Genomic DNA, 111,794 nt, shown 5'->3' with positions numbered 1-111,794 from the left:
TCATCCGCGCACTGGGCAAATACCTGCGCCAGGCGGGCTTCACCTATTCCGACGCCTATGTCGGTGAGGTCTACAGCGACAACCCGCAGATCTCGAAGCTGCTCGTCGACTATTTCTCCGCCAAGTTCGACCCCGACGTCGATGACGCCGGACGCGAAGCGACGATGACCGAGATCGACGACGCGATCGAAGCCGCCCTCAGCGAAGTGGCCAGCCTCGACGCCGACCGTGTGCTGCGCTCCTCGCTGGAACTGCTGCGGGCGACCCTGCGCACGAACTACTACATCGACGAATCCGGTGCTCTGCCCACGGCACTGGTGCTCAAGATCCGACCCGACGAGCTCAGCTTCGTGCCGAAGCCGAAGCCGGCTCTGGAGATGTGGGTGTATTCCCCGCAGGTCGAGGGCGTGCACCTGCGTTTCGGCACCGTCGCTCGCGGAGGGCTGCGCTGGTCGGATCGTCGCGATGACTTCCGCACCGAGGTGCTCGGTCTCGTCAAGGCCCAGATGGTCAAGAACGCGCTCATCGTGCCAACCGGGGCGAAGGGCGGCTTCTTCCCCAAGCAGCTGCCGCCGATGAGCGATCGGGACGCGTGGATGGCCGCCGGTCAGGCCGCCTACGAGGTGTTCATCGAAAGCATGCTCGAGGTTGCGGACAACCTCACCTACGGCAGCGACGACTCCAGCGTCGTCGTCCACCCCGACCGTGTCGTCCGCCACGATGGAGACGACTACTATCTCGTCGTCGCCGCTGACAAGGGCACGGCACGGTTCTCCGATGTGGCCAACGCGATCGCCGAACGCCGCGGATTCTGGCTCGGCGACGCCTTCGCATCCGGCGGATCGGTCGGCTACGACCACAAGGCGATGGCCATCACCTCTCGGGGCGCGTGGAAATCCGTCGAACGACACTTCCGTGAACTCGGACTCAACACCGCCGCCGAGGACTTCACCGTCGTGGGCATCGGCGATATGAGCGGCGACGTCTTCGGCAACGGCATGCTGCGCAGCGAGCACATCCGCCTCGTCGCGGCATTCGACCACCGGGACATCTTCCTCGATCCGAACCCCGACGCCGCTCGCAGCTTCGTCGAACGCCAACGACTCTTCGACCTGCCGCGTTCGAGCTGGCAGGACTACGAACGGGACCTCATCTCCTCAGGAGGCGGAGTCTTCTCCCGGTCGGCGAAGTCGATCGACCTCAGCCCCGAAGCCGCCTCGGTGCTCGGAGTCGAACCCGGAAAGCGCAGCCCCGCCGACCTCATGTCGGAGATCCTCAAGGCACCGGTCGACCTCGTCTACAACGGCGGTATCGGCACCTATATCAAGGCATCGAGCGAGAGCCACGCCGATGTCGGCGATAAGTCCAACGATGCCATCCGCATCGACGGCGCCGATGTGCGGGCGCGGGTGATCGGCGAGGGCGGCAATCTCGGCGTGACACAGCTGGGACGTGTCGAGGCCGCCCTGGGCGGCGTCGAGATCAACACCGACGCCGTCGACAACTCGGCCGGCGTCGACAGCTCCGACCACGAGGTCAACATCAAGCTGCTCCTGCGTACGCTCTTGCACAAGGGTGCCTTCGCCGCGGAAGAACGGGAGGCGGTCCTGCACTCTTTCACCGACCAGGTCGCCGATCGGGTGCTGGCGAACAACTACTCGCAGAACGTCGTCCTCGGCGAGGCTCGGGCCCAGACCGAATCGATGTCGGGCACCTACGGCCGGCTGCTGGGCTATCTGGAGAAGAATGCCGATCTCGACCGGGCGGTCGAATTCCTGCCCAACGCCGACGAGCTGGCCAAACGCGAGTTCAGCTACTACGTGTCACCCGAACTCGCCGTGCTGCTGGCCTATGTGAAGATGCACGCCGCCGATGAGGTCCTCGCCAGCACCGTGCCGGACGAGACGTGGATGCGGCGCGAACTCGTGTCCTACTTCCCGGACGCTCTGCAGGAGAAGTACGGCGAGCTCATCCCCGAACACCCGCTGTACCGGGAGATCGCGACGGCGAAGCTCGTCAACCGGCTCGTCGACCGCGGCGGACTGACCTACATCTATCGGATGTTGGAAGAGACGCCGGCGTCGGTGCCGCAGATCGCACGCGTGTTCGTCGTGGTCTCGGAGATCTTCGGACTCGATGACTTCTTCGACGCCGTGTGCGCACTCGACAACCAGGTGCCGACCGAGGTGCAGGTGAAACTCCAGCACGACTATGTGCGTGTCCTCGATCGTTCCTCGCGCTGGCTCGTGCAGCAGGCGCCGGACAGCCTCGACGTCGATTCCGGCATCGAGATGTACGGAAAGGTCGTCGAAGCCCTGCGCTCCCGGGTCCCGGACCTCGTTGACGGCTATGACGCAGAAACCATGCAGGCGAAGGCGCAGAGCTACATCGACGAAGGCGTGCCGAGCGAACTCGCGTGGCGCTCCGCCGCTCTGCTCGACGAGTTCGTGCTGCTCGACATCACCCAGCTGGCAGCTCGGGCGAACGAATCCGCCGAGGACGTCGCTGAGGTCTACTACGCCGTGAACGAACGCTTCTCCGGTTCGCAGATCCTCACCCTCATCGGTGAGCTCGATCGCAGCGACCGGTGGTCTGCGCTGGCCCGCGGATCCATGCGTGATGACTACTACGCCGCGATCCTGTCGGTGACGGGAACGGTTCTGGCCGCCACGGATTCGCCGATCTCCGGAACCCCGGACGAACGGGCGAAGCAGCGCCTGGCCGAATGGCTCGAACGCAACGAGACTGTCGTGGGGCGGGTGCTGGAGACGACGGAGACGATTCTCGGTCTCGATTCCGTCACCCAGGCGCCGCTGTCTGTGCTGCTGCGCTCACTGCGGTCGATGGTCCGCTCCTCGGCCTGGGAGAGCGAGCACAACGGCTGAGGCCGATTGCGGTCGCGGTCGGCACCATGGTCGGCCGCGACCGGCCGGGCACTCCTGATCGGTTCGACAGCGTGACCGGAAGGGCGACCACGATCGGCCGGTCAGTTGGGATCGTGCGGACACAGCCGCCTGGGTGGGTCCGAACACCGACCGATTAAGTGGTAGCGTCTGAACATCGACATCTCAGCAGATCCGCGCAATGCGGGTCTGCTGATCTCACCTTGGAGGAACGTATGGTGCTCAACGAACTGCTGGCGGCCGAGGGCATCACGGATGAGTCAGACGTCGAACACATCCATCTGCTCGTCGGCGACTGGCAGCTGTTGGCCGACCTCTCCTTCGCCGATCTCGTGCTGTGGGTGCCGTCGCCCAACGGTGCCTACACGGTCCTGGCGCATGCCCGATCGACGACCGGGGCGACATTGTTCAACCGGGACCTGATCGGAGCGCGTGCGACCGGTCTGGAGAAGGAGCTGCTCGATCAGGCCAGCAGCACCCGGAGCTCTGTCTCCCACGTTGCCGCGGCCCGAGAGATGGGAATCAGCGCCGGATCCTCCGATGTCGACATCCTCGCCGAGGCGGTGCCGATCATCCGCAGCGGCGAGGCCATCGCGCTCGTCGTCCGGTATTCGGAGGAGGTCCGACGCAGAGGTTCGTCTCGCTTGGAGAAGTACTACCGGGAAACGGCGATGGCTCTGATGCGCATGATCGTGCAGGGAACGTTCCCCGATCGCGATGCCCCGTCCGGGGCCCGGCACGGCGAACCACGAGTCGGCGACGGCATCTTCATCCTCGACCGCGATTCGCATGTGCAGTATGCCTCCCCGAACGCCGTATCGCTCATGCACCGGCTCGGCTACGGAGGAGAGATCGAAGGCAGCTATCTCTCCGAGGTGGTCTCGAACCTCAGTGCAGAGCTGCGTCAGGTCGATGAGACCCTCCCGCTGGTGCTCACCGGGCGTGCCCCTTGGCGGACCGAACTCGAAGTCGGGCGCACGAGTGTGTCCCTGCGCGCGATTCCGCTCACGGACGAGGGCGAGCGGGTCGGTGCGATCGTCCTCGCCCGTGACGTCTCCGAGATCCGCCGCCGCAAACGTGAGCTGCTCTCTCGCGACGCGATGATCAAGGAGATGCACCACAGGGTGAAGAACAATCTGCAGACCGTGTCCGCTCTGCTGCGGCTGCAGACCCGCCGCATCGACAGCCCCGAGGCCAAGGGTGCGCTGACGGAGGCGATGCGCCGGGTCTCGATCATCGCAGTGGTTCACGATGTGCTCAGCCAAGGCGTCGAATCCGAGGTGGACTTCGACGAAGTCGTCGATAAGGGACTGCGTCTGACTCCCGAGCTGACCAGCCCTCTGGTGCATATCGAACTCAAACGGTGTGGAAGCTTCGGGACCATCTCCTCCGCCGATGCCACCTCTCTGGCCCTGGCCATCACGGAGCTGATCACGAACGCGATCGAACACGGATTCCCCACCGAGAACCTCGAGAGTCTGGAACCGGGCGAGACGCTCAACGGCCATGTGTGGGTGACCCCGGAGCGCAACGGCGATCACCTGAGCGTGACGATCGCCGATGACGGCATCGGGTTGGGGGAGACGCAGAATCCGGGCAATGGTCTGGGCACGCAGATCGTGCGCACCCTGGTCTCGGCCGACCTGGCCGGTTCGATCCAATGGCAGGCGCGCGAAGGCGGCGGAACAGTCGCCGTCCTCGACGTTCCACTGCGCCCGGACTCCTACGACTGAGCGGGGCTCGTCGGACCGAGCCGAAGCTGCCACGCTCCGGTGTCGGTCGACATTCGGCCGGGCGCTCGTGCACACACACGACTGAGTCCCTTGTTCCGACGACGATCATTCGCCGTCGGGACAAGGGACTCATTCTTAGGTGCAGGTGTGGTCGGTGGTTCAGTTATGGTTTCGGCAGTCCGGATGACTGCCTTCTTGACGGCCGGCGATTCAGCCTGCGCGGCGGGCGCGAGCGGCACGACGTTTGAGAGCGCGACGCTCGTCCTCGCTCAGACCGCCCCAGACTCCGGCATCCTGACCGGATTCGAGGGCCCACTGAAGGCAGGTCTCTGCAACTTCACAACGGCGACAGACAGTCTTTGCTTCCTCAATCTGGAGCAGCGCGGGTCCGGTGTTGCCGATCGGGAAGAAGAGCTCCGGATCCTCATTGAGGCATGCTGCACGGTGTCGCCAATCCATGGTGACCTTTCGACGAATTCAGTGAACGCGGTTGCCTACGCCCGAATTCCGGGCGTGCAACTCTCACAGTCAAGGTTCACATAACGCAATTGGGCGCACAAGGGTCCGGCAGTGTGAAATTTCTGACAAGAATTTTCCCCATTGTCCTGCTATGAGGGCGATCGCGCAAATCGGTCCGCGATTCGTCTTTTCGGGCCTGTCTGAGCGTCTCCGCCTAGACTGTCAGGCACATGCAGACAGCAGGTGAATGCACACAGGCATCACGTGAACCAATGGAGGACTCATGACCAACGATCTCGCCAACCCCCGCATCGTCTCCGTCGGCGGCCACACACCGCAGATCGATCCGGAGGCGTTCGTCGCAGCCGGTGCCACGCTCGTCGGCGATGTGCATGTGAAGAAGGGCGCCAGCGTCTTCTACGGCTGTGTTCTGCGTGCCGAAGCCGCCCCGATCACGATCGGTGAGGACTCGAACGTGCAGGACAACACCGTCATGCACACCGACGCCGGGAAACCCGTCGTCATCGGCGCCCGCGTCTCCATCGGCCACCAAGCGCTCGTCCACGGTGCCGTCGTCGATGACGATGTGCTCATCGGAATGCACTCCACAGTGCTCAACGACGCCCATATCGGCAGCGAATCTCTCGTCGCCGCGGGCGCCGTCGTCCTCGAAGGCACGCAGATCCCGGCACGGTCGCTCGTCGCCGGTGTGCCGGCGAAGGTGCGCCGGGAGATGACCGACGAAGGAGTGGAGAAGGTCCGGCAGAACGCCCAGTCCTATGTGCGTCTGTCGACCCTGCACAAGGACACCGCCGAGGTGGTCGACCCGAACTGATCGGACCGCAACCGGACCGATTTCGGACCGGCCCAGGACCGACCTCCCAACAGATCCCAAAGGAACCATTCGGTCGATCACCAGGGGGCCGTTCGCCAGCATCGTGGCGATTTGAGACAATCTGTATGTGAACACTGAATTTGATTCCACTGCAGATCGCGTCGTCATCATCGGCGGCGGCCCCGGCGGCTACGAAGCCGCGCTCGTCGCGGCTCAGCTCGGTGCCGATGTCATGCTCATCGAGCAGAATCGGTGCGGTGGTTCCGCCGTGCTCACCGACGTCGTGCCATCGAAGTCGCTCATCGCCACCGCGGAGATGATGGACGAGATCGAGCGCTCCGACGGGCTCGGAATCCGGATCGAGAACACCGAGGACACCGAGGCCGTTGCGCGCCGAGTCACCGCCGACCTCGAAGTTGTCAACAAGCGCATCCTCTCGCTCGCCGACGCTCAGGCCAACGACATCTACGAAGGCCTCATTCGGGCCGGTGTCAAAGCCATCCAGGGCAAGGCGACTCTGGCCGGTCGCGACCAGGTCCATGTCGTCGAATCCGGCGGCACCGAGTACACCCTCGAGGCCTCCACGATCCTGCTCTCGGTCGGCGCCCACCCGCGTGAGCTGCCCACTGCGCAGCCTGACGGTGAGCGCATCCTCACCTGGACTCAGCTCTACGACCTCGACGAACTGCCCGAGCACCTCATCGTCGTCGGCTCCGGTGTCACCGGCGCCGAGTTCGCTTCGGCCTACCGCGCATTGGGCACCGAGGTGACCCTCGTGTCCTCGCGTGAGAAGGTCCTGCCCGGCCAGGACGAAGATGCGGCCGATGTGCTCGAATTCGTCTTCCGCAATAAGGGCATGAATGTCCTCTCCCGCTCCCGCGCCGCCTCGGTGACCCGCACCGACGACGGAGTCGAAGTGGTGCTCGCCGATGGTCGCCGTGTCGAAGGATCCCACTGCCTCATGGCCGTCGGCTCGATTCCGAACACCGAAGGACTCGGCCTGGAGAAAGCCGGTGTGCGCGTCAGCGAATCCGGGCACATAGTCGTCGACGGCGTTTCGCGGACCTCGCGGGCCGGTATCTACGCGGCCGGTGACTGCACCGGAGTGCTGCCGTTGGCCTCGGTAGCAGGGATGCAGGGGCGGATCGCCATGAACCACGCGCTCGGCGACGCCGTGCAGCCGCTCAAGCTGCGCAATGTCGCATCGAACGTGTTCACCGCACCCGAGATCGCCACCGTCGGCTTCACTCAGCAGAACTACCGCGAGAAACCGACGGACATCGACACCGTGATGCTGCCGTTGGACACGAACCCACGCGCCAAGATGCTCGGCATCGAGGACGGCTTCGTCAAGATCTTCGCTCGGCGCGGATCCGGCTCCATCCTCGGCGGAGTCGTCGTCGGCCCCCGAGCCAGTGAGCTCATCCTGCCGATCACCATGGCGGTCGAGAACCGGCTGACCGTCGATCAGCTCTCCGCCTCCTTCGTCGTCTACCCCTCCGTGAGCGGTTCGCTGACCGAAGCGGCACGGAAGCTCCACCGTCACCTCTGAATCGTCGATTCGACGAGCGCAGGAAAGTTTTTCTCCGCAGCTGTCGATCCGGTCGCTCCTCGACCGTCATCATGGTGTCAGGCCGCCCGGCATGACATGAGGAACGACCAAGGAGAACGACATGAAGTACGCACTTCTGCTCATGGGACGCACACAGGATCCTGACTGCGGTGACGACGGCGGAGCGGATCCAGAAGAATTCCTGGCATTCGACAAGGAGATCAGCGAGGCGGGGATCGTCGTCGGCGGCTTCGCCCTCGAAGGGCCCGAACTCGGGGTCCGGGTGAGCGGATCCGGAGGCGAATCGCTTGTCACCTCGGGCCCGTTCGCCGAATCGAACGAGTTCGTCGGCGGCAGCTACGTCATCGACGTCGCCGATATCGACGAGGCGATCGCCTGGGCGAAGAAGAGCCCCGCAGCCAAGGCCGGACACATCGAGATCCGTCCGGTGGCCGACTACTGATGGATCCCGACCCCGATGCGGCCGCCCGCGTCCTCAGCGCCATCGGCGAGGAGGACTACGGGCGGCTGCTCGCGGCGCTGGTCACCCGGTTCCGTGACTTCGACCTCGCCGAGGAAGCCCTCCACGACGCCGTGCTGCGTGCGGTCGAGACATGGCCGGGCAGGGGAGTGCCCGAACGCCCTCAGGCGTGGCTGATGGTCGCGGCGAAGAACCGCGCCATCGATCTCATCCGCTCCGATGAGGTGCGCACCCGGAACCTCGCTCGCCTGCGCATCGAGGACGAGCTGCGATCAGGTGACCACGACGATCACGCGGAGCGCCTCGGCGAGGAGATGGACGCAGCGGATCTGCCCGACGAGCGCCTCGGACTGTTCTTCACCTGCTCCCACCCGACCCTGCGCGAGGACGAACGCATCGTGCTCATCCTGCGCTTCCACTCGGGGCTGACCACCGCCGAGGTGGCCGCCGGGTTCCTCATCGAGACCGCGACGATGCAGCAGCGGATCGTCCGTGCCAAGCAGCGGATCCTCAAGACCGGGATTCCTTTCGGCCGCCCCGCGCCCGCTGAGCTCGGCGACCGGTTGCCCGGAGTGCTGCGCGTCCTCTATCTCATCTTCACTCAGGGCATCAACGCCACGGCAGGGCCCGCACATACTCGAGTCGATCTGCAGCACGAAGCCATCCGGCTGACCCGACTGCTCGTCGGATACCTGCCCGAGCAGACCGAAGCCCGTGGCCTGCTGGCTCTGCTTCTGCTCACACGGGCACGTGAGACCGCCCGTGTGACGCCGGACGGCCAGCCGGTGCCGCTGGCCGAGCAGGACCGCAGCCTGTGGGACTCACGCCTCATCGCCGAAGGGACCGGACTCGTCGACGTGGCCGCCGGCGAACCGGGAGCCGGGGCATTCACCATCCAGGCGGCGATCGCGGCCCTTCACGCCGAAGCCGCGCGATTCGCCGACACGGACTGGAAGCAGATCCTCGTGCTCTATCGGATGCTGTCCGGCCTCGATCCGTCGCCGGTCGTCGCTCTCAACACCGCGATCGCCCTCGGTCGGGTCTCGGGCCCCGAAGCTGCCATGAGCGCCCTCGACGAACTGGCCGACGATACGAAGCTGCTGCGTTACAGGCCCTTCCACATCGCACGGGCGATCACCCTCGACGAACTCGGTCGCACGGCGGAGGCCGAGGGCGCCTATGCCGCGGGCCTGGAATGTCCCGGCAACGATGCCGAATCCGAATACATCACTGCCCGGATTACCGATCTCCGACGGTGACCCGGGCAGGGACTTCTGCGCTCGTGACTCCTGACCTCAGGTCGGAGCCAACGGAGGCAGGAACGGGAGCGGCTCAGGCGGCGAAGCGGATGATCGCCTCACCGGACTTCACCGAGGCGCCTGCGTCGACGAGCACCTCGGAGACGGTGCCGGAGTGACCGGCCTTGAGCGGCTGTTCCATCTTCATGGCCTCGATGACGGCGAGGGTGTCACCGGCTTCCACGGTGTCACCGGGGTTGACGGAGACGGAGACGATGGTGCCCTGCATGGGAGCGTTGAGCGCATTCGAATCGTCGGCGATCTTCGCGCCCTTGCGGCTGCTCAGCCCGCGCTTGCGCCGCGGCACGCTGGGGCTGGGAACATGACCGAGATCCGAGATGACGTCCTTGGGGACCGAAACGGTCATGCGGCGTCCATCGACCTCGACCACAACGCTGAAGCTGTCGGTTGCAGTACTCATCTGTTCTCCTAGCTGTGGATCGACAAGCGGATTGACGAAAGCGGTTTCGAGCCAGTTGGTCCAGACCTTGAAATCGGTGGCGAAGGCCTGTTCGTTCACGAGCACCCGATGCAGCGGCAGCAGCGTCGAGACGCCCTCGATGCGGTATTCGGACAGCGCCCGGCGTGCTCGGGCCAGGGCCTCGTCACGGGTGGCACCCGTGACGACGAGCTTGGCCAGCATCGGGTCGAAGTCCGTTCCGACGACGCTGCCTTCGCCGATGCCCGAATCCAGACGCACTCCGGGACCCGATGGCGCACGGTGGTTCTTCACCGCGCCGGTGGCAGGGAAGAACGTCGTGGGGTCTTCGGCGTTGATGCGGAACTGGAAGGAGTGACCGCGCACGGCGGGGAATTCGTCGGGCAGGGCCTCGCCCGAAGCGATGCGCACCTGCCAACCGATGAGGTCGACTCCGGTGACCTCCTCGGTGACGGTGTGTTCGACCTGGATGCGCGCATTGGCTTCCATGAAGATGATCGTGCCGTCCTCGCCGAGGAGGAATTCACACGTCGCTGCGCCGACGTAGCCGACGTGGGCGAGCAGGCGTGCCGAGGCTTCGGAGACGATGCGCTCCTGCTCGGCGGTGAGGAACGGAGCGGGCGCCTCCTCGATGATCTTCTGGTTGCGGCGCTGCAGAGTGCAGTCACGCGTGGACACGATCCGCACGTTGCCGTGGGCATCGGCCAGGCACTGGGTCTCGAGGTGACGGGGGCGCACGATCTGCTTCTCGATGAGGCACTCACCGCGCCCGAAGGCACTCTGTGCTTCGCGGGTCGCCGCAGTATAGGCGGCTTCGAGATCCTCGGCGGCGGCGCAGGCGCGGAAACCACGCCCGCCTCCGCCGTGGACGGCCTTGACGACGACGGGGAACCCGATCCGGTCGGTCACCTCGGCGGCTTCTGTCAGATCTGCCACGGCGCCGTCGGAACCGGGTGCGACCGGAGCGTCGACGGCTTCGGCGACGGCACGGGCTCCGGACTTGTCACCGAGGAGCTCGATCGCTGCCGGGGGAGGACCGACCCAGATCAGCCCGGCATCGATGACGGCCTGCGCGAACTGTGCGTTCTCGGCCATGTAGCCGTAACCGGGGTGGACAGCATCGGCGCCGGAGCGCTTGGCCAAGGCGAGGATCTTCTCGATGTCGAGATACGTCTCCCCGGCTCCGGAGCCGTCCAGCAGCCACGCGTCGTCGGCGAGTTCGACGAAGTCGGCATCGGAATCGGCGCGGGTGTACACGGCGACGGCCTTGATGCCGAGGTCGTGGGCGGCCCGGATGATGCGCAGAGCGATCTCACCGCGGTTGGCGATGAGGACTCGGCGGACGGCCCCGGTCGGAACAGTGGTGCTCAGTGCCGAGGTCGTGGAGTCGGAGAGGACTGTGGTCATGGTGCTCCTTTGTATGATCACAGAACAATTTAGAGAACAGCACTAAGGGTTTGTAGGTCAGCGATAAAAAACTGGGACGAGAACTTCAATGTCCTCGGGCGTGTCACCGGACCAGGGACGAGTCTACCGCTTGAGCGCCCACAGATCGGGCCAGAACAGGCCCATGTCGGTGACCAATTCGCGCACGACGGGCAGGCTGAGGCCGAGCACGGTGAGGTGGTCACCGTCGAGCCGGTCGACGAAGGCCCCACCGTAGCCGTCGATAGTCAGTGCCCCGGCCACGTGGAAGGGCTCTTCGGTGGCGATGTACGCTTCGAGCTCCTCCGTGCTGGGTGAGCCGATGAGCACCGAGGTGGCCGACCGCTGGGAGCGCAGAGCGCAGAGTTCGAAGGGCGCCGAGTCGTTTCGATCGGCATCGTCGCCGCGGTCGTCATCTGAAGCCTGGTCGACTGTGCCGTTCGCCTGCTGCGTCCGCGTGAGCACGGCGACCGTATGGCCCGAATGCAGCTGTGTCCATTGACCGGCGATCGCCGACCACACGGCGCGAGTGCGTTCGGCCGTTCCCGGTTTGCCGATGGCCTGTCCGTCGAATTCGAGCATGGAGTCCCCGGCGATGACGACCAGGGTGTCCGCGCCGTCAAGTGTCGGGGGAGCGGAAGCGATGATCCGGTCGATGACCGCACGAGCCTTCGCCTCCGACAACGCTGTGGTGAGTTCGCCGACGGAGCCGGTGAACTCGTCCTCGAGGGCACGTTCGTCGACCTCGGAGACGATGATGACCGGGTCGATCCCGCCGTCCCGGAGGATCTGGCGACGTGAAGGGGATTGGGAGGCGAGGACTACAGGGATCACGAGGCTGCTTCCGAACGATTCGGGACCGGTTCGGGGCTGGCGTCTTCTGTCACCGCTGCTTCTTCGGCATCTGGCTGCGCCTCGGCGCCGGTCCGCGCCTCGACATCCGAATCGTTCTGAGCAGCAGATTGCGCCTCGGCGCCGGGGACCAGTTCGTGACGGCGCGCGGTTTCGCCCTTCTCCGGGATGTCGAGGCTGCGGTCGACGACGACCGGTGCATCGATGCGTTCGGCGATCGCGGCCAGCAGCGTCGAGGACAGCTGCGCATAGCCGAGTTCGCTGGGGAATCGGCCCGAGTCGTTGAGCAGAGACCGGCGTGTCGTTCCGCTCAGCGATCCCGTCGACCGCAGCGGAACCGCACGCGCAGCCAGGGCGGCCAGCCATTGAGAGCCGGCGAGGACCCGAGAGGTTCGGCGCAGCGACGTCTTGAGCGGATCGCGCAGCCCCGGCAGACCACCGAGATTGGGGCAGACGAGAACGAACACGGTATAGCGGCCCTCACGTTGGAGCCGGTTGATGGCCTGGTTGAGTACGGGCACCCCGATGGTCGCCTGGATCGGGTGGATGATGTCGCCGGTGCCGATCGAGATGATCGCGAACCGGCGGTCGTCGCTCCAGCGGTCCGAAAGCTGACGGGAGAGCCACGGCGAACGCAGGACTTCGTCGACCTGTCGGTGCAGATCATCCGACAGCGCCGAGGGGCGAGCGGTCGTCTGGACCCGGACGGTGGTGCCGAGCATCCGCGCCAGGCCTCTCCCGATGAGAGTCGGGGGCGCCTGCTCCGGGTCGACGTCGACCCCGCACAGCCAGGAGTCGCCGATGATGGCCAGCGCCGCGGAGTCATCATCGTCGTTGTCACGTGGGGCGGCGATCGCCTCGGTGAAGGTGGAGAAGCGACGGTTCTTGTCGTCGTCGAAGGAACGGCGCAGCGATCCGGCCTGGTGGCGGAGCAGTCCCGCCGCCGAGGCACCCGCGCCGACGACCGTCGCACCCATTGTCGCCAGCGTATAGATCAAGCGTCTTCCCACTGATTTCCCTCCTCCGGCGTCATCATTGCACCTTTGTCGGTGCATCAACAACTATTGTTGAGTCATGAGCGAAAACGATCAGCAGCATCCTCCGAACCGATTCCGAGGGGCATGGGAGGCGTTCCGGCGCGGACGCGGATCCTCTCACTCCGAGTCCGAACCCGAAGCAACCCCATCGCAGGCGGTCAGTCCCGAGGAGATCGCACTCAGCCGAATCGAAGCCGAGGCCAAACCGTATGTGGCTCCCGGTCTCAAGCTCGCCGCTGCGTGGTCGTGGCGATCGATCGTCGTGCTCGTGGCGATCGGTGTGGCACTCTGGCTGCTGTCGAAGATCTCCAGCGTCGTGCTGCCCGTGCTCATCGCCCTGCTGCTGGCCGCTCTGCTCGCGCCCCTGACCGGATGGCTGAAGAAGAAGGGCGTGCCTCGAGGCGGGGCCGCCGCGATCTCGTTCATCGGGTTCATCGTCGTCGTGCTCGGACTCTTCGGCCTCGTCGGTCAGCAGATCTATTCCGGCATGCCCGACCTCGTCAAACAGGTCATCGCCGGTGTGTCCGGGATCAGCGGCTGGCTGGCCTCGAGCCCCTTCGGCATCGACGCAACGACGATCTCGAGCTATATCGACGACGCCATCGACACCGCGACGAACTTCTTCCAGAACAACAGCAGCCAGCTTCTCGGCGGCGCCCTGGAGGCCACCTCCTCGGTGGGCACCTTCCTCACCGGTATGGCCGTCTGTCTGTTCGCGACGTTCTTCTTCCTCTACGACGGGCAGAAAATCTTCAGGTGGGTGATGAACCTGCTGCCCGTCCCGGCCCGTCCCGTCGCCACGGGTGCCGCTCTGAAAGGGTGGACGACCCTGGTGCAGTACGTGAGGGTCCAGATCCTCGTCGCCGCCGTCGATGCGATCGGCATCGGCATCGGCGCTGCTTTCCTCGGGATCCCGTTGGTCATCCCCATGACCGTGCTCGTCTTCCTCACCTCGTTCGTCCCCGTCGTCGGCGCCATCGCCTCCGGCGCAGTGGCAGTGCTCGTAGCGTTGGTCTCGAACGGTCTGGTCAGCGCCGTCATCATGCTCGCGGTTGTCATTGCCGTCCAGCAGATCGAAAGCCAGGTCCTCCAGCCGTTCCTCATGGGCAAGGCCGTGTCCGTCCATCCGCTGGCTGTGATCCTCGCGGTCACCGGCGGCGGCTTCCTCTTCGGCATCGTCGGCGCTCTCTTCGCCGTTCCCCTGGTGGCCGTGCTCAACAGCGTCGTCAGCTATATCGTGCGCACGAACGCCGGTGATTCGGACGAAGACGAAGCGGAAGACGATGCCAAGCGTGACCCGGACGAACGCGAGGCCACAGCGGTCCTCGGGACGGCGAAGGAACGGCTCACCGATGCCGTCCACGAGTCCGCGGGAGTCGAACGTGCATCAGGTTCCGCACCGACCGATTCGACGGAAACCGGAACAACCGGTTCGACCGCCTCGGGTGAGACCGGTTCGGCAGAACCTGGACAGCCGAAGAAGGGCCCCGATGCCTGAGGCTCGGACCAGACGATCCGGGGCAACGCGTCCGAATCGGGATCCGGCGGGACGCATCTGAACCGGAATGAATAGAGAAGTGGGCGGGTGCGATCGCACCCGCCCACTTCTGTTCGGTCTCGATCAGCCGGTGAAGGCTTCGACGGAATCGACCTTGACCTCGATGGTCTTGCCGTTCGGAGCCTCGTATGAGGTCTTGTCTCCGGCCTTGACGCCGAGGACAGCCGCTCCGAGCGGCGACTTCTCCGAGAAGACGTCGATATCGGAGTCTCCGGCGATCTCGCGGTTGCCCAGCAGGAATCGCATGGAGTTGCCGGCAACGCTGGCGGTCACGACGGTTCCAGGTGCCACGGTCTTGCCGTCGCTGTCGCTGGAGCCGACCTTCGCGTTCCGCAGCAGCACCTCGAGCTGGCGGATGCGGGCTTCCTGTTTGCCCTGCTCATCACGCGCTGCGTGATAACCGCTGTTCTCCTTCAAGTCACCCTCGTCGCGGGCGGCTTCGATCTTCTCAGCAATCTCTGCACGACCCGGTCCGGAGAGATGCTCGAGTTCCTTCGACAGGCGGTCAAAGGCTTCCTGGGTCAACCATGTCTCTTCCTGGGTGACTTCCTCGGTCATGACTTCTCCTTCTTCGGTCGGTGCACTGACGGGCGTGTCAGGCAACGAAAAAACCGGGCGTATGGGCACGCCCGGAAGTTGAATGAAACTACAGTGTAACGCATCTGCGGAGAAAAACGATGAGTTCGATCACGTCCCCGGCCGTGAGGCGGAGGTTCGCGACCGCAAGATGCGTCCCCGTCCGAGAACTATTCGAAGGGACTAGAGCGACCCGGCTCCTGTGGTTTCACCAGGCGGCCGAAGCGGTCAAACGTTCGGCCTATTCGAACCAGCAGGAGTCCACGTGTCCGGAGGCGGCCAACTGAGTCGTGGCCAAGTCCACGTCGATGCGTTTCGGCGAGTTCGGATCAGCGTTCGGATCGGCGGGAACGGTCACCTCGGTGAAGCCGACGATCGCTTCCTGCTCATTCGTAGCCTGGACGATGCAGTGCACGTCGCGTTTCTGATCAGGAAATATTCCGACGCTGACGCGCGTTGAAGAATCATCGACAACCGAATAGTCAAGAGTGCGCGGTGTTGTGGGATTCGTCTGCGGGCGGAATGCCCAGACGGCGATGACGGCGACCACCAAGGCGAGGACGATGACGGCGATGATCTTCGCCCGACGTCTCAGCTCTCGCTTGGGTCTGCTGGTCCGGCCGTAGCGATCATCATGCAGTGGTGGTGCCACTGTTACCTCAGTCATTGAATTCCTCTTTAAGTACTTCGCGCACTAATCTAGAGTAGTCGATCCTCTGCCGGCGATCATGTCAGCCGCACCGCCGGCAGCAGGTGGCCACCAGGCTGAATCGAAAGGGACATTTAGGATATGACTTCGCTTCCGTACCATGGGCTGCGCCTGTTGGCCGTCCATGCCCACCCCGACGACGAATCCTCCAAGGGTGCGGCAACGAGCGCGAAGTACGCTTCACTGGGTGCCCGGGTGCTCATCGCCACCATGACCGGTGGCGAGGCCGGCGACATCCTCAATCCCGCTCTCCTGCAGAGCCCGAAGGCCAGCCGCGACATCGCGGGTCTCCGTCGTGAGGAGATGGCGACCGCTGCCGCAGCCCTCGGCGCCGAACATGTCTGGGTCGGTCACGTCGACTCGGGGCTGCCCGACGGTGATTTCGACAACCAGACTCCTCCCGGATGCTTCTATCGGGTTCCCGACGAGGTGGCGATGCTTCCCCTCGTGCACATCATCCGCACATTCCGTCCACAGGTGGTGACCACCTACGACGAGCTCGGCGGATATCCTCACCCCGACCACATCAAGAACCACGCTGTGACCATGGCCGCTGTCGAAGCCGCCGCAGATGCGACCTCGCATCCTGAGCTCGGCGAACCGTGGCAGGTGCAGAAGATCTACTTCAACCAGGACCTGTCGGCGAAGAAGTGGATCACAATCCACGAGAAGATGGTCGAAGCGGGACTCGAGTCGCCATTCGCCGACCACCTCGAGGATTTCAAGAAGCGTGACAACCAGCGCCACAACTGGCTGAGCACCCGCATCTCCTGCTCCGAGTTCTTCTCCGCCCGCGATCGTGCGCTGCTCTCCCACGCCACTCAGATCGACCCCGAAGGCGGTTTCTTCTCCGCGTCGCGCAAGGCCGCTCGCACGTACTGGCCGACCGAAGAGTTCGAGCTGGCTCTCGACCTCACCGGCCGTGAGCCGCTGAACCGGGAATCGGACTTCCAGGAGACCGACCTCTTCGCTGCCGTGACCTTCGATGACGGTCGTCGCGTTCCCACCGAGGGGATGCTCCCGGACTCGCCGGCTGCCGACGACCTCGACGCTGATTCCGCCGTCCCGACCGAAAGCGACACCCGCGCATGATCTTCGCGTCCTCTCCAGCCCCGACTCCGGACGGAGGCACACCGGACCCGGATCTGGTGACGCCCGGAACCGTCGGCTTCCTGGCCACCCTCGCCATTGTCGTCCTGACGATCTTCCTCATCAGGGATGCCCTCCGCCGCGTCCGTCGGGTGCGGGCGCACTCGGGCGCCAGCGATGCCTATCCGATCCCGCTGCGCAGGCATGTGGTGCCCAACCAGTCGAAGCTCTCAGGGCCGGAGGCACCCGAACCGGAGACCGCTGACAGCGACTCCGACCCGGCCGCCGATACCGGACCATCCGATGCAGATCGCCGAGGCGGCTCGGCGGAGGAGCCGATCGATTCCTCCGAATCCACCGACGAACGGAATGAACGAGCCCGAGACTCTGAATTTTGAGGCTTTGAGGTCCTGACCCCACAGACAACGGCGCGATCACCGATCGGTGATCGCTCCGTGCGCGTCCGTGCGGACTCAGCCGAATGGAGTTCAGTAGGCTGCGACGGCGGCGATGATGAGTGCGGCGAGGTGGCAGCCATAGCCGAGGATCGTGAATATGTGGAAGATCTCATGGAAGCCGAGCCACTTCGGTGAGGGGTTCGGGCGCTTGATCCCGTAGATCACCGCGCCGGCGATGTAGCACACGCCGCCGACGACTACGAGGAGTCCGACGGGGAAGTTCGTGGCCCAGATCTGGGGAATGTACCCGACTCCGGCGACGCCGAACCCAACGTAGATCGGGACGAAGAGCCACCTCGGCGCGGTTGTGAAGATCGTACGAAAGGCAGCGCCGAGTGCGGCGGCACCCCACAGCACGGACAGCAGGAGGACTGCCTGGTCGGTGCTGAGCATCAGCACTGCCAGCGGCGTGTACGTGCCTGCGGTGATGAGGAAGATATTCGCGTGGTCGAGCCGCCGCAGGATGAGGCGGACGCGGGTGCGCCAGCGGCCTCGGTGATAGACGGCGGAGGTGCCGAAGAGCAGCATGCCGGTGACGGCGAAGATAGCGGCGGCAATGCGCGACTCGATCGTCGGGGAGATGATCACCAGTGCCAGGCCGCCGATCATCGCCAGAGGGAACGCCCCGGCGTGGAACCAACCGCGCAGCTTCGGCTTGACCTGACCCGCCAGCTTCGTCAGTTCGGCGCGTAGTGCTGAGCGGCGACGGGCGATGCGGTGGTCATCGGCGGGCGGAACATCATCCGCACCCGCTGAACCGACCGGCCCGGAGCCGTCGGGAACAACTGGAGAGGAATCGGTGAGCGAAGCATCCATGACTCCATGGTAGCCAGCGGACCTGAGGCCTCATTCAGCATCGTCGGCTAGTAGTCTGTACAGTATTCGAACCGACCGACGACCCATGTGGAAGAGGACAGCTGTGGCGCGACCCGTGAACCTGCTCTATCGGCTGTACGAGCGACGGCTCAAACGTGAGCTCGACAAGTCGGTTCCGGTTCCACGTCACGTCGGAGTCATCACCGACGGCAACCGCAGGTGGGCCAAGGAATTCGGTGCGACGACCGCTGACGGTCACCGCGCCGGAGCGGCGAAGATCGTCGAGTTCCTCGGCTGGTGCCACGAGATCGATGTGGAGATCGTCACTCTCTACGTTCTGTCCAAAGAGAACCTCGCCCGCTCGGCAGAAGAGGTGTCGATCCTCATCGAGATCATCTCGGACCTGGTGGAGAAGATCGCCGCGCTCGACGGCGTCGGCGTCCAGCTCGTCGGTGATCTAGACATCGTTCCCCCGGATCTGCGTGCCCGCCTGGAAGCGGTGACGACGACCGAGGACTGTGGAATGCGCGTCAACGTCGCCGTCGGCTACGGCGGTCGGCAGGAAATCGTCAATGCTGTGAAGTCCCTGCTGCGCACACGGACCGACGACGGCACTGACCTGGAGTCGATCATCTCCGAACTGTCGCCGGAGCAGATCGGCGAACACCTCTACACCAAGGGCCAACCCGATCCCGACCTCATCATCCGCTCCTCGGGAGAGCAGCGACTCTCGGGCTTCCTCATGTGGCAGAGTGCCTATTCGGAGTTCTACTTCTGCGAAGCCTATTGGCCGGACTTCCGCCGTACGGACTTCCTCCGAGCCGTGCGCGACTACGGTCTGCGGCAGCGGCGCTTCGGCAAATAGGCCGTGCCCGCCGCCGGCGAGACTTACCGGCCGTCTGACGGCGGAATCCCGCATTCACTCGAAGTTCATGACCCCGACTTGCCCGAGCACGCGTGCCGCTACCGCCTGCGGGGGTGAACCGGGTTAGGTTGGCTGTAGTTGGTCGACACCAACCCGAGGTCGGGGGATGTCAGAACCGGATCTCGGCGGAACTCACGCCTCAGAGGTCCTCATGGCTGAAAAAGTCCACACCTACGTTCTCGACACCTCGGTGCTGCTGTCGGATCCCGGAGCGCTTCTGCGCTTCGCCGAACACCACGTCGTCATCCCGCTCATCGTCGTCTCCGAACTCGAGGGCAAACGCAATCATCCCGAACTCGGATTCACCGCACGCAAAGCCCTCCACATCCTCGACGACTTCCGTTCTGACTACGACCGATTGGATCAGCCCATTCCCGTCGGAGACGCGGGCGGAACGCTGCGGGTCGAGCTCAACCACATCGACGCCTCCACGATGCCGGTCGGCTTCGACCGGACGGAGAACGACACCCGCATCCTAGCCGTGGCCCGCAACCTCTCTGCCGAAGGCTGTGATGTGGTCGTCGTGACCAAGGACGTGCCGATGCGAGTCAAAGCTTCGGCCCTGGGTCTGCACGCGGAGGAGTATCTGGCGGAGCTGGCCGTCGACTCCGGGTTCACCGGGATGAGCGAGCTCGGCCTCGACGACGAGCAGATGAGCGAGTTCTACGATTCGGGGTCGGTCGTCACCGAGGATGTCTCCGACGAGGTGGTCAACACCGGGGTCGTCATCACCTCACCGCGCGGATCCGGACTGGGACGTGTGCGCAGCGGCAACCGAGTGTCGATGGTGCGCGGGGATCGTGACATCTTCGGCGTCCACGGACGGTCGGCGGAACAGCGGATCGCCATCGACATGCTGCTCGACGACGCTCTGGGGATCGTATCGATGGGAGGGCGAGCCGGAACGGGGAAGTCCGCGCTGGCTCTCATGGCGGGCCTGCAGAAGGTGCTCGAGGAGAACAAGCATTCGAAGATCATGGTCTTCCGTCCCCTCTACGCCGTGGGCGGGCAGAACCTCGGCTACCTGCCCGGCAGCGAAGGGGAGAAGATGAACCCCTGGGCGGAGGCCGTGTTCGACACCCTCAGTGCGCTGGTGAGCAAGAACGTCATCGACGAGGTGGTCAACAGGGAGATCCTCGAGGTGCTTCCGCTCACCCACATCCGCGGACGGTCCCTCCACGATGCCTTCGTCATCGTCGATGAAGCGCAGTCGTTGGAGCGCAATGTTCTGCTGACCGTGCTCTCACGCATCGGAATGAACTCGAAGGTGGTGCTCACCCACGATGTCGCCCAGCGTGACAACCTGCGAGTGGGCAGGCACGACGGAGTCGCCGCGGTGATCGAGAAGCTCAAGGGCCACGAACTGTTCGCGCATGTCACGCTGACGCGGTCGGAGCGGTCGGAGATCGCCGCCCTGGTCACCGATGTGCTCGAGGAATTCGACCCATTCCGGTCCTGAGCCTCTGCTCCGGTCGCCGACCGCTCACGTTACCGCCGATGTCTCGCGCTATTCGGCGAGCGGTCGACGCTGGGGTGGGCGGTCGACGGGACTCGAAATGGGCCGCCAACACGAAACGGCGCCCGGACAGTATCGTCCGGGCGCCGTTTCGTTCTGTCAGATCGGAGGCTTACTTGTAGCTGCCGATCATGGTGGTGACGTCGAGGGCCTTGTCGAGGTCAGCCTCGGTGATGGAGCCGTTCTCGACGAAGCCGAGCGCGATCGTCGCTTCCTTGACGGTCATCTTGTTGGCCACGGCGTGCTTGGCGATCTTCGCGGCCGCCTCGTAGCCGATGACCTTGTTCAGCGGGGTGACGATGGAGGGGCTCGCCTCGGCGAGGAAGCGGGCACGCTCCTCGTTGGCGGTGAGTCCGTCGATCATCTTCTCGGCCATGACGGTCGAAGCATTCGCGAGCAGGCGGATCGACTCGAGCAGGTTCGACGCCATGACGGGGATGCCGACGTTGAGCTCGAATGCGCCGTTGGTCGACGACAGCGACACGGACGTGTCATTGCCGATGACCTGTGCGGCGACCTGAATGGTGGCCTCGCAGATGACCGGGTTGACCTTGCCGGGCATGATCGACGAACCGGGCTGCAGGTCGGGGATGGCGATCTCGCCGAGGCCGGTGTTCGGTCCCGAACCCATCCAGCGCAGGTCGTTGCAGATCTTCATGTAGCCGTAGGCGATGGTCCGCAGCTGACCGGAGGCCTCGATGAGTCCGTCCCGATTGGCCTGGGCCTCGAAGTGGTTGCGAGCCTCGGTGATCGGCAGTCCGGTCTCCTCGGCGAGGATCTCGACCACTCGGGAGGAGAAGCCGTCGGGGGTGTTGATGCCGGTGCCCACGGCGGTTCCGCCCTGCGGGACCTCTGCCACGCGCGGCAGGGAAGCCTCGATGCGCTCGATTCCGTAACGGACCTGAGCTGCGTAGCCGCCGAACTCCTGACCGAGAGTCACAGGAGTGGCATCCATGAGGTGGGTGCGTCCGGACTTGACGATCGAGGAGAACTCCTTCGCCTTCTTCTCCAGCGAAGTAGCCAGGGTGTCCATGGCCGGGATGAGGGTGTTGACCAGGGCCTTGGTCACAGCCAGGTGCACTGAGGTGGGGAAGACGTCGTTCGACGACTGCGAGGCGTTGACGTGGTCGTTCGGGTGGACGTTGATTCCGTCGGCTTCGAGCGCCTTGGTCGCCAACGAGGCAAGGACCTCGTTGGTGTTCATGTTCGACGAGGTTCCCGAACCGGTCTGGAAAACGTCGATCGGGAAGTGGGCGTCGAATTCGCCTGCGATGACCCGGTCGGCGGCGTTCTGGATGGCTGTGGCGCGGGCTTCGTCAAGCACGCCGAGTTCGGCGTTGGCCTTCGCTGCGGCCTTCTTCACCTGTGCCAGTGCGGCGATGTGAGCGGATTCGAGGGTCTTGCCGGAGATCGGGAAGTTCTCGACGGCACGCTGGGTCTGTGCGCTGTAGAGGGCGTCCTTGGGGACTTTGACCTCACCCATGGTGTCGTGTTCGATGCGAAATTCTTCGGTCATTGTTGTCCTTTCCGTTGAATGCCTGGGAAATGATTGCGGAGCTCAGGCTCGTTGGGAGACTGAACGGCTGACCACCGAGGTGGCCGGTCGCTCAAGAAGCATAGGTGGAGACTGCGGCCTCGTCGCCTCCGTATTGGGCGACGACCGTGGTGTGGCCGTCGTGGAGCTGGTAGGTGAGCCCGACGATGATGAGTCGGCCGTCTTCGACGGCGGTCTTGATGATCGTGGACAGCTGCATGATCTTGTCGACCGTGTCCATGGTGTTCTGGCCGACGGTCTCGTTGATCGTGGTGCGCCCGTTCTTTCGGGCCCGGGCCACCGTCGGCAGGATGCGGGCGACGACGTCGGAGATGAATCCCGGGGGAGTCTCACCCGAGTCGTAGGCGTTGTAGGCGGCGGTCACGGCCCCGCAGCTGTCGTGACCGAGCACGACGAGCAGGGGAGTGCCGAGCATCTCGACTCCGTACTCGAGCGAGCCCAAGGTGACAGGATCGACGACCTGTCCGGCATTGCGCACTACGAACATGTCGCCGAGGCCGACGTCGAAGATCATCTCAGCGGCGACTCGGGAATCCGAGCAGCCGAAGAGAGTGACGAACGGGGTCTGGCTGTCCGACAGGGATTCGCGTCGCGCCGTGTCCTGGTTGGGGTGCCGCGGGACATCGTCGACGAAACGCTGGTTTCCCTCGAGGAGTCGCTTCCACGCCTGATTGGGCATTGCTTTCGCACCTGCTTCCGAATTGTGTGCATCGCACCCGGGCCCGGGGGCGATTGGAGGTCAGACCAGTCCGCGGCGTGCGGCTTCTTCGGCGGCCTCCACGTAGGAGTGCGTCTTCGCGGCCTGGTGCTCGGCGAAGACCTGCCGGACGGTCCCCGACTTCGACCGCATCACCAGGGAATGCGTGGTGACGTGGCCACCCTGGAACTTCACTCCGTCGAGCAGGTCGCCGTTCGTGATGCCCGTGGCGACGAAGTAGCTGTTGTCACCGGTGACGAGGTCGTCGGTATTGAGCACCTTATTGACGTCGAGGCCGGCCGTGGCGGCGGCTTCGCGCTCTGTGTCGTCCTGCGGCCACAGACGGCCCTGGATGACTCCGCCGAGTGCCTTGATGGCGCAGGCGGTGATGATGCCTTCGGGGGTACCGCCGATGCCCATGAGCATGTCGACGCCGGTTCCCGGACGGCAGGCGGCGATGGCTCCGGCGACGTCGCCATCGGTGATGAGCTGGATGCGGGCTCCGGCGGAGCGGATCTCATCGATCATCTGCTGGTGGCGGGGACGGTCGAGGATCATCACCGTCACTGAGGCGGGATCTTTCGTACCCTTCGCCTTGGCGACGCGGCGGATGTTCTCAGCGATCGGCAGACGCAGATCCACGGCGTCAGCGGCATCGGGGCCGGTGACGAGCTTCTCCATGTAGAACACGGCCGAGGGATCATACATCGCACCGTCTTCGGTCACAGCCATGACAGAGATCGCATTGGGCATGCCCAGAGCGGTCAGGCGAGTGCCGTCGATCGGGTCGACAGCTACATCGCAGTGCGGTCCGCCGCCGTCGCCGACCTGCTCACCGTTGAAGAGCATCGGAGCTTCGTCCTTCTCACCTTCGCCGATGACGACGGTGCCGGCCATGCGGACGGTGGAGATGACATTGCGCATCGCGGCCACGGCCGCTCCGTCGGCTGCGTTCTTGTCGCCGCGGCCGACCCAGGGGGCGGCGGCGATGGCTGCGGCCTCGGTGACTCGGACGAGTTCCAGAGCCAAGTTGCGGTCGGGAGCATCCGACTCGACCTGAGCCTTCTGTGACCATGAGTCGGTCACTGCGACAGGCGGAGCCTCCTCATCAACTCGTCCTCGGTCATGGTGAGATTTCACATCAACAGGCTCTTTGGAGTCACTCATGCTTCCAATTGTGCCACCCCTGTGATCGGGGTCGCGACAGCGGTGTCCGCTTGTGGCCGCAGTCACGTCCTTGGACCGGAATTGGCCCTACGCGCGCGAGCCGGGGACAATGGCGGTGTGAATGTCCGAAATGGTGCTGACGAGACGGGTACTCGAACGGTCGTCGACAAGGCGACGCCGAGTCCTAGGGGAGAGTCCATGGCTGATGAGTCCGGAGTGATGCTGCCGGGGTCCCGGGAAGAGATGCGCTTCCTGCGCAAGAACTCGAACTGGGTCAATATGGTCATCGCGATCCTCGCCTGTCTCGCAGTCGCCGTCGGGATCCTGTTCCTCGCCCCGCAGCCCGAAGTCGACTCAGAACGTGTCGTCGACTATCAGGGGATCGCCGAGCAGTCCCAGGGCAATGCAGAGTTCGACCTCATCGTTCCGCAGATCCCGCGTGGATGGACGTCGAACGAAGCCAGCCTCGATCGTGTGGGCGACTCCGAATACATCTCGTGGTACATGTCGTTCATCGGCCCCGACGACCAATGGGTGAGCATCGAACAGGCCGAAGCGAGTGCGAACTGGGCGAAGCGGAAGACCGATGAGGCAGTCGCTGCCGAGAAGGTGACCGTCGGAGGTGCCGACTTCCAGGTTTACCGCACTGAGGAAGCAAAGGAGTACTGGGTCACCCACAAGGGCGATATGTATGTCGTTCTGACTGCCACGGCTGCGCCGGACACCGTCAACAGCTTCGCCGATCAGGTGGCAGCCGAACTCAAATGACCTCAGGCTGACCCGAAGTTCTATTCGTTGTCGTCCGAGGACTCCTCACGGGCCTTGTCGAGGCGTTCCCGTGCTCCGTCGAGCCACGCCTGGCACCGGTCGGCCAGAGCCTCGCCACGCTCCCATAGTCGCAGTGAGTCTTCGAGCGGCAGGTTGCCGGTCTCCAAACGCTTGACGGTCATGACGAGTTCTTCGCGCGCCTGCTCGTAGCTGAGCGTGCTGATGTCGGGCTGGTCCTGTTGGGGCGTCGGTTCGGTCATCGGTGTCTCCTCCGCAGAGTGTGTGGAACGTGGACAGAGTGTGGAGTTGTAGTCAATCGTCGGTCGTTGAATCGTCGGTCTCCGAAGTGACCTCGGTGATATCTGCGTCGAAACGACCACGAGCGACCCGGACATGGACGGTGTCGCCGGCGGCGACCTCGGCGGCATTGCGGACGGCCTGACCTTCGTCGGTCTGCACCACGGCGTAGCCGCGCTCCAACGTCCGCAGGGGAGAGAGGGACCTGGCTTGGGAACGGAGATGCTGGATCTCGTTCTGAGCTTGGATGAGCAGTCCGTTCGTCGCCTGCAGACTGCGGCGGCGGATCATCGTCAGTTCGTTCTCATGCGCGGTGATCATCGTCTGCGGTTCGGCGAGCACCGGCCGTGATCGCACGGCGGTGAGCATCTCCTGCTCTCGGTCGAGGATGCGATTGACGGCAGCCTCGAGCTCGGCGCGGGCACGCAGCAGATTCATGCCTTCCTCGGCGACATCCGGAACGATCCTCTTTGCAGCATCCGTGGGTGTTGAAGCCCGCATGTCAGCGACCTCATCGAGGATGGGCCGGTCCGCCTCGTGCCCGATCGCCGAGACGACCGGTGTCTGCGCGGCGGAGACGGCACGGACGAGGGCTTCATTGGAGAACGGCAGGAGGTCTTCCATGCTGCCGCCGCCGCGGGCGATGACGATGACATCGATCTGCGGGTCCGCATCGAGCTCGGCGAGGTTCTTCATCACTCCCGGCACGGCATCCGGTCCCTGCACGGCACAGTTGCGGACTTCGAATTCGGCGGCAGGCCAGCGCAGGTGCACATTGCGGATGACGTCCTTCTGCGCATCCGAATCCCGTCCGGTGATCAACCCGATCCGGTTCGGCAGGAACGGCAGGCGCAGCTTCCGGTTGGGATCGAAGAGCCCCTCGGCGCCCAGCTGCTTCTTCAGTCGTTCGAGGCGGGCGAGGAGTTCGCCGAGTCCGACGGCGCGGATATCGTTGGCACGCATCGTCAGCCGACCGGTCTTCGTCCAGAAGTCGGCTTTGAGATTGGCGACGACGTGGTTGCCCTCGGTGAGCGGAGCTCCGGTGCGGTCGAGGACGTTCTTCCAGATCTGGACCGGCAGTGACATCTCGACATCGGTGTCGCGCAGGGTCAGGTAGCTGGCCTTGCCGCGATGGTTGAGTTCGACGACCTGCCCTTCGATCCACACGCTCGACATGCGGTCGATATAGGACTTCATCTTCGAAGACAGCAGACTCAGCGGCCACGGATTCTCCGCTGTGGTCTCGGCTGCGGTGGCGGCGAGCTCCTTCTGCTCGGCCGTTTCGCCGAGCGTGCCGGGAGTGCCGGAAATTCTTTGCGCCATTTAAGTCCCCTTCCGAATCCCAAGCCTAACGAACGGCACTGACGCAGCCCATTCCTGGCCGCAGTCGATGCCTCCGGCTTAGACTGAACGGGTGAGCGTCGTTTCAGTACCTGCCCCGACCATTCCGCGCCGGCGTCTGGCACCTGGCGAGATCCGCACTCCGGTCAATGCTGACAAGAGGGTGCTGCTGGCCGCACCGCGCGGCTACTGTGCCGGCGTAGACCGTGCTGTCATCGCCGTCGAACGCGCCCTCGAGCATTTCGGCGCACCGATCTATGTCCGCAGGGAGATCGTGCACAATCGACATGTTGTCGAGACACTTACCGAACGCGGAGCCGTCTTCGTCGATGACACCGATGAAGTCCCGGAAGGTGCTCGGGTCGTGTTCTCCGCTCACGGAGTCTCACCGGCCGTGCACACCGAGGCTGCCCAGCGTTCGCTGTCGACGATCGATGCGACATGCCCGTTAGTGACGAAAGTCCACAAGGAGGCCATCCGGTTCGCCCGGGACGGCTTCCGCATCCTCCTCGTCGGCCATGCCGGACACGAAGAGGTCGAGGGCACCATGGGCGAGGCGCCGGAACACATCACACTGGTGCAGAGTCCGGAAGAGGCCCGCACCATCGAGGTTCCCGATGCCGAGAAGCTGGTGTGGATCTCACAGACGACCTTAAGCGTGGACGAGACTATGGAAACAGTGGAGATCCTGCGTGAGCGCTTCCCGCACCTGCAGAATCCACCCAGCGATGACATCTGCTACGCGACACAGAACCGGCAGGTCGCAGTGAAGAAGATCGGGCCCGACGCGGATCTCGTCATAGTCGTCGGGTCGGCGAACTCCTCGAACTCCGTTCGCCTCGTCGAAGTCGCCCTTGAACACGGGGCGAAGGCTGCCTACCGTGTCGACTTCGCCCGCGAGATCGACGAGACATGGTTCCACGACGTCGCCACGGTCGGAGTCACCTCCGGAGCGAGTGTTCCCGAGAACCTCGTCCAAGACGTGCTGCAGCTGCTGGCCGACTACGGATTCAACACCGTCGAAGAGGTCGTCACCGCCGAAGAGGACCTCATCTTCTCGCTGCCGAAGGAACTGCGCAAGCTCGGCTGAGCTGAGCAAATCCGCTACGCGGCGCGACGGGGAGTTCCACGACTCAACGGAGTCGACAAACGCTGTCGATTCTCAGCTTGTCCCCGTCTGCCGATCATGCAGATGAGTCGGACCGTGTCCGTCGAAGTCCATGGCCCGAGGGCGACTGAGTTCTTCTGCGCTGATGCCGCGAGTGCGAGTGTCGAGTTCGGCCACGGCATCGAGTTCGTCAGCGACGATCCCGGTCGACGGGAACTTTCTGGCGGTGACGAGGAACCGGGACTCCAAGGACGAGACGAACCGGTTGTAGTCCTCGACGGAGCGGTCCAGGCTGGCCCCCATCCGTGACACATGAGTCACCAGAGTGCCGATACGTTCGTAGAGTTCCGTGCCCAGCCGCAGCACCTCGGCCGCCGAAGTGGACATGTCCGCCTGCCGCCAGTTGAGCGCCACGGTCTTCAACAGCACCAGCAGAGTCGCCGGTGAGGCGAGGACGACGTTCTTGCCCAGTGCATGATCGATCATTTTCGGGTAGCTTGCCGCGGCCGCGGAGAGCAGACCGTCGGTGGGCACGAAGCAGACGACGAAGTCGGGGGAGGCTTCGAACGCCTTCCAGTACTCCTTCGATGCCAGAGCATCGACATGTCGCAAAAGTGCGCGGGCATGGTCCTGACCGCCCGTGCCTGCGTCGGCCGCCTCGTCGGAAACCTCGCTCATCCGCGCCGACAGGGGAGTCTTTGCATCGATGACGATCGTGCCGCCGCCGGGCAGGTGGACGACCATATCGGGTCGGTGGCGCTTACCATCGCGTTCGACGCTGACCTGGGCGTCGAAGTCGACATGGGGGAGGAGGCCGGCATATTCGACGATGCGTTTGAGCTGGACTTCGCCCCAATCCCCGCGGTGGGTCGTCGAATTCAAAGCGTTGGCCAGTGACCCAGCGGATTCCTGGAGGCGGAGGTTCTGTTGGCTGAGGTGCCCGATCTGGGAGTTCAGTCGGGTGATCTGTTCGATCTGCGTGCGGTCCTGAGAGTGCAGGTTCTCCTGCAGGTTCTTCACGCTTGCCGCCAACGGTCCGATGGCCGCGGTGATCTCACCGGCCATTTGGGCATCGGCCTCGAGATCTTCGGTGCGCTGGGACAGGATGCGTGAAGTGGTCTCGGCGCGAGTGAGTCTCTCGAGGTACCGGGATCGTGTGAGGGTACGTCCGAGGAGGAACCCGAGGGCGGCGGCGAGGACGATCGCCACGATGAAGCCGATGATGACTGCGGCAGCGGGGAAAGCATTCATGGTTCCAGGGTGACAGAGGGCACTGACGCGAGAATTCGAGGACCACCTCGGCGACGGCTAGACTTGGATACCGTGGCTTTGACTATTGGAATCGTGGGACTGCCCAATGTCGGCAAGTCGACCATGTTTAACGCACTGACCAAGAACCAAGTTCTCGCGGCGAACTACCCGTTCGCGACGATCGAACCGAACGTGGGCGTGGTCCCTCTGCCGGATGAGCGACTCACGCGACTGGCAGAGATCTTCTCCTCCGAACGCATCCTCAATGCCACCGTCGACTTCGTCGACATCGCCGGAATCGTGCGCGGCGCCTCTGAGGGCGAGGGCTTGGGCAACCAGTTCCTGGCCAACATTCGTGAAGCCGATGCGATCTGCCAGGTGATCCGTGGATTCGTCGACGACGATGTCGTCCACGTCGACGGCAAGATCAGCCCAGCCGATGACATCGACACGATCAACACCGAACTCATCCTCGCCGACCTGCAGACGCTGGAGAAAGCGCGGCCCCGGATCGAGAAGGAAGTCAAAGGCAAGCGTGCTCCTGCCGAGCAGCTGACCGCGATCGATGCCGCCACCGAGATCCTCGAAGGCGGGCGGACGCTCTACCAGGCGATGCAGGCCGAGAATTTCGATGTCAGTGCGCTGCGCGAGCTGCAGCTGATGACGGTCAAGCCCTTCCTCTACGTCTTCAATGTCGACGACGAGGTGCTCGCCGATGAGGATAAGAAGAACGAGATGCGGGCCCTCGTGGCTCCCGTCGAGGCGATCTTCCTCGATGCGAAGTTCGAGTCCGAGCTCGCGGAGCTCGATGAAGAAGAGGCGCGGGAGATGCTCGAGTCGACGGGTCAGGAGGAGAGCGGGCTCGATCAGCTCGCTCGCGTCGGCTTCGACACCCTCGGTCTGCAGACCTACCTCACCGCCGGACCCAAGGAATCTCGTGCGTGGACGATTCCGAAGGGCGCCACCGCCCCCGAGGCAGCCGGAGTCATCCATACGGACTTCCAGAAGGGCTTCATCAAGGCCGAGATCGTGTCCTTCGATGATCTCGATGCGAACGGTTCCATGGCTGCCGCGAAGTCCGCCGGCAAGGTCCGGATGGAAGGCAAGGACTACATCATGGTCGATGGGGACGTGGTGGAGTTCCGCTTTAATGTGTAGTGCCACCATCTTTCGTCTTTATGCATTGATTGATGCAGGCCATTTCGTTCGATCAACGGAATCGTCCGGCCAATAAATTCGCTCGGGTCGGATCTCGCCCTCCCATAAGATGTGATTACTAACGCATGCGCGACCGAGGACGTGAACGATGAAGGCTCGAACGGGGTACATAGACCGCAGCAAATTGCAAAGCTGGGCCGACTCGCGTCGCTCGCAGTCTGAGTTCCCTCGTCTGGTGCGACGCCTCCTCCTTGAGACCACACCGGGCCTGGTCGAGCTCGGCGTGCCCGCGGGCGACGGCGTAGCGGCCGGCGGCTGGGACGGTTCTGTTCGGACAACAAAAGCGACGGCTTGGGTTCCGGATGGGTTGTCGGTGTGGGAGCTGTCGGTCAATTCCAGCCCCAACACGAAGGCCGATGAGGACTACTCCAAGCGAGCAGACACCCCGGATGGCACGCCAACAACTGATTGCACCTACGTCGAGGCGATCCTGCGTCCTTGGACGGGACGGGCCACATGGGCTAGAGATAAGCGAAGCGACAAGGTCTGGAGGGACGTTAGAGCCCTCGGGCTAGACGACATCGAGACATGGCTTGAGGCAGCGCCAACCACTTGGGCGTGGCTCTCGGAGGAGCTCGGCCTTTCGCCGTTCGGTCTTCGCACAGGTCTGACTTGGTGGCGCGACTGGGCAACGCAAACGAATCCGGCATTGACACCGGAAGTCGTGCTCGCTGGTCGAGCTGATGATGCAAAGGGCCTCGAAGATCGGCTTGCTTCATCCGGTTCCCTCACCACGGTTGCTGGCGCATCGATGGAGGAGATTTGCGCCTTCGTCGCTGCTATCGCCGTCAACCTTGACGACCAAGGCAGCGGGCAGATGCTCGCACGGCTCGCGTTCGTCGACGACGTATCCACGTGGAGGCAGTTGATGACCTCGTCCCAACCGCTCATCTTGGTCCCTCGCACACCCGAGCTGGCTAGGGAGATCCCCGCCGGTACCGCGCACAACGTTTGTGTGCCAGTCCTCTCGAACGAAGGTGCCGACGTCACACTTCCGGCGTTGGACGCCGCTGAGGTTGCAGCCGCGCTGACGAGCGCTGGAGTCACGGATAAAGATAGGGCCGACACGCTCGGCAGGCTCGCACGTCGAAGCTTGACTAGTCTTCGGCGTCACCTGGCCGTAAAGATCGTCCTACATCGACCGACCTGGGCTGACGCGAGTCCGTCCCGAAGCGTCCGATCAATCCTGTTAGCTGGCTCCTGGGGAGACAACGCAGAAGGGGATCGCTCGATCCTCGAGACGCTTACGGAAACCGACTACGAGTCGTTCAGAGAGACGATCACAGGGATAGCCGACAGCCCTACTGATCCTCTGGCAATCCGCACTGGCGGAACATGGCATCTTGTCTCGGCGGTGGATGCGTGGATGCTTTTGGTGTCGAAGCTGACTGACGACGACATGAAGCGATTCGAGTCCATCGTCGAGATGGTCCTCGCAGAAGGCGATCCGGCCCTCAAGCTACCGCCGGACCAACGGTGGAGAGCATCGATCGACGGTAAGACTCGCCGTTATTCCGGTGACCTCCGCCGCGGCCTCGCTCAGTCACTGGCCCTATTGGGAATGTATGGCGGAAATGTCGCCTTGTCGGGCGGGGCATCAGGTTCAGAGTTCGCAAACTATCTGGTCCGGAAGCTGCTCGAGTGGGCGTCGGCAGACGGCACCGGGCAGGCGTGGCAGTCGCTCGCTGACATCTTGCCGCTGCTCGCTGAGGCCGGGCCAGACGCCTTCCTCGAGGCGGTCGGCGCAGCAACAGCGGGCGATAACCCTTTGTTGGCCACCCTGTTTCAGGACAATGCGGACGAATCCGGGATCTTCTCGGGCAGCACTCCCCATAGCAATCTGCTGTGGGCCCTTGAGTGCGTGTCTTGGTCCCCCGATCACTTCGGACGTGCCGTCGATCTACTGGCACGCCTGGACGAGATCGATCCTGGTGGCCGGATGTCAAACCGTCCCGCCGCCTCACTGGCCGCGATTTTCCGCCCGTGGCATCCTGACAACTCCGTCGACCCTGACCGGCGAATCACAGTCCTCGACACGTTGCGGCACAGGCATCCCTACGCCGCCTGGAAGTTGGAGTGCAGCATGCTTCCAGAGAATCACGGGATGCACTTTCCGATCAGCGCACCAGCGTTCCGAACCTGGAAGCCGGACAAGCTTTCGGTGACATACGGCGAGATCTGGAAGATGACGACCGCCGCGGTCGAGCGCTGTATCGAGGACGCAGGCAGAGACGCACAGCGCTGGTCAGCGATCCTTGCTCACACTTCAGAGTTGCCACCAGCAGATCGAGAGCGTGTGGTGGCTGCCCTCGATTCGATGGTCAACCAGCCGGAGGTAGCGACTGATTTTCAGGACACGGTGTGGCGAGCACTCGTGGACCTTATCGGCCATCACCGAGAGTTTCCGGGTGCTGCATGGGCGCTCCCCGATGAGGAGCTGGGCAAGCTCGACGCGCTGGCCGCGCGCTACCGGCCAAAGTCCGCGTACGTCCGACTGGTCGGACTATTCCAGTCATGGACTCCGTATGTCGGCGCTCGCAGACAAGATGATTACGAAGGCTTTGAGCGCGAACTTGGACGCCAACGCGTCGAAGCCATCAAGGAGATTGAATCCGAGGGTGGATTTGACGCAATCACAAGACTGGCACGTGACGCATCGGTACACGGGTCCGTTGGCATCGCCCTAGCGAACGACGGCTCGTCGCACGATGAAGAACTTCTTGCTTGGTTGGCGTCTGACGACCAAGATCTCACCAGCACCGCGATGTCGTACTTCTCAACTCGCTATGCCTACGAAGGGTTCGCGCTCATCACAGGCTTACTCGAACGGGACAACCTCACGGTCGATCAGCGTGCTCGACTCCTGCTTGTCGCGCGAGACAACCTACCGGAGGCATGGGCTCTGGCTACTGCAGACCCGGAGCTTGAGATCAGGTACTGGGAGGCGTTTCAGCCGTTCGGCTTGGGGCAAGACTTCGACATGGTCGACGAGGTTTCCGATCGATTGATCCAAGCTGGTCGCTACGCCGACGTCTTGCATCTCATGAGCATGTACTCCCACATCGACAAGGACGGGCCGCGCCCACAGGCAGCGAAGCTCATTGTGAGGGCGCTGGACGGACTCTTGGCAGATCAAGCTCAATCTGCCGCTGCTCGCGACCTATCGACCTATGACTTCCAGCAACTATTTTCCTACCTCGAAGCCATGCGCGATCATCTTGCGTCTGGCGACCTTGTTCGACTGCAGTGGTCGTATCTTCCGGCGCTCGGCTTTGACGCGAAAGCACCAACGTTATCCGAAAGCTTGGCTGTTGACCCTGCATCATTTGTCGAGATTGTGTGCACTGTCTACCGTGCCCGGCCGAGCGGTGAAGACGACAAAAGCGCCGAGGAACAGGTCGACGAAGAACAATGCGACGTTTCCATGGCGACCAATGCTTTCCGCCTGCTCAATGCATGGGACACGCCGCCTGGGCTCGTCGATGGCTTCATGAATGCCGAGGCGCTTCGAGCCTGGCTTGATCGGGCAATGGAGCTTTTGGCCGAACGCGGGCGGACTGAGGTTGGTCTGAAGCAGATTGGTCAGGTTCTCGGGCACACCCCACCAGACGCCGACGGTACTTGGCCCGGCATCGTCGTGCAGGATCTCCTCGAAGAAGTGCAGCTCGATCACATCGAGACCGGCCTCTACCTCCAGATCGTTAATAGTCGCGGCGTCACTAGTCGCGGCTTGGAAGACGGCGGCGATCAAGAACTTAGACTCGCCTCGGACTATCGAGTCAAGGCGGAAGCGCTTGCCGATAGCGCGCCTCGGGTGGCTGGTTTGTTTAGGCGAATTGCTGCCTCGTACGAGAGCGACGCACGGCGGAACGAGGAGGACGCTGAACGATTCCGGCGTGGACTGCGCTGACCGGTAAGTCTGGTGTCACTCGCCGGGATCGCGGCGCACGGCGAGCTTCCCGAGCTGAAGGCGGGCGCGTGTGCCTTCAGACGTTATTCGGCTACGGAACGTGGTGGAGTTCCGGTTCAATGTGTGATTAGTCGGGCACTACGCCCGCAGACGGTGCGTCTCGCTGCCGAAAAAGATCAGCGGCTGCTGCTCTTCGTCTCTGTATAGGTCGAGCACCTTCAGCAGCATGAGCGTGTGATCGCCGGCTTCCACGGAGGTGCGCGGTTCGACCGCCAGCCTCGCCAACGCTCCGCGCACGAATGCGGCCTCGGCGAAGACGTCCATCTCGATGCCGGTGAATCGTGTTGCGGCGGGGCGGCGCAGTCGATCGAGGAGGGCCTCGTCGCGTTCGCCGAGCACGCTGATGCCCCACCGAGGTGCAGTCCGAAGCGCGGGCCACGTCGTCGAGGTGTGGGCGAACGACAGCGAGACCAGCGGCGGGTCCAGAGAGACGGAGACGAGTGAGTTGGCCGGCATGCCGATGATCCGTCCGTCGATCTCGGAGGCGACGACCGACAGTCCGGTCGCGAAGCCCGCGAGGGTGTGGCGCATAGCCTCAGGTGTGGGTTTGCTCATGAGATCCTCGGGTCTGGACCGTACTGGCGCGCGACTCCGAGGTGGTCGGGCAGTGTCGTGCACTCGTATTCCTCGTGGAAGAGACCCCGTTGTTGGAGGATCGGCACGACCTCGTCGACAAAGGTGTCGACGCCGTTCTCGTACACGTCGATCGAGACCCAGAAGCCGTCGACCGCGCCGGCCTCGAACCACTCCTGCATGTGATCGGCCGTGACCGATCCCGGGCCGATGGGAGTCGGGTGGTAGTCGATCACCCCATGGGCGAGGATCTCGCGGACCGTCCATCCCTGTGCGGCCACTTTCAGGGCGCGAGGCGCGCGCGGGTCGAACGGCGTAGGGCGCGCGGCCTCCAGCTGCGTCGGAGTGAGCGGGCAGTCCAACTGCGCCGGCCGTAGCTCGATGCCGAGCATCTGCCCGAGGTAGGGAACGCGGCGGAGGAACGTGTCGGCACCGAGTTGCAGTCGGCCATCAATCGCCTCGCGCACTGTCGGCGCGATAGCCGGCATCACGCCCGCGAAGAACTTGATCTCATCCGGATCCCGCCCCACCTGCTCCGCGGCGTCGCGAGCTGCCTGGCGTTGGGCACGGGCATCGTCGATCGTGAAGGTCGAGCCGATCACGCCGTTCGCGTATCGACCGGCGATGCCGAGCCCGTTCGCGCCTCCTCCCGCCTGGAAGACGACTGGCTGCCCCTGCTCCGATGGCGGGATCGGCAGCGGCCCACGCGAAGCGACGTGCGTGCCACCGAGGTTGACCGGTACGATCTTCGACATGTCCGCAAAGCGTCCAGCTGCCTTGTCTCCGATCCACGCGTTCTCCTGCCAGCTTCCCCAGAGCGCCTGGACGATCTGGATGGTCTCGTGCGCGCGCTTGTAGCGTTCGGGGCGATCGGCCACCTGTGCGCCGAAGTTCGCAGCGGCGTTCGGGTCGCTGGTGGTCGCGGGGTTCCAGCCCATGCGTCCGTGGCTGAGCACGTCGAGCGTCTTGAACTGTCGGGCGAGGTTGTACGGCTCCATGAAGGTCGTCGACGCCGTCGACACCAGGCCGATGTGTGAAGTTTCCCTTGCAACGGCGGCCAAAGTGATGAGCGGCTCGAGCGTCATCTGCGGGGCTTCGTGGGTGAGGTCGCTCGATAGGGCCGGTGTGTCGGGCAGGAACAGGAACTGGAGTTTGCCGCGCTCGGCTACCTGCGCATAGCGGACCATGGCGTCGAAATCGGTGTAGGCAAAGGGATCGACGCGCGGTGCCCGCCACGCGGTCGTCTGCGATCCGTAGCCGTTTCCGAACTGCATACCTAGCAGCATCTTGCGTGTGGTCATGGTGCCATCGTCCAACCTTCACATCTGCGTCAACGTCAATGCGGGCGCTGGTCGGAAATCCATGGCCGCGTGCGGCGAGCACGATGACGAAAACGAGGACCAGGAAGGCAAGGTTGACCCATGGCAGAGCCCCGGCTCCGAAGCCCGCCAGGAACACACCACCGAGCACTCCTCCTGCCGCGATCCCGACGTTCCACCCGGTGACCATGACCGACTGGGCGGCGTCGACGGCGTCTCCGGCAGCGTTGGTAAGAGCCGCCTGTGGCAGGGCCCCGCCCGCACCGCCGAACGCGAGGCCCCAGATCGCCGCACTCACGTAGACAAGAGCAGGGACGCCGTCGGCGAGGCCGAGGGCGGTCATCCCGACGCCCACGAGTGCAACATCCACCAACATGAGGGTGCGTAGGTGGCGGTCGATGAATATTCCCGTGGCCCAGAGTCCGACGAGTGCGGCCAGTCCGAAGGTGAGCAGCACGGTGCTGAGCCCTCCGCTCATGCCGACGTGCGCGGTGTACGTCGAGGCGTATGTGTAGAACACGTAGTGGCCGATGATGAACAGCACAGAAGCGGCGATGATCGCGAGGACGCCGGGACGCCGGGCCGCGGCGATCACCGAGGCGCGCTCACCCTTGGGCTGTCCGGGAAAGTCGGGCACGACGGTGAGCACCCAGACGAGGACGGCGGCGGACAGGAGCGCCATGACGATGAACGTAGGTCGCCAGCCGATGAGCTCAGCGATCGCTGTGCCGATCGGAGTCCCCACAGCGAGGGCGATAGGAGGGCCGGATAGTGCGATCGTCAGGCCGCGCCCGCGGTGCTCTGGAGGGGTGAGCCGGGCCGCATAGCCCGCGGCGACTCCCCAGACGACGCCGGCGAAGAGTCCCGCGACGAACCGAGCAGCCAGCGTCAACGTATACACGGGCGAGGCGGCGACGACGATGCTGGTGACCGCGTATCCGGTGAGTGCCATGACGAGCAGGCGTCTGCGCGGCCACCCCATGGTGGCGCTGATGATGGGAATCGCACCGACGATCGAGCCGAGGGCGTAGACGGTGACCGTCTGGCCTGCCGCGGACTCTGTGATTCCGAGGTCCTCGCTGATCGCGGGGAGGAGACCTGCGGGCATGGTCTCGAGCATGGCGGTGAGGAAGCCGCTCGCGGCCAAGGCGAGCAGGCCGCCCAGGGGCAGCTTGCCCGAAGCTTTAGCGGACGAAGCGGGTGAAGGTGAGGCTGTCACGTCGTGAGTTCTCCTGATCTGTGTCACGAATCCTGTCGTGATGACATTTTCAAACCTTCACATGGGTGATAATGTCAAATCGGGGGCGCTGAGCATGCGCTGTGCGTCGTTGATGTCGATGAGATGGAGGAGCCGTGCGGATCGGTGAGCTGTCGCGGAGGACTGGGGTTCCGACTCGGATGCTGCGGTACTACGAGGAGCAGGGGCTGATCGCGCCGCGCCGCCGCGAGAACGGCTATCGCGAATACGGCGAGTACCTCGTGGATCGCGTGCGCAAGATCCGCGAGCTCCTCGATTCGGGGATCCCGACGCGGATCATCGGGGACATGTTGCCGTGCCTCGATGACACGAGCGACACCGTCATAGCTGAGCCCGACCCTGAGTTGCGGGCGTTGCTGGTCGAGCAGCGTGACAAGATGTCCGAGCGCATCACGGTGCTCGAGCATAATCGCGATGCGCTCGACCGTTACATCGTGGCGATGGATCGCGCGGAGCGCGATGTCGCCGATGGGGCTGTCTCAACGGTGTGATTCGCTGTCGGGCAATGGGCTGCGATGGTGGCCGAGGCCCGTTGCTTCGACCGCTGCTGTAGTCCTGCTATGTTTTCCGAGCCTGTTGAGGAGTTGCCTGTGGCCCGCTCGCGTACTGTGCCCCGAACCGTGGAGCATCCGGATCTTGCTCGTGTCGATCTTCAGCAGGTGCTGGAGGCGCTGGTGGATCCGGTGCGCCGGATGGTCGTCTCGCAGCTCGTTCGGAAAGGGGAGGAGATGAGTTGTGGCACGTTCGATGTGCCGGTCTCAACCTCCACCCTCACTCATCACTTCAATGTGCTGCGCGAAGCGGGCGTAATTCGGCAGTACTACCTCGGTGTCACCAAGATGAACGCGCTGCGCGCTGAGGAGATGGAGCGGCGATTCCCCGGTCTGTTGTCGGCAGTGATCACGGCGAGCGAGTCGCAGGGGGACATCGCTGGCAGCTAAAGCAGGTCGTTAGTCCGATGAGTGTCGAAATTTGACGCACATCGAACTATGCGGGATGGTGTATGACGACGCCGTGAAAGATTGGCTTCGGTCGTCATTCACTGAACTGCATCGAGGAGTCACGCATGAACCGTGTCGTTCGTTTTCACGAGACCGGCGGGCCTGAGGTCCTGCAGCTCGAAGAGTTGCCTGTGCCCGCACCCGGTCCAGGTGAGGTCCTGATTCGAGTCAAGGCGCTGGGGCTGAACCGAGCGGAGTCGATGTTCCGCCTCGGTCAGTACGGTGTCGATCCGGTCCTGCCGTCCAGTATCGGATATGAGGCAGCGGGAGTGGTCGAGGGCCTCGGCCAGGGCGTGACGGGCCTTGACCTGGGCGACGCCGTGAGTGTCGTGCCCTCCTTCGCAATGACGGAGTACGGAGTGCACGGAGAAGTCGTCTTGGCCCCGGCTCACGCGGTCGTTGTCCACCCCGCGCGGTTGTCCTTCGAGGAAGCGGCCTCGGTGTGGATGCCGTTCATCACTGCGTATGGGGGACTTGTCGACCTCGCTGATATTCAGTCCGGTGATACGGTCCTCGTCTCCGCATCCTCCAGCAGTGTTGGACTCGCCGCCATGCAAATCGCGCACAGGGTGGGAGCTCGAGCTATCGCACTCACGCGCACCGAGGCAAAGAAGCAGCAGCTCCTTGACGCTGGGGCGGATGCGGTCATCGCCACTGCCGAGGAGGATGTTCCCACCCGTGTCGCCGAACTCACAGGAGGGCAGGGCGCGCGCGTCATCTTCGATCCCGTCGGCGGTGAGGCGCTGGCCGACCTCGTCGAAGCTGCCGCGCATGGGGCCCACATCATTCTGTACGGAGTACTCGACCGGGCTCCGGCACCGCTGAACGTCGGAGACGTCCTATTCAAGCATCTCACCATTCGGGGATACGAACTTTTCGAGATCACCACTGACGACCGGCGACGCGCCGAAGCTGTCGCTTTCGTCACTGATGGTCTCGCTTCCGGCGAGCTGACCCCGGCCATCGACAGCGTGTTCCCGCTGGAGGAGGTCGTCGAAGCGCATCGCTACCTGGAAGGCGGGGGACAGGTCGGAAAGATCGTCATCACTGTTCCCGGAGACTGATCGTACTCATCAGGATTCCAGGAGTCTTGGCTCACGGCTTTCCGCTCGAAGACATTCAATCGCTCGCCCGAGACAATGCGCTGGCGTTCAAGGACGGCGGCCGACCGCCTCGCGCCGACTATGTTCGCCGATCGGTGTTCGTGCTGCTCGACGGGATCTGCTCATCGTCTGGTGCGTGCGTCTGACTTCGCGAGCCTGATGAGACTGCCGTACGTGTGGTCACGTGGTTGAATGGAGATTTTCGCTCTCACGTCTGCGGGTAGCGAATAGGTCAGCATCTGCAGTGCCGAGCCGGAATGCCGGCAGACCCGCTACGGGATCGCCGATCCTCACATCGCAGCCGCACTCACGGCCCTCGTCGATGTGACCCTCGCCGTCGACGAGAGCGGCCCATTCATGGACCCGCAGTGCTCGTTGCCGGGCTGCTGCGAGACGGGAGCCGGCCAGCGACCGCCGCACTGCTCACACGAGACCGGCGGGACGTCCTTCGCAGCCGGATCCGCATCGTTGTCGCGACCACGATCAGCTGGAACGTTGTCGAGACGATGGTCACGCTGATCGCCGGTCACGCCGCCTTGTCGGCCGCGTTCATCGGCTTCGGCTCCATCCTCGAGGTGCTTTTGGCCGCCGCGGCGGCCTGGCAGTTCACCGCCACCGACCATGAGAAGCTGGAGAAGGTCGTGCTCCGGGGCATTGCCCGTTCTTCGCCCTGGCCATGTCCGTGAGCGTGGACACGGTTCTCTCCTTGCTCGGACTGCGCGACCCGGAGCATTTCCCTGTCGGCATCGCGATCGCCGTGCTGAGCCTGGTCGTGATGCCCTTCCTGTCCTGGTTCGAGCGTCGGACGGGCCGCGAGCTGGGCTCGGCGTCTGCCGTCGCCGACTCCAAACAGACGCTGATCTGCACCTACCTGTCGGCGGCGCTGCTGGTCGGGCTGGCGCTCAACAGCAGGCTCAGGTGGACCCGCGCGGACTCCGTTGCCGCGCTGGTCTTCGCCGTCCGCGAGGGCATCGAGGAGTGGAAGGGTGATGCATGCTGTGCCGCGCCGGTGTCGGCACTGACCGGGGAGCGGGAAGCCGACTCCTGCGAGGACGGATGCTGTGCCGAGGATGCTCACTGAGTATGGGGAATGGACATGACCCGCATCGGGCCGCTGAGCAGGCTGCTGGCCGCCTGCGCGCTGACATCGAACGCGGGCAGAGAGCAGGTTGAGAGGCGGCGAGCCTTCGAAGATGACCACCTACCGTCCGCTGAGCGGGCGAGAGCGAGCCTGGTCGTCCACTACTCTAAAGTCCACGACTCCGTGCAGCGGTCGCGTGATCTCGTTGTGGTCGAGAGCAGGTGCTGCTGGGCGATCGACGAGAGCCGCGCGGACCTGCATCTGGTCGCCTCCGGTGCGCCTGATCGGCCCCGGCACTCAACGTGGACAGCCGGAGGATGGGCGCGAAGTAGACCGCCCTACGTGTGGACACGTGGTCGAATTCAGATTCTCGAACTGAACCACTGATGCGCTTTGCTCGACACGGCTTCAGAGCGAGATTGCTCGTTGCTGCGACTCTCAGAGGGCTGGACGTGGGTGCAGAGCATGTGAAGGGCCTTGGTCAGAACTTGCGAGCGGCGACGTCCGGTCGGTGTGAGGCTGCCAGCAGCTTCTCGAGCTCGTCGGCGGTCAAGGGGCGACCACGGTCTGCCAGGTAGTCATCGCCGAACCCGTCTGGACCTTCTGCGTAGATCGCGGTGTATGCACCTGATTCGGGCTCGGCTCGCCAGGACTCACTGAGCGACCCCGCATCGATCGGATGGAAACCGAGCGCTCGCACGAGGTCGGTGACTTCATCCTTGGCCCGGGGGTCGTCTCCAAACACAGGCAGTGCCGTCCGCGGTTCTGAGTTCGCGAGCAGCGGGATGTGGTGAGCGACGATGTTGTTGAAGGCCTTGACCACTCGTGCGCCAGGCAGCAGCGTCTGCTCAAGCTCGGCAGTGGTCATCTCATGTGTGTCGAGGACCTGGATGCGCCCGTCGCGATGGGGATAGTAGTTGCCCGTGGACAGGATCGTCTTGCCGTTCAGGGCGGCATGGGGGAGCCGCTCGTACGCGGCGAGCGGAATTGCGAGGACGACGAGGTCGCTGAATGCGGCGGCCTCTTGAGTTGTCCCGGAGTGAGCGTTCGCGCCCAAGTCCGCCACGAGATCGGTGAGGGTCTCGGTGCCGCGGGAGTTGGCGATCGTCACCTGAATGCCTGCATCAACGGCGAGATGCGCGATGGCTTTGCCGATGGCTCCGCTGCCGATGATTCCGATCTGGTTCATTGCATGTCCTTGCTACCGCCCTGCGGCGGATTTTCTTGGTCTTCTGGGGTGGTTTCGGCGTCGATGGCATCGAGTACCAGAGGGAGCAGGCCTGGGAAGCGGCGAGCGAGTGCGTCTGTGCGTAGCCAGTTGCGGTGACGCGTCCCGTCGACCTCCTGACTGATGAGCCCGGACTCGCGCAGGATCCGCCAATGTCGCGTGAGCGCAGACTTCGACACACCGAAGTCGGAGCTGCTGCATGCGCCGCCCGGATGGGATGCGATGTGGGAGACGATCGCCCGTCTCACGGGGTCTGACAGTGCAGACATCACGGCGAACAGATCGATCTCGTCCTCCGTTGGAACCGCAAGGGGGCGAGCGAGTCGGCTTGCCATCAAGGACTCCTCGAGTTCTCGTGCATGTTCACTTACTGACGTACATGCTAACCCATGTTCACTCTTCTGTGTACATAAGGTCTGGTCCTCATGTGGCGCAGAAGTGGTTCTGCGGCTTGAGCTCGTGCGAGCACGACGGTACAACTCAGTCTCGTCAGGCTGGAGCGCCCGGGAGCGCCACACCTTCGGTAACCGTGGCGACGCGGTGGAGTTTCGTTTCGCCGTATAACGTCTGCCGTCCCGCAACAGGGTCGCCTATCGTGCCCTATCAGGGTTGGGGGTGCAATCTTTTGCCTGCCCAAGTTCGGATCGTCATTGGCGGTCGCCCAAGCACCTTCTCGATGTCATCACGTCCGGTCAGTTCTCCGGGGAGCTCGCCGGACACGGCTCTGCGCATCTTCTCGACGCCGCTTTCCAGGTACAGGCGCGTGCCGGCATCCGGAATGGTCTTCACGATCTCGGCTAGGTAGCTGGGCTGCTGCACGTCGCAGGAAATGGGCGTGCCCAGTGTGTGGGTGAGAACCTCGGCGACCTCGGGGCCGGTGAGGATCTCCGCGCTGAGCCAGTAGTCGCTGTTGCCATGCCGTTCCGGTCCTTCGCGCAGGACCATCGCAGCGACTGCTGCAATGTCATCGGCAGACACCCAACCTTGTGGAGCTTCGCCATGGTTCACGCTGAACGATCCGGTGTCGGTGATTGGAGGAGTGGTGTCCAGAGTCGATTCGATGATCGAGTTGGGGTGCAGATTCGTCCAGGCGATGCCGCTGGCCGCCATGTAGGTCTCGATGAGATCGTGCCAGGTGTAGTGCGGTACGAGGTCGCGGCGGGAGGTGTATACACCTAGGTGGATGAGGTGCTCTACCCCTGCGTCCGCGGCTGCATCGATGAGGGTCTTGCTCTGGTAGAGCATGCTCGCGGAGTACCCGGTGAGGAGAAACACACGATCGACGCCGGTCAGCGCTTCCGCAAAGGACTCCGGGCGATCCAAGTCGAGCAGAACGCTGTCGCGGCCCTCGTCCCGCCAACGCTGCACCGCCTCAGGGCGGCTCGATGACACGCGGAGGTCGAGTCCGTCGGGCCCGGAATCAAGTTCGTGCACGAGCCGGGAACCGATAGTCCCCGACGCTCCGATGATCAATGCTCTTGCCATATTCAATTCCTCTGTTCGATCTTCACGTAGTCCAGCGCCATTGGACAAAGCTGTACATGACACTGTCGGGCGATACGTGTGGGCTAGCGTTCTTGGATAGTTTCGGCTAGGCGGATAAACATCTGTGCCGCGGCTTCCGTGGCAAGAATCCCGCGCACTGACTCGTCATGGAGCGGGCGAGCTCGGGCCAGTAGTTCCACCCCTGCCTGCGTCAGCTCCGTGTAGATGCCGCGGCGGTCTTCGCTGCACAGCACCCGGCGCAGCAAATCGCGCGATTCGAGCCTGTTCACCAGACGTGTCGCAGCTCCGGTCGTGAGGCCGGCGATGAGCGCGACGTCCTGCATGCGCAGATGGCCGTTGGCCTGTTCCTCTAGGATGTCGAGGACCGTGAACTCGACCAACGAGAGGTCGACCTCGTTTAGGGCCAACGTCGCAATCCGCTGCAGATGGCCCTGCATGGAGTTCACCTGGCGGGCTACGGATATCAGCCGTCGGTTTGGGTCGACACCCGTGGTCCGATCGGAACCTGGCGATTCCGCATCGAGATTCGGACAGTGGTGATATGTAGTCATTCGGCTTCCCGTCGCACTAAGCATCTGCATAAGATGATAGCAGGCGTGTGCAGATAGTGTCAGCTGTCCCGGCTGCGGCCCGTGCCAGCGCGCTCGTGGCGCTACCCGGGACGTGGCGGCGCTAGGCCCCAGAGATTAGTCGGCTGCGGAACGCGGTGGAGTTCCGCTTCAACGTCTAGAGTGTGCCGTCACTATCCAGCAGGTAGAACTCGTCGTCTCCTCGTCGGATAACGCCGTGCACACGGTTGAGATTGCGTAGCGTGAGCCGAACGTAGGCAGGAATCTTCAGCAGCATGTCGTCGAGTTCTGCTCGCCACGAGACCTTCTGCCTGCCAAAACGAGGAGGATAGATAGGCACGTCGTCTCCAGCGACAACTAGGCATTGTGACACGGATACGACGAGTGGCGTCGAACGCGGCTGGTTCAGTCGTGCGACATAGGCTCGTGCGTCCACCTCAGAGTGGTGGTCGATCTCGTAGTCGAGAGCGAATCGCAATGGCGGCACGCCTTCGCGTTCGTCTCTGTCAATGGTCGTCAGAGTGAGGCCAGCGACGTTCGTGCCGGTCATCGCTAGGCGTTGGCTGGTGACGACCGGCGTGATGTTTCGGTGTTTGTTGGCGTTTGAGAAGTTGCGAATGAAGATGGCGGAGATGTTGTAGGGAATGTCGATTAGCCCGTCCGCGTAGTTCGGCTGCGCATCCTCGATCACCTCAACGAAGCGCTTGTCCATGCGCGCGAGGAACTGCTGGAGACGCTGATCCTGACTTCGTTTCTCTTCGAATCTATCTTCAAGCGGAAACTGGACGGTTAGCTTTCCGCGCTTGCGGAATGTGCGATCAATCGCATAGTCGTTCCAGAGGTGCTCAATCGCCATGTCGAGGCATGACCGAGCATCGGTGACTATGTTGCCGATGAGGAAGTTGATGTCCTCTGGTAGTGCCGGAGGTTCGATCACGTCGGCGGAGAACTCCAAGTATCCGGGTCGCACCGTACCTTCATCGATCGTTGTCGTGAGTTCAGCTCGCTTAGAGAGCTCGATCCAAGGTCGTGCGAGCTGACGCACGGTGTCGACCTGCTTTTCAACCCATGAGAGCCGCCGCCATGAATCATGAAAGATCTCTAGTTGTTGCTCGCGCTCATTGTCCATGGTCATATCTTGGCAGAGCATGACCGTTGAGCTTCTTGTCTACAACGTGGGCGGGTGCTCGAAGCGTCGATCGGTTTCTGAATTGCGGCACAAGTGCCCGGCCGATACACACAATGCCAACGAGACGCCTCGCGCAGAGGTTGCTCTGTGTTGGAGCGCGGTGGAGTTCCGCTTCAACATGCGAGAGCCGCGTCCGAAGCGAGCCGCATGCACACGAGTCGCGGACGCTCGTCCCAGGTGGAGACCTGCTCGAATCCGCGCGATTCGTAAAGGCGGATGACGTCCTTGCGCCAATCCCAGACCGTGAGCGTCACTGGGCGGGCAGCGGACTCGGCGATCGCCGCATCGAGCAGGGTCGAGCCGACCCCGCGACCGCGCGCCTCCAGTGACGCCCACAGCCGCTTGATCTCGACCGAACTCCCACTCGGCTTCATGACGACGACACCGACCAAGCGAGCATCCAGATCCGCGACGAAGATGCGGCATCCTGCGGGAGTGCCGATCGGATCCCGGACCTCGGGGTCGTACCGCTCGGGAAGCTCGCCCGAGGGCGAGAACTGCCCGCCGGCGTCGTGCACCGTCTTCTCCCTTTCCGTCTGAAAGAGATAGGCATGGAGCGCCGCGCCGATCGCCGGAACGTCGTCGGGGCAGGCAGGACGGACGAGGGGCCTGGGCGACGCGACCGACATGATCTCGAGTCTTGCAGACGGCGAGGTCTGCGCCGCGCACGGTGATCGAGACCGATTGTCGAGCTGCATCCGGCCGGACCGTGTGGGCGGGCCGCATATGAAGCCGTGGATCGGTCCGACAGGACAGATCTACTGGCTGCGTACCGCGATGGGGCAAAGCTTCTCGCTCTCGCATCCGCAGATACCGAAGCGAGCCTTCAGCGATGACTACGGGCGACCGCCAAGCAGGCTGCCCTATGCGCGGGGACGCGGTGGAATGGAGATTTTCGCTCTAGCATCTGGTCGGCGACGAGGCGGCGCGACCGCGCAGTGTTTGACCTGTGCTGGTGGAACCCGTATCCTCCAAGTAACACGGCAGGCCCGCTTCTCGCGATGAGACGCGGGTCTGTTCTCTTTCTACCCCCGGGTACCGGGGACGCCAGGACGATGCACACGTGACGACCCCGAACAGCACCTACGCGAAGCCGTTCCTCACGGTCCCCGAGCAGATCCGTCGGCTGCGCGGGCGGGGCATGGACTGCGGCGACGACGCCTACGCGGCCGCCGTCCTGCAGCGCTACGGCTACTACCGGCTGTCGGGCTACTGGCACCTCTACCGCGACCGGCCTGCGCCTCCTGCGCCTCGGTTCGACGACGAAGGACGAGAGATCCGCCTGGACACGTTCGTGCCAGGGACCGGCCTGGCGCACGTGGTCTCCCTGTACGAGTTCGACCACGAGCTCCGCATGCGCCTCAGCGACGTCCTCAGCACCATCGAGACGGCCTTCCGCTTCTTCATCGGCCACCGGCTCGGCAGGGTCGACGCGTTCGCGCACCGGCATCCCTGGACGCTCGGCGCGACGAGGCAGGAAGATCCCAGCGCCCCGCCCGAGCCGACCACCGCCTACCGCGAGTGGATCGAGGAGTACGACCGGCACGAGCAGCGCGCCCGGGGAGACTTCGTCGTACATTTCCGCCAGCAGTACGGCCCGCACCTGCCCATCTGGGTCGCAACAGAAGTGATGTCCTTCGGTGTGCTGAGCAGCCTCTACGACCTGATGCTGCAGTCCGACAAGGAGATCCTCGCAGCTCGTTTCCAGGTCCATGCCGCCGACGGCCGCGGAGACCGCGGAGCCCTCGGCAATTGGCTGAACATCCTCAGGAACGTGCGGAACATCTGCGCGCACTATGGCCGCGTGTGGAACCGCGCGTTCGACGTGACCATCGCCGCGCCGAGGAAGGCGCAGAGGAACGCCGACGATCCGCTCGCGCCGCTCGCGGACGACCGGACGAACAACAGGCTCTACGGAGTGCTGCTCGTCATGCGCCACCTCTTGCTGAGCATCGCGCCAGAGAGGGCAGACGTCGTCGACTTGGCCGACTTCATCGAGGACCAGTCCCGCACCGTCGGCTTCGGCATGGAGCAGCTCGGCTTCCCGGACGACTGGCGGAGCAGCCCGATCTGGGACCGGGCCTTCGTGCTCGACCGGTCGGCAATGGTGGCCGCGAGCCTGCTTGACCGCGTCGAGAGCCTGACCGTAGGGGACGCCCGTGCGGCGCTCACTGCTGCCGAGCCGAAGGCCAAGGCTGACCCTCGGACGCCGTGCCAGCTGGCGGCAGCGAAGCGCGGAGCTCAGAAGTCCTTGCTGCGCAGCTACCTCAAGCACGACGTAGTGATCGAGGTCGTGCTCGGAGGGACGAAGTTCTACCCGGCCTTCCAGTTCCGTGACGGAAAGATCATCGACGCGCTTGCGGAGATCAACCGGGCACTCGCTCGATCCTGCAAAGACTTAGACCCGACCGACATCGCCAGGGCGCTCCTCGACTGGTGGCAGACGCCGCACCCAGACCTGCCGCAGGACACGGACGGCTCAGACCGATCGCCCCTCGACATGCTGAGCTCGGTCACCGAGGAGGAGCTCGCCGCGGCGGTCGACGGGGCGGACGCCATGCGCAGCTTCGTCGTGCCTCACGACTTTGACCAGGGCAGGGCGTGCGAGTCATCCTCCGTATCGGAACGTCGGCGCACGAAGAACGCGTCCGCGAGCTGACTCGGGTTGAGATGGAGGGAGGCGCTGGTGAAGGTCTCGGACAGCCGTGCGGCGACCGCGAGGCCACCGGTGACGGCCTCGCGCGCAAGTGCGTGACCGACACATGCAGGTGGCAGGCTTCAGACGTTCGTTATCCGCGGCGACGTGGTTGAGTTCCGCTTCAACGTCTGAGGCAAGCGTTGATATGTGAGGCTCTCCGTTCTGCCCGGCGTCTGCGGCAGAGGCTGGGGCGCTGTGGCAACGACAGCTTGAGCTGTCACTGCACTTCCCAGGCTCAGAACGCCCGAATAGTTGCGGAGAGGCCCGACGGCTCGGGACATGTGCGGATGGAGTGCGGTGGCGATCAGCCCCTTGACAGCTCCTCGCGGACAATAGCCGTTCCTGCACTCAAGGCGCTCATCTTCGCGAGGGCGACGTCGCGCGCGAAGGGGGCCATGCCGCAGTTCGTGCTTGGAATGAGCTTGTCGGCGTCGACGAACTTCAGAGCCTTGCGCAGAGTCGCGGCGATCTCCTCCGGTGGCTCGATGGTCTCGTTTGCCACGTCGATGGCGCCGAGCATGACCTTCTTGCCGCGGATCAGTTCGATGAGGTCCATCGGGACATGGGAGTTGTGGCATTCGAGCGAGACGATGTCGAGGCTCGAGCGCTGTAGGAGGGGGAAGGATTCCTCGTATTGGCGCCACTCGGACCCGAGGGTCGTTTTCCAGTCGTTGTTCGCCTTGATCCCATAGCCGTAGCAGATATGCACTGCGGTTTCGGCCCGCAGGCCTTCCGCTGCTCGTTCGAGCGCGGCGACTCCCCAGTCCTTCATCTCCTCGAAGAAGACATTGAATGCGGGCTCGTCGAACTGGATGATGTCCACTCCCGCCGCCTCCAGATCCTTTGCCTCCTGATTGAGGATCGTGGCGAATTCCCGGGCCAGCTTCTCGCGGCTCTTGTAGTGGTCGTCATAGAGTGTGTCGATCATCGTCATCGGTCCCGGCAGCGCCCACTTGATCGGCTGATCGGTCTGCTGGCGGAGGAACTTCGCATCGTCGACGAAGACCGGTTTCTCACGGCTCACGGTGCTGACGACTGTGGGTACGCTTGCGTCGTAGCGATCGCGGATCCGAACCGTCTTGCGCTTCTCGAAATCGACTCCGCTGAGATGCTCGATGAACGTCGTTACGAAGTGTTGGCGGGTCTGCTCTCCGTCGCTGACGATGTCGATGCCGCGGTTGGTCTGCTCATGAGTTGAGATGCGCAGGGCATCGCGCTTGCCCTCGACCAAGGCATCGCCTTGGAGGTTCCAGGGGGACCAGAGGGTTTCGGGCTGCGCGAGCCAGGACGGCTTCGGCAGACTGCCGACGATTGAGGTGGGCAACAGCGGCTGCGTCATTGTTTCTTCTCCTGCGGTCATGCGACTGGGACGGGTCGGTCGGACGCCCACTGCTCGAGCATCTCTCGGTGTGGGTTGACGAAGAACTTCTCCGTGAACTTTCCCTGTCTGATGCTGAGCTGGTTGCGTTCGACGCGATCATATGTGACGGGCAGCTCCGAGAAGTCGTGCCGGTCCAGCGTCGGCCGGTAGACCTCTCCGGCGGCGGTATTCGCGTTGTAGATCTCGGGCCGATAGATCTTCTGGAAAGTCTCCATCGTGCTGATCGTGCCGATGAGCGCCAGATCGGAATAGTCGCCGAGGAGGTCGCCGCGATGATATAAGGCCAGCGGTGCGACGCTGCCCGGTGGCATGAAATACCTCACCTGGAGTCCCATCTTTGCGAAGTAGTCATCGGTCAGTGAATAATCGTCCTGCTGGTATTCGAACCCGAGAATCGGGTGGTGATTCTCGGTACGACGGTACGACTTGGTTGTGGACACGCTGATGCAGATCACGGGTGCCGTCTGGAACCGTTCCCGATAGGCGGCAGAATCGAGGAAGTGTTGGAATAGTTTGCCATGCAGATCACCGAAGTCATCGGGGACCGTGAACTCGGTTGCGGCCTCATTGGCAGCCGGCAGCCGCACGCTGAAATCGAAATCGCGGACGAAGGACGAGAAATTGTTCCCCACGATCCCGGGGTGACGTTTTCCAGTCAGTCTGTCGATGATCTGGATATCCAGGACTTCGAGCAGGGGGAACTCCTGTTCCCGCCCGCCCGAGGTGAAGTGAAGTCCTCCGGAGACGATGTCGAGTTCGAGGACGTATCGATCCCGGTCGGGATTGTCCCAGGACGCGAGTTCGTTGAAGCGGCGATTGATGATGCTCAGAGCAGTGCGGAGGTTCTGCTGACGGTCCTTGCCCCTGGCGAGGTTGGCGAAGTTCGTCGTCGCTCGGGTGCTCTCCGACGGCGAGTAGTCCTCGTCGAATCGAGTCGTGGTGATGCTGAATGAGAACTCAGGTGTCATGGACGTCCAATTCGGTGGGTGTGCGGCCGGTTGTGGTCGCTGGCATGTCTGTGATCCATCCTGCCCGTCCCCGGTAGTTATCGGGTAACTCGGGGGAACTATGGATTCCTATAGCCTTGATCTATGTCTCGAGGTCTGAAGAACATCACGCTGCTGCAACTCCAGTACTTTATCGAGGTCGCGTCGGAGGGGTCGATCACCGCCGCCGCCGATCTCCTCTATGTCTCTCAGCCGACCATGTCTGCCGCGATGAAGGACCTGGAGACCCGTGTGGATCGCGCTCTGCTCGTCCGATCCGCCCGCGGGGTGACGTTGACTGACGACGGTGTGGAGTTCCTCGGCTATGCTCGGCAGGTCGTCGAACAGGTGGAACTTCTCGAGCAGCACTACCTAGGGCGCCCACCGTCACGGCGTCTGCTCGGAGTCTCGGCGCAGCACTACTCGTTCGTCGTCGATGCTTTCGTTCGGATGGTCAAGGCCAGCGATGCTGCCGAGTATGAGTTCTCACTGCGAGAGACGCGTACCTGGGACATCATCGAAGACGTTCGCACGCTCCGCAGTGAGCTCGGCATCCTCTACCGCAACGACTTCAACAGGAAGGTCATCGACAAACTGCTGCGAGATTCCGGGCTTGCGTTCCACCCGCTCTTCCTCGCCTCCCCGCACATCTTCATCTCTCGTACGAACCCGCTTGCCTCCCGCCACCGCGTCACCCTTGACGATCTCGCCGCCCTACCGCGGCTCACTTTCGACCAGGGGGCGAACAACTCGTTCTCCTTCGCCGAGGAGATTCTCTCCACCCTGTCGAGCAAGCAGGAGATCCGGGTTTCTGACCGTGCGACCATCTTCAACCTGATGATCGGACTCGACGGCTACACCATCTCGACGGGCATCATCAGCGACGATCTCGATCCGGCCATCGTCGCGATTCCACTCGAGGTCGAGGAGCGCATCGAGATCGGCTGGATCGATCATTCCGGGATCCCGCTGACCGAACAGGCGCAACGCTACCTCGACGAAGTTCGGGCCGTCGTCGGCGGTTTCGGCATTGCGCTGCTCGATCAGCCGTGACCGAGGACAGCACCAAAGGAGTTCTGGATGAACCTGCGGTCGAACGACGAGTTGCGGATGGTTCAGCGCCTGGTGCGTGATGCTGTCGCCGCATTAACACCTCTGGAGGCCGCATGTCTGTCGTCACATTAAGAGGCAGGCTCATCTGTGCCGACGGCAACGAGGCGGACATCGTCGCCGGCCATCTTGACCGGCATGTCGAGCTCACTCGCGCCGAATCCGGGTGTCTTCACTTCAGTGTCGAACCGACGGCGGATCCACTCGTGCGGATGGTGTCCGAGAAGTTCGTCGACAAGCATGCGTTCGATTCCCATCAAGCGCGAGTGCGGGTCAGTGACTGGGGCCGAGTGACGGAAGGAATCATGCGGGAGTACACGATCGACTATGGTGCGGACTCCTGATTATCTGGGTTCGGAGGGTTGATCACTTTCGTGAAGCATTCCGGTGGAGTTCCGGTTCAAGGTATGACTAGTACTGCGGGCGAGACTTGGTCAGCTGACAGTCTGCACGACCTGAATCAGATGTCCTTCTGGGTCCTCGGCCCAAGCGATGAGCAGGTGGTCGAGCCAAGGTTCCGGTGGCTTGATCGGGGTTGCACCGAGATCGACCCGATGCGCGTAGCCTGCGTGGACGTCGTCAGTCCAGAGGATCACCGCTGCGTGCTGGCCGTCGGCGACCGGGTCGAGGCAGTGGTCATTGCGGGTGCTCGTTTCAGTTGCGAGCCCGATTCGGTACCCATCTAGGGTGAGGTCGACGTGTATGGGTGTTTCAACTCGAGGGGTGCGAAATGCCTCCTCGAAGCCGAGGCGCCGATAGAAGTTCGTCGCGCGGTCGATGTCGCGGGTGAACAGCACGACCTGAGGCGTGCGAAAGAGCGTCATGCGGCTACATTGCCTCTGGGCTGCTGACGTCGTCAAAGATAGGCACGAATAGTCGTCGTCGCACCCGATTCATCAAGGTCGTGAGAATCAGCCTGCGTTAGAGTGACCCCTGGCGCCAGCAGGTGACCGCCACGATGAGATCTGCCGCAGAGGGAATCTCAACCCGAAAGCTCGGAAGGCGAGGACCGAAGATGACAGCCAGCAAGAATTCGTCACAGCCCGCGGTGCCTCAGCGCGTGACCAAAACAGTTCGGGCAACGGGTCTCATCCTCGCGCTCGTGCTCGGTGCGATCGCTGCGGTCATCGGCCTGGCATCGCTTATTCCCGGGTTTGGCCCGTTCAGTTCCGCCGCCGCTCGGTTTGCGCCGACGATTGCGCCGATGGCGACTGTGACCGGAGCGATTGTGCTTGGGTTTGGAATCTTCTGCCTGCGCCGAGGCCGGCGAAGGCCCGGAGCTGTGGTGACAGGAGTCGGAGTGGTGAGCACGATCGCGAATCTGGCTGTCGTCATTGTGCTCCTCGTTGCCATCACCTCGGCTGGTGGTTCGGTGAATCTGTTCACTGCGACGTTCGGGCTCTCGGCGATCGACTCGGCGTCGCCTGATCGCAAGGAAGTGTACGACAAGTCCAGCTCGGGCGATGACCTCTCGGTATCGATCTACGAACCGGAGAGAGCGAAGGGGTCGGCCCCGACGATCATGTACGTCCACGGAGGCGGTTGGATCGCAGGCGAACCGGACGCAGCGAGCTCAGAGCTCCGTGGACTCGCCGATCACGGCTACCTGGTCGTATCGGTCGAATATGAACTCGCCACCCTGGATAACGCCACCTGGCAGAGCGCACCATCGCAGGTCGCATGTGCGGCAAGCTGGATCCAGACCCACGCAGACGCGATCGGTGCGGATACCGATCGCCTTGCGTTCTGGGGCGAGAGTTCGGGCAGCAACATGGTCGCCAATACCGCTGGTGCCGCTGCGCAGGGCGACGCCGAGTCGTCGTGTGGCGGGAAGGTTCCGGTTCCGGCGGCGGTGATTGCCGACTACCCGGCGTTCGACGTGACGGGCCTCTACGAGAACGCACCCACCGGGCCAGGTGCGGGATCCGGCACGCGCCTGTTCGCGACCAGTTACACGGGTGGCACACCGGAGGAGTATCCGGAACGCTATGCAGTGGCCGATTCCGTTACGCATCTGAAAGCACCCGCGCCGCCGATGCTCATGATGACAGCGATGCGAGATGACGTGATCACCCCAACCGACCAGCTTTCATGGGCCGAATCGGCCCGAAGTCGTGGCGTCGACGTCAAAACCGTGAAAGTTCCCCTCGCCAATCATGCATACACGCAGAAGGCGAAGAACTCAATCGGCAGCCAGGGGCACCTGAGCATCGCAGAGGCCTACTTATCCGAGCAACTTCGCTAGCCACACGACTGTTGTTGATCTCGGCTGCTCTGGCGGGGAGGCGTCGATGCAGGTATCGTGGAAATCGGTAGCACGTACGGTTGCCAGCACTTCCAGGTACCTGAGCCTGAATCATTGCGGAGAGCTCCGGTCGGCCCGGAACATGTCCAGATGGGGTGCGGCGCATTCTTGCGCCGTCTTCAACCGCCGGTGCGACACACCGGCTGACGTAAGGACATGACATGACGACCAAAGACGAGAAGAACCTGTCCCAGGTGACCGACAAGATCGCGAAGATGGACGAACCGGAACGATCGCTCATGCAGCGAGCGCACGACATCATCGTGACCGTCGCCCCCAGTCTCAAACCGCGGATCTGGTATGGCATGCCAGCCTATGCTCGGTCCGCGAGCGCTCCTGCACTGGTGACACTGCGTAATGACGAGCGGGTCAACCTGGCCCTCACGGAAAAGGTCGAACTCACCCCAGCCGGTGGTTCCGACGGATCGCTGATGCCCGTCGCATGGTACTTCGAGACCATCGACGAGGCCGCCGAGAAGCGCATCGCCGATATCGTCAGGACGGCAACCTCCTGACGGTGACGATCGCCGGGCTGAGCCCGAAGACGTCACTTCGTGCGATGTCTGGGGCTCGGCCGCGCGGTCGGCGCTGAGCGTCTCACTTCCGATTGGCTATGGTGGTGCTTAAAGGGAGAGCAGTCCCATCTGCCATAAGTTTGAGGAGTGATCGACTTGAGTTTCTCTGTCTATCTGTCCGGTGAGATCCACACCGAGTGGCGCGATGAGATCAAGCGTGGCGCCGAGGCGGCCGGTCTGGATATCGATTTCACCGCACCCGTGACCGACCATCCTGCCAGCGATGCTGCCGGTGACCACCTCGGCGAGAACGACAGCGCCTTCTGGCGCGATCATCAGTCGGCGAAGGTCAACGCCATCCGCACCCGGACCCTGATCGAAAAGGCCGATATGGTCGTCGTGCGTTTCGGGGATAAGTACAAGCAATGGAATGCCGCCTTCGACGCCGGCTATTGCGCGGCACTCGGCACTCCCTATGTGACCCTGCATGATGCCGACATCGTGCATCCGCTCAAAGAGGTCGATGCCGAAGCCAAGGCCTGGTGCCAGACGACCGATCAGGTTGTAGAAACCCTGAGGTATGTTCTCAGAGACTGAACTCGATGTGTTGAGGCCGCGAACGACCGAGGAGCAAATACGGTCGTTTGCGGCCTCAGTCGCTGCGCGTCGTGACGCTACGGCAGGGGATGACCGCCCTTGATCTTGAAGAAGGATCCGCGGATCTCTCCGGCAAGCTTCGACTTCTGACGGGCGAACTTGAACTCCGACAGCTCGGGAGGAACGTCCATTCCCTCCGAAAGTTTGAAGCCGACAGCCCGCTTGCCACCGTCTGCTCGTGTCCATAGGACATTGACTGCGAGTCCGGACTCATAGAAGACGTGCACCCAATAGATGCCGTCGACATCATTGACGCTGACTTCGAGGGCAGGCGAGGTCGGTACGATCTCACGCTCGGAGGCAAGGATCTCCTCCACCCAGTCCAGTGCCTCCTGTACCTCGGCGGCCGGGGCCACGGCGAATGTGTGTTTGTACTTGTTGGAGAAGTACCGCGCCTCGTTGGCGCGCAGACCAGCCAGCGCCTCGGCGACGGGGGAGGATTCGAGTCCCGCAGTGGAGACCTCGGTGAATGAAACGGCTTCGAACGGCATGGGTCAAGGATATGCCTGATCCTGGATATCCGCTCACGCCCGTGCCCGCGGTCGGCAGGAAGGGTGAGAGGCTCGCTCATGAGGTAGCGAATCCGTATGTCGCCGAGGGCCGATGAACATCAGTCAATGAACATCTGAGGAGAAACGCATGCACAGCGGAACCGACGTCCCACCGTTCACTCCCTCCCGACAATGGCTCGAAGATTGGCCGTTCGACGTGCGGACAGTGGTTCAGGTCCGGGCCTCGGTCACAGGCGCTGCCGCTGATTGCGCGGTGCGGTAGGGTGATCTGCATTCCACAGGTTTCGCGAACTGCACCACGGCGGTGCGGACACAAGTGACGACAGAGGAGTCCCACCTTGGCCCTGTACGAAATCGAGTTCACCTCGCACAATGATCGTGACACGGTCTTCGGCTGGCTCTACACTCCGACCACCGAACCACGAGCCGTCATCCACATCATCCACGGCCTCGGCGAGCATTCTCGGCGCTACCACCACCTCATCGCCACCCTCGTCGACTCCGGTTTCGCCGTCGTCGCCGATGACCATTCCGGCCATGGTCGGACGGCCATGCAGTCAGGAATCTGGGTCGATACAGGTGACGACGCCGCTCGAGTGGTCGTCGCCGACGAACTGACGCTGCAGCGCGAGGCTCGAGAGATCCTCCCGAATTTGCCGTACATCGTGTTCGGTCACAGTTGGGGATCGATGATTGCACGAGTCATGGCCTCCGATTCGACGGTTGGCCTCGCGGGGCTGGCTCTGTGTGGAATCGCTGCGCAGATGCGCGGTATCGATCAGACCATCGACCGTGTCGAACTCGCCGAGGCGGCCACCGGCAACCGACGTGCCGAACCCGCATCCGATCAATTGGTGGGCGAGCTCTTCGACGGATTCATCGAACGTTTCGGTCCGGACGCCGGCCCTACCGCCTGGGTCGCCCTCGACGAGGCTGTCGTCGCCGATCATGGGCGCGACCCCTTCAATAATTTCGGCGCGCCGATGAGTGCGCGATTCCTGCAGGGGTTCGTCGACCTCTACGATGAAGCCAATGCCGAAAACTGGTATGCGATGATCCCGGGCGATCTGCCGGTGCTCATTCTCGCCGGTGACCAGGACCCGGTCGCGAACTACGGCGAGGGCGCCTACCACGTGGCCAACAGGCTTCGGGAGACCGGCCACGCCGATGTGCGCACCCGCGTATTCGCGGGAGTCCGGCACGAAGTCCACAACGAACCGACCACCCGCACCGAGGTGGAAGCAGAGATCGTCGACTTCGCTTCCCGCGTCAGCAATCGGTCGAGGGCCCGTTCAAACGAACGAGGGCTGAATCCGTGAACCCGGCAGAAAGCCCGATCTGAAGCGTGAATTGGCCACGGGCGACACCTATCGTCACCGACAGGTTGCAGCTCGAGCCGCTCGCAGTCCACCATGCGTCGGAGATGGTGGAGACACTGTCCTCACCCGACCTATACACCCATATCGGCGGGACGGGCCCGAGCCTGTCCGAACTCGAACGACTCTATGCACTCCAATCCGCAGGTGCTTCTCCGACCGGTGACGCCGGCTGGCTGAACTGGATCGTTCGCGAAACGGCTGGGTCCGCTGCGGTCGGATACATCCAGGCCACAGTGACAAGAGCCGAAACCGGTTATCAAGCCGACATCGCTTGGGTCATCGGAGTCGACAGCCAAGGGCAGGGATTCGCCACCGAGGCGGCCCGAGCCATGGTCGATTGGCTGGCGGATCACCACGTGACCGCGCTGAGTGCGGCCATCCATCCTGACAACGCCGCCTCCGCCCGAATCGCTGACCGTCTCGGACTGCAGCCGACCGACGAGATCGACGACGGTGAAGTCATCTGGCGAGCAGAGACGAGGACAGAGGAATGACCATGTTGACACCGACTACGACGGACCTGCCGGGCATCATCGACATCGTCGGGTCCTGGCAGCGCGAAGGAATGCCTCTGCAGGTTCATCCCGGCGACCTGGGCTGGTATCAGCGTTTCGGAGCCGAAGCGCTCGCCTCGGCCCTGCGGGTGTGGACGGTCGATGACGACCCCGCGGCCGTCGGATTCCTCGACGAATCCGAACTCATCCGAATGGCCATCTCACCCGATCACTCCGATGACCAAGCGCTCGCTGAGGCGATCTTGGCCGACTTCACCGGAGATCTCTCCGAACTGCTGCCGGCAGGGAAGGGCATCGTCGAAGCCCGGTTCGGATCCGCCCTGCAGAACACCCTCAGCGAAGCGGGATGGGGATCCGATGAACCGTGGACAGCTCTTCACCGAGACCTGAGTCAACCGATCCCGCCCGTTACCCTGCGGATCGAAACGGTCGACCCCGACAGAGCTGATAACCGTATCGCCGACCGTATCGCGGTCGAATCCTCGGCTTTTCCCGGGTCCTCATTGACCGCGGACCGTTGGCGGTCCATGGCTGACAGTCACGCTTTCAAGCAGGCCAAATGCCTCGTCGGTTTTACCGCCGACGGCGCTCCAGCTGGTGCCACAACCGTCTGGTCGGCGGGCCCCGGGCGCCCCGGCGTCATCGAACCACTCGGCGTCCACAGCGACCACCGGGGCCACGGATTCGGAGTAGAGATGACACTGGCCGCAGCCACGGCGCTGCGCGGGACGGGAGCCTCGAGCATCACCGTGGCCACTCCGTCATCGAACACCGCCGCCGTCGCCACCTACCGTGCGGCCGGGATGAGCATCCTCGGCGAAGTCAGGGATTTCCGCCGCCCCTGAACCAGGTCAAGCAGTCGCGCCCGCGATGAAAGCCGCCTGCGCGACATGCTGGATCGCATCGTCGATGATCGAGACCATGCGAACGCCGCGTGTGACCGCAGGAGTCCAGTTCTCGTCGATGATCTCATCGAAATCTTCCTCGGACAGCGTCTTCAAGTACTCCATGAACGCATTCAAAGTGGCGTGGAGATAGTCGACGAGAAGCTGCTGATCGTCCACGCGGATCTCGGCTGCTTGTTCCGGGGTGTGGCCGAGCCCGAAGCCGTCGCCGGCCTCGCCGAGTCCGAATCGTTCTCGGAAGTCCTCCCACTGCTGAGGACGGCCAGTGAGGTCCGAAAGCTGCACATCGATCTCGCGGCCGCTGTGCCAGAGCAGCCAGGCGACGGAATTCGGATGACCGCCCAGATGGCTGTTGAGCTGCTCGGGTGAGAGACCTGGCAGGGCTTGAGCTGCCTGAAGGGGACGCTGGGACAGGTCGGTGAGAATGTCGATGCTGTTCATGTCGCCCATTCTGCTCTTCACGGCAACCGCTGTCACCACCTGGACTCAATCGAGACGGGGCCTGCGACGGTTGCGTTTGATCTCTGAGCGCCGCTGTTCGGTCCGGACTCGGCGACGACGGGAATTGCGGGACGGCTTCGTCGCTCGCCTCTGTACCGGCGGAGCCAACGCCTCCCGCAGCAGCTGCGCTAGCCGCATGCGTGCGTCCTGACGATTCTTCAGCTGTGACCGCTGCTTCTCCGAAGTCACGGTGACCACGGTTCCCGACAGACGTGGTGCCAATCGACTGAGCACTCGCTCGCGTTGAACCTCGGTGAGGAAACTCGCAGAGGCCAGGTCGAGGCTCAGCTGCACCCGTGAATCGGAGGTATTGACGTGCTGGCCGCCCGGACCGGATGACCGGGAGAACTGTTCGGACAGGTCGGATGCGGGGATGACCAGCCCGGCTGGGATTCCGGGTCCAGCGGGGACGGGCAGATCACCGTCCATCTCAGTTCGGCTCCGCTTCGCCTTCGCGATCGTCACCGGCGGAGTCTTCTTCGCGCAGCCTCGGCGTGATCTGCAGGTGCGGGCGGATTCCACGCTTGTCAGCGTAGAATTCGCGGATCCGATCCATGTCCGCGGCGATGTCGCCGGTCATCTCCAAGGTTGGGCCCAACCCCGTGGTCCTGGTCGCGGTATCCAGGTAGCCCAATGTTACGGGCATTCCCGTTGCCATCGCGATGCGGTGGAACCCGGATTTCCAATGAGTGTGTCCGCCTCGGGTGCCGTCCGGGGTGATGACGAGCGCAAAGACCTCACCGTCACGCATCCGGTCGACCACCTCGGTGACGATCTTGCTCGGATCCGACCGATCGACGGGAATCCCACCGAGTCCCCGCATGATCGGCCCCCGCCAGCCGGTGAACAGGGAATGCTTACCCAGCCAATGGACGTCGACGCGCATGCGCCACGCGATCGCGAGCATGACGACGAAGTCCCAGTTCGAGGTGTGCGGAGCGCCGACGAGGATGGTCGGACGGTTCGGAGCGGGCTCGGTCACGAGGTTCCACTTGCTGAAAGACCAGAAAGCGCGAGCGAGGAGGCGTCGGATCATGAACTCAACGGTAAGGCACGAGGATGTGTGGGCCTATCGGTGTCCATGGACGTGTGGTGCGAAATGGGCATGAGCGGCTCTCAGCACCGGGAAGAGCCGGCGGTGTGAGAGGACGAATCCGCTTCTGACGAGAACTCGCGGATTGCGCCCGCGTCCGATGAGTCGGCGGGTTGCCTCTTCGGTGAGCATATAAGCGAGCACCTTCGAGCCTGGAGACACCGCCGATTCGAAGACCACGGACTCGATATCGTGCCAGGGCAGCAGAGTCCCGGGAAGAACCTCACCGTGCCGGGCCAACGCGACGCCGGTGGGGGAGACGACGAGGGATTCGTGCCTGCGCAGCCGCACGAATACGCCGATCGGTGCGACGACGAGGCATCCGATGATGCCAGCGACGATTGCCCATATGCGCAGGTTCGCAACGATGACCCATGGGCTGCCTCCGTCACCGAGAGTTGCAGTGACAATGTAGACGAAGAAGGCGAGCAGACCGACTCCGAGCGGGACCGCGATGGCCAAAGCAGTGAAGACGTTGCGTTTCGAGGAAGGGATGAGGACCTGCTGTCCACGCTCGAGCCGGCGCACGACGGCGGCGGGGGAGAAGCCGTCGGTCATGGTCCTCATAATACCGTCGGACTGGGAATAATCGCGCAAGTGGCATCGCTGTACCGAATGTCAAGCATCACCGACAACGGAGGTAGATATGTCTGATTCAGCTCGTGTCGTCATTCTCGGCGGCCATGGAAAGATCGCACTTCTGGCCGCGCCCAAGCTCAAGGCCGCAGGCTTCGCCGTCGATTCGGTGATCCGCAACCCCGACCAGTCATCAGATGTCGAAGCCGCTGAGGCGAACCCGGTCGTCCTCGACATCGAAACCGCCGACACTCAGGCGCTCGCCGATCTGTTCTCCGGAGCCCAGGCTGTCGTCTTCTCCGCCGGCGCCGGCGGCGGCAACCCGGCTCGGACCAAGGCCGTCGATCTCGAAGCCGCCCAACGCTCGATCGACGCCGCCGGGCAGGCGGGCGTCAAGCGCTTCGTCATGGTCTCCTACGCCAGTGCGAGCGTCGACCGCGATCGCGTCGACCCGGAGAGCTCGTTCTACCCCTACGTCGAGGCCAAGGCCGGTGCAGACGAGCACCTGCGCGCCAGCGACCTCGACTTCACGATTCTCGGACCCGGCGGTCTGACCCTCGAGCCCTCCAGCGGCAAGGTCCTCATCGCCGATGCGGCCGGCGATCTCGATGGTGAACGCCCGGCAGACGAGGTGCGGGTGACCTCCCGCGAACTCGTCGCCGATGTCATCACACACGTCATCGCAGAGTCCGCAGCGGTGCGCGAGACTGTGAACTTCTACGACGGGCAGACGCCCATCGCCGAGGCGATCAAGTGACCTGACAATCCATGCGGGAGCTGTCCCGTCTCTACCCGATGGCCTGTGGTCTCCGTTCGGAGACCACAGGCCATCGGGCGTTCCGACAAGTCCGGTTCGAGTCGCCGCTGCGGTTCAGCCTCGTCTGTTCCACAGCTGATGGGTCAGACCGCTGGCCGTGGTGAGGCTCTCGATCGTGAAGTCCCGCTCCAATCCCTCGAGCCCTTCCCAGAGCCAGACCCCGCGGCCGAGGGTGACCGGGACGATGACGAGGTGCATGAAGTCGACGAGGCCGTCCGCAAGGAACTGTCTGACCGTCGAAGGACCGCCGCCGATGCGGACATTGCCGCCGCCAGCGGCAGCGTTCGCTTCGGCGAGTGCCTCCGCGGGCGACGCGTCGATGAAGTGGAAACTCGTGCCGTTGTCGAACTCCATCGGCTCCCGCGGATGATGAGTGAGAACGAAGCACGGGGTCTTGAACGGCGGCTCCTCACCCCACCAGCCACGCCAGCCGTCGTCAGGCCAGGGCCCCGTCTGGGGACCGAACTTCTTCCGGCCCATGATCTCGGCTCCGATGCCCTGCCCCCACATGGCGAACAGAGCGCGGTCAGCGGTCACCGGGGCGTCGACTTTGTCCACTCCCTCGATGCCGCGGCCGTCGAAGTAGGAGAACAGCGCTTGGGCTTCGCCGATCGGCTGATCGAAGGTGACGAACTCGCCGGCAGCGAATCCGTCGAGGGAGACGAAGAGGCTGTTGACACACGCTTTGGCCATTTGCACTCCAACGTGATGGTTCGGGTGATGTCTTCAGTCCGACGGATGGCGTCGGTTCCGGGGAAGTGGACCCAGTGTAAGATTAAGTAGTTTCAGAATGCAATCACTGGAGGTGGGGCGATGCCTGCACAGCCGCGTTCAGGATGTGCGATCAATGCCGCCGTCGAGGTCCTCGGCGACAGTTGGTCGCTCATTGTCCTGCGCGACATCATCTTCGGCAATCGTCGGCACTTCCGCGAGCTGCTCACCCGCAATAATGAGGGCATAGTCTCGAACATGCTCGCCAGTCGTCTGAGGAAGCTCATCGACGAAGGGCTGCTGACAAAGGCGGAAGCCGCACGCGGGCAGCGAGCCGAATACTCCCTCACCGAGGCTGGAATCCAGACACTGCCGGTCATGGTCGCCCTCGGAACGTGGGGAATGACCCACCGGGAGACCTCACCGGAGCTGACGATCCGGTCCAGAATCATGGCCGATGACCCCCAACTCGTCGCAGGTCTCATGGATGAGCTTCGGGAGACCCACCTCGGGGTGCCGCGACCGAATTCTGACGGACCGCGTTCCTCGGAGCGACTGCAGGCCGCCTACGAGGCGGAGATCTCCGGAAACTGATTCGGGCGGGGCTGCTGCCCAGGCAGTCTCAGTCGCTCCAGCAGCTTCCTGGAGGTGATCGAGATGATGCCGACCATCCTGCCGTCTGCCACGATGCGTGCCATGAGTCCCCAAACAGTGACCGCTTGCGGTCAGAACGAGCAGACCCGGCTCGCCGTCGACGTTGACCTTACGAACTTCGATCCTGTCCGAATCGCTGCGAGCGCCTCGTTCGCACCGATCCGGAACATGTGGCCGCGGGCGTTGCTGCGGTGCCACGCCAGGCCCGGGGCGAGAATGTGCAGCAGAGCGTCGAAGTCTCCATGCCTTGCTGCAGTGAGGAATGCGTCGACGACAGCACGACGCTGTGAGAGTTCTCCGGACGGTCGTGGTGTGTCCTTGACCTTGCGCCGGGCCCGACTGGCGGCCATCTTCGCGGCGGCTTCCGAGGATCCGATGACGGCCGCGATTTCGGCAAACGGCACCGGGCTCCTTCGGCAAAGGGGGAATTGCAATGATGGACATCGTACTATGGGTCGTCGCCGCAGCAATGGCAGTGGCTTTCGGCATCGGCGGAGCCTCGCAGGTGATCCTGTCCAAGGAGAAGTATCGGGCGCTGGCTCACAGTCAGCACTGGGTGGACGATTTCAGTCCGGGGCATATCAAAGCCATCGGAACCATCAAGCTCCTTGGTGTGATCGGACTGATCGTGCCGCCGCTGGCGGGAATCCTTCCGGTTCTCTCGCCGATCGCGGCGTGTGGACTCATGGTGATGGCAGGGGCGGCGACGACCCGATTTCGGCGCAGCGAATGGGGCCTGATGGCGGGGGATGCCGCGTACCTGCTGGTGTTTGCGTTCCTCGCATGGGGCCGGTTTGCGTTGGCGCCGTTCGGGGGCTGGGCTGAGCATCGCTCTTGTTCCCGGGGCTGATGTGTGCTTCCATGGAATAAGTGGTTGCAGAATGCAAGCACTCAATCTCAAGATTGATCCCGAAGGGGCGATCATGATCACAGGACTCATGGCCAATATCGTTGTCACCGGCGAGAAGGAAGCGACCGAATGGTATTCCGGACTCTTCGAAAGACAGCCGGACAGCAAGCCGATGGCGGGGCTGGCCCAATGGCTCTTCGACGAGAGGTTCGGAATCCAGATCTGGGAGGACCCGCAGCGAGCCGGACACTCCAACGTGGTTCTCGACGTGGACGACCTCGATAAGATGGCCGAGCATCTGCGAGCGGCCGGAATCGACCACGACGAACCGTCCCCAGGGGGCGGACAGCGCATCCTGCCGGTCACCGATCCGGACGGAAACCAGGTGGTGTTCTTCGGTGAGTGAGGCAGCATCCGACCAGCTGGCGCCGGTGACCGCGACGATCAGCCTCAGCGCTGATTTCGAGCATCCGGTCTCGAAGGTGTGGAACGCCTTCGCCGATACGGATCAGCGCGTGCAGTGGGGAGTCCCCGAAGGAGAGGAGATGGTGTGCGACATCGACGAATTCCGCCCGGGCGGTGCGATCCGTGCCCGCTGTGGGTCACCGGGAGAACTCGAGTTCGTCTCCACCGGGCAGTACTGCTCACTTGAGCCGGGATGTCACATCGTCACAACTGAGACTCTCACCAAAGACGATGAGATCCTCTCGACGGCCATCATCCCCTGGACCCTGACCGCTGTCCCGACAGGCACCCGGGTCGGCCTCGTCGACCAGGTCGTGTCCTTCGTCGGTCAGGGAATGATCGACGGACACCGCAACGGCCACGACATCTGCCTGCGACAGCTCGGCGAATTCCTCAGTTCGTGAGATCCGCGGCCCACGGCAGATCCGCACCCTCACGGCTGACCGTGATCGCCGCAAGCGCCGATGCACGATCTCCCAGGGCTGTGAGTTCTGCCGTGCTGAGACCGGACACAGCGTTCTCCTGTGCATTCAGGTCGTGGATGAGCGAGACCATGAACGTATCCCCGGCCCCGATCGTGTCTTTGACTTCCACCTTCTTCGAGGTCACCGATGCCCGCGCCGAGGCGGTCGCCACGATCGCACCCTCACCACCGCGAGTCATGGCGACCAGATTGGCCCCGAGGCTGAGAAGACGGTTGACCTGTGCGGACTCGTCGAGATCGGGATAGAGCCAGTCCGCATCGATATCGCTGAGTTTGAGAACATCGACTCGACTCGCCAACTCCTCGAACCGTGGCAGCGCATCCTCGCGGGCGCCGATGATCGACGGTCGGATATTCGGATCGAAGGAGATGAGCGGACGAAGATGCGTGTCGGAAACGCCTGTCACAGAGGCGAGAACATCATCGATGACGGCGGCGCCCGGTGAGAGAAATGCCGCAATCGAACCGACATGAACTACAGAGTGAGACGCCTCCTTGAGCAGGGAAGAGTCAGGATCCCACCGCAAGTGGAACTCGTACTCGGCCGAGCCATCATCGGCGAGGCGAGCCAGCGCTGTCGACGTGGCGCCACGTGGTGAAGCGAGCACGGCGACCTGAGACTCCTGAAGATGAGCGAGAAGGAACCCGCCGTGGAAATCATCGCCGACATCGGTGAGGAACTCGACGTCGTCGCCGAGGCGGCCCAGCCCGAGAGCGACATTGGCTGGAGCTCCACCCGGTGCGTAGCGGTCCGGACTCCCCGGCGTGCTGACGATGTCGATGAGGGCCTCACCGATGACGAGAATACTCATGGGCACGATTCTAAGGTGAAAGACTTCCACCGGCGCGACCTGAGAAAATAGGACGGAAATCGGGGAATTCAGTCAATCGACCGCTTTTCGTGTCAGTGCCGTCTGGAACCGTGTGGCCATGGACAAGAACACCATTGACAACGACGTCAGAACGATCATCGACGAGGAGACCGCCCGTGTCTTCGCCCCGCGCCCCGGCGAATGCCTGGCCTGCTACGTGTTCCGACAACTCGGCGAATACGGCTGCAACGGCACCCACAGGTTCGCGGAAGGCTTCCGCGACCGTACGGCTCCACGCGCCACGGCACTGCTCGCGCGGCTGAGCAGCATGGGTGCCTGCTGCTGTGACTGTGAAATGTTCCTCAACGCCTTCACCTTCGCCGCCAAACCGTGGATCACCAGCATGCCGTTCGGCGAGCTCATCGGCACTCCCTTCGGCAGTGAGGAAGCCATCGACATGAGAGAAAGGTTCGGAATCGACGAACCTCCCTCGACGAAGCTCTACCTCTGCTGTCGACTTGTGAGACGGGGATCCACTCAAGCCTGCGGAAACTGGGCCCGCATCCGACGGTGGTGACACAGCCGGGTCCGGCAGAATGGGACCATGCCTGCCACTCTGCCGCTCTTCCTCGACTGCGACCCCGGAATCGACGATGCTATTGCACTGGCCTACCTGTGTTGCCAAGACGACGTCGACGTTGTCGGCATCGCCGCATCCGGAGGCAATGTCGCCGCCGCACAAGTCGTCGAGAACACCCGCGGATGGCTGTCGCTGGCCGGGCGCAGCGACATTCCCGTCCACGCCGGCCACAGTCTTCCGCTGGCACGGCAGGCCCTGCAGATGGATCCGCAGTCATCGGAGACGGGAACGGGCGAAGCCATGGAATATGCCGACCTCACCCATGGCGAGACCGGGCGGGGATATGCGCGGCTGCCGACCCCGAGCGGGCCGGTGAGCTCGGTAACAGCTGCTCAGGCCTGGGTCGATGCTGCCCACGCCCATCCCGGACAGCTCCTCGGTGTCGTCATCGGTCCAGCCACGAATCTTGCCCTGGCTCTCGAGATCGACCCGGATCTGCCGAGTCTGTTCAATCGTCTCTTCATCATGGGTGGAGCGTTCAACTACCGGGGTAACACCCACCCGACGACGGAATGGAACGTCACCTTCGACCCCGAGTCCACCGCCCAGGTGCTCGCCGCTTTCGACCGCACCAATCAGGAGGAGAGACTGGCCCACCTCCCGGTCATCGCCCCGATCGAAGCGACCGAAGCCGTTGAGATGACACCCGAGCGTCTCGCCGACATCCTCGACGGAGCCTCTGCCAATCGTGCCGATGAGTGCTGGCGATCTGTCCTCGCACAACTGGCCGAGGCGCTCCGTTTCTACTTCGAATTCCACGAATCCGATGGACTCGGCTACCTTGCCCACATCCACGACCCGTTCGTTCTCGCCTGTGCCCTGTCCTGGGCGCGACAGCACACCACTGCGTCGACCGGAACCGAGCCCGACGGATCGGACTCCGACGCCCGGGAGGCGTCCGCCCCGGTACCCGTGAGGGGAATTGCGGGGGACCTGCCATGGGCGTCGACGCTGTGGGCACCTGTCGATGTCGAACTCACGGGTACACTCACACGAGGCGAAACCGTCGCCGATTGGCTGGGGCGGTGGGGCCGGCCCGTGAATGCAGAGATCATCCGCGCCATCGACGCTCCTGCCTTCCTCGACCACCTCAGCACTATCCTGATGAAAGGACCACCCGCATGACCGCACACTCCAGACAGTCTGGGCAGGGGCCGACCACTACGGTCGGTCCCGGACAAAACCGCAACAGCACTCTTCCCCTCGTCCTCACACTGCTCGGCGCCCTCATCGTCATCGGCACCTACGTCGCCGTACTCCTCACCCAGCCTGCCAACCTCGGCCTCGACCTCGGATACACCACTCTGTGGGTCATGCTCGGCTATCTCGGCGGAGGCATTCTGCTCGCCGCAGGCACTCTCCCGCTCATTCCTCGCAGCGTTCTCGCGCTCATCCCGGTCGCCATCGCCTTCAACGTCGTCATCGGGCAGATCATCGGCAACTACACACCCGTGCCCCTCTACCTCGACTCCATCGGAACCGTGCTCATCGGCGTCCTGGCGGGCCCCGCAGCAGGTGCCTTCACGGGAATCATCTCGAACCTCATCTGGGGCGTGACCCTGAGCCCCAGCGTCATCGCCTTCAGCTCCGGTGCCGCCTTCATCGGCGCCGCCGCCGGCTGGGCAGCAAGGCTCGGAGTCTTCCGCACACCCTGGACCGCGATCATCGTCGGCGCCGTCGCCGGTGTTCCCGCCGGCGCCATCGGAGCACCCGTCGCCGCCTATGTCTTCGGCGGCGGGCTGGGGGCCGGCACCGGGGGAGTCGTCGCGATCCTCCAAGCGGTAGGACTCGAGATGTTCAACGCCACCTTCGCTCAGAGCATGGTCTCCGACATCGTCGACAAGGCGCTCATCTTCGTCCTCGCCTATGTCGTGATCCAGTCGCTGCCCAAACGCATCATCGGTCGCTACGAGTTCGCCGCCCATAGCCGGCCCCGGACGAAGAAGACCGACGGCCCTGATCTAAACAATCAGGCCGAATCGGCACAGCCGGCGGAATGAGTCCCGCCTCTTCCGACACGCACACCGCTGTTGACGCGGCTGAGTCTCACCGCCCGAAGCGTCGTCTGCACCCTGCCACAGAATTGATCATCCTGGCCTGCAGCCTGCTGCTCGTCTTCGGAATCCCCTCGCCGATCGTGCCGGTCATCATCCTGACCGGCACGGTCGTGACCGTGACACTCTCACACGTCGTGCGACTGCGGGCATGGGTGATGACAGTAGGTCTCCTGTGCCTACCGACTCTGGTTGTGCTCATCGTCGTGCAGGGGCTGTTCTACCCCGGAACCGATGTGCATGTGCTCTGGCAGGTCGGACCCGCTCGCCTCAGCGTCGAAGGACTGAGCATCGCCGTCCAGATCTGGCTGCGGGTGAGCGCCTTGATCGGGCTGTGCGCGCTGTTCGGTCCGGGTGCCGACTCCGCCCGCCTCTTCGACGGTCTGCGTCGACTTCGGCTGCCCTCGGCAGTCGCCTATATGTGCGCCTCTGCCATCGGTCTCATCCCAATGATCGGCGCACGCACCCGACATATCATCGAAGCCAGACAGGCCCGCGGCTGGGCCACCGACTCCTGGCGGGTGCGCATCCGACTGCTGCCGGGAATCGTTACAGGACTCGTCACCGCGATCCTGCTGACCGTCGACCAACGTCACGACGTACTCGAATCCAGCGGACTCAATTCGAACGCGACCGCGACTGCGCTCCAGGATCACACGGACGAGACAGGGCAGAGCCTCCTGCGGATCCTTACTCCGCTCGTGACCATCGGACTCATCGTCGCCTCGGTGACGGGAGTCCTCCCGCTGCCGGGCGCCGCGCAGCTGATCGGCGGTGCCTGAGATGACCGTTGCGATCACGGACGCGTGGTTCACCTATCGTGGAGAGGACACTGCCGCGCTGAGCGGAATCACTCTCGACGTTGTCAGCGGCACCATGACCGCAGTGCTCGGACCGCTAAGATCGGGAACGTCGACTCTCTGCCGCCTGTTGGCCGGACAGCTCGTCTCCCGCGGAGCCCTGACCGGCACCATCGACCGGAATGGAACCGTGGCGCTGCTCGGCGAAGACCCGGAAGCGCAACTGAGCGGAATGACCAGCCACGTCGGTGACGAGACACAACTGGCCTGCCGACTGCACGGGCATGATCCGGCCGATGCCCTCCGCCGAGCCCGGAACCTACTCGAGGTCCTCGGCATCGGAGACCTATGGAACCGACGGTTGGACTCACTCTCCGGAGGGCAGAGGCAACTGGTCGCGGTGGCACGGATCCTCGCACCCGGGCCCGACCTGCTCGTTCTCGACCAACCAGCACAGTCCTTGGATCCGCAGATGCGTGTGCGCCTGGCAACAGTGCTGCAGGAATTCTGTGATCGGGGAGGGGCTGTGCTGATCACCGGTCATCAGACTGACGAACTGACCCGGATCTGCGAAGAGGTCCGCTTCCTCGACGCCGGTCGGCTGCAGACGGCGACTCCCAGGGGTCGAGCCGTCGGGATCTGGGACAGCCGCCCGAACGATGATGCGACCCTCTCGACGATGCCGAAGCCACAGGCAGATCCGCTGCTCACCGTTCGCGACCTCACCGTGGATCGGGGGAGCAGCCGAATCCTCGACGACCTCGACTTCGATCTGCGGCCCGGCGAACTCACCTCAGTCACCGGTGCCAACGGGGCCGGCAAGTCCACGCTACTGCGGGCCCTCCTCGGCCTGCTCGACCGGACGGCGTCCGTGACGGGCACGATCACGGTCAGCCGCCTCGGCGAGATGATCCGATTGGACACCCTGCCCGCCCACTCGCGCAGTGCTCACCTCGGATGGGTGGGACAGGATCCGGGACTGCAGCTCTCCGCCGCCACAGTGGCACGCGAACTGCTCCACGCCGCGCCGCTGCCGCCGCATCGACGGCGAGACCGAGCTAAAGTCCGCGACCAGCGCCGGGCCGACGTCGACACCGTCCTCGCCGAAGCGCACCTGACCGAGGTCGCCGACGACCATCCCTTCGACCTCGACTTGCCGCGACGCAAAGACATCGTCATCGCCTCGGCGCTGATGACCGAGGCGACGGTGCTGCTGCTCGACGAACCGACGATCGGGCGGGATCTCGCAGCGATGACCCGGCTGAACGCGATCATCGAGTCGTTCCTCAACCGTGGAGGTGCTGTCCTGGCGACCACACACGACCAGCGCTGGGCGAACGAGTTCGCGCACCGCAGACTGCGGCTTATCGACGGCCGAGCCCGGTCATGATGGAATGGTGAACAGAAGCTCGAGAGGTGACAGGAGCGATCATGATGCGCGGACCCGTGAGCATGTTCGTGGCCTGGGTCCTGCACGACGCGGAGGAAGCTCTGACCTTTCCCGCCACAGCCGACCACCTGGCCGAGGTCTCCGGAATCGAGGCCCTGAGAATGAGCACGCGCCAAAGTGCGGCAGCGATCGGGCTCGTCGGAGCGGTTGTGGCAGCGGCGGGTGTCCGGGGGATGCAGACCCGAGGGACGTCCGCACTCTATCGATCCACGGTCGCCGGCCTCGAAGCCCACGTGTTCACTCACCTGCTGTCGACGGCAGTCCTGCGACGATATACCGCCGGAGTGATCACCACCGTGCCGATCATGTGGCCCGGGGCCGTACTGGCGCGACGAGAGCTCGCGGAGCTGGGGCACCCGCTGACCGGCACCGACTGGAAGCGCGGCATCGCCCTGATGGGTGCGGTGGCGGTGGCTGCTCAGCTCACGGTGCGCATTGACTGGCCGAACGCGGTCAGTAGTCGAAGGAGTCGTCGCCGGCGGCCACGGGGCTGCGCAGCCTCTGCAGGTGCAGATGCCGGATGAGGCGGATGACCGGGCGAATGAGCATCTCGACACTGCCGATGACGAACAGCCATGTTCCGGTGGTCATGAGTGCGTCGGAGAAGAACATGAAGCTGCCGATGAGGAACCACGCACCGATGAGCACATCATTGGCGATGCTGATGACTTGGTAGCGCTGGCGGATGACGAGTTCTTCCCGTCCGATCCGCAGATGAATATCCCGGCTGCTCTCTGACAATGGTCTGTCCTCTCCTTCTGGTTCTCTTCCACCGCGAGCCTACTGGCACAACCCGGTCGAGGTCACAGGTCGGATCGGTCTCTCGTGTCAGTGGCTGCGTCTACCGTAAGGTCATGGATCAGAACTCGAACCCATTCGATACCCGCGCTGCAGACAGCTCCCGCGACGCCGAGGAGTTCGCCCATCGGCCGCCGATGCCATGGGATCAGATGCTTGCCGTCATCCGCCAGTTCCCGCAGCTGTCCGCCGTGGAGGCGGCCCGCACCGCGTCGCAGATGCCGGGGGTCGCGGCCGATGCTCTCAGCCCTCTGCAGGCGGCGGGCACACCGCCCACCTGGGATGGGCTGCACACAGTCATCAACACACTGCACCGGATGCATCTGCTACCCGCTCAGCTTCCGCAGACACGCAGTCCCACGGCGATGCTCACCCATCTCCTCACCGAACTCGCCCTGAGCGTCTCAGGTCACCGCAGTCCACCGCACGATTTCGCATCAGCGTCGAAGATGCAGAATACCGTGCCTGCTCAGGTGCGTTTCGAAACCGAATGCATCACCTGGCTCATCGCCGGACGGCTCGGGGTCAGGGCCGGCGCGACAGGATCGCTCAAGGGCTACCTCAAACACGGCGAACTCATTCCCGAGTTCTCCAGGGACCGTGTGCTGCAGACAGTCGACACCATCGAAGACCTCTTCGGCGGTGCGCTCGCCTTCGGAACCACAATCCGAGAAGTGAAACCCAGCCTGTTCGAACTGGAAGTCGGTCTGGCTGTCTGAACCCTGGCAAATCGTGTGCAGCCCTGGTGTCCGGACAATCACAGGAGAAGAATGGCAGACATGTCCACCTCACCGCAGCGCTGGAGCATTGCCACCGTCTACCCCGATATGTGGGTCGATCCTGACGACGATCCCCGGAACACCGAAGGCCACAGTCCCGACGGAGAACGTGCGACTCTACTCGACTACCTTCGCGACTACCGATTGACTCTCGATCTGAAATGTCAGGGGCTCACTCCTAAGCAGATGAGGCTGCTCTCCGTTCCGCCGTCGACGATGTCGCTGCTGGGGCTGGTCCGACACATGACCGAAGTGGAACGCGACTGGAGGAACTGGATCACCGACGGCGAACCCGAACCCCCGATCTACGGGAGCCTGGACGCCGCATTCGATCTCAGCGATATTCCGTCCCAGCCCGACGACGCGGTCCTCACTGACTCCTTCGCCAAACTCGAACAGGAGCAGACCGCCACCGACGCCGAAGTCAGCAGACACGAGGATCTCGGCGCACACATCGGCCGGGAAGACATTGCGGTGCGAGAGTTCCTCGTCCACCGCATCGAAGAATATGCCCGTCACTGTGGTCACGCCGATCTGCTGCGTGAATGCATCGACGGCAGAACCGGACAATAGGGAGTCACCGACAATGAGCCGAACAGTCCAGGTCACCGTCGACTGCCACGATCCCGTCAAGCTTGCCCGCTTCTGGGCCGAAGCGCTCGGTTACATCATTCCGGGCCCTCCAGGGGTACGACTCGGTGATGATCAGGACCCTTTCGCTGCTTGGAAGGAGTTCATCGCGAACCTCGGAATCGAGCTCGGTTCCGAGAATATGCGTGCCGCTATCGAGGACCCTGACCAAGTCGGTCCGCGAGTCTTCTTCCAGACAGTGCCAGAGCCCAAAACGGTGAAGAACCGCCTGCACCTCGACGTCCGAGCCGCGCCCGGACTCGACGGCGATGAACGGATGGCCGCGCTCGAAGCCGAAAGCCTCCGACTGACAGAGCTCGGAGGAACCCGACTTCGCCGAGTCGACCCCGACCCGCCGTTGGAACAGGGATTCATCGTCATGGCCGACCCCGAAGACAACGAATTCTGCCTTGACTGACCATTCGCATCGGGAGTGCTGATCAGATGAGATTGTTCTCAGAAACCTCTGGTCAGACGTGTTCGCTTGTTAACGTGAGCATCATGAAGTCGAATCGCAAGGCAATGAGCACAGTGGCAGGACTTGCAGCACTCTCACTCGGCCTGGCCGGGTGCAGCGGAAGTGATTCCGCCACCGATGACGCGCAGAACTCGCCCGCGGCAAGCGAAACGTCGCAGGCCGGCACCGCCGAAGGAGACGATCAGAGCGAGGGCGCCGACGACAGTAAGGAAAGCGGAAGCGAATCGACCAAGGAATCGGCGGGGAAAGGTCTGCCCACTGATGCCGACCTGAGCAAGGAATCGCCGACCATCAGCGCCGAAGACGCGATCAGAACAGGCGAAGAGAAAGTCGGGAACGGAATCGTTCACGGTATCGAACTCGATTGGGACGACAAGGACCAAGCGTGGCAGTACGAGGTGTCCATCCTCGATGGAAACACCGATCATGATGTCGAGATCGACGCCGAGACCGGAAAGATCGTCAAACACGAGCAGGACTCGACCAACGACAAAGAGAAGGCCATCGACCTCAACGATCCGATGACCTTCGACGAAGCCCTCAAACTGGCTCAGAAGAACGCCGACGGAAAACTCGTGAGCTGGAAGCTCGAATTCGACGACAACATGAGGGAATATCAGTTCGACTTCGATCAAGACGGTGAAGAGACGGAAGTCACCGTGGACACCGACTCCAAACGAGTCAGCGTCGATGACTGACTCCGGTCGTCTCACGGTCATCGCCGGGCCCATGTTCTCCGGAAAATCGGAAGAGCTCATGCGCAGGGTCAGGCGAGCCACGATCGCCGGAGTCGATGTCCTCGTCGTGTCACACTCACTCGACACCCGTTCGGATATCTCCACGATCACCTCGCACACCGGGGTGAATATCCCCGCAGTGCCGCTCGGCGACAGCGCGTCTCTCGCCGAGGCGGCCCGGCAGAAGGACCATGACCTCATCGCCATCGATGAGGCGCAGTTCTTCGGTGCGGAACTCATCCCTGCGGTCGATGAACTCCTCCGACACGGAATCGATGTCATCGTCGAAGGGCTGTGCGTGACCTTCGACGGGCAGCCGTTCGAACCGCTGCCCAGCTTCATGGCCGTCGCCGAAGAAGTGCTCCATCTCACCGCGGTGTGCACCGTCTGCGGGAAAGACGCTGTGTTCCACCAACGACTGGAGCAGAAGGACAGCCCGATCGGTTCAGGCCCGGCGAAGAACGCTGAGGCTCCCCAAGAGACTCTAGCCGCGACCGCGATCGACGCCAGTCATATCGGTGGGCTGGACACCTACGTCGCTCGCTGTCGGCAGCACTTCACCGGAGCCGATCGAGGGGCCTAGTCGTCGATGCTGTTCCAGACTTCACGCCAGATCCGCGCGAGATCCGGTATCTGATAATGGGCGTTGAGCCCGCTCGGCTGTGGGACCACGTGCAGGGCCACATCGGCCGGCCACCCCTCGAGCAACGTCGTGTCCTGCCGGCCAAGCTGAGCCTTCGGCAATCGGTAACCGGCGCGGAACGCAGTGATCCCGGCGATCGCCACCGCACGGGGGCGGATTTCGGCAAGTCGTTCGACGAGGTGCGCGGCGCCCTCTCGCAGTTCTTGAGGGGAAAGTTCGTCGGCACGGGCGGTGGCTCGCCCGATGAGATTGGTCAAGCCGATTCCACGGCTGAGCAGCTGCTGTTCATCCGCGGGTTCGAGTCCACGCGAGGCATCGACCTGGTGATCGGTGAGGCCTGCCTGATGCAGCGACGGCCAGAAACGATTCCCGGGACGAGCGAATGGCGCATTCACCGCGGCTGTCCACAATCCTGGGTTGATTCCGACGATGAGCATCTTCAGCCCGGAGGAATCCGTCGGCAGGATGTCATCGATCGCGTTCGGATCATCCGTCGCGAATGCGGCAAGGTCGTCCTTGGACGGTTTGCGGCCGCCCAAGGGGGACGGCCGACGATTGCTGACGAAGTTGTCCTGACTCACATCTTTCACATTACCGTCGTACCATGAGCCACGACCATGTCACCCCACAGACCGGAGAATCCGCACCCTTCCATTTCGACGACCGGTGGATCGTCGAGGCCGGAATCGAATCGGCGTGGGCGGTTCTGGAACGGGTCGATCAGTGGCCGCAGTGGTGGCCGGGCCTGACCGCGGCAGAACGAGTCGGGCCCGGACATGTCGACGACGACGCAGCCGATATCTCTGTGGCTGCCGGCAGCCGGGCTCGTCTTGTGGTCCGCGCCCCGATCGGGTGGTCCTTGCGGTTCTCCATCGAGGTCGACGAAGTCGATGCACCCTATCTCATTCGCTTCCGATCGAACGGCGATCTTCGTGGTGTAGGCCGATGGAGCCTCACCGCCTCCGAGACCGAGACGACCATCGATGCGCTGTGGTGTGTGACGACGAGCAGACCGATCATCAGGGCGATGCGACCGCTGTCCGGACTCATGCACGGTGCAGTGATGAGAGCCGGCGAACGCGGACTCCGTCGGCGACTGTCGGGACTCAACCGCCACTGATCCGAACCGCTCAGGTCACCCGAAACTCGAAAGCGACGCCGCTGGTGACGTCAATTTCGAGTTTCGCGTGGCCTGAGCTCGTTTCGCGCTGCCGGAGGCTTCAATCCTGCCCGGCCCACGCATCGATGCCGCCGGCAAGGGAACGCAGTCGGACTCCGGCCGGTACCGAACCGGACAGCATTTCGATGGCTTCGGCCGATCGGGCCCCGGACTTGCAGTGGATGACGATATCGACTGGTGACCCCGCTCGATAGGAATCACCGATCACCGACTCAAGCGCCTGCCACCCGCCGGCTCGAATGTCGCCTAGGGGCAGATGCATCGATCCGGGAATGGAGGCCAGTTCGCGTTCCCAGTCCTCCCGCACATCGACGACGAGAACATCATCGTGGACGGACCGAAGTTCGGCGACGTCGATCTCATCCGGCGCAGGTTCTGCTGCGCCGGCGTTGGGGTCCACGACGCAGGCGGCAGCCACCTCGGTGAGGTCGGTGACCGGGGGACGGTCGGGATCGGGGGAGAACCGCAGGGTCGTGTACTCCCCGGTCAACGCTTCATAGCGCAGCAGCCGACCGATGAACGGGGCACCGATCCCGCAGATGAGTTTGATCGCCTCGGTCGCCATCGCCGAGCCCACGGTTCCGCACAGCACTCCGAGGACTCCGCCCTCGGCGCAGTTGGGCACCGAATCGGGTTCCGGGATATCCGGGAACAGGTCGCGCAGCATCGGTCCGTGACCGGGAACGAACGTGCTCACCTGACCGGCGAAGCGGAAGATCGTGCCCCACACCAACGGGGTGCCGGTGAGTTCGGCGGCATCATTGGACAGGTACCGAGTGGCGAAGTTGTCCGCCCCGTCAACGACGACGTCGTGTTCAGCGAAGAGACCGAGCGCATTCTCCGGACTCAGCCGTTCCTCGATCGTGCGCACCTCGAGGTTCGGATCGAGCCGGTGCACGGCATCGGCGGCAGAGGCGACCTTCTGTCGGCCCACATCGGCATCCCGGTGGATGATCTGTCGCTGCAGGTTCGATGCTTCCACCGTGTCATCGTCGATGATCGTGATCGAGCCGACCCCGGCGGCCGCGAGGTAGTTGAGGACAGGGGCCCCGAGCCCGCCGGCGCCGTTGACCAGCACCGAGGCGGCCCGCAGACGTCGTTGTCCCTCGAGTCCGAATCCCGGCAGGCTCAGGTGCCGGGAGTAGCGTTCAAGCTCGGTCCGGGACAGAGATTCCACGGGGTCGACGAGAGGAGGCAGCGACGGAGGAGTGGTGGAAACGGTGGTCATTGTGCTGCGACCATTCCGTCGAACGGCGATGATGCCAATGCCAACGGTCGTTTGGGAATCCTCCCGGCTCCGGCCGCCAGTTGCCCGGCTTCGACGGCCAAGGCCATCGCCCGGGCCATGGCGAGAGCATCGTGGGCGCGGGTAACCGCCGAGGCCAGAAGCACAGCGGCGCATCCGAGCTCCATCGCCAGAGCCGCGTCCGAGGCGGTGCCGACACCGGCGTCGAGGATGACGGGCACCTGTGCACGGGAGACGATGGTCTCGATGTTGTGAGGGTTGAGGATTCCCAGTCCGCTGCCGATCGGAGCACCGGCCGGCATCACCACAGCCACACCAGCATCCTCCAGACGCTTCGCCAGGGCCGGATCGTCGTTCGTGTAGGCGAAGACCGTGAACCCGTCGAGGACGAGCTCCTCGGCTGCGGCGAACAGTTCGATGGGATCCGGCAGCAGGGTGTCCTCATCGGCGATGACCTCGAGCTTCACCCAGTTCGTCTCCAGGGCCTCTCGGGCCAGTCGGGCGGTGAGCACGGCGTCTCGGGCCGTATAGCAGCCAGCGGTGTTCGGCAGCACCCGAATACCCAGACGCTGGAGCATTGTGAACACCGAGTCCCGGGACTCGGCGTCGAAACGGCGCATCGCCACAGTGGTCAGCTCGGTTCCCGAAGCCACGAGTGCGTCTTCGAGAATGCTCAGGGAACTTGCCCCTCCCGTGCCCATCACGAGGCGAGACGACATCTCCACATCATCGATCGTCCAGGTCATCTCAACCTCCCTGCACGGCGGTGACGATGTCGACGGTGTGCCCGTCGGCAAGGGTGCAATGGGACCAGGCACCGCGACGGATGACTTCACCGTCGACGGCCAGGGCGATGCCCAAACGTCCGCCGTCGGCCGGTGTCCCATCGGGGTTCAGGTCCCGTCCGGTGACCTCGGCGATGAGGTCGAGCGCCGAGGTGGCACCCGGCAGCTCATGGCGAGCGCCGTTGAGGACGATGGTCGGTGAGTGGTCGTGGTCGGTCATGAGATGCTCCTCATCGGGTAGGCACTGGTGTGGTCTGTGGTGAAGCGGTGTGGGGACACGGACTCGAGCGACCCGTCAGGAGGCCAGTCGGAGGCGACACCCAGGGCGAGCTCGGCGCCGAGCTTGCCGCCGAACGGCGCCAAGAGGATGCCGTGGCGGAAATACCCGGTGCTCACGATGCAGCCGGGATCGATGCGGCCGATCATCGGCAGGTCGTCGGGCGAGCCGGGCCGGGCACGGGTGGTGATATCGGTGATCTCCGCGTCGAGGATGCCCGGGACGAGTCGCTGCCCGTCGGCGAGCAGCCGGTGAATCGCCCCGGCCGGAGTGCCGGAGAGTCCGTCCTCACGCGAACTGGCACCGAGCACGATCTCGCCTTCGGGGCGGGGGACCAAGTAGACGGAGCGACCGTTGACCAGCCCGCGGATGGTACGGCTCAGCAGCGGAGTCGCCTTCGCGGGGGTGCGCAGTCGCAGAACATCACCCCAGACCTCACGCAGAGGAAGCTGCGGGGCACCGAAGATTGCGGACACAGCGCTGCCGGCGCAGATGATCACCTGATCGGCCTCCAACCGGCGGCCATCGCCCAGTGCGACTCCCACAGTCGTATCGCCGTCCTTTATCAGGCCGGCCGCCCGCTGGCGAACGAAGCCTGCTGAGTCAGAGGACAGGACAGTCAGCAATGCGGCAGTGAGCCGACGAGGGTCGATCGAGTGATCGCCGGAGATGTGCACGGCCCCGGCCACGGCAGGCGACAGCGACGGCTCGACCGCGCGGGCGGCGCTGCCGGTGATGAGCTCGGTGTCGAAGCCGGACTGCGATTGTGCTTCGCGCAGCTCCCGCAGGGCCTGCAGATCGGCTCGGTCGCCGGCACACACCAGGGTTCCGACATCAGAGAAGCCCAGTTCCGCCTCGGCGGCGCACGCTACCTCGGCCGCGAACTCCGGATACATCTGCGCCGAGGTCCGCATCAGCGGATACAGGGGAGTCTGCCCCCAGACCACCTCGGCGGCGGGAGCGAGCATCCCTGCGGCGGCATGGCTCGCTCCTTGAGCCGGGGCAGGATCGATGATGGTGACCTCAGCACCGAGGCGGCGCATGTACCAGGCCGTGGAAAGGCCGATGATCCCGGCGCCGACGACAATGACTCTCACAGCTTCTCCCTCCGGCGGCATGATCCGCATCAGGTTTGGCGGTCGGCTCCTACGCCCTCTCAGCCTCGTTGGGAGGCTCCCGCGAACTCCTCTACTCTATGACCATGACCACACAGATGCCACCGCGCACCGCAGCCCGGCAGACGAAGAGAGCCTGGAGAGAGGCCCGACTGGCAGAGGCGAGGCTCTACCTGTGCACCGATGCCAGGACCGCTCAGGGAGACCTCGCCGAGTTCCTCGACGCCGCCTACCGTGGGGGAGTCGACATCATCCAGCTGAGGGACAAGAGCATCGAGGCGCGGGCCGAGATCGCCGCATTGGAGGTCGTCAAGGAGGCCGCCGCCCGACACGGCAAGCTCTTCTCCGTCAATGACCGTGCTGACGTCGCGCTGCTCACCGACGCCGATGTCTTCCACGTCGGTCAGGGAGATCTCATCAGCTCTCATGCCAGGGCTGTGCTCGGCCCGGATGTGATCCTCGGCCGCTCCACCCACTCCCTCGATCAGGCGCTCGCCGCCGAGGCGGATCCGGAGACCGACTATTACTGTGTGGGGCCGGTCTGGGAGACCCCGACGAAGCCCGGCCGCGCCGCTGTGGGGACGGCGCTGCTGACCGCCGTCGCAGCAGGCACGGCCAAACCGTGGTTCGCGATCGGCGGAATATCGCCGGGCCAGAGGTTGGACGCGATCCGGGAGGCGGGCGCGAAGCGAGCTGTCGTCGTGCGTGCGATAACCTCGGCAGAGGATCCCGCTGCGGCCGCACGGGAGCTCAAGGAGGAATTGCGATGACCCACGCAGCTGACAGCGCAACCGCGGAAACCGGTGCGGGCGCAGACTCGTCGATTCTCATCGCCGGGGCAGGCGCCACCGGCGGAGCGTTCGGGACCTACCTGCAGGAGGCCGGACGCGATGTCACGTTCCTTCTCCGGCAGGCTCGGGCCGCGACGGTCCGTGAGGAAGGACTGCGCTTCACCGCGCCCGGTGCTGATAGGACGAATCGGGTCGATGTCATCACCGCCGAGGAGCTCCGATCTGCACCACAGACCTTCGACATCGTCATCATCGCGGTCAAAGCGAACGGCCTCGACTCGGTCATCGACGACATCGGGCCGGCTGTGGGAGAGCAGACGACGATCATCCCGTTCCTCAACGGCATGGCTCAGATCGAGAAGCTGCAGAACAGATACCCCGGTCAGGTTCTCGGTGGGTTCGTCAAAATCGTCGGAACGATGAGAGACGGAGCCGTCGTTCAGCTCACCGACATGGCCGTGATGACCATCGGCGATCTCCACGGTGCAGAAGCGCCCGCGCGAATCGTCGAGGCCCTCGATGTGCCCGGGTTCAAACTCCAGAGCGTCGTCGGGATCATCGACGGGCTGTGGGAGAAGTGGTCGTTCATCGCTGCGGCCGGAGTCGTCACGTGCCTGTTCCGCGCTCCGGTCGGCGCGATCATGGCAGCCGGTGGCCGGCCGCATGTGCATGCCATCGTCGATGAGGTCGAAGCCGTGGCGGCAGCTGCAGGACACCCGGTTTCAGAAGCATCCCGAGCCATTACGCTGAAGATGCTCACCGAGGACGGTTCCGCCTTCACCTCATCCCTCTACCGCGATGTGACGGCAGGGCTGCCGAGCGAAACGGAGCACATCCTCGGCGACCTGTCGATCAAGGCAGAGGAATTGGGAGTGGCGACTCCGCTGCTCGACCTCACACTTGTGCAGCTGCGGGCAGGGGAAGCTCAGAAGCGGCTCTGACTTCGGCAATGCCCGTGCGCAGCATCGCCAGGTACGGCTCCTGCGGCTGAGTGTGTTCGGTGTCGGCCGAACCGTGGGCTGCGGTGAATGTGACCATGGGGACGCCGTCGGCGTCATCGAGGATGAGCAGCGTCTCGTATCCGCCCGGACCCACCGAATGGGAGCTGCCGACCGGCAGATCGAAGACGAGCCGTTCCAGCGGACTGTCGGGCTCCGGTGAACGGTGCATCTCCTGGGCCGCTACATCGGCGAACTGTTCGGCCGTGATGAGGTAGGCCTTGGCCGGCGTCGGACCGGATACGGAATGATCGTAGAAGGCCATGCCTCCGCCCCAGACCTTCGATTCGCCGGCGAAGTAGATCGTCCCGGGCAGTTCGATCCCGGCCTCGGCCCGGGGAAGCGTGCTGTCTCTGGCGCCCGGATAGGTCACCTTCGCACCGGGCGGGCGCCCGCCCTGCAGGTAGCAGGCGAGCCGATCGCGAGCCATGTTCGATCCGTAGCTGACGTACCACACATGTGTTTGTGACATCTCCTCCATCATGACATTTCGGCCGCGGAGATCGTCGAATCGCCGGCTGCTGCGTGTGAGTCGGCGCGGTCGCCCCCGCAGCAGCCGGCGCACGAGTTCGGCGCTGCCGGTGACGGCCAGGGCGATGCCGATGCCGACGGCGACTCCGAGCAGCGGCCGGTCCTCGAATATCGTGCCCCCGATGAGTCCGATCACCGTCGAATAGAGTGCCCAGGCCAGACTTCCGATCCCATCCCAGAGCAGGAACATTCGGAGCGGAATCCCGAGCAGGCCGGAGCCGATCGTCGCCAGGCTGCGGCCCCCGGGAACGAACCGACCGGCGATGAGCACACTCCCGCCTCGGCGAGAGAAGCCCGTGCGGGCGGAGTCGAGGAGCTCCGCAATTCGAGTCCACCGCCTCAACCGACCCATTCCGGAGCTGGCGAAGCGGCCGACGAGGTGAGCCGCCAGATCGCCGAGGAGGGCCCCGCCTGCCGCGGCGAGGACGAGGCCCGCCGGGTGAGGCTGCCCCGTCGCGGCGAAGGTCGCGGCTGTGATGAGCAGGGTCTCCGACGGCACGATCGGAACCAGCGAGTCCAGAGCCGCGGCCACGGCGATGAGCAGGTACACCCACGGAGAGGTGAGTGTGGCGGTGAGCAGCTCGAGTGCGAGATCCATACTCATCCACGCTAGGCACCGGTCGGCAGGGGCGGTACGCGGTCGGACTCACAGTCGGGGCGGTCGACCGTCGGGAGCCATTGCGGAAAACCGGAATCCGAGTCTGCGGACGAACCCCTGTGAGTCGGCGATCGGCATTGCTACGATCGATTCATGCCCTGGCCGAGCGCGCTGTCCACCCGCCTTCCTCTCGAAGCACGGATGTTCGCCGCGCGGTGGGTGCGGTCCGTCCTGGCCGTGGTGTGGGGCGGTCTGCTGTGTCTGCCGCTCCTCCTCGCTTCCGTACCCCCACCCTCGTCGCGGGTGGCCGCGAAGGTGCGAGGCTGGGAGCTCGCCCGACATTCTCGCGGCTTCGGGCTCGTCCTCGCCATGGCACCGACGGACCGTCGGTTCCTGCTCGGCAACGGCCTCGTCGCAGGAATCGCCATCATCCCCACCGCGAACCTCCTCGGCGGATTCTTCGTCGTGACACTCGGCTCGATCGTCCAAGGCTTCTTCCTCGGAGGCGCCGTCAACATCGGATTCGACATGTGGTCGATCTCCCAACCCACGCTCTTCGTCGGTGTCCTCTACGGGGCGGCGAACCTCATCGGGGCTGTCGCCCTGGCCGAGGCCGCAAGCTGGGCGCACGGCCGCATCGATGCCCATTTCGTCGAGGTGGAGCGTCCCTTCGCCGTCTACACCCGCATCAGTGAGCTGCTGACCACCCGCAGCGGAGTCGTTCTCGCCATCGACGAGGAACGACGTCGGATCGAACGTGACCTGCACGATGGCGTGCAGCAGAACGTCGTCTCCCTGTCCGTGCTCATCGCCCGGGCCAGGCGTGCCTCTGACCCCGCGAAGGCCGAGGCCCTGCTCGATGATGCGCTGGTCCAATCACAGGATCTCATCGACGAGATGCGGGAAGTCGCGTGGCGGGTCTATCCCACGGCTCTGGATGAGCATGGGCTTCGGCCCGTACTCGAGAGGATCGCCGATCGCAGTCCCGTACCGCTGACCTTGGAGACCGTTCCGGACCGCAGATTTCCGCCTGCCGTCGAATCCGCCGCCTATTTCGTCGTCCGTGAGGCCGTGACCAACGTCGTCAAGCACGCCGAGGCGGACGCGATCACGGTGGGCATCGTCGCCGAGTCCCGGACGGCACTGACCGTGACGATCTCCGATGACGGCGTCGGCGGAGCCGATCCCGGTGGGGGAGGACTCCAGGGGCTCGCGCGGCGGGTGGGGGCACTCGACGGCAGTATCGATGTTGACTCCGTTGACGGTGCAGGCACCACAGTGAGCGCCCGGATCCCACTAGGAACCGGAACACAGTTCGGCAGTATGAAGAAGGAGAAGAGGCAGAAGTGACCACGACAGAGGTGCAGGCTGAGGACGAGATGCGCGTCGTCCTCGCCGATGACGCGGTGCTGCTGCGTGAGGGCGTCCGCAGTCTGCTCGAAGACGAAGGGATCAGCGTCGTCGCGTCCGTCGGTGACGGAGGGGATCTGCTGCGGGCGGTCGCCGAGCTGCGACCGAACCTGGCGATCGTGGACGTGCGGATGCCGCCGACCCATACCACCGAGGGGCTCGAGGCGGCGTTGGCGATCAAACGACGTTTCCCGGAGATCGGAGTGCTTGTGCTCAGCCAATACGTGCTGCGCGAGTACGCGACAGAGCTGCTGAGCACCGAGTCCGTGGGCGTCGGCTATCTGCTGAAGAACAGGGTCACTGACATCGACCGGTTCCTCGAGTCGGTCCATCGCATTGCCGAGGGTGGAACGGTCATCGACCCCGACGTCGTCCGGCAGCTGCTCACCACCTCGGAGAGGCGGAATACGCTGTCGACCCTGACCTCACGGGAAAGCGAAGTCCTCGAAGCGATGGCGGAGGGGCTGTCGAACCGAGGCATCGGCGAACGGCTCTTCGTCTCAGTCAGCTCCGTCGAAAAAGCGATCAGCTCCATCTTCGATAAGCTCGGCCTCCAGGCAGGAGAGACCACGAGCCGTCGCGTTGCGGCCGTGCTCGCCTATCTCAACCGCGAACGAGGAGAGAAATGAAACGTCGACTGCCCGATCTCAGAGAACTCGCGCCCTTGCTGCAGTTCGACCTGCCGCGCCTCGATCGGATCGCAGCCAGATTGGAGTCGGCCGCAGACATCTGGGATCTCCGCCGCATCGCCGAGCGGGTGACGCCGACCGCTCCATTCGACTATGTCGACGGTGCCGCTCTGGACGAACGGACGTTGGCGAAGAACCGTGAGGCTCTCGGCAATGTCGAGCTCCTTCCCCGCATCCTCCACGGAGTCGATGCACCGGATACGTCGACGACGATCGCCGGTGCCCGAACTCGGCTGCCCTTCGGTATCGCTCCGACCGGTTACACCCGCATGATGCATTCCGCAGGTGAGGTCGCCGGAGTGCGTGCCGCGGCGAAGGCCGGAATCCCTTTCTCGCTGTCGACGATGGGCACCACCTCGGTCGAAGACGTCGCACAGGCGGCACCGGACTCCACCCGGTGGTTTCAGCTCTACTTGTGGAAGGACCGGCAGCGCAGCCTCGACCTGATCCAGCGGGCCGCCGCCAGCGGATACGAGACCCTGTTGGTCACCGTCGATACCCCGATCACCGGTCAGCGTCTGCGCGATCACCGCAACGGTCTGACGATCCCGCCGCGATTGACGCTGGGAACCATCCTCGATGCCTCCTATCGTCCCGGCTGGTGGTTCAACTTCCTCACCACCGAACCACCGAAGTACGCATCGCTGTCGAACACTTCCCAATCCTTGGCGGAGATGACGACGACGATGTTCGACCCGACTCTCGACCTCGAGGACCTGCGGTGGATCCGCGAACAGTGGAACGGACGACTGTTCGTCAAGGGCATCCTCACCGCCGACGATGCCCAACGCGCCCGATCGGTCGGAGCCGATGGACTCGTCGTCTCCAACCACGGCGGTCGTCAGCTCGATCGGGCGCCGGACTCGCTGACCTCGCTGGCCGAAGTCCGTGCGGAGGTCGGACCGGAGATGGAGCTGATCTTCGACTCCGGGATCATGTCCGGCACCGATGTGGTCGCCGCGCTGTGCGCCGGAGCGGACTTCGTGCTCATCGGCCGGGCATACCTGTACGGGCTCATGGCCGGCGGCCAGAGGGGCGTGGAGAGAGCGATCGCCCTCATCCAACAGGAGGTCCTCACCGCCATGGGCCTGATGGGCGCCCGGAGCATCTCCGACCTGGGCCCCGACCTCGTCCGCGGGCTGCCGCAGGCACCGGCTTATGACCGGGGGCTGCCGGCCGACTATGGGTGAGCCCGTCTCAGGCACTCAGCAGACGCGCGAGCAGCCTGAATTGATGGGCCGAAATCTCCTCTGGGTCGACGTCTGCGGTGTCGCTGCCCGTCAGCGTCAGCGCCCTTTCGTCGAAGGTGCGCAGCAGTGAGAACACCGCCAGGGTCTGGAGGTCGAGCGGACATTCGAGGTCGATCGCCTCGGACTCACGTCCGGCGATGAGCACGGCACGCACCCATGCCTCGACTCGTTCGGCGAGCGCCCGGACTGCGGGACTGTCAGAGTTCGCATAGACGATGTGCCACAGGAGCGTGAGCTCTGGGCTGTCCGGCCATGTTCGCGCGATGTCGTCCCAGACCGAGCGCGCATGGTCCCAGAACCCGGCTGTGAACGTGCCCGGAGCGGGCGGGGTCCAGAACCGGCGAGCGGCCGCAGCGAGATCGGCGACGACGAGGGCGAGAAGATCGTTCTTCGAATCGACGACATGATAGAGCGAGCTCTTGCTCATCCCGCAGGTGGAGATGATGCGATTGAGTGACGCCTCTTCGAACGTTCGCGAAGCGAATTCTCGAGCGGCGGCATCGATGAGCGCGGCGCGCTTATCGGGGCGCATACGCGCCAAGGCAGTCTCGGACACGACGTCAGTGTAGCAATGACCGACGCATCTCTGGACCAGGCGGTCCATGTGGTGATAACGTTTGTGGACCAGCCAGTCCACATCGGGGTATTCCAAGCGCCTCGGCACGACGAAGGAGTCTGCACGTGATCACGGCAGCCACGGTCGACGATCAGCTGAAGGACGTGAGCCCGGAAGAACCGCGCATCCTCATCGTCGGCGCGGGGATCGCCGGAATCACCCTCGCTCAGATCCTTCGGGGCCGCGGGGTACATCCGGTCCTCATCGACCGCTCAGCCGATTCCGGCCGGATGATCGGTGACAACAGTGCTGGATACATGCTCGCCCTCATGCCCATGGTCGATCCCATCATCGACGAACTCGGGTGCCGACAGGCTTACCTCGAAGCCAGCGTCGGCATCGATCGATACATCGCCCATGCGCGCACCGGCAGAGTCCTCAGACAGGACTACCTCGGTGATCTGCTGGCCGACTACGGCGACTATCGCGGAATCTCCCGCTCAGCACTGCTCGACGTGCTCACCGGCCGCGACTGTTCGATCGCCTTCGGTACGACTGTGGCCAGGCTGAACGGTGCCGCAGTCACTCTGGCCAGGGACGGCAGCAGCGGACGGGAACAGGCCGGCGGCACTGAGGCAGAGTTCGAATTCGATGCCGTCGTCATCGCCGACGGAATGAATTCTCGCACCCGCCGGCTCGTGACCGGAGTACTCGCCGTGACCGGCTCCGCCACGGCCGACTCCTCCGCAACCGACTCCTCCGCAACCGACTCCTCCGCAACCGACTCCGGCACGACCTCGCCGGTGTCGGCAGTGGACACGGCCTGGGGCGGCTGGGTCTGCTGGGCCGAAGCGGATGACGATGAGGGTGCCGGAGATGAGATCTGGGGCGACGGGTTCTTCCTCGGCATGTATCCGGTCAGGGGCGCCATCGGCGTCTTTCTCGGCTGTCCCGACGCCCGGCAGCCGCTCGGCCCCCGGCGATTCGCCGCCGAGGTCCGCAGCCGCCTTGCGGTGCTGACTCCCAGGATCGACGCCTGTCTCACCGCGGTCGAAGAGGCCGAAGCGCCGTTCTTCTGGCCGTTGAGAGATTCGCGGGCGCTTCGCTGGAGTCATGGTCGCGCGGTTCTGCTCGGCGATGCCGCCGCCGGGTTCCTTCCCACCGCCGGAATCGGCGCCGGAATGGCGATGGAATCGGCCAGTGTGCTCGCCGACGAGCTGTCCGCCCTGACGACTGGGCCAGGTGCAGTCTCAAGCGGGGGTGGTCCAGTCGGACCCTCAAGTGCTGGCGATCCAGCCGCAACTTCATCACTGGTCGCAGCGCTCGAACGCTTTGAGGCTCGCCAGCGGCCGCGAGTCGAGGCCGCTCATGACAACTCGCGGTCTCTGGCGCGACTGATGTTCGGCCGGTCCCGACTCTTCGCCTGCGCCCGCGACCAGGCGTTCCGCCTCATCAGCATCCGCACCGCGCTCAAACCGATACTGCAGCTGCTCGAATCTCCGCCGAAGAGGATGTGACCCTCCTCCCACCCTGCATCTTCGTCGGCCGCGGGCGCCCCCGTTGTGGTAGGAATGGCCAGGGTCCTCGTGCGCGGACCTGCCGAACCACGAACGAGGATGACAATGGGAATGCCAGCCGCCTCGGCGAACGAAGAACGCCGACTCCGACGGGGACTTAAGTCCCGCCACCTGCAGATGATCGCCATCGGCGGTGCCATCGGCACCGGGCTCTTCCTCGGCTCCGGCGGCACGATCTCACAAGCCGGCCCCGGAGGTGCCCTGCTGGCCTATGCCGCGATCGGCATCATGGTCCTCTTCGTCATGCAGTCGCTCGGCGAGATGTCGACCCACCTGCCCGTCGCCGGATCGTTCCACACCTACGGAACCAAATACGTCAGTCCCTCGTTCGGCTTCGCCATGGGCTGGAACTACTGGTTCAACTGGGCGATCACATTGGCCGCCGAACTCGTCGCCGCCGGCGTCATCATGTCCTTCTGGTTCCCCGACGTGCCGTCGTGGATCTGGGCGGCGGTCTTCCTCATCCTGCTGGCCGGGCTGAACTTCCTGTCGGCGAAGGCCTTCGGCGAAGGTGAATTCTGGTTCGCCGCCATCAAGGTCACGGCCGTGCTGGCGTTCCTCGTCCTCGGTGTGCTAATGATCGCCGGCATCCTCGGCGGAACCTCACCCGGGGTGAGCAACTGGACGACGGGCGAGGCTCCGTTCGTCGGCGGATGGATGTCCGTCATCAGCGTCTTCATGATCGCCGGGTTCTCGTTCCAGGGCACCGAGCTCGTCGGCGTCACCGCGGGGGAATCGGAGAATCCGCGCAAGGATATGCCGCGCGCCATCCGCACCGTGTTCTGGCGCATCATGCTCTTCTACATCGGCGCCATCGCCGTCATCGGCTTCCTCCTGCCCTATACCGACCCCTCCCTGCTGGCCTCGGCGAACAATGAGGACATCACGGCCTCACCGTTCACCCTCGTCTTCGAACGCGCCGGAATCGCCGTGGCCGCCGGCATGATGAATGCCGTCATCCTCACCGCCATCCTCTCCGCCGGCAACTCCGGCCTCTACGCCTCCACCCGCATGCTCTACGCCATGGCGAAAGAGGGAACCGCGCCGAGGCTGTTCGCCCGACTCAACGAACGCGGAGTCCCAGTCATGGCGCTGCTGGCCACCGCCATGATCGGACTGTTCGGATTCCTCACCGAGATCATGGGCGACGGCGGCGCCTACACCTGGCTGATGAACGTCTCGGGTCTCTCCGGCTTCATCGTCTGGGTCGGCATCGCCTGGTGCCACTTCCGGTTCCGCCGCGCCTATGTGCGGCAGGGGCACGCCGTTGCGGACCTGCCGTACCGAGCTCCGCTTTTCCCGATCGGCCCGATCATCGCGCTCATCATGCTCCTCGTCGTCATCATCGGCCAGAACGTGCAGGCCATCGTCAATGGGCAGCTGCTTCAGGTCGCCAGCGCGTATGCCGGGCTTCCGGCGTTCCTGCTCCTGTGGGTCATCCACCGCATAGTCACCGGCCGACGCTCACGCATGGTCGCCCTCGATGACATGGACGTCGAAGGCCTGGAGATCAAGTCTCCCTGATCCGATCGTTGTGCCCTAGCCGAGGCGGTCCTGCGGTGGGGACCGCACCACTCGAAAAATGGGTTAAGCTAGCCTCGCCTAACTCACCAAGAAGGATTCCATGCGCCGTATTCTCGCCCCAGTGATCGCCTCTGTTCTCGTCCTCGCCGGCTGCGGCGGAGGAGCAGATTCAGCCGACGAGGCCACGGGGCCCACCGTCGACACGAAGTTCGGCGCCGTCGAGGTGCCCGCCGATCCGCAGAAGGTCGTGGCGCTGGGATGGGGCGATGCCGAGACCGCACTGGCGCTCGGAGTCCAGCCCGTCGGTGCTTCCGACTGGGTCGAGTTCGGCGGCAAGGGCGTCGGGCCGTGGGCCGAAGACCTCTACGACGAAGCCCCGGAGATCATAGAGACGATGGAACCCGACTACGAGGCCATCGCCGCCCTCGAACCCGATGTCATCCTCGATACGAACAGCTCCGGAGAGAAGGAGCGCTACGACCGCCTCTCCGAGATCGCTCCCACGGTCGGAGTGCCAGAAGGCGGTGACAACTACCTGACGACGATGGACCAGCAGGTCGACCTCGTCTCCCAGGCGCTCGGCAAGGAAGAGGACGGGAAGAAGCTGCTCTACGACCTCGACAAGACCTACGCCGATGCGCGCGAAGCCCATCCGGAGTTCAAGGACAAGTCCGTGACCGTGGCAGCGAAGACCTCCGAGGGCTGGGGTGCCTACGTCGAGGACTCAGGTCGCGTGCAGGTCATGGAGCAGCTCGGCTTCAAGCAGTCCGAGACGATTGCCGGAATGAAGGCGGACGGCTTCTCCGCGCCGATCTCCGAGGAGAACCTCGATCAGCTCGACGCGGACCTGCTCCTGACGTTCCCGATCTACATCGAGGACAAGGATGTCACCGAGGATACTGCCTACAAGCGCATTCCAGCCGTCAAGGACGGGCACGACCTCGTTCTGACCAACGACAAAGACGACATCCGCAAGGCATTCTCACTCAACTCGATCCTCTCGGCCAAGTACACCGCGGAGGAGCTCCCGGGACTCATCGCCGACAAGGTGAAATAACCGACTGACGAGCGTTGCTGCACGCCCCTGCGCAGAACTCACACAGCGGCACGCCACGCATCCAGGCCGAGGTCGATGATGCGGGCGTGCCGCACATTCTGAAGCGAATCGATCGGCAGCCATTCCGCCCGATCCGTCGTCCCATCGACTTCGAGCGTGCCCAAGGTTCCTCCGGTGATCCGCGCCTCGTAGACGACCCGTACGCCTTTGAAAGGACGATCCGTCGAATCACTGAAGACCGGGTTGCGACGTGCCTCGGTGAAGGAGTGCGTCGTCAGTGGGCGGACCAGTTCCGCGTCGAAGCCGGTCTCCTCCTTGATCTCCCGGAGCGTGCCCGCTTCGATGCTCTCGTCGAACTCGATTCCTCCGCCGGGCAGGGTCCAGATCGCGTGCAGTCGGTCCTTTCCGCCGTTGAACCAGCTGAGGAGGATTTCGTCGTCGTCATTGACGATGACCGCATAACCGGCAAGTCGGGTGTCATATTCGGAGAAGTGCATGACCTCACCCTACCCGCGTCAGCGGTGACGCCGGGGGAGAACCTCAATAGGGTTGCTGATATGCAGAACGGCAAGGGCTAGGCTGGGATCGTGACCACCATCAACAGCACTCGAATCGGCGAATCCGGGCGCCTGGTCGTCTTCCTGCACGGCCTGTTCGGGCGAGGCAAGAACTTCACCCGCATCGCCAAGGACATCGAACCCGAATTCTCCAGCCTGCTGGTCGACCTGCCCAACCACGGCGAGTCCGAATGGACCGAGAACTTCGACTACGTCGAGCTCGCCGATACTGTGGCCGCCCATATCGCCGAGGCGGTCGACCCAGACGACCAACCTGTGCACCTGGTCGGGCATTCCCTGGGTGGAAAGGTCGCCATGGTGCTCGCCCTGCGTCACCCGGAACTCATCGACCGCCTCGTCGTCGTCGACATCGGCCCCAATGCCGGCGGGTCCACCGGAGTCTTCGACCATCTGCTCTCCAGCCTCGCCGCTCTCGACCTCGACCGGATCGAATCGCGCACCGACGCGGATGACGCGCTTCGGGACCCGATCCCCGAGGCTGCGATCAGGGGATTCCTGCTGCAGAACCTGCGCCCCACCTCGGCGGGGTATTCCTGGCAGCCCAACCTCGCGTTGCTGCATTCGAGCCTCGACATCATCGGGGGCTTCCCGGACATGGGCGGTGCCGTCTTCGACCATCGGGTTCTCTGGGTCGCCGGTGAGAAATCGGACTATGTCGACCGTGACGACCTGCCGCAGATGCGCAGTCTGTTCCCCCGCACCACCCTTCTCACCGTCAAAGGCTCGGGGCATTGGGTGCATTCGGAGAAACCGCGTGAGTTCGTCTCAGCACTGACGGCATTCCTCAGCCGGCCCTGAAAGGGAATATGCTGAACGCGCTCGACGTTGCCACAGCGAGCACAATTGGACTCAAACCCTCAGGAGGAATGCGTGAGCACTTCGATCCCGGCCGATCCCGCAGAGAAGTTCGCCGAATACGCGGACGGAACCCGACTGGTCAGTACCGATTGGGTGGCTGAGCATGCAGGCGATCCCGGACTCGTCATCGTCGAAAGCGACGAAGACGTGCTGCTCTACGAGACGGGGCATATTCCCGGAGCGGTCAAGGTCGATTGGCACACGGAACTCAACGACCCGGTCACCCGTGACTACGTCGACGGCGAAGGCTTCGCCGCACTCATGTCCGCCAAGGGAATCTCCCGCGATGACACCATCGTCGTCTACGGCGACAAGTCCAACTGGTGGGCTGCCTACGCGCTGTGGGTATTCACTCTCTTCGGCCACGAAGACGTCCGCCTCATGGACGGCGGTCGCGCCAAATGGCAGGCCGAGGGTCGCGAGATGACCACGGACAAGCCGCAGTCCGTACCCACCGAATACCCCGTCGTCGAACGTGACGATTCGGTCATCAGAGCCTTTCTTCCCGAGGTCCGCGACAGCCTCGGCGACCTGCCGCTCATCGACGTGCGCAGCCCGGAGGAATACACCGGCGAACGAACCCACATGCCCGCCTACCCGGAGGAAGGGGCACTGCGCGGCGGCCATATCCCCGGCGCGAAGTCGATGCCCTGGGGCAAGGCAGCAAACGAAGACGGCACCTTCAAGTCCGCCGCCGAACTCAAGGAGCTCTACACCGAGCAGGCAGGTCTGGGCACCAGCGATGAGGTCATCGCCTATTGCCGGATCGGCGAACGCTCCAGCCACACCTGGTTCGTCCTCAAACACCTCCTCGGATACGAGAACGTGCGCAACTACGACGGTTCCTGGACCGAATGGGGCAACGTCGTCGGTGTGCCGATCGTCACCGGAGCGGAGCCGGGAGAGGTGCCCGGACGCTGATGACCGAGACGACGACGCCTAAGACCGACGATCTGCCGGAGGCGCTGGCGGAGATCGTCACGGATTTCGCCGAAACCCCGTCCGACGACCGCCTCCAGGTGCTGCTGGAGTTTGCGACGGACCTTCCCGACCTGCCGGAGAAGTACACGGACCACCCAGAGCTGCTCGAGCCCGTTCCCGAATGCCAGTCGCCGATCTTCCTCGTCACCGAGGTGGCCGACCCCGAGGCGGGGGAGCGGGCGGAAGTGCGCCTGCACTTCTCCGCACCTCCGGAGGCGCCGACCACGCGGGGCTTCGCCGGGATCCTGCACGAAGGGCTCGACGGAGCCACCGCCGAGGCGATCCTGTCGGTTCCAGCCGACTTGCCCCTGCGGCTGTCGATGTCGGAGATCGTCAGCCCGCTGAGGCTGCGCGGAATGAGCGGAATGCTCTCGCGGATCCAGCGGCAGGTGTCCGAGAGGATCGGCAAGATCACAGCGGAGTGAGACCTCTCTCGCTTGGCTGAGGTGGTCCAGTGAGTTACAGTGTGGTTAGCCTGCCCTTAGTCACCTGACCGCCACCTCACTCAAAGGACCACCTCGATGACCGGTTCCGCCACCTCTGCCGAGGCGAAACCGCATACCGACACCAGTCATCCGACCGGTGGGAGACTGCGGATCAGAAGAGTGCTGGGACTAGTCGCAGCGATCACTGCGCTCATCGTTGTGATCGCAGCCTCCTTGGCGATCGGCGCCAGAGACATGCCGATCTCGGAGGTTCTCCGAGCCTTCTTCGCGCCCACCGGCAGCGACGATCAGCTCGTCGTCCTGGAACTGCGCCTGCCGCGGACCGTGCTCGGCATCCTCGTCGGCATGGGATTGGGCCTGGCCGGTGGTCTCATCCAAGCCCTGACGCGCAACCCCCTCGCCGATCCGGGCATCCTCGGTGTCAACGCGGGTGCGTCCCTGGCGATCACGATCGGCGTTGCTTTCTTCGGTATCTCCTCGATCACCGGGTACATCTGGTTCGCGTTCGCCGGCGCCCTCGTCGCCACTGTCGGCGTCTATGTCATCGGGTCCGCGGGCCGCAGTCGCACGGTCGATCCGATCCGCCTGACTCTGGCCGGAGTCGCCGCCGCTGCTGTGCTCACCGGACTGACCAAAGCGATCCTGCTGACCAACGAACGCGCCTTCGATGCCTTCCGATCCTGGGACGTCGGCGCGATCGCCGGCCGCGATTTCGATACGATCACCGCGATCCTGCCGTTCATGGTCATCGGCACCGTGCTCGCACTGGCGCTGTCCCATTCACTCAACGCCGTGGCCCTCGGCGACGATCTGGCTGCCAGCCTCGGCACCTCGGTCAACCGCACCCGAGTGCTCTCCATCCTCGCGGTGACCCTTCTTGCCGGAGCCGCTACGGCCGCTGCCGGACCGATCGGATTCATCGGCCTGATGATTCCGCACATCGCCCGATGGATTGTCGGTCCCGACCAGCGCTGGATCCTCGGCTACTCACTCGTTCTCTCACCCATTCTGCTCCTGGCCTCGGACGTCATCGGCAGAGTCGTGATGAAACCCGGCGAACTCCAAGTCGGAGTCGTCACCGCGTTCGTCGGTGCTCCGGTGCTCATCGCCCTTGTCCGTCGAAAGAAGGCGAGCGGCCTGTGAAGACCACCAACCTCGCGGTCACCGACCGCAGCCTCAATGCGCACCCGCATGCACTGCCGGGAGAGAAAGTCGACTTCGGTCGGCCCATGCTGCGCGTTTTCGGATTCCGCATCGACCTGCGGGTCGTCATCACCGCCGGAATCATCACGCTGATCGCGCTGGCCTGCGGCTTCGCCGGTCTCATGCTCGGCAAGTTCTCGCTGACGCCGACCGAAGTGTTCCAGGGCCTGTTCGGGGCCGCTGAGAAGCGCATCGTCAATACCGTCGTCGGGGAGTGGCGGGCACCGCGCATCATCGCCGGCATCGTCCTCGGCGCCGGACTCGGCGTCTCCGGAGCCGTGTTCCAATCGCTGACACGCAATCCTCTCGGTTCTCCGGACATCATCGGCTTCTCGACCGGTGCCTACACCGGCGGCATCGTCACGATCATCGTCTTCGGCACGAGCTTCGTCTCCACTGCAGCGGGTGCGATCATCGGCGGGCTCCTCACCGCCGTGGTCGTCTACCTGCTCACCTGGAAAGGCGGGGTCCAGGGCTTCCGGCTCATCATCGTGGGTATCGCACTGACGGCGATGCTCAACGCCTTCAACACCTGGCTGATCATGCGCGCCGATCTCGAGCTCGCCATGGCCGCTGCCACCTGGGGTGCCGGAACCCTGAATGGAATGGGCTGGTCGACGATCGCACCGGCGGCTGTGGCCACCATCGTCCTCGGCCTGGCCTGCGGACTCTTCTCCCGAGACCTCGGCACTCTGGAACTCGGCGACGATACGGCGAAAGCCCTGGGCGTACGCAACGAGCCCATCCGTGCCGTTCTCATCGTCATCGCCGTCGCCCTCGTCGCCGTGGTCACGGCCGCGGCCGGTCCGATTGCCTTCGTCGCCTTGGCTGCACCGCAGATCGGGCGGCGGATCGCGCGGGCACAGGGCACCAGCCTGCTGACCTCCGCGGCTGTCGGAGCACTGCTCCTCGTCGCCGCCGACCTCATCGCCCAGCATGCGTTCGGCGACATCCAACTGCCCGTCGGTGTGATCACCGTGAGCATCGGCGGCATCTACCTCATCTGGCTCCTCATCCAAGAAGCTCGGAAGGCATCATGAGCATTCCCAACCCCGCAGCCGCAGCCTCCCCGCTGATCGCCGAGGACCTCGACCTGGCCTATGACCAGCGCCAGATCGTCAGCGATCTCGACGTGAGCATTCCCGACGGAAAGTTCTCGATCATCGTCGGCCCCAACGCGTGCGGCAAATCAACCCTGCTGCGTGCCCTCGCGCGACTGCTCCCGCCGGCGAAGGGCACTGTGCTTCTCGACGGGAACAACATTGAGAAGATGAAGACGAAGAAGATCGCCCAGCGATTGGGTCTTCTCCCGCAGTCGTCCATCGCCCCGGACGGGATCACGGTCGCCGAGCTCGTCTCCCGCGGTCGCCACCCGCATCAGTCTTTCCTGCGCCAATGGACCGACGCCGATGAAGCAGCTGTGCTGTCGGCGCTGCGGGCGACGAACACCGAAGAGCTGTCCTCACGGCTCGTCGACGAGCTCTCCGGCGGTCAGCGCCAGCGCGTCTGGGTAGCTATGGTGCTCGCCCAGGAGACATCCCTCCTGCTGCTCGACGAACCGACGACCTTCCTCGACGTTGCCTACCAGATCGAGCTGCTCGACCTGTTCTCCCAGCTCAATCAGGAATACGGGCACACGTTGGTCGCCGTCCTCCACGACCTCAACCAGGCCTGCCGGTACGCCGACGAGATCATCGCCATGAAGGCCGGTGCCATCGTCGCTCAGGGGCCGCCGGAGGCGATCATTACAGCAGAACTCGTCAACGAGGTCTTCGGCATCGACTGCACAGTCATCGACGACCCGGTCACGGGTGCTCCGATGATCGTTGCGGGAGCACCGAAGAAGACCTTCGCTCAGCGCTGACGCCAGAGCATCGGAGATGGGGAAGGAACAGACGGCTGCCCGATCTTGCCGAGAGGGTTCGCAGGTGATGATGGACGTTGCCTCAGCTTATGTGGCAGTGGTGTCCTTTGTATCATCCTTCTTCACGAGTGCCTTGACTCCGAAGATCACGCCGACGACGATGCCTCCCCAGATCGCACCGAGGATGAGGGAGAAGAAGGTGTTGACGAGCCATCCTAGGAAGCCGCCGATGAGCGCGATCGCGGCGACGGGCTCTTCGAGGTGGTGGACGAAGCCGTAGAGGGCGTGGAAGCCGAGCTCATCGGTGCCGACGAGGATGATGTGGCCTCCGACCCACAGCATGGCGAAGGTGCCCACGACGGAGAGCAGTGCGAGCAGCTTCGGCATGGCCTCGACGAGAAACCGTCCGAACTTCTGTTGCCCGGGCGAATCCTTCTTCGCCATGTGCAGACCGATGTCATCCATCTTCACGATGAGTGCGACGACACCGTAGACGCCGACAGTGATCGCGACGCCGACGACGGCGAGGATGACGGCACGGCTGGTCAGGGACTCGGCGGCCACCTCGTTGAGGGCGATGACCATGATCTCGCAGCTGAGGACGAAATCGGTGGTGATGGCCGATCGCACGACTTTCTTCTCTGCCGCCTTGCTATCAGTCGTCTGCTCTGAGGCCGGGGTCTTCTTCTCGTGATGGGCGATCCACCCGAACTTCTCGAAGACCTTCTCGGCACCCTCATAGCAGAGGTAGGTGCCGCCGATCATGAGCAGTGGGGTGAGGAGCCAAGGCAGAAACTGGCTGAGCAGCAGAATGACCGGGAGGATGATGACGAGCTTGTTGAACAGCGATCCCAAAGCGATGCGCTGGATGATCGGAAGCTCGCGTTTGGGGTCCACTCCTTCGACGAACTTCGGCGTCACCGCGGCATCGTCGATGACGACGCCCGCGGCTTTGGCACTGGCACGTGACGCACCTGCGGCGACGTCGTCGAGGCTGGCGGCCGAGAGTTTGACGAGCGCGGCGACGTCGTCAAGGAGTGCGATCAGACCCCCGGCCATCTAACGACTGCCCAGCTTGAGCGTGGGGCCAGGCGGCTGACGATGAAGATCACCGAGGTGATTGTCCGCAGCATCGAAGAGCTGCAGTCGGTCGCCGTCGGGTTCGACCCTCCTGGCTTTAGGAACCCAGGTGACCATTCCGGGAGCGGCCTTGAGCGTCATGAGCGATGATTTGATCATCAAACCTTCGGGCTCGGCCGACCATGAGGTCACAAGGCTGTTGGCGCCGTCGCTGCCGCGTAGTGAGCCGTCCTCGGAGAACTCCAGGAAGGCCCGCTCGTTCGTCTCGGCCGTCCAGCGGCCGATGAGTTCCTGTGTCATTTGTCTTCCTTCTCCAGTCCGCCGATGACTTTCCCGTTGCTGTCCTTGACCTTCATGACATCGCCTTCGATAGTCGCCGTTGAGGCTTTGCTCAGCCAGGTGTCGACGCCGGCGCATGCCTTCTGGGTCGACATGAATGAGTCGATGGCGATCTCGTCGCCTTTGACCTTCCAGCTGGTGACGATCGCGTTGCAGCCGTCAGAGCCTTTGAGTGAGCCGTCGTCAGCGAATTCGAGGAACGGGTCGCCCTTCTCCGGTGAGGTCCACTTTCCGGTGGGATCGAGCTTGGAAGCGTCGTCGCTGGGAGACGTGGTTTCGCTGGACTCGGTGGGGGAGGGAGAGCTGGGATTTCGTGGGTCGTTGCCGGTGTCACAGGCTGCCAGCGGCAGAGTGAGAGCAAGGGCCGCGAGTCCGAGCGCGAGCCTCGAGGCGGGTCTTACGGCGGCTGAGGGGCGAAGCTTTGTGTGGTTCGGCATGTCCCTGATCATAACGGCACCGTTTTCGAGCGACCTGGAAGAACACAGGACAGCTTGTGTAGTCCGACTTCTGTAAGTTGTGTTCACCCGCGACATTGATGGTTCTTGCATTGCGTCGTGATCAAACCGTAACCTTTCACACGGTTGGAAATCTGACACCGGAAGCATGAACCGCCGAGTCGCGGCGAAGCCTGTTGACGGGGTCGGGCAATCGAAGCATCGACAACGATCAAGGGAATCAACCTTATGCAGAAGAAACTCGTGCAGAGTTCACTGGCGATCAGCGCCGCTGCGGCGCTGAGCCTGAGCGGCGCGCTCGTCGCCTCACCGGCGATGGCTGACAACGCCCCGCAGAAGCTGGACCTCCAGAGTGAAGCTCACGTCCAGAAGGCACTTTCCGGTATCGAAGGAGTCAACGCCTACGGCACAGACGGCGGCGAGCTCAGCATCGGCGTTGCCAAGAAGACCGACGAGATCAAGAAGCTCGAAGAGAAGTACCAGAACATCAAGGTCACCGAGGGCGTCAAGGAACTGAAGCCCTACGCGAAGAATGATCTCGTCGGCGGTGCCGGCTACCTGGTCAAGGCCGGCGAGAGCGGCGGAGCCTGCTCGACCGGCTTCTCCGGCTGGGATGGAGACGGCAAGCCCGTCGTCCTGACCGCCGGTCACTGCTCGAAGATCATCAACGAGCAGACCAATGAGTTCGACGGCGACACCACTGTCGATCAGACCGAGAAGCCCTCGATCTCCGAGGCCAACGGCGGCGAAGGCTTCCAGGCCTCCGGCAACGGCGTTATCGGCAAGTGGGGCTTCCACAACTTCGGCGGCGACCTCCTCGAAGGCGCCGACCAGAACAAGTGGCCTGAGCCCAGCGAGTCCGACATCGATTTCGCAGTCATCAATGTCGACGAGTCGAAGTACAACGTCAAGAACGGCATCACCGACTGGTCCACCGCCGATTCGGACGATCTGGCCAAGTCGACCACCGAGATCACCGAGGTCGGTGCGCACAAGGACGGCGCGATCAGCAAGTCCGGTCGTACCACCGGTAAGACCGACGGCGAAGTTCTGCCCCGGTCGGAGTACGACTTCGACTACCAGAACGTCGGCGGCCGTTGGGTCCATGGCTTCGGCGTGACCGCTCCGATCGACAAGCCCTTCTCGCAGCCGGGCGACTCCGGTGGCGGCGTCTACCAGGGCAGCACTGCTGTCGGTGTCATCTCCGGTGGCGGCGATCTCGATGCGAACACCTCGTTCACCTGGGTTGCCGACCTGGATCACTCGCTCGAGGAATCCGGCACTGACTTCAACCTCGAGAAGCCGGGCGAGGAGACCCCTGAGGCACCTGCCGCTCCGAAGGCCGAAGATCAGACCATCGAGCCCGAAGGCAAGGTCAAGGGCAAGGCCGAGGCCGGCGCGGAGGTCGAGGTCAAGTGGAAAGCCGCTGAAGGTGCCCAGGCTGCCGAGAACGGTTCTGAGACCGTTACGGCCGACAAAGATGGAAACTTCTCCGTCGAAGGTCCCAAGGCTGAAGGCGACTACAACTACACTGCGACCGCGATCGTCGACGGACAGAAGTCCAAGACGACCGACTTCGACGTGACCGTTGAGAAGGACGAGTCCGAGACCCCTGCTCCCGTCGAGCGTGAGATCAGCGTTGACCCCGAGCAGATCGCCGCGTCCGACTTCGTGAAGGAAGACAAGGGCGTGACGATCACGGTCAAGGGCTTCGAAGAGGGCGAGAAGGTGACCCTCGAGGTTGCCAATGGACCCGAAGGCGTCGAAGGCATCGAGCTGGATGAGACCGCGAACGAGAATGGCGCTGCCGCCTTCTCGATCTACGGAACTAGCGCCGAGAATCCCGAGGCCTACCTCGGCAAGTACGATGTCGAGGTCACGGGTGCCAACGACACCGAGGACGAGTCGGCACTGACCGGTTCGTTCGAAGTTGTCGCTGACGAAGACGGCTCCGGTGGCGGATCCGGCGGCGATGACGACGGAAATGACGATGACGGAAACGGTGACGGAGGCTCTGATCTGCCTCGCACCGGTGCCGAGCTGACCGGCCTCGCTGCCGGAGCCGGACTGCTCCTCGTGGGCGGAACCGCGGTTGTTCTGACCATGCGTCGCAAGAACAACAACTGAGTGCAGTGATACTGACCGTCTGACGGTCGGTTGAAAGCTCATTGACGATGCCCTCGGTCTTCTGACCGGGGGCATCGTCTATTCATGGCCGGCGTGCACTGTCGGTTGGACGCAAGGCGCATTGTACGTCTCCTGCTGTTTCGTTCATTAAGTTCACAGGTTTGAACCTACTTTTTTGGTAGTCCATGAGTGCGGCCCGTAATCTTATCGTGACTTAGGTCATCAACTTGTGACATTGATCCCTCAGAACAGAGAGACAACAACTTATGCAGAAGAAACTCGTACAGAGTTCGCTGGCGCTCACAGCGGCAACGGCGCTCGGCCTGGGCGGAGCGTTCGCTGCTTCTCCGGCCGTCGCTGACAACGGTCCGCAGAAGCTGAATGTGCAGAGCGAAGCGGCTGTGCAGAAGACTCTGGACAAGGCGTCCGGTGTCAATGCATACGGCGCCAAGAACGGCAAGCTCACCATCGGTGTTGAAAAGGCCGACAAGACAACCAAGACGCTTGAGCAGGATTTCTCGAACGTCAAGGTCGTTGAGGGAGTCAAAGAGCTGAAGGCCTATGCCGGCAACGACTTGGTCGGCGGTGCAGGTTATCTCGTCAAAGCCGGCGAGAGCGGCGGAGCCTGCTCAACCGGATTCTCTGGTTGGGATGCTGATGGAAAGCCGATCGTGCTCACCGCTGGTCACTGCGCGAAGATCATCAACGAGCAGAGCGGGGAATTCGAAGGCGACACGACGGTCGACGAGACCGAACAGCCTTCCACTGCTCCTGCGGTCGGTGGAGACGGATTCAAGCAGACCGGACTCGGTGTCATCGGCAGCTGGGGTTACCACAAGTTCGGCGGCGAGCTGGTTCCTCCGGGCTCAAGCGCTCAGCCCAAGGACGACGATATCGATTTCGCGGTCATCAACGTTGATGGTTCGAAGTACAACGTCAAGACAGGTGTGACTGACTGGTCGACCGCCGGCGACGACGATCTGGCTGCGAAGCTCGCTACCGATATCACCAAGGTCGGCGCTCACAGCGAAGGTACCGTTCAGAAAGCCGGCCGAACCACCGGACTGACTGAGAACGAGACGTGGACTGCCTACAACGAGCAGTTCGACTTCGTCAATGTCAGCGGACGCTTCGTCCACGGTTTCGGTGTCAAGGCACCGTCCGGTAAGCCGTTCTCCGCACCCGGCGATTCCGGTGGCGGCGTCTTCCAGGGAGACACTGCAGTCGGCGTCATCTCCGGTGGCGGTCCTGCAGAGGACGAGAACGGTCAGGAGATCGACTTCAGCTGGGTAGCCGACCTCGACTACTCGCTCGAGAAGTCCGGACAGTCGATCTCGTTCACTGATCCTAACGAAGAGCCTCCGGGTGATGACGAGGCAGAAGCTGACGCTTCGGCTGCTGCCGACGGCACGGATGCAGATGCATCCGCCGCCGCGGACGGTAAGGACGCGGACGCCTCCGCTGCCGCCGAGGGCGACGACGCAAACGCTTCTGATAGCGCTGATGCAGATGCCAAGGAAGCTGACGCTTCGTCCGCTGCAGAAGGCGACGACGCTGAAGCTTCGGCTGATGCAGACGGCAAGGAAGCAGACGCTTCCGCTGCCGCCGATGGTGACAACGCCGATGCTTCCGCTGCCGCCGATGGTGACAACGCCGATGCTTCCGCTGCCGCAGACGGCAAGGATGACAAGGCCGATTCCGATTCCGACGCTGACGGTGACGAGAAGCCTGAAGCTCCCAAGGTCGGAGACCAGACCGTCGCTGAAGGCGGAAAGATCACTGGCAAGGCTGCTCCGAACGCTGACGTCAAGCTGACCTGGAAGCCGGCTGGCGATGCCCAGGCGGGGTCCGCTCAGGCTCAGGCCGCACCGGCTGAGGGCAGCGTCACGGTCAAGACCGATGCTGACGGAAACTTCTCCACCGAGGCTCCTGCTGAAGCTGGCGAATACTCCTACTCCGCCACGGTCACAGCTAACGGTCAGACCTCGGAAGCCACTAACTTCACGGTGACTGTCCAGGCTGCAGAGGCCGAGCGCAAGCTGACCATCGAACCGAAGGAGATCGCTGCTTCGGACTTCGTGAAGGAAGACAAGGGCGTTCAGATCACCGCTGAAGGCTTCGAAGAGGGCGAGAACGTCACCCTCGAAGTTGTTGCTGGTCCTGAAAACGTCGAGGGCATCACCCTCGAAGAGACCGCTAACGCTGACGGAGTCGTCGGATTCTCGATCTACGGCACCAGCGCCTCGAACCCCGAGGCTTACCTCGGTAAGTACGACCTCGAGGTCACCGGCGCAAACGACACCGAAGACGAAGAAGCCCTCACCGGCTCCTTCCAGGTTGTTGCCGACGAAGACGGGAACGGCGGCGGCGACGATGGTGACGACAATGGCAACGATGATGGAAACGGTGACGGCGGCGGATCTGATCTGCCTCGCACCGGTGCCGAGCTGACCGGCCTGGCCGCCGGAGCCGGACTGCTCCTCGTCGGTGGAGCCGCTGTTGTTCTGACCATGCGTCGCAAGAAGAACAACTGAAACACACTCTGACAGTCAATCGTTGACCGAGTGAGAGAAAGTGCCCCTGGTCATCAGACCAGGGGCACTTTCATGTCATCGGACGATATCGATCCGGCCACGCTCGCTGTGGACGAGCCAGAACATGCCGGTCTCCTCGCTGATGAAATGGCCGTCCGCAATCCGTTGGCGTACTTCTTCTTCCGACCAGCCAGACCGCCTGGCGTGGAAAGGGAACTCTTCCGTGGTGTAGAAATCAATAAGATGATCATCGTCGCAGCCATGTGGATCGACCCGGGTCAGCTTCACACTCATGCGCTTAGGCTAATCGGTGAGCGCTCACAGGAACTCAATGCAGAGATGAAAGCGCCAAGATGCGACCGACAAAGGAGCTTAGGCATGAGCCTTGAAGACGATCCATTCGACTACCAGGTCACCAAAGCCGGCATTCTCCTCATTCGCCGAGGCGGCCGCACCGTCATGGAACTCGGCGGAAAGAAGGCTGCCGCGCTCATCCCCAAGCTCGGCCGAGATGACGACACCGACCAGCAGCTGTTGGCACGGGCGACTGGAAACTATCGCCACGGCAACGAACGACAGTCTGGTCGGCATTGAATCTGGCTGGGCGTTCGTTCAGTTGTTGGTACTGTATGTGATATGAGTCAATCGACCGTCAGTGAGTTCTCACAGGCCACCGGAGTCACCCGTCAAGGCGATCACAGCTTCACCGCCGAACTCGACGCCGGCTGGAAAGTCGCCGGGGCGATCAACGGAGGTTACCTCCTCGGAGTCGCCGGACAATCCCTGCGGGCCGTCAACCCGAACACCCCGGACCCCCTCGTCATCTCCACCTTCTATCTCGGACCGAGCAGAGAAGGTCCGGTCGACATCACCACGCGCACACTGCGCGAAGGTAGATCGACGGCGAGCTACGGCATCGAACTCTCCCAGAACGGGGCACCGACGATCTCGGCGATGGCCACTATGGGCAACCTCGGCGAGCTTCCCGACGATGTCGGCACGACAGCCACGCCGCCCCAGCTGCCCCCTCCGGAAGAGTGCGTCGGTGTCGCCGAAGCCAGCGAGGACTTCACGAAGGCGGCGCCGCTCATCGAACGGTTCGATATGCGCCTCGACCCGGCCACCGCAGGATTCGCGGTCGGCAAACCCAGCGGTCGCGGAGTGCTGCAAGGTTGGATTCGGTTCATCGACGGGACCGACCCGGACCCCCTGTCATTGCTGACTTTCCTCGACTCGTTTCCGCCGGTGATGTTCGACCTCGGTGGCTTCAACTGGGCGCCGACGATGGAACTGACCGCACATGTCCGCGCCCTGCCCGCCCCCGGCTGGATCAGCGCGCGACTGTCCACTCGGAACATCGCCGGCGGAATGTTCGAAGAGGACTGCGAACTATGGGACTCGACCGGTCGCCTCGTCGCTCAGTCGCGGCAGTTGGCGCGCCAGCCCCGCGGTTGACGCGACGATGACGGCGGATAACCGACGATGACGCTTTCGACTTGTCATGTCGGTGGGGTGCTCTAGAGTCGGGTCAATACCTATCCGACTGCGAAAGGACCGCGCTCATGGCGTCGCTGGCATCTTTGAGCATCACTTTCGACTGCCTCGATGTGGAAGCCCAATCGATCTTTTGGGCGGATCTCCTCGGTGCCGACATCGATCCCGGCGCCAACGAGTTCGTTGCGAGCATCGGGGGAGTCCACAACAGCGAGTCACCGACCCCGGGAATGCTCTTCCTCAAAGTCGACGAACGCGCAGAGGGGAAGAACCCGCTGCACATCGACCTCGACGATCCGCACTATCCGGCGGACGTCGACCGCGCAGTCTCCTTGGGCGCACATAAGCTCGCGTCTTTCGATGAATATGGGATCGAATGGACGACTCTGAAAGATCCCGAAGGAAATCTCTTCGACGTCGGTCGGCGAAAACTAGACTGAGCCTCACCCGCCTGGTTCGAACATCAGGCCGTCTGCATGATCAGAGAGGCTCAGCATGAACCTGCCATTGACCGATCCGAGCAACGCCCCGAACGAACGTCGCGGGCTCGAAGAATTCGTCGACTACTTCCGGCAGGTGGTCAGACGCAAGGTCGACGGGCTGACGCCCGAGCAGCTCAACCACACCGTGGCCTCATCGTCTCTGACGATCGGCGGCATCCTCCGCCATCTCACACTCGTCGAGGAGAGCTGGTTCGCCGAAGTCCTGCAGGGCAGAGAACTGGGGGAGCCGTGGTCGAGCGTCGACTGGAACAGCGACCGCGATTGGGATTTCGAGTCGGCGTCAGGGATGACCGCGGACGAGCTCCTGGATGACCACGAGCAGGCCTGTCAGAAGTCCCGTGAAATCCTCGCCGAGGTGGTCGACCTCGACACACTCACCGCACGAGGAGATCGTGACGGAGAGAAGTTCAACGTCCGATGGATCCTCATCCATCTCATCGAAGAGTACGCACGGCACGCAGGTCATGCGGACATCCTGCGCGAAGACATCGACGGTGAGATCGGCGACTGAGTCGCGACTCATCTTCACGCGGTGGATCAAATAGGCTGGAAGGTATGACGAACTCCCCGCCGACCGATACCGACACTGCGCCGAAGAGATCCAAAGCGCTCCTCCCGCTCGACCTGATCCGGGGCTTCCTCATCGGCAGCGCCGAACTCGTGCCCGGGGTCTCCGGCGGAACCATCGCCTTGGTCACCGGAGTGTACGACCAGCTCATCGACTCCGCATCTCACGTCGTTTCGGCCGCGAAGACCCTCGTGACGGGACCGAACCGTGCCGCGGGGGCACTGGCGGAACTGCGGCGCACCGACTGGTTCCTCGTCATCCCTGTTCTGTTGGGCATGGGCGCGGCAGTGTTCACCATCGCCGGTGTCATGGAAGGCTTCGTCACCAGCAACCCCGAACTCTCCCGGGGTCTGTTCTTCGGTCTTGTCGCCGCCAGCATAGCGGTGCCGTTGAGGATGTTGCCGGCCCGTTCCTTACGGCAGCCGGTGCTCCTCGGCGTTCTGGCGTTCATCGTCGCCGCTGTTCTTGCATTCTGGATGACGAGTCTGGCAGGTGGGGCAGACGTGGAGAATCCACCGCTCATCGCCGTCTTCTTCGTCGCCTCGATCGCCATCTGCGCACTCGTCGTTCCAGGAGTGTCCGGATCGTTCTTCCTGCTGGCAGTGGGCATGTACTCGACCACGCTGCGGGCCGTCGACTCGCGCGATTTCGGGTACCTCGGAATATTCATGCTCGGCGCGATCCTCGGCCTGGCGGTCTTCGTCAACATCCTCAAATACTTCCTGCACAATCACCGGTGGTGGACCCTCATCGTCATGGCAGGTCTGATGTTCGGTTCCCTCCGCGCGCTCTGGCCGTGGCAGTCACCTGCGGAGGTGGGCGCCGACGGCGAACAACACGGAGCGGGCGGCCTGCTGGCCCCCGTCGATCCGGTACTCGGTCCGATTTTACTTGCGGTCCTCGGCGCGGCCGTCGTCGTCATCCTCATCATCGTCGAGGCGAAATTTGCGTCCGCGAAGGATGAGGCTGATGGAGCCGATTCCACCACAGTGTGAACGCAAGAGAGTTTGTACAAATTTCTCTCAAGATCCATTCAGAATACGATCAGCGCCCACTAGGGTAAGAGAGTTGGATCACTTTCACCCTCTTTGACCAGTTCTCTGGAGACTCATGCGTCTGCGCCCCCTGACCTCGTCCACACTGGCCCTCGCTCTCATCGTCACCGCCCCCGCGGCCGCCTCCGCGACCGGCCTCGGCGGTGCCGATGCCCCTGCCGACTCTCAGGCGGCGACGACCGGAGAACTGACTCTGTTGGCGACTACCGACGTTCACGGCAACGTGCTCAACTGGGACTACTTCGCGAACAAGCCCTACCCGGCCGGGGAGGAGCTGGGTATATCCCGGGCCTCGACTCTCATCAAGGGTGTGCGCGAGGACAAAGGTGCCGATTCCGTGCTACTCGTCGACAACGGTGACACGATCCAAGGCAATCCATTGGCCTACTACTTCGCTAAACAGGAGCCGATCACGACGAGTGGCCAAACTCACCCTCTGGCCAAGACCTTTAACCACCTGGGATACGACGCACAGGTCGTCGGCAACCACGAATTCAACTATGGCCTCGATCTGCTGGCCACCTATCGCGACCAGGTCGACTTTCCTCTGCTCGGAGCCAATGTCGTCGACGATGCCGACGGACAGACCCATTTGGACCCGTATGCGATGGTCGACAAGCAGGTCGATGGTGAGACGATCACCGTCGGTGTTCTCGGCGTGACCACTCCCGGCAGCCGCATCTGGGACAAGAACAACCTGTCCGGGAAGGTGCACTTCGACGATCCAGTCGAGACGGCACAGAAGTACGTGCCCGAGATGAAACAGCAGGGCGCAGACGTCATCGTCGTACTGTCTCACTCTGGCAAGGATCCTAAGGGACAGAGCTGGGATCCGGACCAGCTGCAGGAGAACGTCAGCACCTCGGTAGCGAAAGTGCCCGGAGTTGATGTCCTCGTCGCCGGCCATACTCATCAGAACGAACCCAGTCAGGTCGTGACCCGTGACGACGGCACCCAGGTGCTCATCACCCAACCGAACTATTGGGCACGGTCGGTATCTGAGGTGGGACTGCCGATCAACCTTGACACCCACCACGTGGACTGGGGCGAGACCGCGCCGCACGCAGACGCTCTTGCCACACAAGGGGAGGTCGCTGAGGACCAGGAGGTCAAAGACCTCGTCGATGAGCAGCACCAGGCCACGATCGACTACGTGAACACGAAGATCGGATCGGTCACCGAAACACTATCGGCGAAGACCTCCTACTATGAAGACTCGGCAATTCTCGACTTCATCTCCCACGTCCAGACCGAGACGGTTGAAGAAGGGCTGAAGGGAACGGACTATGCCGAACTTCCCGTGATCTCGCAGGCATCACCCTTCAGCCGCACCGCAGAGTTCCCGGCCGGCGACATCACGATCCGCGATGTGGCTGGACTCTACGTCTACGACAACACTCTTGCCGGTGTCGAGATCAACGGTGCTCAACTGCGCGACTACCTCGAATTCTCGGCACGCTATTTCAAACAGACCGAGGACGGCGCCGAGTTCGACCCGGTCGACGGCACGAACGCGATCGACGAAGTCTCAGAATCTCCGATCCCGGACTACAACTACGATGCTCTGGCCGGAATCGACTACGACATCAATGTCTCCAAACCGACCGGGGAGAGGATCGAGAACCTCACGCAGTCTGACGGCAGCGAAATCGGAGACGATGACCGGTTCATTCTCGCCATCAACAACTATCGCCAGTCCGGTGGAGGCGGCTATCCCGTCGACGGGCTCAAAGAGGTCTACAACGAACAGGTCGAGGTGCGTCAGGCACTCATCGACTGGGCAGAGGAGAAGCAGATCGTCGACCCCGCCGACTTCTTCGACGAGAACTGGCAAGTCGTGACCAGCAGCCGTGCACCAGGCGGAGACGATGATGGTTCCAATGGCGCCGAGGATTCCGACAGCTCCGGCGAAGCCACTGCCGAGGCAGGCGCGAATGCGTCTGCCGGTGGCGAGTCCGATTCCGGTGGGGCCTCCGACTGCGCGGGTTCCGGGAGTTCCGGAAGCTCTGATGGAGAGGACAACGTCGGAGGAGCACCAGCCGAGGACGATGATTCGACGAACGGCGCCTCCGACGGTGGCGCAATGGACGGCAACTCTGATGGTGCCGAAGCAGATGACTCGGCTGCCGGCGCCGGCGGCGGAGCCAATCTGCCGCGGACAGGCCTCGAGGTTGCCACAAGCATCGGCATCGCTGCCGCGATAATCGCTCTCGGTGGTGCTTTGGTGGTCGTCTCACGTCGCCGTCGTCGCTGAGCGGCTGTCGGCCACCGGTGGGAGTCACGGTCCGAGAGGCGGTCGAATGACCGCTCCGCGTTCATCAGGTTCCCCTCGGCGCAGTCTCACGTAGAGTGAGAGTGACAGTAGTCAGCTCTGAAGAAGGAGAGAGACAAGCATGGCCAACACAGCATTTCAGGGATCTCCGGTCAAGACCGTCGGCGAACTGCCCGCTAAGGGCGAACAGGCCCCGGCATTCAGCCTCGTCGGCGCCGACCTCGGTGATGTGAACTCACAGGACAATTCGGGCAAGCGCGTCGTGCTCAACATCTTCCCCAGCCTCGATACGGGAGTCTGCGCCGCCTCGGTGCGCAAGTTCAACGAACTTGCCTCCGGCCTGGAGAACACCACCGTCCTCTGCGTGTCCAACGACCTTCCGTTCGCCCAGGCTCGCTTCTGCGGCGCCGAAGGCATCGAGAACGTCGTGACGGCATCGGGGTTCCGCAGCTCGTTCGGCAAGGATTTCGGTGTGACCATGGTCGACGGTCCGCTCGCTGGTCTGCTTGCCCGGTCCGTCGTCGTCCTCGACGAGAAGGGCACTGTGACGTACACGCAGCTCGTTGACGAGATCACCACCGAACCCGACTACGATTCGGCAATCGAAGCTCTGGGAGCCTGATCTTCTCTCCGCGGGCCGATGGCAGACCCGCGAAGTACGAACCGGGCGGGACGCACACGCGTCCCGCCCGGTTGTTCTATATCAGCAGCGTGCCGGTCGAAGTGGTTCGGAGCGCCGGCTGCTGACGAGGAGCAATTGGCTAAGTGCTCACATATCGACGACTGTGATCGGCAGGGCATAGTCGACGCCGGCGAGTTCTCCACCGCTCGTGGCGATGCCGGGGATCATATCCTTCGGCGCCGGATGATCGCCGAGGGCGTCCAAATAGACCTTGTGTGCCTCAAGCGATCGCACACCACGGTCGACGTGCTCCGCGGTAAGCGCCACGGCGTGAGTGGGCTGGGCGCCATTGATGAGCAGCCGATCTGCCTTCCACGTTTCAAGTCCCTCATCCTTGAGATCGGTGAAGACCCAGGGATTGTCCGCATCGCGAATTGCGTCGACGGTGGCAACTCCGGCATGGCGGTGGTCGACATGATTGAGCCCCCACTGCATTTGGAGGTCGAAGGTGGTCACGACAACCGCATTCGGGCGGAACGCGCGGATCTTCCGCGCGATTGCCCGACGCAGCTCGTGCGTGGGTTCCAGCAGACCATCCGGGAAGTCGAGGATCTCCAGATCGTCGACGCCGACGATATTGCATGCCCGACGCTGTTCCTCGGCTCGTAGCGGTGCCACTTCCTCCGGGCTCATGTCCCGGATTCCTGCTTCTCCTCGGGTGAGCAGAAGATAGGCGATTTCTTTGCCCTCATCGGTCCATTTCGACACGGCTGCCGAACCCCCGTATTCCATATCGTCAGGGTGGGCGACCACGCAGAGCACTCGGTTGATAGCGGAGTCATCGAAAAGCGGGATCTCAGTCATGAGTCCAGGCTAGGCGGCAGTTGATGCTTGCGCCAGAGACCGGGGACGACCAGATGATTGGGTACGATGTGGAGGACCTCCCGATCGAGTGAAGGCAGACGATGATGAACAGACCACTCGTAGCGGTGACGCTGGCCTTGGGGCTGACTCTCAGTGGATGTTCGGCATTCCGGGTCAGCAGCTCCGAAGATGCAGGATCCAAGCCAGCGAATGTGGGAATCGGCGACGGACAGTCACATTCGCCGACGGCAACCGGCCCGACGATTCCCGACGGGATGAGCGAGACCACTGTCGACCTGGGTGGGCAATGCCCCGTCGAAGTCAGATTGGCCTTGGGCGCCGATTGGGCGGATGGGTCCGGCTACGACGGCTATCGGCTCTACGAAGCCGAATCAGGCGCGATCATCACTGTCAACTGCATCGATGACGACGAATCGTCTCCTCAAGAATTGGTGGGCAAGGCGCGGGAGAGAATGTTCAGCACCTCGGGGTCGTCCAAGACCAGTGAGTCCACCGGATCACTCAGCGGTGGAGAGTACTGGGTCTTCCACGGTGCACTGGCACCCGATGACATGCGAGCTGTCGACAAAGAGCACTCAGTGATCTTCGGTGCCGTTGCCGGAATATCCGTCGATGGCAGGCTTTTCAAGGTCAGCGTCGACATGCTCGCGCAAGCCGATGACACCGAGGCTCAAGAACAGTTCCGACAGATTCTGCCGACGGTTCGCTTTGGCGATCAGGTGCTCAAAGCCCCAGACCTGCGCTGAGGCTGCCGACTGTCAGACATGCGTTTGAGCAGTTCTCGGGCCGCTATCCTTCCGGCCCTGGTCGCGCCGACCGTGGAACTGGCGGATCCGTAGCCGACGAGGAACAGCCGCGGATCGTCTTTGACCGCGACCTCGGTTTCCATGGAGATTCCGCCATCCGGTGTGCGCAGGCGCAGCGGCGCAAGGTGTTTGAGTGCTGCTCGGAACCCGGTGTTCCAGAAGATCACGTCGACCTCTTCGACACGGGGTTCGTCGAACGGCGCCCATGATTCGGGCACTGCCAGGTAGTCGCTGGCCGAAGGGCCCAAGCCTTCCGACGTGGCCGGAAGCTCGGTGTCGCCGAGTCCGGGGAAGTGAACGCCGTGGGGAAGGATGCGGTCGAACATGCCTCGAGATACCAGAACTCCCGAGTCGATTCCGTCCCGGAACTCTCTGCGGATCGGCAGGCCAGTCGTGCGGACAACGCTGGCTGGGGCTAGACCGGACAGAGTTCGTTCGCGAACGGCTCGTTCGACCTCAAGTCCCCATCGGCCGTCGAATTCCCTGGACGTGAAGTTCGGGGGACGGCGTGTGGCCCAAAGAGTGTCGGTCACTTCGGCGAGTTCGAGGAGAAACTGCGTGGCGGAGATTCCGCCGCCGACGACGAGCGTGCGCAGTCCCCGGAAGTCCTCGACGTCACGGAAGTTCACGGTATGCAGCTGGTGGCCCTCGAACTCCGCGATGCCGGGGACGAAGGGGACGTAAGGCTGGGTCCACGTGCCGGTTGCGTTGATGAGGTAGTTGCTGGAAAGCGTCACGTGTTCACCGTCGATGGTGGCGGTGATGGTGAACCGTCCCTGTCCGGGTCCTTCGGAACGGACGGTGTCCACTTCAGCCGGGCGGATGACGCAGAGTTCGAGTTCGCGTTCGAAGCGGGAGTAATAGTCAGACACGACTTCCGAGGCGGGGATGTTCGGGTCGGGACGTCCGAGAGGAAACCCAGGCAGGTCGGAGATGTGGTTGGTGGTGCCCAGGGTCAACGAGTCCCACCGTTCTCGCCAGGCACCACCGGGGCCGTCTCCGGCATCGAGAATGATGAAGTCTTTGCCCGGTGCGAGGCCGTCGCGCCACAGGTAATGTGCTGCGGACAGTCCGGCCTGGCCCGCACCGATGATGACGATAGGCCAATGAGAGTCGATCAGGAGCTCGTTGATTCGGCACACCATGGGGCCATTGTTTCAGGTTTCTCTCGTCAAGGGCTCACTGATCATGGCCGACCGATGACTGAGCCTTTCCGAATGAGAATGTCACGGCGTCATCGGACAGATTGGGCACAATCCGGCCCGCGGGGATTTGAGTAGCAGTCTTCGTCGACAAGGTAGCGGTGGTAGCGGTAGACCTCAATGCCGATGTCGTTGCTGGCGACGTGAGCGAATCCGTCGATAGGGAGCCAGGGCCCGCCGTCGACCGAGAATTCTCCGCTGAATGTCGCGGTCATCGACGCCGATACTGTGCCGGATTCTTGGTATTCGTGTCCGATCTGGGGTGTGCCGCCGGGCAGGGGCTTCGCCCCCTTCGCAGTAGTGGTCGTGCCCGAGCCGTCTCCGAAGTCCCAGTTGAATCGTTCTGGCGTGACTTTTACCTTGACTGCGTAGGTCAGCAGGGTCATGTCGATATAGCTGACGTCGCTATCCGTCCAGAAGGCGGCCGGTTTGCCGACGACGGCCCAATCCTTCGGCCAGGCGTAGATCGTGGGAGCCGGTATGTCGAAATTCTGGAACTGCGATTCCGGGATGTGCGTCGGGGGAGCGGGCCTGTCTCTTATA

118 protein-coding genes, 3 pseudogenes and 1 riboswitch (1 of these 122 running past the window's edge) are annotated in these 111,794 nt (G+C 63.6%); of the genes and pseudogenes, 72 read left to right on the top strand and 49 right to left on the bottom strand.

What is annotated here, in order from left to right; translation table 11 throughout:
* Nucleotides 1-2,885: the 3' portion of an NAD-glutamate dehydrogenase gene (locus tag D3I60_RS08870; protein WP_262775766.1), read on the top strand. It extends 1,996 nt beyond the left edge of the window; only the last 2,885 of its 4,881 coding nucleotides appear in the window; its start codon lies off the left edge, out of view; it ends in the stop codon at nt 2,883-2,885.
* A 236-nt stretch (nt 2,886-3,121) separates the two neighbouring features.
* A complete protein-coding gene (locus D3I60_RS08865; protein WP_440588570.1) occupies nt 3,122-4,636 on the top strand; it encodes a sensor histidine kinase in 1,515 nt (504 codons plus the stop codon).
* Between the two features lie 210 nt (nt 4,637-4,846).
* Here D3I60_RS08865 and D3I60_RS08860 read toward each other — a convergent pair whose 3' ends face one another.
* Entirely contained in the window at nt 4,847-5,095 is a 249-nt protein-coding gene (locus tag D3I60_RS08860) for a WhiB family transcriptional regulator (protein WP_009374875.1), read from the bottom strand.
* A 283-nt stretch (nt 5,096-5,378) separates the two neighbouring features.
* Here D3I60_RS08860 and D3I60_RS08855 point away from each other — a divergent pair, with 283 nt between their 5' ends.
* The 4 genes from D3I60_RS08855 to D3I60_RS08840 all read left to right on the top strand — a co-directional run bounded on the left by D3I60_RS08855 (nt 5,379) and on the right by D3I60_RS08840 (nt 9,222).
* Nucleotides 5,379-5,930 (top strand): gamma carbonic anhydrase family protein, encoded by a 552-nt coding sequence (locus tag D3I60_RS08855; RefSeq protein ID WP_262775764.1) that lies wholly within the window; start codon nt 5,379-5,381, stop codon nt 5,928-5,930.
* Nucleotides 5,931-6,057: 127 nt separating this feature from the next.
* On the top strand, nt 6,058-7,482 hold the full coding sequence (locus D3I60_RS08850; protein ID WP_262775763.1) for an NAD(P)H-quinone dehydrogenase: 1,425 nt from the start codon (nt 6,058-6,060) through the stop codon (nt 7,480-7,482).
* Nucleotides 7,483-7,603: 121 nt separating this feature from the next.
* On the top strand, nt 7,604-7,945 hold the full coding sequence (locus tag D3I60_RS08845) for a YciI family protein (RefSeq protein ID WP_262775762.1): 342 nt from the start codon (nt 7,604-7,606) through the stop codon (nt 7,943-7,945).
* Complete coding sequence (locus D3I60_RS08840) at nt 7,945-9,222, top strand: RNA polymerase sigma factor (RefSeq protein WP_262775761.1); 1,278 nt, start codon at nt 7,945-7,947, stop codon at nt 9,220-9,222. The genes D3I60_RS08845 and D3I60_RS08840 overlap by 1 nt, the downstream gene beginning before the upstream one ends.
* A 73-nt stretch (nt 9,223-9,295) precedes the next feature.
* Here D3I60_RS08840 and D3I60_RS08835 read toward each other — a convergent pair whose 3' ends face one another.
* The 3 genes from D3I60_RS08835 to D3I60_RS08825 all read right to left on the bottom strand — a co-directional run bounded on the left by D3I60_RS08835 (nt 9,296) and on the right by D3I60_RS08825 (nt 12,987).
* Entirely contained in the window at nt 9,296-11,107 is a 1,812-nt protein-coding gene (locus D3I60_RS08835) for an acetyl/propionyl/methylcrotonyl-CoA carboxylase subunit alpha (RefSeq protein ID WP_262775760.1), read from the bottom strand.
* Nucleotides 11,108-11,230: 123 nt separating this feature from the next.
* Nucleotides 11,231-11,959 (bottom strand): Maf family protein, encoded by a 729-nt coding sequence (locus D3I60_RS08830; protein ID WP_262775759.1) that lies wholly within the window; start codon nt 11,957-11,959, stop codon nt 11,231-11,233.
* A complete protein-coding gene (locus D3I60_RS08825; protein WP_262775758.1) occupies nt 11,956-12,987 on the bottom strand; it encodes an SGNH/GDSL hydrolase family protein in 1,032 nt (343 codons plus the stop codon). The genes D3I60_RS08830 and D3I60_RS08825 overlap by 4 nt, the downstream gene beginning before the upstream one ends.
* A 64-nt stretch (nt 12,988-13,051) precedes the next feature.
* Here D3I60_RS08825 and D3I60_RS08820 point away from each other — a divergent pair, with 64 nt between their 5' ends.
* Nucleotides 13,052-14,512 (top strand): AI-2E family transporter, encoded by a 1,461-nt coding sequence (locus D3I60_RS08820; RefSeq protein WP_262775757.1) that lies wholly within the window; start codon nt 13,052-13,054, stop codon nt 14,510-14,512.
* A 123-nt stretch (nt 14,513-14,635) separates the two neighbouring features.
* Here D3I60_RS08820 and greA read toward each other — a convergent pair whose 3' ends face one another.
* Both greA and D3I60_RS08810 read right to left on the bottom strand, forming a co-directional pair.
* Complete coding sequence (gene greA, locus D3I60_RS08815) at nt 14,636-15,130, bottom strand: transcription elongation factor GreA (RefSeq protein ID WP_101546580.1); 495 nt, start codon at nt 15,128-15,130, stop codon at nt 14,636-14,638.
* A 259-nt stretch (nt 15,131-15,389) separates the two neighbouring features.
* Nucleotides 15,390-15,815: a DUF4307 domain-containing protein gene (locus tag D3I60_RS08810; protein ID WP_262775756.1), complete on the bottom strand. Its 426-nt coding sequence runs from the start codon at nt 15,813-15,815 to the stop codon at nt 15,390-15,392.
* 123 nt (nt 15,816-15,938) lie between these two features.
* On the opposite strand from D3I60_RS08810, the gene mca reads away from it, so the two are divergent.
* The gene (gene mca / locus D3I60_RS08805) at nt 15,939-16,949 is read left to right on the top strand and encodes a mycothiol conjugate amidase Mca (RefSeq protein WP_262775755.1); all 1,011 of its coding nucleotides are present in this window, start codon (nt 15,939-15,941) and stop codon (nt 16,947-16,949) included.
* On the top strand, nt 16,946-17,344 hold the full coding sequence (locus D3I60_RS08800) for a hypothetical protein (RefSeq protein ID WP_262775754.1): 399 nt from the start codon (nt 16,946-16,948) through the stop codon (nt 17,342-17,344). The genes mca and D3I60_RS08800 overlap by 4 nt, the downstream gene beginning before the upstream one ends.
* A 90-nt stretch (nt 17,345-17,434) precedes the next feature.
* On the opposite strand, the gene trhA is transcribed toward D3I60_RS08800, so the two are convergent.
* The gene (trhA, locus tag D3I60_RS08795) at nt 17,435-18,220 is read right to left on the bottom strand and encodes a PAQR family membrane homeostasis protein TrhA (protein ID WP_262775753.1); all 786 of its coding nucleotides are present in this window, start codon (nt 18,218-18,220) and stop codon (nt 17,435-17,437) included.
* Between the two features lie 103 nt (nt 18,221-18,323).
* Here trhA and D3I60_RS08790 point away from each other — a divergent pair, with 103 nt between their 5' ends.
* Nucleotides 18,324-19,085, top strand: a complete 762-nt coding sequence (locus tag D3I60_RS08790) for an isoprenyl transferase (RefSeq protein WP_262775752.1) — start codon at nt 18,324-18,326, stop codon at nt 19,083-19,085.
* 211 nt (nt 19,086-19,296) lie between these two features.
* The gene (locus D3I60_RS08785) at nt 19,297-20,604 is read left to right on the top strand and encodes a PhoH family protein (RefSeq protein WP_139466815.1); all 1,308 of its coding nucleotides are present in this window, start codon (nt 19,297-19,299) and stop codon (nt 20,602-20,604) included.
* Nucleotides 20,605-20,773: 169 nt separating this feature from the next.
* Here D3I60_RS08785 and D3I60_RS08780 read toward each other — a convergent pair whose 3' ends face one another.
* The 3 genes from D3I60_RS08780 to glpX form a co-directional block, all read right to left on the bottom strand.
* Nucleotides 20,774-22,177: a class II fumarate hydratase gene (locus tag D3I60_RS08780; protein ID WP_262775751.1), complete on the bottom strand. Its 1,404-nt coding sequence runs from the start codon at nt 22,175-22,177 to the stop codon at nt 20,774-20,776.
* A 91-nt stretch (nt 22,178-22,268) separates the two neighbouring features.
* On the bottom strand, nt 22,269-22,895 hold the full coding sequence (locus D3I60_RS08775; RefSeq protein WP_262775750.1) for a carbonic anhydrase: 627 nt from the start codon (nt 22,893-22,895) through the stop codon (nt 22,269-22,271).
* Nucleotides 22,896-22,955: 60 nt separating this feature from the next.
* Entirely contained in the window at nt 22,956-24,080 is a 1,125-nt protein-coding gene (gene glpX / locus D3I60_RS08770) for a class II fructose-bisphosphatase (RefSeq protein ID WP_262775749.1), read from the bottom strand.
* Nucleotides 24,081-24,278: 198 nt separating this feature from the next.
* On the opposite strand from glpX, the gene D3I60_RS08765 reads away from it, so the two are divergent.
* On the top strand, nt 24,279-24,848 hold the full coding sequence (locus tag D3I60_RS08765; RefSeq protein WP_262775748.1) for a DUF4245 domain-containing protein: 570 nt from the start codon (nt 24,279-24,281) through the stop codon (nt 24,846-24,848).
* 20 nt (nt 24,849-24,868) lie between these two features.
* Here the strand turns inward: D3I60_RS08765 and D3I60_RS08760 are convergent, their stop codons facing one another.
* Both D3I60_RS08760 and xseA read right to left on the bottom strand, forming a co-directional pair.
* On the bottom strand, nt 24,869-25,108 hold the full coding sequence (locus D3I60_RS08760; protein ID WP_262775747.1) for an exodeoxyribonuclease VII small subunit: 240 nt from the start codon (nt 25,106-25,108) through the stop codon (nt 24,869-24,871).
* A 52-nt stretch (nt 25,109-25,160) separates the two neighbouring features.
* Nucleotides 25,161-26,468, bottom strand: a complete 1,308-nt coding sequence (gene xseA / locus D3I60_RS08755; RefSeq protein WP_262775746.1) for an exodeoxyribonuclease VII large subunit — start codon at nt 26,466-26,468, stop codon at nt 25,161-25,163.
* Nucleotides 26,469-26,559: 91 nt separating this feature from the next.
* Between xseA and D3I60_RS08750 the strand changes: the two genes are divergently transcribed.
* Nucleotides 26,560-27,576, top strand: a complete 1,017-nt coding sequence (locus D3I60_RS08750) for a 4-hydroxy-3-methylbut-2-enyl diphosphate reductase (RefSeq protein WP_262775745.1) — start codon at nt 26,560-26,562, stop codon at nt 27,574-27,576.
* A 72-nt stretch (nt 27,577-27,648) separates the two neighbouring features.
* Here D3I60_RS08750 and D3I60_RS08745 read toward each other — a convergent pair whose 3' ends face one another.
* On the bottom strand, nt 27,649-28,845 hold the full coding sequence (locus D3I60_RS08745) for a DNA recombination protein RmuC (protein WP_262775744.1): 1,197 nt from the start codon (nt 28,843-28,845) through the stop codon (nt 27,649-27,651).
* Nucleotides 28,846-28,917: 72 nt separating this feature from the next.
* Between D3I60_RS08745 and ychF the strand changes: the two genes are divergently transcribed.
* Together ychF and D3I60_RS08735 are read left to right on the top strand one after the other, a co-directional pair.
* The gene (gene ychF / locus D3I60_RS08740) at nt 28,918-30,003 is read left to right on the top strand and encodes a redox-regulated ATPase YchF (RefSeq protein ID WP_262775743.1); all 1,086 of its coding nucleotides are present in this window, start codon (nt 28,918-28,920) and stop codon (nt 30,001-30,003) included.
* A 148-nt stretch (nt 30,004-30,151) separates the two neighbouring features.
* Complete coding sequence (locus D3I60_RS08735) at nt 30,152-33,973, top strand: hypothetical protein (protein ID WP_262775742.1); 3,822 nt, start codon at nt 30,152-30,154, stop codon at nt 33,971-33,973.
* Nucleotides 33,974-34,111: 138 nt separating this feature from the next.
* Here D3I60_RS08735 and D3I60_RS08730 read toward each other — a convergent pair whose 3' ends face one another.
* Both D3I60_RS08730 and D3I60_RS08725 read right to left on the bottom strand, forming a co-directional pair.
* Nucleotides 34,112-34,588 (bottom strand): flavin reductase family protein, encoded by a 477-nt coding sequence (locus D3I60_RS08730; RefSeq protein ID WP_262775741.1) that lies wholly within the window; start codon nt 34,586-34,588, stop codon nt 34,112-34,114.
* Nucleotides 34,585-35,907: an NtaA/DmoA family FMN-dependent monooxygenase gene (locus tag D3I60_RS08725; RefSeq protein WP_262775740.1), complete on the bottom strand. Its 1,323-nt coding sequence runs from the start codon at nt 35,905-35,907 to the stop codon at nt 34,585-34,587. Before D3I60_RS08725 ends, D3I60_RS08730 begins: the two co-directional genes overlap by 4 nt.
* Here D3I60_RS08725 and D3I60_RS08720 point away from each other — a divergent pair.
* On the top strand, nt 35,906-36,313 hold the full coding sequence (locus D3I60_RS08720; protein WP_262775739.1) for a hypothetical protein: 408 nt from the start codon (nt 35,906-35,908) through the stop codon (nt 36,311-36,313). The two genes, D3I60_RS08725 and D3I60_RS08720, sit on opposite strands and share 2 nt — an antisense overlap.
* Here the strand turns inward: D3I60_RS08720 and D3I60_RS08715 are convergent.
* Nucleotides 36,209-37,033, bottom strand: a pseudogene (locus D3I60_RS08715) (MFS transporter); the annotation flags it as partial. The gene D3I60_RS08720 and the pseudogene D3I60_RS08715 sit on opposite strands and share 105 nt — an antisense overlap.
* A gap of 245 nt (nt 37,034-37,278) precedes the next feature.
* Here D3I60_RS08715 and D3I60_RS08710 point away from each other — a divergent pair.
* From D3I60_RS08710 to D3I60_RS19500, 6 genes and pseudogenes are all read left to right on the top strand, one after another.
* Nucleotides 37,279-37,674, top strand: coding sequence for a MerR family transcriptional regulator (locus D3I60_RS08710; RefSeq protein WP_262775738.1), 396 nt, complete (start codon nt 37,279-37,281; stop codon nt 37,672-37,674).
* Nucleotides 37,675-37,773: 99 nt separating this feature from the next.
* The gene (locus tag D3I60_RS08705; protein WP_262775737.1) at nt 37,774-38,124 is read left to right on the top strand and encodes an ArsR/SmtB family transcription factor; all 351 of its coding nucleotides are present in this window, start codon (nt 37,774-37,776) and stop codon (nt 38,122-38,124) included.
* Between the two features lie 125 nt (nt 38,125-38,249).
* Complete coding sequence (locus tag D3I60_RS08700; RefSeq protein ID WP_262775736.1) at nt 38,250-39,248, top strand: zinc-dependent alcohol dehydrogenase family protein; 999 nt, start codon at nt 38,250-38,252, stop codon at nt 39,246-39,248.
* A 276-nt stretch (nt 39,249-39,524) separates the two neighbouring features.
* Nucleotides 39,525-39,692, top strand: a pseudogene (locus tag D3I60_RS08695) (Cd(II)/Pb(II)-sensing metalloregulatory transcriptional regulator CmtR); the annotation flags it as partial.
* Nucleotides 39,656-39,973, top strand: a complete 318-nt coding sequence (locus tag D3I60_RS19505) for a hypothetical protein (protein ID WP_440588569.1) — start codon at nt 39,656-39,658, stop codon at nt 39,971-39,973. The pseudogene D3I60_RS08695 and the gene D3I60_RS19505, both read left to right, overlap by 37 nt.
* Before the next feature lie 2 nt (nt 39,974-39,975).
* Entirely contained in the window at nt 39,976-40,368 is a 393-nt protein-coding gene (locus tag D3I60_RS19500) for a cation transporter (RefSeq protein WP_440588568.1), read from the top strand.
* A 481-nt stretch (nt 40,369-40,849) separates the two neighbouring features.
* Here the strand turns inward: D3I60_RS19500 and D3I60_RS08685 are convergent, their stop codons facing one another.
* The 6 genes from D3I60_RS08685 to D3I60_RS08660 all read right to left on the bottom strand — a co-directional run bounded on the left by D3I60_RS08685 (nt 40,850) and on the right by D3I60_RS08660 (nt 45,489).
* Nucleotides 40,850-41,557, bottom strand: coding sequence for an NADPH-dependent F420 reductase (locus D3I60_RS08685; protein WP_262775735.1), 708 nt, complete (start codon nt 41,555-41,557; stop codon nt 40,850-40,852).
* Nucleotides 41,554-41,931 (bottom strand): ArsR/SmtB family transcription factor, encoded by a 378-nt coding sequence (locus D3I60_RS08680; RefSeq protein WP_262775734.1) that lies wholly within the window; start codon nt 41,929-41,931, stop codon nt 41,554-41,556. The genes D3I60_RS08685 and D3I60_RS08680 overlap by 4 nt, the downstream gene beginning before the upstream one ends.
* 268 nt (nt 41,932-42,199) lie before the next feature.
* On the bottom strand, nt 42,200-43,081 hold the full coding sequence (locus D3I60_RS08675) for an SDR family oxidoreductase (protein ID WP_262775733.1): 882 nt from the start codon (nt 43,079-43,081) through the stop codon (nt 42,200-42,202).
* Nucleotides 43,082-43,164: 83 nt separating this feature from the next.
* Nucleotides 43,165-43,539 (bottom strand): MarR family winged helix-turn-helix transcriptional regulator, encoded by a 375-nt coding sequence (locus tag D3I60_RS08670; protein ID WP_262775732.1) that lies wholly within the window; start codon nt 43,537-43,539, stop codon nt 43,165-43,167.
* 289 nt (nt 43,540-43,828) lie between these two features.
* Nucleotides 43,829-44,800 (bottom strand): hypothetical protein, encoded by a 972-nt coding sequence (locus D3I60_RS08665; protein WP_262775731.1) that lies wholly within the window; start codon nt 44,798-44,800, stop codon nt 43,829-43,831.
* Between the two features lie 173 nt (nt 44,801-44,973).
* A complete protein-coding gene (locus tag D3I60_RS08660; RefSeq protein WP_262775730.1) occupies nt 44,974-45,489 on the bottom strand; it encodes a GNAT family N-acetyltransferase in 516 nt (171 codons plus the stop codon).
* A 434-nt stretch (nt 45,490-45,923) separates the two neighbouring features.
* On the opposite strand from D3I60_RS08660, the gene D3I60_RS08655 reads away from it, so the two are divergent.
* On the top strand, nt 45,924-47,519 hold the full coding sequence (locus D3I60_RS08655; RefSeq protein ID WP_262775729.1) for an Abi family protein: 1,596 nt from the start codon (nt 45,924-45,926) through the stop codon (nt 47,517-47,519).
* A 343-nt stretch (nt 47,520-47,862) separates the two neighbouring features.
* Here D3I60_RS08655 and D3I60_RS08650 read toward each other — a convergent pair whose 3' ends face one another.
* Both D3I60_RS08650 and D3I60_RS08645 read right to left on the bottom strand, forming a co-directional pair.
* Nucleotides 47,863-48,897, bottom strand: a complete 1,035-nt coding sequence (locus D3I60_RS08650) for a methionine synthase (RefSeq protein ID WP_262775728.1) — start codon at nt 48,895-48,897, stop codon at nt 47,863-47,865.
* Nucleotides 48,898-48,914: 17 nt separating this feature from the next.
* Entirely contained in the window at nt 48,915-49,907 is a 993-nt protein-coding gene (locus tag D3I60_RS08645) for a DUF1852 domain-containing protein (protein ID WP_262775727.1), read from the bottom strand.
* A 123-nt stretch (nt 49,908-50,030) separates the two neighbouring features.
* Between D3I60_RS08645 and D3I60_RS08640 the strand changes: the two genes are divergently transcribed.
* Nucleotides 50,031-50,978: a LysR family transcriptional regulator gene (locus D3I60_RS08640; protein WP_139907516.1), complete on the top strand. Its 948-nt coding sequence runs from the start codon at nt 50,031-50,033 to the stop codon at nt 50,976-50,978.
* A gap of 113 nt (nt 50,979-51,091) precedes the next feature.
* Nucleotides 51,092-51,379 carry a putative quinol monooxygenase gene (locus tag D3I60_RS08635; protein ID WP_262775726.1) on the top strand — a complete coding sequence of 96 codons (288 nt, stop codon included), beginning with the start codon at nt 51,092-51,094 and terminating at the stop codon, nt 51,377-51,379.
* A 90-nt stretch (nt 51,380-51,469) separates the two neighbouring features.
* On the opposite strand, the gene D3I60_RS08630 is transcribed toward D3I60_RS08635, so the two are convergent.
* Nucleotides 51,470-51,859 carry a VOC family protein gene (locus tag D3I60_RS08630; RefSeq protein WP_262775725.1) on the bottom strand — a complete coding sequence of 130 codons (390 nt, stop codon included), beginning with the start codon at nt 51,857-51,859 and terminating at the stop codon, nt 51,470-51,472.
* Between the two features lie 278 nt (nt 51,860-52,137).
* Between D3I60_RS08630 and D3I60_RS08625 the strand changes: the two genes are divergently transcribed.
* From D3I60_RS08625 to D3I60_RS08615, 3 genes are all read left to right on the top strand, one after another.
* Nucleotides 52,138-53,280 carry an alpha/beta hydrolase gene (locus D3I60_RS08625; protein ID WP_262775724.1) on the top strand — a complete coding sequence of 381 codons (1,143 nt, stop codon included), beginning with the start codon at nt 52,138-52,140 and terminating at the stop codon, nt 53,278-53,280.
* Nucleotides 53,281-53,501: 221 nt separating this feature from the next.
* Complete coding sequence (locus tag D3I60_RS08620; RefSeq protein WP_262775723.1) at nt 53,502-53,855, top strand: DUF1801 domain-containing protein; 354 nt, start codon at nt 53,502-53,504, stop codon at nt 53,853-53,855.
* 156 nt (nt 53,856-54,011) lie between these two features.
* On the top strand, nt 54,012-54,452 hold the full coding sequence (locus tag D3I60_RS08615) for a YtoQ family protein (RefSeq protein ID WP_262775722.1): 441 nt from the start codon (nt 54,012-54,014) through the stop codon (nt 54,450-54,452).
* Between the two features lie 77 nt (nt 54,453-54,529).
* Here the strand turns inward: D3I60_RS08615 and D3I60_RS08610 are convergent, their stop codons facing one another.
* A complete protein-coding gene (locus D3I60_RS08610; RefSeq protein WP_262775721.1) occupies nt 54,530-55,003 on the bottom strand; it encodes a phage tail protein in 474 nt (157 codons plus the stop codon).
* Between the two features lie 359 nt (nt 55,004-55,362).
* On the opposite strand from D3I60_RS08610, the gene D3I60_RS08605 reads away from it, so the two are divergent.
* From D3I60_RS08605 to D3I60_RS08595, 3 genes are read left to right on the top strand one after another with little or no spacing between them, the layout of a single operon-like run.
* Nucleotides 55,363-56,343 (top strand): lysophospholipase, encoded by a 981-nt coding sequence (locus tag D3I60_RS08605; RefSeq protein ID WP_262775720.1) that lies wholly within the window; start codon nt 55,363-55,365, stop codon nt 56,341-56,343.
* 26 nt (nt 56,344-56,369) lie between these two features.
* Entirely contained in the window at nt 56,370-56,897 is a 528-nt protein-coding gene (locus tag D3I60_RS08600; protein WP_262775719.1) for a GNAT family N-acetyltransferase, read from the top strand.
* 2 nt (nt 56,898-56,899) lie between these two features.
* Entirely contained in the window at nt 56,900-57,763 is an 864-nt protein-coding gene (locus tag D3I60_RS08595; RefSeq protein WP_262775718.1) for a GNAT family N-acetyltransferase, read from the top strand.
* Nucleotides 57,764-57,769: 6 nt separating this feature from the next.
* Here the strand turns inward: D3I60_RS08595 and D3I60_RS08590 are convergent, their stop codons facing one another.
* The 4 genes from D3I60_RS08590 to D3I60_RS08575 are packed head-to-tail and all read right to left on the bottom strand — an operon-like array spanning nt 57,770 to nt 59,975.
* On the bottom strand, nt 57,770-58,264 hold the full coding sequence (locus tag D3I60_RS08590) for a mycothiol transferase (RefSeq protein WP_262775717.1): 495 nt from the start codon (nt 58,262-58,264) through the stop codon (nt 57,770-57,772).
* 45 nt (nt 58,265-58,309) lie between these two features.
* Nucleotides 58,310-58,753 (bottom strand): alternative ribosome rescue aminoacyl-tRNA hydrolase ArfB, encoded by a 444-nt coding sequence (gene arfB / locus D3I60_RS08585; RefSeq protein ID WP_262775778.1) that lies wholly within the window; start codon nt 58,751-58,753, stop codon nt 58,310-58,312.
* A 1-nt stretch (nt 58,754) separates the two neighbouring features.
* Nucleotides 58,755-59,360 carry a 1-acyl-sn-glycerol-3-phosphate acyltransferase gene (locus D3I60_RS08580; protein WP_139466851.1) on the bottom strand — a complete coding sequence of 202 codons (606 nt, stop codon included), beginning with the start codon at nt 59,358-59,360 and terminating at the stop codon, nt 58,755-58,757.
* Nucleotides 59,361-59,393: 33 nt separating this feature from the next.
* The gene (locus D3I60_RS08575; protein WP_262775716.1) at nt 59,394-59,975 is read right to left on the bottom strand and encodes a hypothetical protein; all 582 of its coding nucleotides are present in this window, start codon (nt 59,973-59,975) and stop codon (nt 59,394-59,396) included.
* An 88-nt stretch (nt 59,976-60,063) separates the two neighbouring features.
* On the opposite strand from D3I60_RS08575, the gene D3I60_RS08570 reads away from it, so the two are divergent.
* Nucleotides 60,064-60,750 (top strand): SDR family oxidoreductase, encoded by a 687-nt coding sequence (locus D3I60_RS08570; protein WP_262775715.1) that lies wholly within the window; start codon nt 60,064-60,066, stop codon nt 60,748-60,750.
* Nucleotides 60,751-60,864: 114 nt separating this feature from the next.
* Here D3I60_RS08570 and D3I60_RS08565 read toward each other — a convergent pair whose 3' ends face one another.
* Nucleotides 60,865-61,503, bottom strand: a complete 639-nt coding sequence (locus D3I60_RS08565; protein WP_262775714.1) for a dihydrofolate reductase family protein — start codon at nt 61,501-61,503, stop codon at nt 60,865-60,867.
* Nucleotides 61,504-61,623: 120 nt separating this feature from the next.
* On the opposite strand from D3I60_RS08565, the gene D3I60_RS08560 reads away from it, so the two are divergent.
* A complete protein-coding gene (locus tag D3I60_RS08560; RefSeq protein WP_262775713.1) occupies nt 61,624-62,115 on the top strand; it encodes a winged helix-turn-helix transcriptional regulator in 492 nt (163 codons plus the stop codon).
* Between the two features lie 131 nt (nt 62,116-62,246).
* Here the strand turns inward: D3I60_RS08560 and D3I60_RS08555 are convergent, their stop codons facing one another.
* A complete protein-coding gene (locus D3I60_RS08555) occupies nt 62,247-62,579 on the bottom strand; it encodes a hypothetical protein (protein ID WP_262775712.1) in 333 nt (110 codons plus the stop codon).
* A 29-nt stretch (nt 62,580-62,608) separates the two neighbouring features.
* Between D3I60_RS08555 and D3I60_RS08550 the strand changes: the two genes are divergently transcribed.
* The 3 genes from D3I60_RS08550 to D3I60_RS08540 all read left to right on the top strand — a co-directional run bounded on the left by D3I60_RS08550 (nt 62,609) and on the right by D3I60_RS08540 (nt 63,894).
* The gene (locus tag D3I60_RS08550) at nt 62,609-63,025 is read left to right on the top strand and encodes a DoxX family protein (protein ID WP_262775711.1); all 417 of its coding nucleotides are present in this window, start codon (nt 62,609-62,611) and stop codon (nt 63,023-63,025) included.
* A gap of 73 nt (nt 63,026-63,098) precedes the next feature.
* Nucleotides 63,099-63,431, top strand: a complete 333-nt coding sequence (locus tag D3I60_RS08545; protein WP_262775710.1) for a VOC family protein — start codon at nt 63,099-63,101, stop codon at nt 63,429-63,431.
* Nucleotides 63,424-63,894, top strand: coding sequence for an SRPBCC domain-containing protein (locus D3I60_RS08540; RefSeq protein ID WP_262775709.1), 471 nt, complete (start codon nt 63,424-63,426; stop codon nt 63,892-63,894). Before D3I60_RS08545 ends, D3I60_RS08540 begins: the two co-directional genes overlap by 8 nt.
* Here the strand turns inward: D3I60_RS08540 and D3I60_RS08535 are convergent.
* Nucleotides 63,884-64,786, bottom strand: coding sequence for a carbohydrate kinase family protein (locus tag D3I60_RS08535; protein ID WP_262775708.1), 903 nt, complete (start codon nt 64,784-64,786; stop codon nt 63,884-63,886). The two genes, D3I60_RS08540 and D3I60_RS08535, sit on opposite strands and share 11 nt — an antisense overlap.
* 118 nt (nt 64,787-64,904) lie before the next feature.
* On the opposite strand from D3I60_RS08535, the gene D3I60_RS08530 reads away from it, so the two are divergent.
* The 6 genes from D3I60_RS08530 to D3I60_RS08505 are packed head-to-tail and all read left to right on the top strand — an operon-like array spanning nt 64,905 to nt 70,254.
* On the top strand, nt 64,905-65,363 hold the full coding sequence (locus tag D3I60_RS08530) for a DUF2695 domain-containing protein (protein ID WP_262775707.1): 459 nt from the start codon (nt 64,905-64,907) through the stop codon (nt 65,361-65,363).
* A gap of 27 nt (nt 65,364-65,390) precedes the next feature.
* Nucleotides 65,391-66,551 (top strand): nucleoside hydrolase, encoded by a 1,161-nt coding sequence (locus tag D3I60_RS08525; protein WP_262775706.1) that lies wholly within the window; start codon nt 65,391-65,393, stop codon nt 66,549-66,551.
* Nucleotides 66,548-67,426, top strand: coding sequence for a histidine kinase (locus D3I60_RS08520; protein ID WP_262775705.1), 879 nt, complete (start codon nt 66,548-66,550; stop codon nt 67,424-67,426). Before D3I60_RS08525 ends, D3I60_RS08520 begins: the two co-directional genes overlap by 4 nt.
* Nucleotides 67,423-68,262: an energy-coupling factor transporter transmembrane component T family protein gene (locus tag D3I60_RS08515; RefSeq protein WP_262775704.1), complete on the top strand. Its 840-nt coding sequence runs from the start codon at nt 67,423-67,425 to the stop codon at nt 68,260-68,262. Before D3I60_RS08520 ends, D3I60_RS08515 begins: the two co-directional genes overlap by 4 nt.
* A gap of 1 nt (nt 68,263) precedes the next feature.
* Nucleotides 68,264-69,670, top strand: a complete 1,407-nt coding sequence (locus tag D3I60_RS08510) for an ATP-binding cassette domain-containing protein (protein ID WP_262775703.1) — start codon at nt 68,264-68,266, stop codon at nt 69,668-69,670.
* A 41-nt stretch (nt 69,671-69,711) separates the two neighbouring features.
* Complete coding sequence (locus D3I60_RS08505; protein ID WP_262775702.1) at nt 69,712-70,254, top strand: HXXEE domain-containing protein; 543 nt, start codon at nt 69,712-69,714, stop codon at nt 70,252-70,254.
* On the opposite strand, the gene D3I60_RS08500 is transcribed toward D3I60_RS08505, so the two are convergent.
* Complete coding sequence (locus D3I60_RS08500) at nt 70,184-70,471, bottom strand: YrhK family protein (protein WP_262775701.1); 288 nt, start codon at nt 70,469-70,471, stop codon at nt 70,184-70,186. The two genes, D3I60_RS08505 and D3I60_RS08500, sit on opposite strands and share 71 nt — an antisense overlap.
* A 113-nt stretch (nt 70,472-70,584) precedes the next feature.
* Between D3I60_RS08500 and D3I60_RS08495 the strand changes: the two genes are divergently transcribed.
* From D3I60_RS08495 to D3I60_RS08475, 5 genes are all read left to right on the top strand, one after another.
* On the top strand, nt 70,585-71,247 hold the full coding sequence (locus D3I60_RS08495) for a hypothetical protein (protein WP_262775700.1): 663 nt from the start codon (nt 70,585-70,587) through the stop codon (nt 71,245-71,247).
* Nucleotides 71,248-71,298: 51 nt separating this feature from the next.
* On the top strand, nt 71,299-71,880 hold the full coding sequence (locus D3I60_RS08490; protein WP_262775699.1) for a DinB family protein: 582 nt from the start codon (nt 71,299-71,301) through the stop codon (nt 71,878-71,880).
* A gap of 13 nt (nt 71,881-71,893) precedes the next feature.
* Nucleotides 71,894-72,355 carry a VOC family protein gene (locus D3I60_RS08485; protein WP_262775698.1) on the top strand — a complete coding sequence of 154 codons (462 nt, stop codon included), beginning with the start codon at nt 71,894-71,896 and terminating at the stop codon, nt 72,353-72,355.
* 104 nt (nt 72,356-72,459) lie between these two features.
* Nucleotides 72,460-73,113, top strand: coding sequence for a PepSY domain-containing protein (locus D3I60_RS08480; protein ID WP_262775697.1), 654 nt, complete (start codon nt 72,460-72,462; stop codon nt 73,111-73,113).
* Nucleotides 73,106-73,735, top strand: a complete 630-nt coding sequence (locus D3I60_RS08475; protein ID WP_262775696.1) for a thymidine kinase — start codon at nt 73,106-73,108, stop codon at nt 73,733-73,735. The genes D3I60_RS08480 and D3I60_RS08475 overlap by 8 nt, the downstream gene beginning before the upstream one ends.
* On the opposite strand, the gene D3I60_RS08470 is transcribed toward D3I60_RS08475, so the two are convergent.
* Nucleotides 73,732-74,376: a mismatch-specific DNA-glycosylase gene (locus D3I60_RS08470; RefSeq protein WP_262775695.1), complete on the bottom strand. Its 645-nt coding sequence runs from the start codon at nt 74,374-74,376 to the stop codon at nt 73,732-73,734. The genes D3I60_RS08475 and D3I60_RS08470 overlap by 4 nt on opposite strands.
* 23 nt (nt 74,377-74,399) lie before the next feature.
* On the opposite strand from D3I60_RS08470, the gene D3I60_RS08465 reads away from it, so the two are divergent.
* Nucleotides 74,400-74,915, top strand: coding sequence for an SRPBCC family protein (locus tag D3I60_RS08465; protein WP_262775694.1), 516 nt, complete (start codon nt 74,400-74,402; stop codon nt 74,913-74,915).
* Between the two features lie 100 nt (nt 74,916-75,015).
* On the opposite strand, the gene moeB is transcribed toward D3I60_RS08465, so the two are convergent.
* The 4 genes from moeB to thiO form a co-directional block, all read right to left on the bottom strand.
* The gene (moeB, locus tag D3I60_RS08460) at nt 75,016-76,203 is read right to left on the bottom strand and encodes a molybdopterin-synthase adenylyltransferase MoeB (RefSeq protein WP_262775693.1); all 1,188 of its coding nucleotides are present in this window, start codon (nt 76,201-76,203) and stop codon (nt 75,016-75,018) included.
* Nucleotides 76,200-76,967 carry a thiazole synthase gene (locus D3I60_RS08455; RefSeq protein ID WP_262775692.1) on the bottom strand — a complete coding sequence of 256 codons (768 nt, stop codon included), beginning with the start codon at nt 76,965-76,967 and terminating at the stop codon, nt 76,200-76,202. The genes moeB and D3I60_RS08455 overlap by 4 nt, the downstream gene beginning before the upstream one ends.
* Nucleotide 76,968: 1 nt before the next feature.
* Nucleotides 76,969-77,226: a sulfur carrier protein ThiS gene (gene thiS, locus D3I60_RS08450; protein ID WP_262775691.1), complete on the bottom strand. Its 258-nt coding sequence runs from the start codon at nt 77,224-77,226 to the stop codon at nt 76,969-76,971.
* A complete protein-coding gene (gene thiO / locus D3I60_RS08445; protein WP_262775690.1) occupies nt 77,223-78,380 on the bottom strand; it encodes a glycine oxidase ThiO in 1,158 nt (385 codons plus the stop codon). The genes thiS and thiO overlap by 4 nt, the downstream gene beginning before the upstream one ends.
* Nucleotides 78,370-78,473, bottom strand: a riboswitch (TPP riboswitch). It overlaps the preceding gene by 11 nt.
* Before the next feature lie 11 nt (nt 78,474-78,484).
* On the opposite strand from thiO, the gene thiE reads away from it, so the two are divergent.
* Both thiE and D3I60_RS08435 read left to right on the top strand, forming a co-directional pair.
* Complete coding sequence (thiE, locus tag D3I60_RS08440) at nt 78,485-79,168, top strand: thiamine phosphate synthase (protein WP_262775689.1); 684 nt, start codon at nt 78,485-78,487, stop codon at nt 79,166-79,168.
* Nucleotides 79,165-80,130, top strand: coding sequence for a ketopantoate reductase family protein (locus D3I60_RS08435; RefSeq protein ID WP_262775688.1), 966 nt, complete (start codon nt 79,165-79,167; stop codon nt 80,128-80,130). The genes thiE and D3I60_RS08435 overlap by 4 nt, the downstream gene beginning before the upstream one ends.
* Here D3I60_RS08435 and D3I60_RS08430 read toward each other — a convergent pair.
* The gene (locus D3I60_RS08430) at nt 80,084-81,316 is read right to left on the bottom strand and encodes a DedA family protein (protein ID WP_262775687.1); all 1,233 of its coding nucleotides are present in this window, start codon (nt 81,314-81,316) and stop codon (nt 80,084-80,086) included. The genes D3I60_RS08435 and D3I60_RS08430 overlap by 47 nt on opposite strands.
* 153 nt (nt 81,317-81,469) lie before the next feature.
* Here D3I60_RS08430 and D3I60_RS08425 point away from each other — a divergent pair, with 153 nt between their 5' ends.
* Genes D3I60_RS08425 through D3I60_RS08415 form a run of 3 tightly spaced genes read left to right on the top strand, consistent with a single transcriptional unit; the run spans nt 81,470 to nt 84,605 of the window.
* Nucleotides 81,470-82,666, top strand: a complete 1,197-nt coding sequence (locus D3I60_RS08425; protein WP_262775686.1) for a sensor histidine kinase — start codon at nt 81,470-81,472, stop codon at nt 82,664-82,666.
* The gene (locus D3I60_RS08420; protein WP_440588567.1) at nt 82,663-83,355 is read left to right on the top strand and encodes a response regulator transcription factor; all 693 of its coding nucleotides are present in this window, start codon (nt 82,663-82,665) and stop codon (nt 83,353-83,355) included. Before D3I60_RS08425 ends, D3I60_RS08420 begins: the two co-directional genes overlap by 4 nt.
* Nucleotides 83,352-84,605, top strand: a complete 1,254-nt coding sequence (locus tag D3I60_RS08415; protein WP_262775685.1) for an alpha-hydroxy acid oxidase — start codon at nt 83,352-83,354, stop codon at nt 84,603-84,605. The genes D3I60_RS08420 and D3I60_RS08415 overlap by 4 nt, the downstream gene beginning before the upstream one ends.
* Before the next feature lie 7 nt (nt 84,606-84,612).
* Here D3I60_RS08415 and D3I60_RS08410 read toward each other — a convergent pair whose 3' ends face one another.
* Nucleotides 84,613-85,221 (bottom strand): TetR/AcrR family transcriptional regulator, encoded by a 609-nt coding sequence (locus D3I60_RS08410; RefSeq protein ID WP_262775684.1) that lies wholly within the window; start codon nt 85,219-85,221, stop codon nt 84,613-84,615.
* A gap of 125 nt (nt 85,222-85,346) precedes the next feature.
* Between D3I60_RS08410 and D3I60_RS08405 the strand changes: the two genes are divergently transcribed.
* From D3I60_RS08405 to D3I60_RS08395, 3 genes are all read left to right on the top strand, one after another.
* Nucleotides 85,347-86,738 (top strand): FAD-dependent oxidoreductase, encoded by a 1,392-nt coding sequence (locus D3I60_RS08405; protein ID WP_262775683.1) that lies wholly within the window; start codon nt 85,347-85,349, stop codon nt 86,736-86,738.
* 105 nt (nt 86,739-86,843) lie between these two features.
* Nucleotides 86,844-88,322, top strand: a complete 1,479-nt coding sequence (locus D3I60_RS08400; RefSeq protein ID WP_276584483.1) for an amino acid permease — start codon at nt 86,844-86,846, stop codon at nt 88,320-88,322.
* A gap of 100 nt (nt 88,323-88,422) precedes the next feature.
* Nucleotides 88,423-89,379, top strand: a complete 957-nt coding sequence (locus D3I60_RS08395) for an iron-siderophore ABC transporter substrate-binding protein (protein ID WP_262775682.1) — start codon at nt 88,423-88,425, stop codon at nt 89,377-89,379.
* A 38-nt stretch (nt 89,380-89,417) separates the two neighbouring features.
* On the opposite strand, the gene D3I60_RS08390 is transcribed toward D3I60_RS08395, so the two are convergent.
* Nucleotides 89,418-89,876 (bottom strand): NUDIX hydrolase, encoded by a 459-nt coding sequence (locus D3I60_RS08390; RefSeq protein ID WP_262775681.1) that lies wholly within the window; start codon nt 89,874-89,876, stop codon nt 89,418-89,420.
* 90 nt (nt 89,877-89,966) lie between these two features.
* Between D3I60_RS08390 and D3I60_RS08385 the strand changes: the two genes are divergently transcribed.
* The 6 genes from D3I60_RS08385 to D3I60_RS08360 all read left to right on the top strand — a co-directional run bounded on the left by D3I60_RS08385 (nt 89,967) and on the right by D3I60_RS08360 (nt 95,309).
* Nucleotides 89,967-90,755 (top strand): alpha/beta fold hydrolase, encoded by a 789-nt coding sequence (locus tag D3I60_RS08385; protein ID WP_262775680.1) that lies wholly within the window; start codon nt 89,967-89,969, stop codon nt 90,753-90,755.
* 72 nt (nt 90,756-90,827) lie between these two features.
* On the top strand, nt 90,828-91,736 hold the full coding sequence (locus D3I60_RS08380) for a sulfurtransferase (RefSeq protein WP_262775679.1): 909 nt from the start codon (nt 90,828-90,830) through the stop codon (nt 91,734-91,736).
* Nucleotides 91,736-92,221, top strand: coding sequence for a SufE family protein (locus tag D3I60_RS08375; protein WP_262775678.1), 486 nt, complete (start codon nt 91,736-91,738; stop codon nt 92,219-92,221). The genes D3I60_RS08380 and D3I60_RS08375 overlap by 1 nt, the downstream gene beginning before the upstream one ends.
* A gap of 96 nt (nt 92,222-92,317) precedes the next feature.
* On the top strand, nt 92,318-93,385 hold the full coding sequence (locus tag D3I60_RS08370; protein ID WP_262775677.1) for an iron chelate uptake ABC transporter family permease subunit: 1,068 nt from the start codon (nt 92,318-92,320) through the stop codon (nt 93,383-93,385).
* An 86-nt stretch (nt 93,386-93,471) separates the two neighbouring features.
* Nucleotides 93,472-94,485 (top strand): FecCD family ABC transporter permease, encoded by a 1,014-nt coding sequence (locus tag D3I60_RS08365; RefSeq protein ID WP_139467407.1) that lies wholly within the window; start codon nt 93,472-93,474, stop codon nt 94,483-94,485.
* Nucleotides 94,482-95,309, top strand: a complete 828-nt coding sequence (locus D3I60_RS08360; RefSeq protein ID WP_262775675.1) for an ABC transporter ATP-binding protein — start codon at nt 94,482-94,484, stop codon at nt 95,307-95,309. The genes D3I60_RS08365 and D3I60_RS08360 overlap by 4 nt, the downstream gene beginning before the upstream one ends.
* An 87-nt stretch (nt 95,310-95,396) precedes the next feature.
* On the opposite strand, the gene D3I60_RS08355 is transcribed toward D3I60_RS08360, so the two are convergent.
* The 3 genes from D3I60_RS08355 to D3I60_RS08345 are packed head-to-tail and all read right to left on the bottom strand — an operon-like array spanning nt 95,397 to nt 97,165.
* Nucleotides 95,397-96,368: a DUF808 domain-containing protein gene (locus tag D3I60_RS08355; RefSeq protein WP_262775674.1), complete on the bottom strand. Its 972-nt coding sequence runs from the start codon at nt 96,366-96,368 to the stop codon at nt 95,397-95,399.
* Nucleotides 96,369-96,689 (bottom strand): META domain-containing protein, encoded by a 321-nt coding sequence (locus tag D3I60_RS08350; RefSeq protein WP_262775673.1) that lies wholly within the window; start codon nt 96,687-96,689, stop codon nt 96,369-96,371.
* Nucleotides 96,686-97,165, bottom strand: coding sequence for an META domain-containing protein (locus D3I60_RS08345; RefSeq protein ID WP_262775672.1), 480 nt, complete (start codon nt 97,163-97,165; stop codon nt 96,686-96,688). Before D3I60_RS08345 ends, D3I60_RS08350 begins: the two co-directional genes overlap by 4 nt.
* 246 nt (nt 97,166-97,411) lie before the next feature.
* Here D3I60_RS08345 and D3I60_RS08340 point away from each other — a divergent pair, with 246 nt between their 5' ends.
* Nucleotides 97,412-99,310 (top strand): S1 family peptidase, encoded by a 1,899-nt coding sequence (locus D3I60_RS08340; protein WP_262775671.1) that lies wholly within the window; start codon nt 97,412-97,414, stop codon nt 99,308-99,310.
* A gap of 266 nt (nt 99,311-99,576) precedes the next feature.
* The gene (locus D3I60_RS08335; RefSeq protein ID WP_262775670.1) at nt 99,577-101,844 is read left to right on the top strand and encodes a S1 family peptidase; all 2,268 of its coding nucleotides are present in this window, start codon (nt 99,577-99,579) and stop codon (nt 101,842-101,844) included.
* A gap of 75 nt (nt 101,845-101,919) precedes the next feature.
* Here D3I60_RS08335 and D3I60_RS08330 read toward each other — a convergent pair whose 3' ends face one another.
* Complete coding sequence (locus tag D3I60_RS08330; protein WP_262775669.1) at nt 101,920-102,138, bottom strand: hypothetical protein; 219 nt, start codon at nt 102,136-102,138, stop codon at nt 101,920-101,922.
* An 84-nt stretch (nt 102,139-102,222) separates the two neighbouring features.
* Here D3I60_RS08330 and D3I60_RS08325 point away from each other — a divergent pair, with 84 nt between their 5' ends.
* The 7 genes from D3I60_RS08325 (at nt 102,223) to tpx (ending at nt 108,358) form a co-directional block, all read left to right on the top strand.
* A complete protein-coding gene (locus D3I60_RS08325; protein WP_262775668.1) occupies nt 102,223-102,438 on the top strand; it encodes a hypothetical protein in 216 nt (71 codons plus the stop codon).
* Between the two features lie 42 nt (nt 102,439-102,480).
* Entirely contained in the window at nt 102,481-103,299 is an 819-nt protein-coding gene (locus D3I60_RS08320) for a thioesterase family protein (RefSeq protein ID WP_262775667.1), read from the top strand.
* 107 nt (nt 103,300-103,406) lie between these two features.
* Nucleotides 103,407-103,778: a VOC family protein gene (locus D3I60_RS08315; protein WP_262775666.1), complete on the top strand. Its 372-nt coding sequence runs from the start codon at nt 103,407-103,409 to the stop codon at nt 103,776-103,778.
* Between the two features lie 55 nt (nt 103,779-103,833).
* The gene (locus D3I60_RS08310; RefSeq protein ID WP_262775665.1) at nt 103,834-104,352 is read left to right on the top strand and encodes a DinB family protein; all 519 of its coding nucleotides are present in this window, start codon (nt 103,834-103,836) and stop codon (nt 104,350-104,352) included.
* A 44-nt stretch (nt 104,353-104,396) separates the two neighbouring features.
* Nucleotides 104,397-105,404 (top strand): DUF368 domain-containing protein, encoded by a 1,008-nt coding sequence (locus D3I60_RS08305; protein WP_262775664.1) that lies wholly within the window; start codon nt 104,397-104,399, stop codon nt 105,402-105,404.
* A gap of 115 nt (nt 105,405-105,519) precedes the next feature.
* On the top strand, nt 105,520-107,718 hold the full coding sequence (locus tag D3I60_RS08300) for a bifunctional metallophosphatase/5'-nucleotidase (RefSeq protein ID WP_262775663.1): 2,199 nt from the start codon (nt 105,520-105,522) through the stop codon (nt 107,716-107,718).
* Nucleotides 107,719-107,857: 139 nt separating this feature from the next.
* A complete protein-coding gene (tpx, locus tag D3I60_RS08295; protein ID WP_262775662.1) occupies nt 107,858-108,358 on the top strand; it encodes a thiol peroxidase in 501 nt (166 codons plus the stop codon).
* A 147-nt stretch (nt 108,359-108,505) separates the two neighbouring features.
* On the opposite strand, the gene D3I60_RS08290 is transcribed toward tpx, so the two are convergent.
* Nucleotides 108,506-109,222, bottom strand: a complete 717-nt coding sequence (locus D3I60_RS08290; protein WP_262775661.1) for a PIG-L deacetylase family protein — start codon at nt 109,220-109,222, stop codon at nt 108,506-108,508.
* A 104-nt stretch (nt 109,223-109,326) separates the two neighbouring features.
* On the opposite strand from D3I60_RS08290, the gene D3I60_RS08285 reads away from it, so the two are divergent.
* Nucleotides 109,327-109,989, top strand: a complete 663-nt coding sequence (locus D3I60_RS08285; protein WP_262775660.1) for a hypothetical protein — start codon at nt 109,327-109,329, stop codon at nt 109,987-109,989.
* Here the strand turns inward: D3I60_RS08285 and D3I60_RS08280 are convergent.
* On the bottom strand, nt 109,959-111,194 hold the full coding sequence (locus D3I60_RS08280) for an NAD(P)/FAD-dependent oxidoreductase (RefSeq protein WP_262775659.1): 1,236 nt from the start codon (nt 111,192-111,194) through the stop codon (nt 109,959-109,961). The two genes, D3I60_RS08285 and D3I60_RS08280, sit on opposite strands and share 31 nt — an antisense overlap.
* A gap of 89 nt (nt 111,195-111,283) precedes the next feature.
* A pseudogene (locus D3I60_RS08275) lies at nt 111,284-111,794 on the bottom strand (hypothetical protein); the annotation flags it as partial.

Source organism: Brevibacterium permense, assembly GCF_025506275.1.
Taxonomy (GTDB): domain Bacteria; phylum Actinomycetota; class Actinomycetes; order Actinomycetales; family Brevibacteriaceae; genus Brevibacterium; species Brevibacterium permense_A.
Note: the sequence above shows the minus strand (reverse complement) of the source record. Positions and strands in the feature narration are given on the sequence as shown.

Coding starts and splice junctions, on each gene's coding strand:
- D3I60_RS08860 (WP_009374875.1), bottom strand. CDS start 5,095: ATGGATTGGCGACACCGTGCAGCATGCCTCAATGAGGATCCGGAGCTC.
- D3I60_RS08855 (WP_262775764.1), top strand. CDS start 5,379: ATGACCAACGATCTCGCCAACCCCCGCATCGTCTCCGTCGGCGGCCAC.
- D3I60_RS08845 (WP_262775762.1), top strand. CDS start 7,604: ATGAAGTACGCACTTCTGCTCATGGGACGCACACAGGATCCTGACTGC.
- D3I60_RS08840 (WP_262775761.1), top strand. CDS start 7,945: ATGGATCCCGACCCCGATGCGGCCGCCCGCGTCCTCAGCGCCATCGGC.
- D3I60_RS08835 (WP_262775760.1), bottom strand. CDS start 11,107: ATGACCACAGTCCTCTCCGACTCCACGACCTCGGCACTGAGCACCACT.
- D3I60_RS08820 (WP_262775757.1), top strand. CDS start 13,052: ATGAGCGAAAACGATCAGCAGCATCCTCCGAACCGATTCCGAGGGGCA.
- greA (WP_101546580.1), bottom strand. CDS start 15,130: ATGACCGAGGAAGTCACCCAGGAAGAGACATGGTTGACCCAGGAAGCC.
- D3I60_RS08810 (WP_262775756.1), bottom strand. CDS start 15,815: ATGACTGAGGTAACAGTGGCACCACCACTGCATGATGATCGCTACGGC.
- mca (WP_262775755.1), top strand. CDS start 15,939: ATGACTTCGCTTCCGTACCATGGGCTGCGCCTGTTGGCCGTCCATGCC.
- D3I60_RS08800 (WP_262775754.1), top strand. CDS start 16,946: ATGATCTTCGCGTCCTCTCCAGCCCCGACTCCGGACGGAGGCACACCG.
- trhA (WP_262775753.1), bottom strand. CDS start 18,220: ATGGATGCTTCGCTCACCGATTCCTCTCCAGTTGTTCCCGACGGCTCC.
- D3I60_RS08785 (WP_139466815.1), top strand. CDS start 19,297: ATGGCTGAAAAAGTCCACACCTACGTTCTCGACACCTCGGTGCTGCTG.
- D3I60_RS08780 (WP_262775751.1), bottom strand. CDS start 22,177: ATGACCGAAGAATTTCGCATCGAACACGACACCATGGGTGAGGTCAAA.
- D3I60_RS08775 (WP_262775750.1), bottom strand. CDS start 22,895: ATGCCCAATCAGGCGTGGAAGCGACTCCTCGAGGGAAACCAGCGTTTC.
- glpX (WP_262775749.1), bottom strand. CDS start 24,080: ATGAGTGACTCCAAAGAGCCTGTTGATGTGAAATCTCACCATGACCGA.
- D3I60_RS08765 (WP_262775748.1), top strand. CDS start 24,279: ATGGCTGATGAGTCCGGAGTGATGCTGCCGGGGTCCCGGGAAGAGATG.
- D3I60_RS08760 (WP_262775747.1), bottom strand. CDS start 25,108: ATGACCGAACCGACGCCCCAACAGGACCAGCCCGACATCAGCACGCTC.
- xseA (WP_262775746.1), bottom strand. CDS start 26,468: ATGGCGCAAAGAATTTCCGGCACTCCCGGCACGCTCGGCGAAACGGCC.
- D3I60_RS08745 (WP_262775744.1), bottom strand. CDS start 28,845: ATGAATGCTTTCCCCGCTGCCGCAGTCATCATCGGCTTCATCGTGGCG.
- D3I60_RS08735 (WP_262775742.1), top strand. CDS start 30,152: ATGAAGGCTCGAACGGGGTACATAGACCGCAGCAAATTGCAAAGCTGG.
- D3I60_RS08730 (WP_262775741.1), bottom strand. CDS start 34,588: ATGAGCAAACCCACACCTGAGGCTATGCGCCACACCCTCGCGGGCTTC.
- D3I60_RS08720 (WP_262775739.1), top strand. CDS start 35,906: ATGGTGCCATCGTCCAACCTTCACATCTGCGTCAACGTCAATGCGGGC.
- D3I60_RS08725 (WP_262775740.1), bottom strand. CDS start 35,907: ATGACCACACGCAAGATGCTGCTAGGTATGCAGTTCGGAAACGGCTAC.
- D3I60_RS08700 (WP_262775736.1), top strand. CDS start 38,250: ATGAACCGTGTCGTTCGTTTTCACGAGACCGGCGGGCCTGAGGTCCTG.
- D3I60_RS08685 (WP_262775735.1), bottom strand. CDS start 41,557: ATGAACCAGATCGGAATCATCGGCAGCGGAGCCATCGGCAAAGCCATC.
- D3I60_RS08680 (WP_262775734.1), bottom strand. CDS start 41,931: ATGGCAAGCCGACTCGCTCGCCCCCTTGCGGTTCCAACGGAGGACGAG.
- D3I60_RS08675 (WP_262775733.1), bottom strand. CDS start 43,081: ATGGCAAGAGCATTGATCATCGGAGCGTCGGGGACTATCGGTTCCCGG.
- D3I60_RS08670 (WP_262775732.1), bottom strand. CDS start 43,539: ATGCAGGGCCATCTGCAGCGGATTGCGACGTTGGCCCTAAACGAGGTC.
- D3I60_RS08665 (WP_262775731.1), bottom strand. CDS start 44,800: ATGGACAATGAGCGCGAGCAACAACTAGAGATCTTTCATGATTCATGG.
- D3I60_RS08660 (WP_262775730.1), bottom strand. CDS start 45,489: ATGTCGGTCGCGTCGCCCAGGCCCCTCGTCCGTCCTGCCTGCCCCGAC.
- D3I60_RS08650 (WP_262775728.1), bottom strand. CDS start 48,897: ATGACGCAGCCGCTGTTGCCCACCTCAATCGTCGGCAGTCTGCCGAAG.
- D3I60_RS08645 (WP_262775727.1), bottom strand. CDS start 49,907: ATGACACCTGAGTTCTCATTCAGCATCACCACGACTCGATTCGACGAG.
- D3I60_RS08640 (WP_139907516.1), top strand. CDS start 50,031: ATGTCTCGAGGTCTGAAGAACATCACGCTGCTGCAACTCCAGTACTTT.
- D3I60_RS08635 (WP_262775726.1), top strand. CDS start 51,092: ATGTCTGTCGTCACATTAAGAGGCAGGCTCATCTGTGCCGACGGCAAC.
- D3I60_RS08630 (WP_262775725.1), bottom strand. CDS start 51,859: ATGACGCTCTTTCGCACGCCTCAGGTCGTGCTGTTCACCCGCGACATC.
- D3I60_RS08620 (WP_262775723.1), top strand. CDS start 53,502: ATGACGACCAAAGACGAGAAGAACCTGTCCCAGGTGACCGACAAGATC.
- D3I60_RS08610 (WP_262775721.1), bottom strand. CDS start 55,003: ATGCCGTTCGAAGCCGTTTCATTCACCGAGGTCTCCACTGCGGGACTC.
- D3I60_RS08595 (WP_262775718.1), top strand. CDS start 56,900: ATGTTGACACCGACTACGACGGACCTGCCGGGCATCATCGACATCGTC.
- D3I60_RS08590 (WP_262775717.1), bottom strand. CDS start 58,264: ATGAACAGCATCGACATTCTCACCGACCTGTCCCAGCGTCCCCTTCAG.
- arfB (WP_262775778.1), bottom strand. CDS start 58,753: ATGGACGGTGATCTGCCCGTCCCCGCTGGACCCGGAATCCCAGCCGGG.
- D3I60_RS08580 (WP_139466851.1), bottom strand. CDS start 59,360: ATGATCCGACGCCTCCTCGCTCGCGCTTTCTGGTCTTTCAGCAAGTGG.
- D3I60_RS08575 (WP_262775716.1), bottom strand. CDS start 59,975: ATGACCGACGGCTTCTCCCCCGCCGCCGTCGTGCGCCGGCTCGAGCGT.
- D3I60_RS08570 (WP_262775715.1), top strand. CDS start 60,064: ATGTCTGATTCAGCTCGTGTCGTCATTCTCGGCGGCCATGGAAAGATC.
- D3I60_RS08565 (WP_262775714.1), bottom strand. CDS start 61,503: ATGGCCAAAGCGTGTGTCAACAGCCTCTTCGTCTCCCTCGACGGATTC.
- D3I60_RS08560 (WP_262775713.1), top strand. CDS start 61,624: ATGCCTGCACAGCCGCGTTCAGGATGTGCGATCAATGCCGCCGTCGAG.
- D3I60_RS08550 (WP_262775711.1), top strand. CDS start 62,609: ATGATGGACATCGTACTATGGGTCGTCGCCGCAGCAATGGCAGTGGCT.
- D3I60_RS08545 (WP_262775710.1), top strand. CDS start 63,099: ATGATCACAGGACTCATGGCCAATATCGTTGTCACCGGCGAGAAGGAA.
- D3I60_RS08535 (WP_262775708.1), bottom strand. CDS start 64,786: ATGAGTATTCTCGTCATCGGTGAGGCCCTCATCGACATCGTCAGCACG.
- D3I60_RS08530 (WP_262775707.1), top strand. CDS start 64,905: ATGGACAAGAACACCATTGACAACGACGTCAGAACGATCATCGACGAG.
- D3I60_RS08525 (WP_262775706.1), top strand. CDS start 65,391: ATGCCTGCCACTCTGCCGCTCTTCCTCGACTGCGACCCCGGAATCGAC.
- D3I60_RS08520 (WP_262775705.1), top strand. CDS start 66,548: ATGACCGCACACTCCAGACAGTCTGGGCAGGGGCCGACCACTACGGTC.
- D3I60_RS08515 (WP_262775704.1), top strand. CDS start 67,423: ATGAGTCCCGCCTCTTCCGACACGCACACCGCTGTTGACGCGGCTGAG.
- D3I60_RS08510 (WP_262775703.1), top strand. CDS start 68,264: ATGACCGTTGCGATCACGGACGCGTGGTTCACCTATCGTGGAGAGGAC.
- D3I60_RS08505 (WP_262775702.1), top strand. CDS start 69,712: ATGATGCGCGGACCCGTGAGCATGTTCGTGGCCTGGGTCCTGCACGAC.
- D3I60_RS08495 (WP_262775700.1), top strand. CDS start 70,585: ATGGATCAGAACTCGAACCCATTCGATACCCGCGCTGCAGACAGCTCC.
- D3I60_RS08490 (WP_262775699.1), top strand. CDS start 71,299: ATGGCAGACATGTCCACCTCACCGCAGCGCTGGAGCATTGCCACCGTC.
- D3I60_RS08485 (WP_262775698.1), top strand. CDS start 71,894: ATGAGCCGAACAGTCCAGGTCACCGTCGACTGCCACGATCCCGTCAAG.
- D3I60_RS08480 (WP_262775697.1), top strand. CDS start 72,460: ATGAGCACAGTGGCAGGACTTGCAGCACTCTCACTCGGCCTGGCCGGG.
- D3I60_RS08475 (WP_262775696.1), top strand. CDS start 73,106: ATGACTGACTCCGGTCGTCTCACGGTCATCGCCGGGCCCATGTTCTCC.
- D3I60_RS08465 (WP_262775694.1), top strand. CDS start 74,400: ATGAGCCACGACCATGTCACCCCACAGACCGGAGAATCCGCACCCTTC.
- moeB (WP_262775693.1), bottom strand. CDS start 76,203: ATGACCACCGTTTCCACCACTCCTCCGTCGCTGCCTCCTCTCGTCGAC.
- D3I60_RS08455 (WP_262775692.1), bottom strand. CDS start 76,967: ATGACCTGGACGATCGATGATGTGGAGATGTCGTCTCGCCTCGTGATG.
- thiS (WP_262775691.1), bottom strand. CDS start 77,226: ATGACCGACCACGACCACTCACCGACCATCGTCCTCAACGGCGCTCGC.
- thiE (WP_262775689.1), top strand. CDS start 78,485: ATGACCACACAGATGCCACCGCGCACCGCAGCCCGGCAGACGAAGAGA.
- D3I60_RS08435 (WP_262775688.1), top strand. CDS start 79,165: ATGACCCACGCAGCTGACAGCGCAACCGCGGAAACCGGTGCGGGCGCA.
- D3I60_RS08430 (WP_262775687.1), bottom strand. CDS start 81,316: ATGGATCTCGCACTCGAGCTGCTCACCGCCACACTCACCTCTCCGTGG.
- D3I60_RS08425 (WP_262775686.1), top strand. CDS start 81,470: ATGCCCTGGCCGAGCGCGCTGTCCACCCGCCTTCCTCTCGAAGCACGG.
- D3I60_RS08415 (WP_262775685.1), top strand. CDS start 83,352: ATGAAACGTCGACTGCCCGATCTCAGAGAACTCGCGCCCTTGCTGCAG.
- D3I60_RS08400 (WP_276584483.1), top strand. CDS start 86,844: ATGGGAATGCCAGCCGCCTCGGCGAACGAAGAACGCCGACTCCGACGG.
- D3I60_RS08395 (WP_262775682.1), top strand. CDS start 88,423: ATGCGCCGTATTCTCGCCCCAGTGATCGCCTCTGTTCTCGTCCTCGCC.
- D3I60_RS08390 (WP_262775681.1), bottom strand. CDS start 89,876: ATGCACTTCTCCGAATATGACACCCGACTTGCCGGTTATGCGGTCATC.
- D3I60_RS08375 (WP_262775678.1), top strand. CDS start 91,736: ATGACCGAGACGACGACGCCTAAGACCGACGATCTGCCGGAGGCGCTG.
- D3I60_RS08370 (WP_262775677.1), top strand. CDS start 92,318: ATGACCGGTTCCGCCACCTCTGCCGAGGCGAAACCGCATACCGACACC.
- D3I60_RS08365 (WP_139467407.1), top strand. CDS start 93,472: ATGCTGCGCGTTTTCGGATTCCGCATCGACCTGCGGGTCGTCATCACC.
- D3I60_RS08360 (WP_262775675.1), top strand. CDS start 94,482: ATGAGCATTCCCAACCCCGCAGCCGCAGCCTCCCCGCTGATCGCCGAG.
- D3I60_RS08355 (WP_262775674.1), bottom strand. CDS start 96,368: ATGGCCGGGGGTCTGATCGCACTCCTTGACGACGTCGCCGCGCTCGTC.
- D3I60_RS08350 (WP_262775673.1), bottom strand. CDS start 96,689: ATGACACAGGAACTCATCGGCCGCTGGACGGCCGAGACGAACGAGCGG.
- D3I60_RS08345 (WP_262775672.1), bottom strand. CDS start 97,165: ATGCCGAACCACACAAAGCTTCGCCCCTCAGCCGCCGTAAGACCCGCC.
- D3I60_RS08340 (WP_262775671.1), top strand. CDS start 97,412: ATGCAGAAGAAACTCGTGCAGAGTTCACTGGCGATCAGCGCCGCTGCG.
- D3I60_RS08335 (WP_262775670.1), top strand. CDS start 99,577: ATGCAGAAGAAACTCGTACAGAGTTCGCTGGCGCTCACAGCGGCAACG.
- D3I60_RS08330 (WP_262775669.1), bottom strand. CDS start 102,138: ATGAGTGTGAAGCTGACCCGGGTCGATCCACATGGCTGCGACGATGAT.
- D3I60_RS08325 (WP_262775668.1), top strand. CDS start 102,223: ATGAGCCTTGAAGACGATCCATTCGACTACCAGGTCACCAAAGCCGGC.
- D3I60_RS08320 (WP_262775667.1), top strand. CDS start 102,481: ATGAGTCAATCGACCGTCAGTGAGTTCTCACAGGCCACCGGAGTCACC.
- D3I60_RS08315 (WP_262775666.1), top strand. CDS start 103,407: ATGGCGTCGCTGGCATCTTTGAGCATCACTTTCGACTGCCTCGATGTG.
- D3I60_RS08310 (WP_262775665.1), top strand. CDS start 103,834: ATGAACCTGCCATTGACCGATCCGAGCAACGCCCCGAACGAACGTCGC.
- D3I60_RS08305 (WP_262775664.1), top strand. CDS start 104,397: ATGACGAACTCCCCGCCGACCGATACCGACACTGCGCCGAAGAGATCC.
- D3I60_RS08300 (WP_262775663.1), top strand. CDS start 105,520: ATGCGTCTGCGCCCCCTGACCTCGTCCACACTGGCCCTCGCTCTCATC.
- tpx (WP_262775662.1), top strand. CDS start 107,858: ATGGCCAACACAGCATTTCAGGGATCTCCGGTCAAGACCGTCGGCGAA.
- D3I60_RS08290 (WP_262775661.1), bottom strand. CDS start 109,222: ATGACTGAGATCCCGCTTTTCGATGACTCCGCTATCAACCGAGTGCTC.
- D3I60_RS08285 (WP_262775660.1), top strand. CDS start 109,327: ATGAACAGACCACTCGTAGCGGTGACGCTGGCCTTGGGGCTGACTCTC.
- D3I60_RS08280 (WP_262775659.1), bottom strand. CDS start 111,194: ATGGTGTGCCGAATCAACGAGCTCCTGATCGACTCTCATTGGCCTATC.